The organism is Streptomyces hokutonensis (assembly GCF_000376565.1).
Lineage (GTDB): Bacteria > Actinomycetota > Actinomycetes > Streptomycetales > Streptomycetaceae > Streptomyces > Streptomyces hokutonensis.
In genome coordinates this window covers 56,369-168,724 of sequence record NZ_BARG01000006.1, presented here as the reverse complement: position 1 = coordinate 168,724, position 112,356 = coordinate 56,369, and the positions used below count along the sequence as shown (strand labels likewise).

The 112,356-nt window shown below is 68.6% G+C and carries 102 protein-coding genes, 2 tRNA genes and 3 pseudogenes (1 of these 107 running past the window's edge); 66 read left to right on the top strand and 41 right to left on the bottom strand.

Annotated features, from left to right (window positions below):
• Positions 1-75: 75 nt before the first annotated feature.
• The 3 genes from SSP08S_RS02330 to SSP08S_RS02320 all read left to right on the top strand — a co-directional run bounded on the left by SSP08S_RS02330 (position 76) and on the right by SSP08S_RS02320 (position 4,810).
• On the top strand, positions 76-2,388 hold the full coding sequence (locus SSP08S_RS02330; protein WP_026178119.1) for a HelD family protein: 2,313 nt from the start codon (positions 76-78) through the stop codon (positions 2,386-2,388).
• A gap of 294 nt (positions 2,389-2,682) precedes the next feature.
• A complete protein-coding gene (locus SSP08S_RS02325; protein ID WP_019065963.1) occupies positions 2,683-4,122 on the top strand; it encodes an NAD-dependent malic enzyme in 1,440 nt (479 codons plus the stop codon).
• Positions 4,123-4,528: 406 nt separating this feature from the next.
• A complete protein-coding gene (locus tag SSP08S_RS02320; RefSeq protein WP_019056394.1) occupies positions 4,529-4,810 on the top strand; it encodes an HU family DNA-binding protein in 282 nt (93 codons plus the stop codon).
• Positions 4,811-4,909: 99 nt separating this feature from the next.
• Here SSP08S_RS02320 and murA read toward each other — a convergent pair whose 3' ends face one another.
• Positions 4,910-6,256 (bottom strand): UDP-N-acetylglucosamine 1-carboxyvinyltransferase, encoded by a 1,347-nt coding sequence (murA, locus tag SSP08S_RS02315; RefSeq protein ID WP_019065962.1) that lies wholly within the window; start codon positions 6,254-6,256, stop codon positions 4,910-4,912.
• Positions 6,257-6,509: 253 nt separating this feature from the next.
• Between murA and SSP08S_RS02310 the strand changes: the two genes are divergently transcribed.
• The 11 genes from SSP08S_RS02310 to SSP08S_RS02260 all read left to right on the top strand — a co-directional run bounded on the left by SSP08S_RS02310 (position 6,510) and on the right by SSP08S_RS02260 (position 19,788).
• A complete protein-coding gene (locus SSP08S_RS02310; protein WP_019065961.1) occupies positions 6,510-7,085 on the top strand; it encodes a YqgE/AlgH family protein in 576 nt (191 codons plus the stop codon).
• A 29-nt stretch (positions 7,086-7,114) separates the two neighbouring features.
• A complete protein-coding gene (locus tag SSP08S_RS02305; RefSeq protein ID WP_026178118.1) occupies positions 7,115-7,402 on the top strand; it encodes a DUF3039 domain-containing protein in 288 nt (95 codons plus the stop codon).
• A gap of 227 nt (positions 7,403-7,629) precedes the next feature.
• Positions 7,630-8,925, top strand: a complete 1,296-nt coding sequence (locus tag SSP08S_RS02300; RefSeq protein WP_019065959.1) for an extracellular solute-binding protein — start codon at positions 7,630-7,632, stop codon at positions 8,923-8,925.
• A gap of 84 nt (positions 8,926-9,009) precedes the next feature.
• On the top strand, positions 9,010-9,885 hold the full coding sequence (locus SSP08S_RS02295) for a carbohydrate ABC transporter permease (protein WP_019065958.1): 876 nt from the start codon (positions 9,010-9,012) through the stop codon (positions 9,883-9,885).
• On the top strand, positions 9,882-10,727 hold the full coding sequence (locus SSP08S_RS02290; RefSeq protein ID WP_026178116.1) for a carbohydrate ABC transporter permease: 846 nt from the start codon (positions 9,882-9,884) through the stop codon (positions 10,725-10,727). The genes SSP08S_RS02295 and SSP08S_RS02290 overlap by 4 nt, the downstream gene beginning before the upstream one ends.
• 1 nt (position 10,728) lies before the next feature.
• A complete protein-coding gene (locus SSP08S_RS02285; protein WP_019065956.1) occupies positions 10,729-12,360 on the top strand; it encodes a beta-N-acetylhexosaminidase in 1,632 nt (543 codons plus the stop codon).
• Between the two features lie 234 nt (positions 12,361-12,594).
• The gene (locus SSP08S_RS02280; RefSeq protein ID WP_019065955.1) at positions 12,595-13,488 is read left to right on the top strand and encodes an FAD binding domain-containing protein; all 894 of its coding nucleotides are present in this window, start codon (positions 12,595-12,597) and stop codon (positions 13,486-13,488) included.
• Positions 13,485-15,221, top strand: a complete 1,737-nt coding sequence (locus SSP08S_RS02275; RefSeq protein ID WP_019065954.1) for a 2Fe-2S iron-sulfur cluster-binding protein — start codon at positions 13,485-13,487, stop codon at positions 15,219-15,221. Before SSP08S_RS02280 ends, SSP08S_RS02275 begins: the two co-directional genes overlap by 4 nt.
• The gene (locus SSP08S_RS02270; protein ID WP_019065953.1) at positions 15,218-17,533 is read left to right on the top strand and encodes a xanthine dehydrogenase family protein molybdopterin-binding subunit; all 2,316 of its coding nucleotides are present in this window, start codon (positions 15,218-15,220) and stop codon (positions 17,531-17,533) included. The genes SSP08S_RS02275 and SSP08S_RS02270 overlap by 4 nt, the downstream gene beginning before the upstream one ends.
• Before the next feature lie 262 nt (positions 17,534-17,795).
• Complete coding sequence (locus tag SSP08S_RS02265) at positions 17,796-18,971, top strand: SUKH-4 family immunity protein (RefSeq protein ID WP_019065952.1); 1,176 nt, start codon at positions 17,796-17,798, stop codon at positions 18,969-18,971.
• Between the two features lie 109 nt (positions 18,972-19,080).
• Complete coding sequence (locus SSP08S_RS02260; RefSeq protein ID WP_019065951.1) at positions 19,081-19,788, top strand: DinB family protein; 708 nt, start codon at positions 19,081-19,083, stop codon at positions 19,786-19,788.
• Between the two features lies 1 nt (position 19,789).
• Here the strand turns inward: SSP08S_RS02260 and SSP08S_RS02255 are convergent, their stop codons facing one another.
• Together SSP08S_RS02255 and SSP08S_RS02250 are read right to left on the bottom strand one after the other, a co-directional pair.
• Complete coding sequence (locus tag SSP08S_RS02255; RefSeq protein WP_019065950.1) at positions 19,790-20,176, bottom strand: AQJ64_40280 family protein; 387 nt, start codon at positions 20,174-20,176, stop codon at positions 19,790-19,792.
• A 216-nt stretch (positions 20,177-20,392) separates the two neighbouring features.
• Positions 20,393-20,464: transfer RNA gene (locus SSP08S_RS02250), tRNA-Cys, on the bottom strand.
• Positions 20,465-20,653: 189 nt separating this feature from the next.
• Here SSP08S_RS02250 and SSP08S_RS02245 point away from each other — a divergent pair.
• The 4 genes from SSP08S_RS02245 to SSP08S_RS02230 all read left to right on the top strand — a co-directional run bounded on the left by SSP08S_RS02245 (position 20,654) and on the right by SSP08S_RS02230 (position 26,033).
• A complete protein-coding gene (locus SSP08S_RS02245; RefSeq protein ID WP_043259236.1) occupies positions 20,654-22,120 on the top strand; it encodes an MFS transporter in 1,467 nt (488 codons plus the stop codon).
• Between the two features lie 284 nt (positions 22,121-22,404).
• Entirely contained in the window at positions 22,405-24,204 is a 1,800-nt protein-coding gene (locus SSP08S_RS02240) for a DEAD/DEAH box helicase (RefSeq protein WP_019065948.1), read from the top strand.
• A 329-nt stretch (positions 24,205-24,533) separates the two neighbouring features.
• On the top strand, positions 24,534-25,175 hold the full coding sequence (locus SSP08S_RS02235) for an IclR family transcriptional regulator (RefSeq protein ID WP_019065947.1): 642 nt from the start codon (positions 24,534-24,536) through the stop codon (positions 25,173-25,175).
• Between the two features lie 63 nt (positions 25,176-25,238).
• Positions 25,239-26,033 carry a S16 family serine protease gene (locus SSP08S_RS02230; protein ID WP_019065946.1) on the top strand — a complete coding sequence of 265 codons (795 nt, stop codon included), beginning with the start codon at positions 25,239-25,241 and terminating at the stop codon, positions 26,031-26,033.
• Here SSP08S_RS02230 and SSP08S_RS02225 read toward each other — a convergent pair.
• The 7 genes from SSP08S_RS02225 to SSP08S_RS02195 form a co-directional block, all read right to left on the bottom strand.
• Positions 26,030-26,224 (bottom strand): hypothetical protein, encoded by a 195-nt coding sequence (locus tag SSP08S_RS02225; protein WP_019065945.1) that lies wholly within the window; start codon positions 26,222-26,224, stop codon positions 26,030-26,032. The two genes, SSP08S_RS02230 and SSP08S_RS02225, sit on opposite strands and share 4 nt — an antisense overlap.
• Before the next feature lie 10 nt (positions 26,225-26,234).
• Positions 26,235-26,819 carry a winged helix-turn-helix domain-containing protein gene (locus SSP08S_RS02220; RefSeq protein WP_019065944.1) on the bottom strand — a complete coding sequence of 195 codons (585 nt, stop codon included), beginning with the start codon at positions 26,817-26,819 and terminating at the stop codon, positions 26,235-26,237.
• A gap of 79 nt (positions 26,820-26,898) precedes the next feature.
• Complete coding sequence (locus SSP08S_RS02215) at positions 26,899-27,855, bottom strand: glycine betaine ABC transporter substrate-binding protein (RefSeq protein ID WP_019065943.1); 957 nt, start codon at positions 27,853-27,855, stop codon at positions 26,899-26,901.
• Complete coding sequence (locus tag SSP08S_RS02210; protein ID WP_019065942.1) at positions 27,852-28,655, bottom strand: ABC transporter permease; 804 nt, start codon at positions 28,653-28,655, stop codon at positions 27,852-27,854. The genes SSP08S_RS02215 and SSP08S_RS02210 overlap by 4 nt, the downstream gene beginning before the upstream one ends.
• Positions 28,652-29,896 (bottom strand): betaine/proline/choline family ABC transporter ATP-binding protein, encoded by a 1,245-nt coding sequence (locus SSP08S_RS02205; protein WP_019065941.1) that lies wholly within the window; start codon positions 29,894-29,896, stop codon positions 28,652-28,654. Before SSP08S_RS02205 ends, SSP08S_RS02210 begins: the two co-directional genes overlap by 4 nt.
• A complete protein-coding gene (locus SSP08S_RS02200) occupies positions 29,889-30,536 on the bottom strand; it encodes an ABC transporter permease (protein WP_019065940.1) in 648 nt (215 codons plus the stop codon). Before SSP08S_RS02200 ends, SSP08S_RS02205 begins: the two co-directional genes overlap by 8 nt.
• 12 nt (positions 30,537-30,548) lie before the next feature.
• A complete protein-coding gene (locus SSP08S_RS02195; RefSeq protein ID WP_019065939.1) occupies positions 30,549-31,031 on the bottom strand; it encodes an Lrp/AsnC family transcriptional regulator in 483 nt (160 codons plus the stop codon).
• Positions 31,032-31,156: 125 nt separating this feature from the next.
• On the opposite strand from SSP08S_RS02195, the gene hppD reads away from it, so the two are divergent.
• Positions 31,157-32,302, top strand: a complete 1,146-nt coding sequence (gene hppD, locus SSP08S_RS02190) for a 4-hydroxyphenylpyruvate dioxygenase (RefSeq protein WP_019065938.1) — start codon at positions 31,157-31,159, stop codon at positions 32,300-32,302.
• A 32-nt stretch (positions 32,303-32,334) separates the two neighbouring features.
• Complete coding sequence (locus SSP08S_RS02185; protein WP_019065937.1) at positions 32,335-33,201, top strand: phage baseplate protein; 867 nt, start codon at positions 32,335-32,337, stop codon at positions 33,199-33,201.
• Positions 33,202-33,217: 16 nt separating this feature from the next.
• Here SSP08S_RS02185 and SSP08S_RS02180 read toward each other — a convergent pair whose 3' ends face one another.
• Complete coding sequence (locus SSP08S_RS02180; RefSeq protein ID WP_019065936.1) at positions 33,218-34,699, bottom strand: tetratricopeptide repeat protein; 1,482 nt, start codon at positions 34,697-34,699, stop codon at positions 33,218-33,220.
• Between the two features lie 92 nt (positions 34,700-34,791).
• On the opposite strand from SSP08S_RS02180, the gene SSP08S_RS02175 reads away from it, so the two are divergent.
• A complete protein-coding gene (locus SSP08S_RS02175) occupies positions 34,792-36,198 on the top strand; it encodes an FAD-binding oxidoreductase (RefSeq protein WP_019065935.1) in 1,407 nt (468 codons plus the stop codon).
• Between the two features lie 22 nt (positions 36,199-36,220).
• Here SSP08S_RS02175 and SSP08S_RS02170 read toward each other — a convergent pair whose 3' ends face one another.
• Positions 36,221-36,694, bottom strand: a complete 474-nt coding sequence (locus SSP08S_RS02170) for an SsgA family sporulation/cell division regulator (RefSeq protein ID WP_019065934.1) — start codon at positions 36,692-36,694, stop codon at positions 36,221-36,223.
• Positions 36,695-36,959: 265 nt separating this feature from the next.
• Here SSP08S_RS02170 and SSP08S_RS64755 point away from each other — a divergent pair.
• From SSP08S_RS64755 to SSP08S_RS02160, 3 genes and pseudogenes are all read left to right on the top strand, one after another.
• Positions 36,960-37,394: pseudogene (locus SSP08S_RS64755) on the top strand (DUF2510 domain-containing protein); the annotation flags it as partial.
• Between the two features lie 1,086 nt (positions 37,395-38,480).
• Complete coding sequence (locus SSP08S_RS64750; RefSeq protein WP_019065932.1) at positions 38,481-39,101, top strand: RDD family protein; 621 nt, start codon at positions 38,481-38,483, stop codon at positions 39,099-39,101.
• An 89-nt stretch (positions 39,102-39,190) separates the two neighbouring features.
• On the top strand, positions 39,191-39,829 hold the full coding sequence (locus SSP08S_RS02160) for an RDD family protein (RefSeq protein ID WP_019065931.1): 639 nt from the start codon (positions 39,191-39,193) through the stop codon (positions 39,827-39,829).
• A gap of 105 nt (positions 39,830-39,934) precedes the next feature.
• Here the strand turns inward: SSP08S_RS02160 and SSP08S_RS02155 are convergent, their stop codons facing one another.
• Complete coding sequence (locus SSP08S_RS02155; RefSeq protein WP_019065930.1) at positions 39,935-40,258, bottom strand: hypothetical protein; 324 nt, start codon at positions 40,256-40,258, stop codon at positions 39,935-39,937.
• A 434-nt stretch (positions 40,259-40,692) separates the two neighbouring features.
• Here SSP08S_RS02155 and SSP08S_RS02145 point away from each other — a divergent pair, with 434 nt between their 5' ends.
• A complete protein-coding gene (locus tag SSP08S_RS02145; RefSeq protein WP_019065928.1) occupies positions 40,693-43,035 on the top strand; it encodes an immune inhibitor A domain-containing protein in 2,343 nt (780 codons plus the stop codon).
• Positions 43,036-43,170: 135 nt separating this feature from the next.
• On the top strand, positions 43,171-43,518 hold the full coding sequence (locus tag SSP08S_RS02140; protein ID WP_026178113.1) for a hypothetical protein: 348 nt from the start codon (positions 43,171-43,173) through the stop codon (positions 43,516-43,518).
• A 202-nt stretch (positions 43,519-43,720) separates the two neighbouring features.
• Here the strand turns inward: SSP08S_RS02140 and SSP08S_RS02135 are convergent, their stop codons facing one another.
• Both SSP08S_RS02135 and SSP08S_RS02130 read right to left on the bottom strand, forming a co-directional pair.
• The gene (locus SSP08S_RS02135; protein ID WP_019065926.1) at positions 43,721-44,305 is read right to left on the bottom strand and encodes an isochorismatase family protein; all 585 of its coding nucleotides are present in this window, start codon (positions 44,303-44,305) and stop codon (positions 43,721-43,723) included.
• A 115-nt stretch (positions 44,306-44,420) separates the two neighbouring features.
• Positions 44,421-45,767 carry a nicotinate phosphoribosyltransferase gene (locus SSP08S_RS02130; RefSeq protein WP_019065925.1) on the bottom strand — a complete coding sequence of 449 codons (1,347 nt, stop codon included), beginning with the start codon at positions 45,765-45,767 and terminating at the stop codon, positions 44,421-44,423.
• An 80-nt stretch (positions 45,768-45,847) separates the two neighbouring features.
• On the opposite strand from SSP08S_RS02130, the pseudogene SSP08S_RS64745 reads away from it, so the two are divergent.
• The 7 genes and pseudogenes from SSP08S_RS64745 to SSP08S_RS02100 all read left to right on the top strand — a co-directional run.
• Positions 45,848-45,928, top strand: a pseudogene (locus SSP08S_RS64745) (ATP-dependent Clp protease adapter ClpS); the annotation flags it as partial.
• Between the two features lie 316 nt (positions 45,929-46,244).
• Positions 46,245-47,669: an amino acid permease gene (locus SSP08S_RS02125; RefSeq protein ID WP_019065924.1), complete on the top strand. Its 1,425-nt coding sequence runs from the start codon at positions 46,245-46,247 to the stop codon at positions 47,667-47,669.
• A gap of 78 nt (positions 47,670-47,747) precedes the next feature.
• Positions 47,748-48,176: a M67 family metallopeptidase gene (locus SSP08S_RS02120; RefSeq protein WP_019065923.1), complete on the top strand. Its 429-nt coding sequence runs from the start codon at positions 47,748-47,750 to the stop codon at positions 48,174-48,176.
• A gap of 35 nt (positions 48,177-48,211) precedes the next feature.
• Positions 48,212-49,255 (top strand): LacI family DNA-binding transcriptional regulator, encoded by a 1,044-nt coding sequence (locus tag SSP08S_RS02115; RefSeq protein ID WP_019065922.1) that lies wholly within the window; start codon positions 48,212-48,214, stop codon positions 49,253-49,255.
• A gap of 88 nt (positions 49,256-49,343) precedes the next feature.
• Complete coding sequence (locus SSP08S_RS64420) at positions 49,344-49,439, top strand: putative leader peptide (protein WP_019065921.1); 96 nt, start codon at positions 49,344-49,346, stop codon at positions 49,437-49,439.
• Positions 49,440-49,537: 98 nt separating this feature from the next.
• Entirely contained in the window at positions 49,538-49,816 is a 279-nt protein-coding gene (locus SSP08S_RS02105; protein ID WP_019065920.1) for a MoaD/ThiS family protein, read from the top strand.
• 6 nt (positions 49,817-49,822) lie between these two features.
• Positions 49,823-50,773 carry a PLP-dependent cysteine synthase family protein gene (locus SSP08S_RS02100; RefSeq protein WP_019065919.1) on the top strand — a complete coding sequence of 317 codons (951 nt, stop codon included), beginning with the start codon at positions 49,823-49,825 and terminating at the stop codon, positions 50,771-50,773.
• Between the two features lie 18 nt (positions 50,774-50,791).
• Here the strand turns inward: SSP08S_RS02100 and SSP08S_RS02095 are convergent, their stop codons facing one another.
• The 3 genes from SSP08S_RS02095 to SSP08S_RS02085 all read right to left on the bottom strand — a co-directional run bounded on the left by SSP08S_RS02095 (position 50,792) and on the right by SSP08S_RS02085 (position 52,212).
• On the bottom strand, positions 50,792-51,124 hold the full coding sequence (locus SSP08S_RS02095; protein WP_019065918.1) for a hypothetical protein: 333 nt from the start codon (positions 51,122-51,124) through the stop codon (positions 50,792-50,794).
• A 54-nt stretch (positions 51,125-51,178) separates the two neighbouring features.
• Positions 51,179-51,697 carry a hypothetical protein gene (locus SSP08S_RS02090; RefSeq protein WP_019065917.1) on the bottom strand — a complete coding sequence of 173 codons (519 nt, stop codon included), beginning with the start codon at positions 51,695-51,697 and terminating at the stop codon, positions 51,179-51,181.
• Positions 51,698-51,786: 89 nt separating this feature from the next.
• Positions 51,787-52,212: a type II toxin-antitoxin system PemK/MazF family toxin gene (locus SSP08S_RS02085; protein ID WP_019065916.1), complete on the bottom strand. Its 426-nt coding sequence runs from the start codon at positions 52,210-52,212 to the stop codon at positions 51,787-51,789.
• A gap of 214 nt (positions 52,213-52,426) precedes the next feature.
• On the opposite strand from SSP08S_RS02085, the gene SSP08S_RS02080 reads away from it, so the two are divergent.
• Complete coding sequence (locus tag SSP08S_RS02080) at positions 52,427-53,179, top strand: MBL fold metallo-hydrolase (protein WP_019065915.1); 753 nt, start codon at positions 52,427-52,429, stop codon at positions 53,177-53,179.
• A gap of 37 nt (positions 53,180-53,216) precedes the next feature.
• On the opposite strand, the gene SSP08S_RS02075 is transcribed toward SSP08S_RS02080, so the two are convergent.
• Positions 53,217-53,927: an SDR family NAD(P)-dependent oxidoreductase gene (locus tag SSP08S_RS02075; protein WP_019065914.1), complete on the bottom strand. Its 711-nt coding sequence runs from the start codon at positions 53,925-53,927 to the stop codon at positions 53,217-53,219.
• Positions 53,928-54,089: 162 nt separating this feature from the next.
• Between SSP08S_RS02075 and SSP08S_RS02070 the strand changes: the two genes are divergently transcribed.
• The 4 genes from SSP08S_RS02070 (at position 54,090) to SSP08S_RS02055 (ending at position 57,231) form a co-directional block, all read left to right on the top strand.
• Positions 54,090-54,536 (top strand): Rrf2 family transcriptional regulator, encoded by a 447-nt coding sequence (locus SSP08S_RS02070; RefSeq protein ID WP_019065913.1) that lies wholly within the window; start codon positions 54,090-54,092, stop codon positions 54,534-54,536.
• 120 nt (positions 54,537-54,656) lie between these two features.
• Entirely contained in the window at positions 54,657-55,073 is a 417-nt protein-coding gene (locus tag SSP08S_RS02065; RefSeq protein ID WP_019065912.1) for a nuclear transport factor 2 family protein, read from the top strand.
• A gap of 124 nt (positions 55,074-55,197) precedes the next feature.
• The gene (locus SSP08S_RS02060) at positions 55,198-56,262 is read left to right on the top strand and encodes an MBL fold metallo-hydrolase (protein WP_026178111.1); all 1,065 of its coding nucleotides are present in this window, start codon (positions 55,198-55,200) and stop codon (positions 56,260-56,262) included.
• Positions 56,263-56,298: 36 nt separating this feature from the next.
• Positions 56,299-57,231: an NADP-dependent oxidoreductase gene (locus tag SSP08S_RS02055; protein WP_019065911.1), complete on the top strand. Its 933-nt coding sequence runs from the start codon at positions 56,299-56,301 to the stop codon at positions 57,229-57,231.
• Positions 57,232-57,303: 72 nt separating this feature from the next.
• On the opposite strand, the gene SSP08S_RS02050 is transcribed toward SSP08S_RS02055, so the two are convergent.
• Entirely contained in the window at positions 57,304-58,554 is a 1,251-nt protein-coding gene (locus SSP08S_RS02050) for a PTS transporter subunit EIIC (RefSeq protein ID WP_019065910.1), read from the bottom strand.
• 180 nt (positions 58,555-58,734) lie between these two features.
• Positions 58,735-60,027, bottom strand: a complete 1,293-nt coding sequence (locus SSP08S_RS02045; protein ID WP_019065909.1) for a PTS transporter subunit EIIC — start codon at positions 60,025-60,027, stop codon at positions 58,735-58,737.
• 15 nt (positions 60,028-60,042) lie between these two features.
• Between SSP08S_RS02045 and SSP08S_RS02040 the strand changes: the two genes are divergently transcribed.
• The 4 genes from SSP08S_RS02040 to rdgB all read left to right on the top strand — a co-directional run bounded on the left by SSP08S_RS02040 (position 60,043) and on the right by rdgB (position 62,412).
• Positions 60,043-60,402 (top strand): PTS sugar transporter subunit IIB, encoded by a 360-nt coding sequence (locus SSP08S_RS02040; protein ID WP_281176105.1) that lies wholly within the window; start codon positions 60,043-60,045, stop codon positions 60,400-60,402.
• 90 nt (positions 60,403-60,492) lie between these two features.
• A complete protein-coding gene (gene rph, locus SSP08S_RS02035; protein ID WP_019065907.1) occupies positions 60,493-61,230 on the top strand; it encodes a ribonuclease PH in 738 nt (245 codons plus the stop codon).
• A gap of 149 nt (positions 61,231-61,379) precedes the next feature.
• Positions 61,380-61,778: a hypothetical protein gene (locus tag SSP08S_RS02030; protein ID WP_019065906.1), complete on the top strand. Its 399-nt coding sequence runs from the start codon at positions 61,380-61,382 to the stop codon at positions 61,776-61,778.
• Between the two features lie 31 nt (positions 61,779-61,809).
• Entirely contained in the window at positions 61,810-62,412 is a 603-nt protein-coding gene (gene rdgB / locus SSP08S_RS02025) for an RdgB/HAM1 family non-canonical purine NTP pyrophosphatase (protein ID WP_019065905.1), read from the top strand.
• Positions 62,413-62,455: 43 nt separating this feature from the next.
• Here the strand turns inward: rdgB and SSP08S_RS02020 are convergent.
• A tRNA-Leu gene (locus SSP08S_RS02020) sits at positions 62,456-62,539 on the bottom strand.
• Positions 62,540-62,592: 53 nt separating this feature from the next.
• A complete protein-coding gene (locus SSP08S_RS61565) occupies positions 62,593-63,354 on the bottom strand; it encodes an HNH endonuclease (protein WP_019065904.1) in 762 nt (253 codons plus the stop codon).
• Positions 63,355-63,658: 304 nt separating this feature from the next.
• Between SSP08S_RS61565 and SSP08S_RS02010 the strand changes: the two genes are divergently transcribed.
• Entirely contained in the window at positions 63,659-64,201 is a 543-nt protein-coding gene (locus tag SSP08S_RS02010) for a GNAT family N-acetyltransferase (protein ID WP_019065903.1), read from the top strand.
• On the opposite strand, the gene bcp is transcribed toward SSP08S_RS02010, so the two are convergent.
• Positions 64,198-64,665 (bottom strand): thioredoxin-dependent thiol peroxidase, encoded by a 468-nt coding sequence (gene bcp / locus SSP08S_RS02005; RefSeq protein WP_019065902.1) that lies wholly within the window; start codon positions 64,663-64,665, stop codon positions 64,198-64,200. The two genes, SSP08S_RS02010 and bcp, sit on opposite strands and share 4 nt — an antisense overlap.
• A 94-nt stretch (positions 64,666-64,759) precedes the next feature.
• Here bcp and SSP08S_RS02000 point away from each other — a divergent pair, with 94 nt between their 5' ends.
• Complete coding sequence (locus tag SSP08S_RS02000) at positions 64,760-65,107, top strand: DUF3618 domain-containing protein (RefSeq protein ID WP_019065901.1); 348 nt, start codon at positions 64,760-64,762, stop codon at positions 65,105-65,107.
• 56 nt (positions 65,108-65,163) lie between these two features.
• Entirely contained in the window at positions 65,164-65,520 is a 357-nt protein-coding gene (locus tag SSP08S_RS01995; RefSeq protein WP_026178110.1) for a GroES family chaperonin, read from the top strand.
• Between the two features lie 90 nt (positions 65,521-65,610).
• Here SSP08S_RS01995 and SSP08S_RS01990 read toward each other — a convergent pair whose 3' ends face one another.
• Positions 65,611-68,028 (bottom strand): transglycosylase domain-containing protein, encoded by a 2,418-nt coding sequence (locus SSP08S_RS01990; protein ID WP_026178109.1) that lies wholly within the window; start codon positions 68,026-68,028, stop codon positions 65,611-65,613.
• Between the two features lie 243 nt (positions 68,029-68,271).
• Between SSP08S_RS01990 and SSP08S_RS01985 the strand changes: the two genes are divergently transcribed.
• From SSP08S_RS01985 to SSP08S_RS01970, 4 genes are all read left to right on the top strand, one after another.
• Positions 68,272-69,072: an ABC transporter permease gene (locus SSP08S_RS01985; protein WP_026178108.1), complete on the top strand. Its 801-nt coding sequence runs from the start codon at positions 68,272-68,274 to the stop codon at positions 69,070-69,072.
• 79 nt (positions 69,073-69,151) lie between these two features.
• Positions 69,152-69,916: an ABC transporter permease gene (locus tag SSP08S_RS01980; protein WP_051105844.1), complete on the top strand. Its 765-nt coding sequence runs from the start codon at positions 69,152-69,154 to the stop codon at positions 69,914-69,916.
• A 29-nt stretch (positions 69,917-69,945) separates the two neighbouring features.
• Positions 69,946-70,920: an ABC transporter ATP-binding protein gene (locus SSP08S_RS01975; protein WP_019065896.1), complete on the top strand. Its 975-nt coding sequence runs from the start codon at positions 69,946-69,948 to the stop codon at positions 70,918-70,920.
• 33 nt (positions 70,921-70,953) lie between these two features.
• On the top strand, positions 70,954-71,814 hold the full coding sequence (locus tag SSP08S_RS01970) for a DUF1707 SHOCT-like domain-containing protein (protein WP_019065895.1): 861 nt from the start codon (positions 70,954-70,956) through the stop codon (positions 71,812-71,814).
• Between the two features lie 9 nt (positions 71,815-71,823).
• Here SSP08S_RS01970 and SSP08S_RS01965 read toward each other — a convergent pair whose 3' ends face one another.
• A complete protein-coding gene (locus SSP08S_RS01965) occupies positions 71,824-73,179 on the bottom strand; it encodes an SGNH/GDSL hydrolase family protein (RefSeq protein ID WP_019065894.1) in 1,356 nt (451 codons plus the stop codon).
• Between the two features lie 116 nt (positions 73,180-73,295).
• Here SSP08S_RS01965 and SSP08S_RS01960 point away from each other — a divergent pair, with 116 nt between their 5' ends.
• The 3 genes from SSP08S_RS01960 to SSP08S_RS01950 all read left to right on the top strand — a co-directional run bounded on the left by SSP08S_RS01960 (position 73,296) and on the right by SSP08S_RS01950 (position 76,708).
• Positions 73,296-74,642 carry a DUF445 domain-containing protein gene (locus SSP08S_RS01960; protein WP_019065893.1) on the top strand — a complete coding sequence of 449 codons (1,347 nt, stop codon included), beginning with the start codon at positions 73,296-73,298 and terminating at the stop codon, positions 74,640-74,642.
• A gap of 64 nt (positions 74,643-74,706) precedes the next feature.
• Positions 74,707-76,218, top strand: coding sequence for an MFS transporter (locus tag SSP08S_RS01955; protein ID WP_019065892.1), 1,512 nt, complete (start codon positions 74,707-74,709; stop codon positions 76,216-76,218).
• 67 nt (positions 76,219-76,285) lie between these two features.
• The gene (locus SSP08S_RS01950) at positions 76,286-76,708 is read left to right on the top strand and encodes a hypothetical protein (RefSeq protein ID WP_019065891.1); all 423 of its coding nucleotides are present in this window, start codon (positions 76,286-76,288) and stop codon (positions 76,706-76,708) included.
• A 50-nt stretch (positions 76,709-76,758) separates the two neighbouring features.
• Here SSP08S_RS01950 and SSP08S_RS01945 read toward each other — a convergent pair whose 3' ends face one another.
• Positions 76,759-77,070: a hypothetical protein gene (locus SSP08S_RS01945; RefSeq protein ID WP_019065890.1), complete on the bottom strand. Its 312-nt coding sequence runs from the start codon at positions 77,068-77,070 to the stop codon at positions 76,759-76,761.
• A gap of 244 nt (positions 77,071-77,314) precedes the next feature.
• Between SSP08S_RS01945 and SSP08S_RS01940 the strand changes: the two genes are divergently transcribed.
• The 4 genes from SSP08S_RS01940 to SSP08S_RS54695 all read left to right on the top strand — a co-directional run bounded on the left by SSP08S_RS01940 (position 77,315) and on the right by SSP08S_RS54695 (position 82,172).
• Entirely contained in the window at positions 77,315-78,577 is a 1,263-nt protein-coding gene (locus tag SSP08S_RS01940) for a DUF3500 domain-containing protein (RefSeq protein ID WP_218006633.1), read from the top strand.
• Entirely contained in the window at positions 78,574-79,947 is a 1,374-nt protein-coding gene (locus SSP08S_RS54700; protein WP_078532311.1) for a HupE/UreJ family protein, read from the top strand. Before SSP08S_RS01940 ends, SSP08S_RS54700 begins: the two co-directional genes overlap by 4 nt.
• Before the next feature lie 83 nt (positions 79,948-80,030).
• On the top strand, positions 80,031-80,639 hold the full coding sequence (locus SSP08S_RS01930; protein WP_019065887.1) for a TetR/AcrR family transcriptional regulator: 609 nt from the start codon (positions 80,031-80,033) through the stop codon (positions 80,637-80,639).
• 27 nt (positions 80,640-80,666) lie between these two features.
• Positions 80,667-82,172, top strand: coding sequence for an alpha/beta hydrolase domain-containing protein (locus tag SSP08S_RS54695; protein WP_078532310.1), 1,506 nt, complete (start codon positions 80,667-80,669; stop codon positions 82,170-82,172).
• Between the two features lie 71 nt (positions 82,173-82,243).
• Here SSP08S_RS54695 and SSP08S_RS01920 read toward each other — a convergent pair whose 3' ends face one another.
• A complete protein-coding gene (locus SSP08S_RS01920; protein WP_019065885.1) occupies positions 82,244-83,191 on the bottom strand; it encodes a hypothetical protein in 948 nt (315 codons plus the stop codon).
• Positions 83,192-83,414: 223 nt separating this feature from the next.
• Positions 83,415-84,263 carry a hypothetical protein gene (locus SSP08S_RS01915; protein ID WP_026178104.1) on the bottom strand — a complete coding sequence of 283 codons (849 nt, stop codon included), beginning with the start codon at positions 84,261-84,263 and terminating at the stop codon, positions 83,415-83,417.
• Positions 84,264-84,610: 347 nt separating this feature from the next.
• On the opposite strand from SSP08S_RS01915, the gene SSP08S_RS01910 reads away from it, so the two are divergent.
• Entirely contained in the window at positions 84,611-85,213 is a 603-nt protein-coding gene (locus SSP08S_RS01910) for a nitroreductase family protein (protein ID WP_026178103.1), read from the top strand.
• Positions 85,214-85,220: 7 nt separating this feature from the next.
• Here the strand turns inward: SSP08S_RS01910 and SSP08S_RS58960 are convergent, their stop codons facing one another.
• A complete protein-coding gene (locus SSP08S_RS58960) occupies positions 85,221-85,436 on the bottom strand; it encodes a DUF397 domain-containing protein (protein WP_078532309.1) in 216 nt (71 codons plus the stop codon).
• Complete coding sequence (locus SSP08S_RS01905; protein WP_019065882.1) at positions 85,433-86,281, bottom strand: helix-turn-helix domain-containing protein; 849 nt, start codon at positions 86,279-86,281, stop codon at positions 85,433-85,435. Before SSP08S_RS01905 ends, SSP08S_RS58960 begins: the two co-directional genes overlap by 4 nt.
• Before the next feature lie 226 nt (positions 86,282-86,507).
• Between SSP08S_RS01905 and SSP08S_RS01900 the strand changes: the two genes are divergently transcribed.
• Complete coding sequence (locus tag SSP08S_RS01900) at positions 86,508-87,122, top strand: ATP-binding protein (RefSeq protein ID WP_026178102.1); 615 nt, start codon at positions 86,508-86,510, stop codon at positions 87,120-87,122.
• Positions 87,123-87,218: 96 nt separating this feature from the next.
• Here SSP08S_RS01900 and SSP08S_RS58955 read toward each other — a convergent pair whose 3' ends face one another.
• Genes SSP08S_RS58955 through SSP08S_RS01890 form a run of 4 tightly spaced genes read right to left on the bottom strand, consistent with a single transcriptional unit; the run spans position 87,219 to position 94,971 of the window.
• Positions 87,219-88,319: an AAA family ATPase gene (locus SSP08S_RS58955; RefSeq protein WP_078532308.1), complete on the bottom strand. Its 1,101-nt coding sequence runs from the start codon at positions 88,317-88,319 to the stop codon at positions 87,219-87,221.
• Positions 88,316-90,193, bottom strand: a complete 1,878-nt coding sequence (drmB, locus tag SSP08S_RS61560) for a DUF1998 domain-containing protein (RefSeq protein ID WP_218006632.1) — start codon at positions 90,191-90,193, stop codon at positions 88,316-88,318. Before drmB ends, SSP08S_RS58955 begins: the two co-directional genes overlap by 4 nt.
• 3 nt (positions 90,194-90,196) lie before the next feature.
• Positions 90,197-93,355: a helicase-related protein gene (locus SSP08S_RS01895; protein ID WP_026178101.1), complete on the bottom strand. Its 3,159-nt coding sequence runs from the start codon at positions 93,353-93,355 to the stop codon at positions 90,197-90,199.
• The gene (locus SSP08S_RS01890; protein ID WP_019065878.1) at positions 93,352-94,971 is read right to left on the bottom strand and encodes an NERD domain-containing protein; all 1,620 of its coding nucleotides are present in this window, start codon (positions 94,969-94,971) and stop codon (positions 93,352-93,354) included. The genes SSP08S_RS01895 and SSP08S_RS01890 overlap by 4 nt, the downstream gene beginning before the upstream one ends.
• A gap of 584 nt (positions 94,972-95,555) precedes the next feature.
• Between SSP08S_RS01890 and SSP08S_RS63190 the strand changes: the two are divergent.
• The 4 genes and pseudogenes from SSP08S_RS63190 to SSP08S_RS01875 form a co-directional block, all read left to right on the top strand.
• Positions 95,556-96,359: pseudogene (locus tag SSP08S_RS63190) on the top strand (sigma-70 family RNA polymerase sigma factor); the annotation flags it as partial.
• Positions 96,360-96,557: 198 nt separating this feature from the next.
• A complete protein-coding gene (locus SSP08S_RS63185; RefSeq protein ID WP_026178100.1) occupies positions 96,558-98,708 on the top strand; it encodes a helix-turn-helix domain-containing protein in 2,151 nt (716 codons plus the stop codon).
• Positions 98,705-99,697 carry a hypothetical protein gene (locus tag SSP08S_RS01880; protein WP_019065876.1) on the top strand — a complete coding sequence of 331 codons (993 nt, stop codon included), beginning with the start codon at positions 98,705-98,707 and terminating at the stop codon, positions 99,695-99,697. Before SSP08S_RS63185 ends, SSP08S_RS01880 begins: the two co-directional genes overlap by 4 nt.
• A complete protein-coding gene (locus SSP08S_RS01875) occupies positions 99,694-100,575 on the top strand; it encodes a DUF6339 family protein (protein ID WP_019065875.1) in 882 nt (293 codons plus the stop codon). Before SSP08S_RS01880 ends, SSP08S_RS01875 begins: the two co-directional genes overlap by 4 nt.
• An 11-nt stretch (positions 100,576-100,586) precedes the next feature.
• Here the strand turns inward: SSP08S_RS01875 and SSP08S_RS58945 are convergent, their stop codons facing one another.
• From SSP08S_RS58945 to SSP08S_RS01845, 5 genes are all read right to left on the bottom strand, one after another.
• Complete coding sequence (locus SSP08S_RS58945) at positions 100,587-101,822, bottom strand: DNA cytosine methyltransferase (RefSeq protein WP_078532306.1); 1,236 nt, start codon at positions 101,820-101,822, stop codon at positions 100,587-100,589.
• A 489-nt stretch (positions 101,823-102,311) separates the two neighbouring features.
• A complete protein-coding gene (locus SSP08S_RS01860; RefSeq protein ID WP_019065872.1) occupies positions 102,312-102,713 on the bottom strand; it encodes a very short patch repair endonuclease in 402 nt (133 codons plus the stop codon).
• 158 nt (positions 102,714-102,871) lie between these two features.
• Positions 102,872-103,891 (bottom strand): SEC-C domain-containing protein, encoded by a 1,020-nt coding sequence (locus SSP08S_RS01855; protein WP_019065871.1) that lies wholly within the window; start codon positions 103,889-103,891, stop codon positions 102,872-102,874.
• 154 nt (positions 103,892-104,045) lie between these two features.
• Positions 104,046-105,245 (bottom strand): MFS transporter, encoded by a 1,200-nt coding sequence (locus tag SSP08S_RS01850; protein WP_019065870.1) that lies wholly within the window; start codon positions 105,243-105,245, stop codon positions 104,046-104,048.
• Positions 105,246-105,280: 35 nt separating this feature from the next.
• Positions 105,281-106,756, bottom strand: coding sequence for a glycoside hydrolase (locus SSP08S_RS01845; RefSeq protein WP_019065869.1), 1,476 nt, complete (start codon positions 106,754-106,756; stop codon positions 105,281-105,283).
• A 241-nt stretch (positions 106,757-106,997) separates the two neighbouring features.
• Between SSP08S_RS01845 and SSP08S_RS01840 the strand changes: the two genes are divergently transcribed.
• Complete coding sequence (locus SSP08S_RS01840; protein ID WP_019065868.1) at positions 106,998-107,795, top strand: class E sortase; 798 nt, start codon at positions 106,998-107,000, stop codon at positions 107,793-107,795.
• Positions 107,796-107,799: 4 nt separating this feature from the next.
• On the opposite strand, the gene SSP08S_RS01835 is transcribed toward SSP08S_RS01840, so the two are convergent.
• The gene (locus SSP08S_RS01835; protein WP_019065867.1) at positions 107,800-109,197 is read right to left on the bottom strand and encodes an MFS transporter; all 1,398 of its coding nucleotides are present in this window, start codon (positions 109,195-109,197) and stop codon (positions 107,800-107,802) included.
• Positions 109,198-109,265: 68 nt separating this feature from the next.
• Between SSP08S_RS01835 and SSP08S_RS01830 the strand changes: the two genes are divergently transcribed.
• The 3 genes from SSP08S_RS01830 to SSP08S_RS01820 form a co-directional block, all read left to right on the top strand.
• Complete coding sequence (locus SSP08S_RS01830; protein WP_019065866.1) at positions 109,266-109,802, top strand: winged helix-turn-helix transcriptional regulator; 537 nt, start codon at positions 109,266-109,268, stop codon at positions 109,800-109,802.
• A 132-nt stretch (positions 109,803-109,934) separates the two neighbouring features.
• Entirely contained in the window at positions 109,935-110,792 is an 858-nt protein-coding gene (locus tag SSP08S_RS01825; protein ID WP_026178098.1) for a fumarylacetoacetate hydrolase family protein, read from the top strand.
• A 67-nt stretch (positions 110,793-110,859) separates the two neighbouring features.
• Positions 110,860-112,356: the 5' portion of an acyltransferase family protein gene (locus SSP08S_RS01820; protein ID WP_019065864.1), read on the top strand. 612 nt of this gene lie beyond the right edge of the window; the window shows 1,497 of its 2,109 coding nt (coding positions 1-1,497); the start codon lies at positions 110,860-110,862; the stop codon falls past the right edge of the window.

Here is a 112,356-nt window from a genome sequence, read left to right as displayed (position 1 = left end):
CGGGCGGGCCCCTCGCCTCGGCGGCCTCCCTTCGCGTACGGTTGACGGCTGCCCAGCACGTCAGAAGGGGGCCCGGTGGCCGCACAGGCTCAACAGGAGACCGCGCTCGATGCGGTGTCCGACAAATCCGCCCAGGATTCGCTACGGGACCGGGAGATCAGCGGCGAACAGGCACACCTGGACCGGGTGTACCGGCGTCTCGAGGAGAAGATCCGCGAGGCCGAGTTCCTCATGAACGACGCCGCCAAGCGCGGCCAGGTCGGCACACCCGGCGCGCTCGCCGAACGCGACGCGCAGGTGTTCCGCGCCGGTATCCACCTCAACCGGCTCAACAACGAGTTCGAGGACTTCCTCTTCGGCAGGATCGACCTGCTGCTCGGCAAGGACGGCCAGAAGGGGCCCGACGGCGCCTACACCGCCGTAGAACCCGCCGACGGCTCCGTGCGCGACGACAACACGGCCGACATCGCCGAGACCCTGCACATCGGCCGCATCGGCGTCCTCGACACCGAGTACGCGCCCCTGGTCATCGACTGGCGGGCGCCCGCCGCCGCCCCGTTCTACCGCTCGACCCCGGTCGACCCCGGCCGGGTCGTACGGCGCCGGGTCATCCGCTCCAAGGGCCGCCGGGTCCTCGGGGTCGAGGACGACCTGATGCGCCCCGAGCTGACCGCCTTCCTCGACGGCGACAAGCTGGCCGTCATCGGCGACGGCGCCCTGATGGCCGCGCTCGGCCAGGCCCGCAGCCACACCATGCGCGACATCGTGGCGTCCATCCAGGCCGAACAGGACCTCGTCATCCGCGCCCCCGCCGCCTCGGTGACCTATGTCGAGGGCGGCCCGGGGACGGGAAAGACGGCCGTCGCGCTGCACCGCGCCGCCTACCTGCTCTACCAGGACCGGCGCCGCTATGCGGGCGGCATCCTCATCGTCTCGCCCACCCCGCTCCTGGTCGCCTACACCGAGGGCGTCCTGCCGTCCCTCGGCGAGGAGGGCCAGGTCGCCATCCGGGCCATCGGCTCGCTCGTCGACGGCGCCGAGGCCACCCTGTACGACTCCCCGGCCGTCGCCCGCACCAAGGGCTCGTACCGCATGCTCCGCGTCCTGCGGAAAGCCGCGCGCGGCGCCCTCGAGGCGAACGAGTCACCGGCCCGGCTGCGGGTCGTCGCCTTCGGCCGCCGCCTCGAACTGGAGGCCGCCGACCTCGAGCGCGTCCGGCAGAACGCCCTCAGCGGTACGGCCCCGGTCAACATGCTGCGCCCGCGCGCCCGCAAGCTCCTCCTGGACGCCCTGTGGGAGCGCTCCGGCTCCGCGAGCCGGCACACCGACCCCGAACTCGCCGCCGAGCTGCGCTCCTCCTTCGACGAGGACGTGGCGAGCGAGGACGAGTTCATCGCGTTCCTCGACTCCTGGTGGCCCGAACTCACCCCGCGCGCCGTCCTGGAGGCCATGTCCGACGAGCGCAGGCTCGGCCGCTGGGCCCGCCGCATCCTCAACCCCGGCGAGGTCCGCCGGGTCGCCCGCGCCCTGAAGCGGGAGGGACTCTCCGTCCACGACGTCGCGATCCTCGACGAACTCCAGGCGATCCTCGGCACCCCGGCCCGCCCCCGCAAGCGGCGCGACCTGGACCCGCTGGACCAGCTCACGGGTCTCGAGGAGCTGATGCCCGTACGCGAGGAGACACAGCGCGAACGGGCCGAGCGGCTCGCCCAGGAGCGTGTCGAGTACGCGCACGTCATCGTGGACGAGGCCCAGGACCTCACCCCGATGCAGTGGCGCATGGTCGGCCGCCGCGGCAGGCACGCCACCTGGACGGTCGTAGGAGACCCGGCCCAGTCCTCCTGGTCCGACCCCGACGAGGCCGCCGAGGCCCGCGACGAGGCCCTCGGCTCCCGCCCCCGCCGCCGCTTCACCCTGACGGTCAACTACCGCAACCCCGCCGAGATCGCGGAGCTGGCGGCCAAGGTCCTGGCCCTCGCGATGCCCGGCTCCGAGTCCCCGTCCGCGGTCCGCTCGACCGGAGTGAGACCTCACTTCGCCGTCGTACGGAACTCACTGTCGGAGTCCGTCCGCGCGGAGGCCGCCCGGCTGCTCGACCAGGTCGACGGCACGGTCGGCGTCGTCGTCGCCATGAACCGCCGCGAGGAGGCCCGCCGCTGGCTGGCCGGTCTCGGCGACCGGGTCGTGGCCCTCGGCAGCCTGGAGGCCAAGGGGCTGGAGTACGACGCGACGGTCGTCGTATCGCCGGCGGAGATCGCCGACGAGTCGCCCGCCGGCCTCCGTGTCCTCTACGTCGCCCTCACCCGCGCGACCCAGCAGCTCACGGTCGTCTCCGCCGAACGGGACGAGCCGGACGCGAACGGGGTGCCGGATCTTCTGCGGGACTGATTCTGTGAACCTGCGGGATGGGAATGGCCTTACGGGATCCGTTTGTTAGCCTGGGTGTGACACCGGCCCGATCCAAGCCCCCGGGCCCAACCTTCGTCGCTTAGAGCGACCACTTGCCGCGAGGCGAGCATGGCGGGTCGGTGTCATTGATCGTGAAAGAGGCCTCCGTCACGGGGGCCTCTTTTTCTTGCGAACAAAACGTTCGCAATCGGGGGCGGCTAACGCCTACCGGGCAGTAGGTGCGACCATCGGAGCGCGTACTCAGCTCAACGGTGAAAGCAGAGGAAGTCGGCCATGGCTACGGCGCCCAGCGTCTCCTACTCGATCACGGTCCGTCTGGAGGTGCCCGCCAGCGGAACGGCGGTCTCCCAGATCACCACGGCCGTGGAGTCCCACGGAGGCTCGGTGACCGGCCTCGACGTGACCGCCTCCGGCCACGAGAAGCTCCGGATCGACGTCACCATCGCGGCGTCCTCCACGGCCCACGCCGACGAGATCGTCCAGCAGCTGCGCGGCATCGAGGGCGTCACCCTCGGCAAGGTCTCCGACCGTACGTTCCTCATGCACCTCGGCGGCAAGATCGAGATGCAGTCCAAGCACCCGATCCGCAACCGTGACGACCTCTCCATGATCTACACCCCGGGTGTCGCCCGCGTGTGCATGGCGATCGCGGAGAACCCCGAGGACGCGCGCCGCCTCACCATCAAGCGCAACTCCGTCGCGGTCGTCACCGACGGCTCGGCCGTGCTCGGCCTCGGCAACATCGGCCCCAAGGCCGCGCTGCCGGTCATGGAGGGCAAGGCGGCCCTGTTCAAGCGGTTCGCGGGCATCGACGCGTGGCCGCTGTGCCTCGACACCCAGGACACCGACGAGATCGTCGCGATCGTCAAGGCCATCGCCCCGGGCTTCGCCGGCATCAACCTGGAGGACATCTCCGCGCCGCGCTGCTTCGAGATCGAGGCCCGGCTGCGCGAGGCCCTCGACATCCCCGTCTTCCACGACGACCAGCACGGCACCGCGATCGTCGTCCTCGCCGCGCTGACCAACGCGCTGCGCGTGGCCGGCAAGGGCATCGGTGACATCCGGGTCGTCATGTCCGGCGCGGGCGCGGCCGGTACGGCCATCCTCAAGCTGCTGCTCGCCGCCGGTGTCAAGAACGCGGTCGTCGCCGACATCCACGGTGTCGTGCACGCCGACCGCGAGGACCTGGTCGACGCCAAGTCCGACTCGCCGCTGCGCTGGATCGCCGACAACACCAACCCCGACGGCCTCACCGGCACGCTGAAGGAGGCCGTGCGCGGCGCCGACGTCTTCGTGGGCGTCTCCGCCCCGAACGTCCTCGACGGCGACGACGTGGCCGCGATGGCCGAGGGCGCGATCGTGTTCGCGCTCGCGAACCCGGACCCCGAGGTCGACCCGACGATCGCCCGTCAGACGGCGGCGGTTGTGGCCACGGGCCGCTCGGACTTCCCGAACCAGATCAACAACGTGCTGGTCTTCCCGGGTGTCTTCCGCGGTCTGCTGGACGCGCAGTCCCGCACCGTCAACACGGAGATGATGCTCGCCGCGGCGACCGCACTCGCGAACGTCGTGTCCGAGGACGAGCTGAACGCGAACTACATCATCCCCAGCGTCTTCAACGACAAGGTCGCCGGTGCGGTGGCCGGCGCGGTCCGCGAGGCCGCGAAGGCGGCGGGAGCGGCGGCGCCCTCCGCGACGCCCACCGCGTCGTAGCCCGTCCGGCGATGTGTGTGCGGCGGCTGTGAGGATCGCCACGGCCGCCCCTACATCGGCGCGTCGCGGAACCCCGGGCCTCGGGCGGCCGTTTATCGTGGCGGCCAGGCTTCGGGCCTTTCCAGGCCCGGCCCTCGCTGCCGGGAGCCGACGGAGCGTCACCACGCTGATGCGGTGGCGCTCTTCGTGTGACTCCCAAGGGTGTTCTCGCGACTCCTACGGGTGCCGGATTGGCTTTCCCGCCGCAGGTAGGGGCAGGATGCGTCTTCGGGCGCGAGGGTCTGGACGACGGACCCGGGTCCGGGGACTCACCGAGGACCCTGGCAGCATCGGCTTCACCGTGCCCGATATGCGGCTCCGCCGCGTGGCACGCCTCAAACGGCAAGAAGAACACGGGAGTAACAACATGAACCGCAGTGAGCTGGTGGCCGCGCTGGCCGACCGTGCCGAGGTGACCCGCAAGGACGCCGACGCCGTTCTGGCCGCGTTCGCCGAGACCGTCGGCGAGATCGTCTCCAAGGGTGACGAGAAGGTCACCATCCCCGGCTTCCTGACCTTCGAGCGCACCCACCGTGCCGCTCGCACCGCGCGCAACCCGCAGACCGGCGACCCCATCAACATCCCCGCCGGTTACAGCGTCAAGGTGTCCGCGGGCAGCAAGCTCAAGGAAGCCGCCAAGGGCAAGTAGGCCTTCGCGTACGCGACGGGATTGCGTACGAGGCTCAGTAACGCGAATGGGGCGGCCACCCGGTCAGGGTGGCCGCCCCATCGTCGTACGACCGACTGCTTATCCGAGCGCCTTGCCCGGCAACTCGACCTTCGCGCCCAGCTCGACGAGCTTCTCCATGAAGTTCTCGTAGCCGCGGTTGATGAGGTCGATGCCGTGGACGCGGGACGTGCCCTGGGCCGCCAGCGCCGCGATGAGGTACGAGAAGCCGCCGCGGAGGTCGGGGATGACCAGGTCGGCGCCCTGGAGGCGGGTCGGGCCCGAGACGACCGCCGAGTGGAGGAAGTTGCGCTGGCCGAAGCGGCAGTGGGAGCCGCCGAGGCACTCGCGGTAGAGCTGGATGTGCGCGCCCATCTGGTTGAGCGCGGAGGTGAAGCCGAGCCGGGACTCGTAGACCGTCTCGTGGACGATGGAGAGGCCCGTCGCCTGCGTCAGGGCGACGACCAGCGGCTGCTGCCAGTCCGTCTGGAAGCCCGGGTGCACGTCCGTTTCGAGCGCGATGGACTTCAACTGCCCGCCGGGGTGCCAGAAGCGGATGCCCTCGTCGTCGATCGCGAAGGCACCGCCCACCTTCCGGTAGGTGTTGAGGAACGTCATCATCGAGCGCTGCTGTGCGCCCCGGACGTAGATGTTGCCTTCGGTCGCCAGCGCCGCGGACGCCCAGGACGCGGCCTCCAGGCGGTCCGGGAGGGCCGCGTGGGTGTAGCCGCCGAGCGAGTCCACACCGGTGATGCGGATCGTGCGGTCGGTGTCCATGGCGATGATCGCGCCCATCTTCTGCAGTACGCAGATGAGGTCCTCGATCTCCGGTTCCACGGCCGCGTTGGCGAGTTCGGTGACGCCCTCCGCCAACACCGCGGTCAGCAGCACCTGCTCGGTCGCGCCGACGGACGGGTACGGCAGCTTGATCTTCGTACCGCGCAGCCGCTGCGGGGCCTCCAGGTACTGGCCGTCCGCCCGCTTCTCGATCTTCGCGCCGAACTGCCGCAGCACCTCGAAGTGGAAGTCGATCGGCCGGCCGCCGATGTCGCAGCCGCCGAGCCCCGGGATGAACGCGTGCCCGAGCCGGTGAAGGAGCGGACCGCAGAACAGGATCGGGATGCGCGACGAGCCCGCGTGGGCATCGATGTCGGCGACGTTGGCGCTCTCGACGTGCGACGGATCGAGCACCAGCTCGCCCGGCTCCTCACCCGGACGGACCGTCACCCCGTGCAGTTGCAGCAGTCCGCGTACGACCCGAACGTCTCGGATGTCCGGTACGTTGCGCAGTCGACTTGGCTCACTGCCCAGCAGGGCGGCGACCATGGCCTTGGGTACGAGGTTCTTCGCACCGCGGACACGGATCTCGCCCTCCAGCGGGGTTCCGCCGTGGACAAGCAGTACGTCGTCTGAGCCGTTGACGGTCATGAATCTCGCGTTCCGTGGAGTTGGGCAGGGGCCGAAGACGTAAGCGTAATGGCCGCCCACCCCCCTTCAGAAAGCCCGAGGACCACTCAGCCACGTCATAGCTGTGTCACAACACGAACCGTTCTCAATCGGGCACATGGGGTCACCGGGCGGGGGCGTGCGCGGCGGACGCTTCGGTGCGCCCTGAGCTGCATTCACTCAGGTACCCGCATTGCCTCCCCCATCACGCGGAAGATGCGGGATCATGTCTGGCATGACCGAGGTGTCCTCGCTCACAGGGCGGTTGCTCGTGGCAACACCCGCCCTGGCGGACCCGAACTTCGACCGCGCGGTGGTGCTCCTTCTCGACCACGACGAGGAGGGCTCCCTCGGTGTCGTCCTCAACCGGCCCACTCCTGTGGACGTCGGCGACATCCTGGAGGGCTGGGCGGATCTCGCCGGCGAACCGGGAGTCGTCTTCCAGGGCGGCCCGGTGCAGTTGGACTCGGCCCTCGGCGTCGCCGTCATCCCGGGCGGCTCGGCGTCCTCCGAGCGCGCCCCGCTCGGCTGGCGGCGGGTGCACGGCGCGATCGGCCTCGTCGACCTGGAGGCCCCGCCGGAACTGCTCGCCTCGGCGCTCGGCTCCCTGAGAATCTTCGCCGGGTACGCCGGCTGGGGACCGGGGCAGCTGGAGGACGAACTGACGGACGGCGCCTGGTACGTCGTCGAGTCGGAGCCCGGTGACGTCTCCTCGCCGTCCCCGGAGCGGCTCTGGCGCGAGGTGCTGCGCCGCCAGCGCAGCGAGCTCGCGATGGTGGCGACCTATCCGGACGACCCTTCGCTGAACTGATGCCGGTGGGCTTCAGTACCCTTGGCCGTATGAGCACTCTTGAGCCCGAGCGCGGGACTGGTACGGGGACCCTCGTAGAGCCGACGCCCCAGGTGTCGCACGGCGACGGGGACCATGAGCGCTTCGCCCATTACGTCCAGAAGGACAAGATCATGGCGAGCGCCCTGGACGGCACTCCTGTGGTGGCGTTGTGCGGGAAGGTCTGGGTACCGGGCCGCGACCCGAAGAAGTACCCGGTGTGTCCCATGTGCAAGGAGATCTACGAGTCCATGGGCTCGGGCGGGGACGGCGACAAGGGCAAGGGCGGCGACAAGTAGCCGCTTTGCCGGTCTGACTTCGTAAGGCCCTCGGGGCGTGCTTCGGCGCGCCCCGAGGGCCTTTTTGCGTGTTTCGGCGGTTTTTCGAGGGCCTTTCGCGTGTCACGAAGTGGTTGAGACCTCTTGTGGCTTCGTTCATCTACTCCTTAATCTCCGTGGTGTTGTGCAGAGCGAAACGCCCATTGCATATGTTGCAACGCACGCCCGGATCCCCGGAGGAACGCTCCATGAAGCTCGCCCCCAGATTCGCCGTACTCCTGGCCACCGCCGCCGTCGTGGCGGGCTGCGCGCCCCAGACCTCCGACAACTCGGCCTCGGACAAGGACGAGACGAGCGGCACCCTGCGGGTGTGGCTCTTCCAGGAGGTCGGCAACGACCCGAAGGCGAAGGTCGTCGACTCCGTGGTCACCGCCTTCGAGAAGGCCCACAAGGGCACCAAGGTCGACGTCGAGTACATCCCGATCGACACCCGCGCCCAGCGCGTCAAGGCCGCGTTCAACGACCCGAAGTCCGCGCCGGACGTCATGGAGTACGGCAACACCGACACGGCCGGCTACGTCCACGACGGCGGACTCCTCGACGTCACCAAGGAGTTCGGCGCCTGGAGCGAGGCCAAGGACACCGACCCCACCGCGAAGCAGTCCGTCACGGTCGACGGCAAGCAGTACGGCTCCCCGTTCTACGTCGGTGTCCGCGCCCTCTACTACCGCACCGACGTCTTCAAGGACCTCGGCCTCCAACCCCCCAAGACCATGGCCGAGTTGGCGTCCACCGCCCGGAAGATCCACATGGCGAAGTCCGACCTCTACGGCCTCGTCGTCGGCGGCGCCTACACCTACGGCGCGATGCCCTTCGTGTGGGCCAACGGCGGCGAACTCGCCACCGCCAAGGACGGCACCTACACCTCCGCCATCGACGGCGCCGCCGCCCAGAAGGGCATCAAGGCCTACACCTCGCTCTTCACGAGCGACAACTGTCCCGCCGCCAAGTGCGCGGTCATGGGCGGCAACGACACGATCACCGCGTTCGCGGCCGGCAAGGCGGGCATGGCGATCGGCGGCGACTTCAGCCACAGCGCGGTCGAGGCGGGCAAGGTCAAGGGCAAGTACGCGGTCGTCCCGCTGCCGGGTGTCGCGTCCGGCTCGGTCGCCCCCGCGTTCGCCGGCGGCAACAACATCGGTGTCCTGAAGAGCACTTCGCACCGCACGCTCGCGGTCGACCTCATGGAGCAGCTCACCTCGAAGGCGACCCAGGCCTCGATGTTCGACGCGATGGGCTTCCTGCCGACGTTCACGGACGTCCGTGACGCGGCCGCCGCGAAGGTGCCGTTCGAGAAGCCCTTCGTCGAGACGTTGGCCGCCGGGACGAAGTTCGTTCCCGCGTCCCCGGGTTGGTCCGAGATCGACTCCTCGCTGGTGCTGCCGACGATGCTCCAGGAGGTCATCAGCGGCAAGAAGAGCGTGGCGGCGGCTTCGAAGGACGCGGCGAAGAAGATGAACGACGCGTTCAGCTCCGCGGGTTGAGCCGTGGCGCCTAATAGCTCGTTGACTGCGGATCGTTCGCGGGTGCGGGTTCGTCGTGGCCGGTCGCGCAGTTCCCCGCGCCCCTTGGGGAGTTGGACGACCCCTTGGATTTATCTTGCCCCGGCTCTTGTCGTCCTCGGCGGTCTGCTCGTCTACCCCATCTACCAACTCGGCCTGATCTCGTTCTTCCAGTACACGCAGGCCCAGGTGAGCGGTGGTGAACCGACCACCTTCAAGGGGTTCGGGAACTACGCGGAGTTGTTCTCCGACAGCCAGTTCTGGCAGGTGCTGCTGTCGACCGTGCTGTTCGCCGGGGCGTGCGTGGTCTCGACGCTCGCGGTCGGCTGCGCGCTCGCCGTACTGCTCACTCGGGTGCGCGCCGTGCCCCGACTCGTGCTGATGCTGGCCGCGTTGGGGGCGTGGGCTACCCCGGCGGTGACGGGTTCGACGGTCTGGCTGCTGCTGTTCGACCCGGACTTCGGCCCGGTGAACCGCGTCCTGGGCCTCGGTGACCACTCGTGGACGTACGGACGCCTCAGCGCGTTCTTCCTCGTCCTGCTCGAAGTGGTGTGGTGCTCCTTCCCGTTCGTGATGGTGACGGTCTACGCCGGCATCCGCGCCGTACCCTCCGAGGTCCTGGAGGCCGCCGCCCTGGACGGCGCCTCGCAGTGGCGCATCTGGCGGTCGATCCTCACGCCGATGCTCCGCCCGATCCTGACCGTCGTCACCATCCAGTCGGTCATCTGGGACTTCAAGGTCTTCACCCAGATCTACGTCATGACCAACGGCGGCGGCATCGCGGGCCAGAACCTCGTCCTCAACGTGTACGCCTACCAACAGGCGTTCGCGTCCTCGAAGTACAGCCTCGGCTCGGCGATCGGCGTCGTCATGCTGCTGATGCTGCTCGCCGTCACGCTGGTCTATCTGCGCCTGCTCCGCAGGCAGGGGGAGGAGTTGTGAGCATGCTCCGCGGTTTCGTACGACGGCCCTGGCGGCTCGCGGCCGAGGCCTCGGCGCTGCTGATCGCGGTCGTCGTCGCCTTCCCCCTCTATTGGATGGTGCTCAGCGCCTTCAAACCGGCCGGGGAAATCGAGTCGAGCGAGCCCCGGCCGTGGACGCTCGCGCCCTCCCTGGACTCCTTCCGGCGGGTCTTCGGGCAGCAGGAATTCGGCCGTTACTTCGTCAACAGCCTTGCCGTGGCGGGCACGGTGGTGATCGTCTCGGCACTGGTCGCCTTTCTCGCCGCGACCGCTGTGACCCGATTCCGGTTCCGCTTCCGGACCACCCTCCTGATCATGTTCCTGGTGGCCCAGATGGTGCCCGTGGAAGCGCTGACGATCCCCCTGTTCTTCACCATGCGGGGGCTCGGCCTGCTGAACACCCTGGGGTCCCTGATCCTGCCCCAGATCGCCTTCTCGCTGCCGTTCGCGATCTGGATGCTGCGGGGGTTCGTGAAAGCCGTACCGGACGCGCTGGAGGAGGCCGCGTACATCGACGGGGCGAGCCGGACGCGATTCCTGTGGCAGATCCTTTTCCCGCTCGTCTTCCCGGGCTTGGTCGCCACGAGCGTGTTTTCCTTCATCTCGGCCTGGAACGACTTCCTCTTCGCCAAGTCCTTCATCATCAGCGACACTTCCCAGTCGACCCTGCCGATGGCCCTGTTGGTCTTCTACAAGCCCGACGATCCTGACTGGGGCGGGGTCATGGCGGCCTCCACGGTGATGACGATTCCGGTGCTGGTGTTCTTCGTACTCGTACAGCGACGCCTGGTCTCGGGGCTGGGCGGAGCGGTTAAGGACTGACGTGACTTCAGAGACGGAACTGATTCCGGCGCCCACGGCCGTGACCGACCCCGGCCGCTGCGGTTTCCCGTTCGAGACGGACACCGCCCTGTGGGGCGAGCCCGGCACCGAGGGCACCCAGCGTTGGCTGCGGGCCACGCTCGGCGCGGCCCTCGGACTGCCGCTGCCGCCGGGCGAGGAGGGCGCCCGCAACACGGTCGCGCTGCGCCTCGACGACACCCTGCCGCCGGAGGCGTACCGCCTGGAGGTGGTCGCCACCTGGGGTGTCGTGATCACGGGCGGCAGCCCCGCCGGCGTGTTCTGGGGCGCCCAGACACTGCGTCAACTCCTCGGCCCCGCCGCCTTCCGGCGCGCTCCCGTCCACCCCGACATGACTTACGGCGTGCCGCACCAGAGGATCGACGACGCGCCCCGCTTCCCCTGGCGCGGCCTCATGCTCGACGTGGCCCGGCACTTCATGCCCAAGGAAGGCGTCCTGCGCTACCTGGATCTGATGGCGGCGCACAAACTCAACGTCTTCCACTTCCACTTGACGGACGACCAGGGATGGCGCGTACAGATCAAGCGGTACCCGAAGCTGACCGAGATCGGCTCCTGGCGGGCCCGCACGAAATTCGGCCACCGTGCCTCACCCCTGTGGGACGACAAGCCCCACGGCGGCTACTACACACAGGACGACATCCGCGAGATCGTCGCCTACGCCGCCGAGCGGCATATCACCGTGGTCCCGGAAATCGACGTACCGGGACACTCGCAGGCCGCCATCGCCGCGTATCCGGAACTCGGCAACACGGACGTCATCGACACCAACTCCCTCTCCGTCTGGGACAACTGGGGCATCAACCCGAACGTACTCGCCCCCACTGACAACACCCTGCGCTTCTACGAGGGGGTGTTCGAGGAACTCCTCGACCTGTTCCCCTCGGAGTTCATTCACGTCGGCGGCGACGAATGCCCCAAGGACCAGTGGAAGCAGTCGCCGGCCGCGCAGGCCCGCATCGGGGAACTCGGGCTCGCGGACGAGGACGAGTTGCAGTCGTGGTTCATCGGACACTTCGACAAGTGGCTCTCCGCGCGCGGGAGAAGGCTCGTCGGCTGGGACGAGATCCTGGAGGGCGGTCTCGCGGACGGGGCCGTCGTGTCGTCCTGGCGCGGCTACGAGGGCGGGATCACCGCCGCCCGCGCGGGCCACGACGTCGTCATGTGCCCTGAACAACACGTGTACTTGGACTGGCGGCAGGATGCCGGCGAGGACGAGCCGGTGCCGATCGCCCATGTGCGCACCCTGGAGGACGTCTACCGCTTCGAGCCCGTTCCCGCGCAGCTCACCGAGGCCGAGGCCCGTCATGTGCTGGGCGCGCAGGCCAACGTGTGGACCGAGGTGATGGAGGATCACGCGCGCGTGGACTACCAGACGTTCCCCAGGCTGGCCGCGTTCGCCGAGGTCGCCTGGAGCGCCCTTCCGGCGCCCGCGGAACGGGACTTCGCCGACTTCGAGCGCCGGATGACCGCCCACTATCCGCGACTCGACGCCCTGGGTGTCGCCTACCGCCCGCCCACCGGACCCCTGCCGTGGCAGCGCCGCCCCGGAGTGCTGGGACGCCCCAAGGACGGCCCGCCCCCGAACGCCTAGAACACAGAAGGGAAAAAGCCCCCAGGGGTCACCGTTGAGTGGCAATTCGCGCGTACCGGTGATGCCGTACCAAAACGGACCATCTCGCTGATGAGACGGGCGAATGCCTCCTAGCGGACCCCCGCGTTCGGGTCTTGCGAAGATGTGCCAGAGTTGCCACGTCCGCCCTGTCAGCACGTACCGTACGGCAGCAACAGGTGGGACCAGGTGGGGCAGCGGGAAGGGGCAGCCGGTTTGACCACGCACGCACCGCAGGCGGGGCAGTCCGTCACGCTGCCCACAACGCTGGACGAGGCCGTGGCGGCGCTCACGGCCCTGCCCACGGCCGTTCCCGTGGCCGGCGGCACCGACCTCATGGCGGCCGTCAACTCGGGCCAGCTGAGGCCCAGCGCGCTGGTCGGTCTCGGGCGGATCAGCGAGATCCGCGGCTGGCAGTACCAGGACGGCCACGCGCTGCTCGGCGCGGGCCTCACGCACGCCCGCATGGGCCGCCCCGACTTCGCCGCCCTCATCCCGGCGCTCGCGGCCTCCGCGCGCGCCGCGGGCCCGCCGCAGATCCGCAACGCGGGCACCCTGGGCGGCAACATCGCCTCGGCCGCGCCCACCGGGGACGCGCTGCCCGTGCTGGCCGCCCTGGAGGCGACGCTGATCATCGCGGGCCAGGGCGGAGCCCGCCGGGAGATCCCGGTGTCGCACCTCCTGGCCGGCGTCGAGATGCTGCGCGGCGGCGAACTCATCGGCTTCGTGCGCGTGCCCCTGCTGCACGCGCCGCAGGTCTTCCTGAAGGCGACCGGCCGGACCGGACCCGGGCGCTCGGTCGCGTCCGTCGCGGTCGTCCTCGACCCCGCGAGGCGCGGTGTCAGGTGCGCCGTCGGCGCCATAGCGCCGATGCCGCTCAGACCCCTGGACGCCGAGCAGTGGGTGGCCCGGCTGATCGACTGGGACAACGGCCGCGCGATCGTCCCCGAGGCACTGACCGCCTTCGGGGAGTACGTCGCCGCGGCCTGCATCCCCGACCCGGCCCCGGCCGAGGACGGCTCCGTGGAACAGCTTCCGCCCGCGGTACTGCACCTGCGGCGCACCGTCGCCGCACTTGCCCGACGAGCACTCGGGAGGGCGCTGTCGTGACCGACGACCAGCACGGAGAGGGCACCCCCCAGGGCGGCGGACGCTGGGACCCGCTGCCCCAGGGCGACTACGACGACGGCGCCACGGCCTTCGTGAAACTCCCCGAAGGGGGCATCGACGCGCTCCTCGCCGCCCCGGGCCACGGCTATGTGCCGCCGCCCATAGCGGCCGGCCCCGCCCCGGACGGCGACCCGTCGGGCACCGGCTCCTGGGCCGTGCCCGCCGAAGGCGTCCAGTGGCCCGACCCGAACGCCGTACCGCAGCAGGGGACGGCCGGGGGCGAGCAGTTCGCCTACCACCCCGGGGCCACCGGCCAGTGGACCTTCCAGGACACCAACGCCCCGGACGGGGGCGCCGCGCCCGGTCACGACGTGACCGGGGAGTGGTCGATCCCCGTCGCCGGGGGCGATCTCCCGGACGAGTCGGGCGAGTTCACCACCTCCGCCCTGGTCGAGCAGTGGGGCGGCACCCCGCCCGCCACCCTGCCCGGCGGCGCGCCCGCGCCCTGGGCGACGGACGGCGCGGGCCAGAACTGGGCCCAGCAGGCGTCCGGCACGGGCGTGACGGAACGGCCCGTACAGTCCGACGCGCACACCGACGGCCGAGGCGCGGCCTACCCCGCGACCGGCACCGACGGGCGGGGCACGGCCTACCCCGCGACCGGCACCGACGGCAGGGGCACCGCGTACCCGGCGACGGACACCGACGGACGCGGTGTCGCACACCCGGCCGACCGGTCCGAGGCGCACCCGGCCGCCGAGTCGACCCGCCGCCCGTACGAGGAACCCCAGGGCAGCGACCCGTACGCGCACGCCCGCACCGAGGCCGCCGCCGACCCCTACGGCGACGCGCGCGGCGACCGCCACGACGACGCCTCCGCCGAACTCGCCGCGACCGACGCCCAGTCGGTCGACGAGAACGGCGCGGCGGGCGGCGATGCCGAAGAGGCCGAGGGGGCCACTGAGAGGCCCGCTGAGCCCTCCGCGGCGGCCGACGCGTCCGACGGTGCCGAAGCCGCCCCGGAGGCCGCTGAGGCGCCCGTGACGGCCGCGGACGCCGACGCGCCGGACGAGGACGCCGAGTCAGGCCCGAAGCTCCCCGGAGACGAACACCCGCTCGCCTCCTACGTGTTGCGCGTCAACGGCGCCGACCGGCCCGTCACCGACGCCTGGATCGGCGAGTCGCTGCTCTACGTGCTCCGCGAACGCCTCGGCCTCGCGGGCGCCAAGGACGGCTGCTCCCAGGGCGAGTGCGGCGCGTGCAACGTCCAGGTCGACGGACGGCTCGTCGCCTCCTGCCTGGTGCCCGCCGTCACCGCCGCCGGCTCCGAGGTCCGTACGGTCGAGGGTCTCGCCGTCGAGGGACAGCCCTCGGACGTGCAGCGGGCGCTCGCCAAGTGCGGTGCCGTGCAGTGCGGCTTCTGCGTACCCGGCATGGCGATGACCGTGCACGACCTCCTGGAGGGCAACCCCGCGCCCACCGAACTGGAGGCGCGCCAGGCCCTGTGCGGCAACCTGTGCCGCTGCTCCGGCTACCGGGGCGTCCTGGACGCCGTACAGGAAGTCGTCGCCGAACGCGAGGCGCACGCCGCTGCCGCCGAACCTGAGTCGGACGGCGACGAGGCGCGTATTCCCCACCAGGCGGGCCCCGGAGCCGGTGGTGTCCACCAGTCGGCGTTCGAGTCCCCGCGCACGCAGGACCAGGTGTACGGCCAGGACGGAGGTCAGGCGTGAGCAACGAAGCCGCCACCGCGACCACGGAGGCCGCGCCCGCCCCGGAGCATCCGGGCCACGGCCTGGGCGCCTCGCTCCCGGCCGCCGACGCCCGCGCCAAGACCGAGGGCACCTTCCCGTACGCCGCCGACCTGTGGGCCGAGGGCCTCCTGTGGGCGGCCGTCCTGCGCTCACCGCACCCGCACGCGCGCATCGTGTCCGTCGACACGTCCCACGCGCGCGACATGCCGGGCGTACGGGCCGTCATCACCCACGAGGACGTGCCGGGCCAGGACCGCTACGGCCGCGGCACCGCCGACCGCCCGGTGTTCGCCTCCGAAGTGGTGCGCCACCACGGGGAACCCATCGCCGCGGTCGCCGCCGATCACCCGGACACCGCGCGGATGGCCGCCGCCGCCATCATGGTCGAGTACGAAGTACTCGACCCGGTGACCGACCCCGAGCAGGCCTTCGAGGCCGAACCGCTGCACCCCGACGGCAACCTGATCCGGCACATCCCGCTGCGCCACGGCGACCCGGACGCGGCCGGCGACGTCGTCGTCGAGGGCCTGTACCGCATCGGCCGCCAGGACCCCGCCCCCATCGGCGCCGAGGCCGGCCTCGCCGTGCCCCGCCCGGACGGCGGCGTCGAGCTGTACATCGCCTCCACGGACCCGCACACCGACCGCGACACGGCCGCCGCCTGCTACGGCCTGGAGCCCGACCGCGTCAAGGTCGTCGTCACCGGCGTCCCCGGGGCCACCGCCGACCGCGAGGACCAGGGCTTCCAACTCCCGCTCGGACTGCTCGCGTTGAAGACCGGCTGCCCGGTCAAACTCACCGCCACGCGCGAGGAGTCCTTCCTCGGCCACACCCACCGCCACCCCACGCTCCTGCGCTATCGCCACCACGCCGACGAGGACGGCCGCCTGGTCAAGGTCGAGGCCCAGGTCCTCCTCGACGCGGGCGCCTACGCCGACACCTCCTCGGAGGCCCTGGCCGCCGCCGTCTCCTTCGCCTGCGGCCCCTACGTCGTCCCGAACGCCTTCATCGAGGGCTGGGCCGTCCGCACCAACAACCCGCCCTCCGGGCACGTGCGCGGCGAGGGCGCCATGCAGGTCTGCGCCGCCTACGAGGCGCAGATGGACAAACTCGCCAAGAAGCTCGCCATGGACCCGGCCGAGCTGCGCCTGCGCAACGCCATGGCCACCGGTGACGTCCTCCCCACCGGCCAGACGGTGACCTGCCCGGCACCGGTCGCCGAACTCCTCCAGGCCGTACGGGACTTCCCGCTGCCGCAGCTCCCCAAGGACACCCCCGAGGACGAGTGGCTGCTGCCCGGCGGCCCCGAGGGCGCGGGCGAACCGGGCGCGGTACGCCGGGGCGTCGGCTACGGCCTCGGCATGGTCCACATGCTCGGCGCCGAGGGCGCCGACGAGGTCTCCACGGCCACCGTGAAGGTCCACGACGGCATCGCGACCGTCCTGTGCGCGGCCGTCGAGACCGGCCAGGGCTTCACCACCCTCGCCCGCCAGATCGTCCAGGAGACCCTGGGCATCGACGAGGTGCACGTCGCCCCCGTAGACACCGATCAGCCTCCCGCGGGTCCCGGCTGCCGCGGCCGCCACACCTGGGTCTCGGGCGGCGCCGTCGAACGCGCCGCGAAAATGGTCCGCACCCAACTCCTCCAGCCCCTGGCGCACAAGTTCGGCATGTCCACCGAACTGCTCCAGATCACCGACGGCAAGATCACGTCGTACGACGGCGTCCTCTCGACGACCGTCACGGAGGCTCTGGACGGCAAGGAACTGTGGGCCACCGCCCAGTGCCGCCCGCACCCGACCGAGCCCCTGGACGAGGCGGGCCAGGGCGACGCCTTCGTGGGCCTCGCGTTCTGCGCGATCCGCGCGGTGGTCGACGTGGACATCGAACTGGGCTCGGTGAGGGTCGTCGAACTTGCCCTCGCCCAGGACGTCGGCCGCATCCTGAACCCGACCCAACTGGTCGCCCGGATCGAAGGCGGCGTCACCCAGGGCGTAGGCATCGCGTTGACGGAAAACCTGCGCACCGCGCGCGGGCTGATCCGCCACCCCGACCTCACCGGCTACGCCCTCCCCACCGCCCTGGACACCCCCGACATCAAGATCGTCAAACTCGTCGAGGAACGCGACGTGGTCGCCCCCTTCGGAGCGAAGGCGGTCAGCGCGGTACCGGTCGTCACCTCCCCGGCAGCCATCGCCTCCGCCGTACGCGCCGCCACCGGCCGCCCCGTGAACCGCCTGCCGATCCGCCCCCAGGCGGCGGTTGTGACGAATGGACAGTACGGGCAGTAGGCGCGCCGTCGGCGGAGCGGTCGCCGAGGGACGGGAACGCTCACGGGGGTCTGAGCGTCTGATGGGGGTGAGGACGTTTCGGACGTTCCGCGTCCGCCCGCGCTCCGCGAGGCGTCCTCACCGCGGTCTCGCCGCGTTTTCGCTGGTCAGGGCCATTGTCAGTGGCGCCGCGTAGTGTTCTGGGCAGTGGGGACGACAGCGGAACACCGGTGCCGCACGGGGAAGATTCACGCACGGGGGAACCATGCACGGGGGAACGACGATGAGCAGGACCGACGCCGGTTCTACGGCGACCACGATCACCTTGACCGAGGACGACCTCGATCCGTACGTCACGCACGCGTCCACGCGCCGCTGGCTGACGGGCCCCGGACTGCCGGGCGACAGCGCCCTGTTGACGTTCGAGGAGCTGCGCAGGGAGGGCCTGCGGACGGTCGCGGACTCGCTGGGCGATCCCGACCCGCTGGCGGCGGAGCTCCGGGACCAGCTGGTGATAGGCGCGCTCTGGGGACCCGACGGCGGCGAGGCGGAGTCGATCCTGCTGGACGGCGAGACGGGCGAGATCGCCACGACGTACTTCTTCCACGACCGCCCGGACCTGATGGAGACCGGCCCGCTGGCCCCGTCGATCGAAACGCTGGCCCGCTTCACCACGACCACCGACGAACTGACCGCCCTGAGCGGCCAGTTCGCCTCCTACGAGGGCCGCCACGGCGCGCAGACGGCGGCGGAGGCGTCGCGCCACCTGCTCTCGATCTTCGAGTCGGAGACGGACGGCGAGGTGCCCCCGTTCTGGAAGGCGGCGGCCCTGATCCGCCCACTGGCCCTGGTCGCGGGCCCCGGCACGACATCGGGGCTGACCCTCGACATCCCGGCCCGCCTGCTGGACCAGGAGTTCGGCCAGGGCACGGTGGCCCGCTTCGAGGAGGTCGACTTCCCCGCCACACTCACCCACGAGCCGACCCGCCGCTTCCTGCGCGAGACGGGCCTGCCCGAGGACGCGCTCCTCTTCCAGCTGGACACGGACGTCCCGCTCCCGACCCTGTCCGAGTTCTACGAGGACGAGCCCGCCGACGAACTCCCCGCCCGCGCCGACGAGTTGATCCGCCTCGGCCATCTCGTCGAGGACAACAGCCTGGTGGTGGACGGCGCCACGGGCGAGATCCTGACCTGGAGCGAGCCGGAAGCGACGCTGGCCCCGCTCAACACGGACGTCTCGACCCTCGCCTTCACCCTCTGGCTGCTCCACCGCGAGCGGGCGATCGACGCGAACCTCTCGGGCGAACTGACGGCAGAGGCGTACGACCAGTTGGCCACGACGATGCTCCAGACCCTGTCGACGGTGGACCCGACGGGCCGACAGACAGGGGCGGCCGGCCGACGCCACCCGCACTACTGGACGGAGGCGTTCCAGGACGAGGCGGGTGGGGTGCTCTGAGGCGGACGCGGACGAAGGCGCGGTCGGCGGCGAAACTCGTTCGCGCGGAAGCGAGGTGAGCCGCTACGTTCCCTCCGCCTGACTGCAACGCGGCGAGGGGGAACGGGACATGGACACCGAACACACACGGACCGACCGACTGGGCCTGCTGCTGGAGCAGTTCGACAAGGCCCGGGAGATGGCCCAGGTCCGGCTGACGGGACTCGGCGATGAGGAGTACCTCTGGGAGCCGGCGCCCGACTGCTGGTCCCTCCGCCGCCGGAGCGAGGCGGTGACACCGAGGGCGTTCGGACCGGGAGAGTGGGTCCTCGACCTGGGCGCACCGGACATCCCGGCGAGCGAGTACGCCGAGGTCGCCCGCCAGGCCGCCGACGGCATGACCGTCGACAAGATCGCCGACGACTGGAGCGTGACCGTCGAACGGGTCGAGCAGGTCCTCGCCCACACGGGCGAGCCCGAACCGGACACGACCCCGATCACGACGATCGCGTGGCGCCTGGGCCATCTGCACTTCCAGTTCGCGGGGGCGTGGGAGTGGACGTTCGGCGAACGACGCCGTGACCCCAAGCAGATGGTCGACTTCAGCCCCTGGGCGGCCCAGACCCTGGACGACTTCTGGCCGGTGATCGACCGCTGGCGCGCAGCCGTAGCCACGGTGACGGAGGACCAGTTGGACGTGGTCGGCTTCTCCCAATACCCGTACGGCTCCGACCCCGACAACCCGTACATAGCCGTCGTGGCAGGGGCCAACCTGGAATTCATCCACCACATGGCGGAGATCGCACTGCTGCGGGACCTGTGGCGGGCGCGGAGGTGAGTCAGCCTCGGGACTGGGCACTCCACGCACGCTGGAGAGCCGCCTGCACGCTCTCCCCGAGCACCGCACGCGCCGTCATCTCACCCGGCAGCGTGGGCAGTTCGGCCCAATGCGTCACGGTCTCGGCGCTGTCGAGCCCGTAGGCCAGCCGGACGACCCCGTCGGAATCGACGAAGCAGTCCCGGTGCTCGGTCCCGTCCGCACCGAAGTGCAGAGAGGTGAAATACATCGGCCGCACCAGCCAGAATTCCTCACCCGGCGCGGCACTGGACTCGGTGCCATCGTCGGCCGGATACCGCCCGGTGATCGCGGCAGCCACCGGCGTACCACTCGAAGGCAGGGCGTCCCGCACGTCGACCCATGTCACCGGAGTGCTCAGGCTCGTCATCTCCATGCGGGGCAAGACGACTCGGCGCCTGGGAAGGTTGCCTGAGCCGCCGAGGCTCGGTCCACCGCTCAACTGTCCGCGTGGGCCAGCGACGGCTGGGGCGGCGGAACCATCACCAGCCAGCCTCTGCTCCGCGGGTTAGCCGCCACACCGCGCAAGAAGGGCGGCACCCCAGGTGGAGTACCGCCCATTCGCTATGCCTGGTCAGGCATCCAGAGGCCGTGGCGGGAATCGAACCCGCGTAACTCGCTTTGCAGGCGAGTCCCTGAACCACTCGGGCACACGGCCGTGGTTGGTGAGTTGACCGTATGGGTGGGGGATGGGCCCGGGCAAGGGGGCCGGGGGTGGTGCAACGGGACTGCCATACCGCGTTCATGAATGGGGGAGTGGGGGGCAGCGGTCGTACGACCAAGGTCGCAGACCCGAACCTTCTTTTGACAGGGGTTAACCCGTGAGATGAGCCTTACGCTGGCCCGCATGACCGTCCTCGAACCGCGTGACGCCGGCGTCACGGATGCTGCCCCTGACCTGGTCGATGAGTGTCGGGGCGGGGTGCTGGGGCGGTCGTATCGGGCGCTCAGTGTCGGGATCGTGTCCGTGGTGCTGTTGATCGCCTTCGAGGCGACGGCCGTGGGGACGGCCATGCCCGTTGCGGCTCGGGAGCTGGACGGGGTGGCGTTGTACGCGTTCGCGTTCTCCGGGTACTTCACGACGAGTCTCTTCGGGATGGTGTTGGCCGGGCAGTGGTCGGACCGGCGGGGGCCGCTCGGGGCGTTGACCACCGGGATCGGGGCGTTCGCCGCCGGGTTGCTGGTCGCGGGGACCGCCCAGGTCATGTGGGTGTTCGTGCTGGGGCGGGCCGTGCAGGGGCTGGGCGGTGGGCTGGTCATCGTCGCTCTGTACGTGGTGATCGGGCGGGCCTATCCGGAGCGGTTGCGGCCCGGCATCGTGGCCGCGTTCGCCGCGAGCTGGGTGGTGCCGTCCGTCGTCGGGCCGCTCGCCGCCGGCGCGGTGACCGAACAGCTGGGCTGGCGTTGGGTGTTCGTCGGGATTCCGGTGCTGGTCGTCTTTCCGCTCGCGCTGGCCCTTCCGCAGATACGGCGGCGGGCGGGCGGGCCCATAGGCGACACAGGTGAGCCGCCCGGCTCGCCCGGCTCCTTCGACCGGCGCCGGATCCGGCTCGCCCTCGGGATCTCGCTCGGTGCCGGGCTCTTTCAGTACGCCGCTCAGGATCTGACGTGGTTCTCGCTGGTCCCGGCCGCCGCGGGCGTCGCGCTGCTCGTGCCGGCCGTGCTCGGGCTGTTGCCGCGCGGTACGTACCGGGCGGCGCGGGGGCTGCCGTCGGTCGTGTTGTTGCGGGGGTTGGGGGCCGGGGCGTTCATCTCGGCGGAGTCCTTCGTGCCGTTGATGCTGGTGACCCAGCGGGGGCTGTCGCCGACCTTGGCCGGGTTCTCGCTCGCGGCGGGCGGCGGGACGTGGGCGCTCGGGTCGTGGGTCCAGGCGCGGGCGCGGGTCGAGCCGTACCGGGTACGCCTGATGACGTTCGGGATGGTGCTGGTGGCCGGTGCGATCGCCGCGGCTCCGAGCGTCCTCATCCATACGGTTCCCGTGTGGACCGTGGCCGTCGCGTGGGGGTTCGGGTGTTTCGGGATGGGGCTGGTGATGTCCTCCACCAGCGTGCTGCTGCTCCAGCTCTCCGCGCCGGAGGAGGCGGGCTCCAACTCGGCCGCGCTCCAGATCTCCGACGGGCTGTCCAACGTCGTGCTGCTGTCCGTCGGCGGGGCCGCGTTCGGTGCGCTGGGCGGGGGCACGGTCGGGCATGTGGTCGGTTCGGCGAGTGGCGGCTCTCATCCGGCTGCCTTCGCCGCCGTGTTTCTGCCGATGGCGGGGGTGGCGTTGGTGGGGGCTTGGGTGACCACGAGGGTGCGGAAGGAATCACGGTGACACTAGGCGGAACCGCGCGTTACCAGATCGGACGTCCGGCAGAACCGCCCGGCTGCCCGACCGCTGTGCTCCGCGCGCCGGCCACGCGCGCTCACCACTCCCGTGATCTGTGACCTCAGTCCCATCCCCACCCACCCCGGCGTCGTCCGCACGTTGACAGCGCCGGCCCGCCGGTAGGGTGGCCCGGTTGTCATACGTAGCCGAAGCCGAGCCCCGAGCCCGAGCCGAAGCTCAAGCCGACGCAGACGCCCTCGCCGAGCCGCCCTACCAACCAAACGGAGACCGTGACTACCACCGCCGCCTCCTCCGCCAACACCCACCACCTCTCCCCGGCCTTCCCCGGCCGCGCCCCCTGGGGCACCGCCAGCAAGCTGCGTGCCTGGCAGCAGGGGGCGATGGAGAGGTATGTCCAGGAGCAGCCGCGGGACTTTCTCGCGGTCGCGACACCCGGCGCCGGCAAGACGACCTTCGCGCTCACCCTCGCCTCCTGGCTGCTGCACCACCATGTCGTGCAGCAGGTGACCGTGGTCGCGCCGACCGAGCACCTCAAGAAGCAGTGGGCGGAGGCGGCCGCGCGGATAGGGATCAAGCTCGACCCGGAGTACAGCGCCGGGCCGCTCGGCAAGGACTACGACGGGGTCGCCGTCACGTACGCCGGCGTCGGCGTGCGGCCCATGCTGCACCGGAATCGGGTGGAGCAGCGCAAGACCCTCGTCATCCTCGACGAGATCCACCACGCCGGTGACTCGAAGTCGTGGGGCGAGGCGTGCCTCGAAGCCTTCGAGCCGGCCACCCGGCGGCTCGCGCTGACCGGTACGCCGTTCCGGTCCGACACCAATCCCATTCCCTTCGTGACGTACGAGGAAGGGAACGACGGGATCCGGCGGTCCTCCGCCGACTACACCTACGGCTACGGCAACGCGCTCGCCGACCATGTCGTCCGGCCGGTCATCTTCCTCTCCTACAGCGGCAACATGCGCTGGCGGACCAAGGCCGGTGACGAGATCGCCGCGCGGCTCGGCGAGCCGATGACCAAGGACGCGATCAGCCAGGCCTGGCGTACGGCGCTGGATCCGCGCGGTGAGTGGATGCCGAGCGTGCTGCGCGCCGCCGACCAGCGGCTGACCGAGGTCCGGAAGGGCATCCCGGACGCCGGCGCGCTCGTCATCGCCTCCGACCAGGACTCCGCGCGCGCCTACGCCAAACTGATCCGCGAGATCACCGGCTCCAAGGCGACCGTCGTCCTGTCCGACGACACCGGTGCCTCCAAGCGCATCGACGACTTCGCGGCGAGCAACGACCGGTGGATGGTCGCGGTGCGGATGGTGTCGGAGGGCGTCGACGTGCCTCGGCTCGCCGTCGGGGTCTACGCCACCACCATCTCCACGCCCCTCTTCTTCGCCCAGGCCGTCGGGCGCTTCGTGCGGTCCCGGCGCCGGGGCGAGACGGCCTCCGTCTTCCTTCCGACCGTCCCCGACCTCCTCACCTTCGCCAACGAGATGGAGGTCGAGCGCGACCACGCCCTCGACAAGCCCAAGAAGGAGGGCGAGGAGGACCCGTACGCCGAGTCCGAGCAGGAGATGGACGAGGCGAACAAGGAGCAGGACGAGGACACCGGCGAGCAGGAGCAGTTCGCCTTCGAGGCGCTGGAGTCCGAGGCCGTCTTCGACCGGGTGCTCTACGACGGTGCCGAGTTCGGCATGCAGGCGCACCCGGGGAGCGAGGAGGAGCAGGACTACCTCGGCATCCCCGGGCTCCTCGAACCCGACCAGGTGCAGCTGCTGCTCCAGAAGCGGCAGGCCCGGCAGATCGCGCACAGCCGCAAGAAGCCGGACTCCGAGGCCGACCTGCTCGAACTGCCCGCCGAGCGGCGGCCCGTCGTCTCCCACAAGGAGATGATGGAGCTGCGGAAACAGCTCAACACCATGGTCTCCGCGTACGTCCACCAGACCGGCAAACCGCACGGCGTCATCCACACCGAACTGCGCCGCACCTGCGGCGGCCCGCCGAGCGCCGAGGCCACGGCGGGGCAGCTGCGGCAGCGCATCGCGAAGGTCCAGGAGTGGGCCACGCGTATGCGCTGACCCACCCCGTCGATCCCGCACATTCGTACGGAAGTTGTGCGCGGGCGACCCGCAGGTCAGGACATATCACCGTGAACCGAACCGGTCCGTACCAGGTGGTGCCCGGATTCTGGACGGAGACTTCCGCTCAGCGAACCGGCTTCGCTACTGTCCCGCTACGCACACGCCCCGTGGCAGCGCCGCCGCGGAGCGCAGCCGTGAAGCGACTGGGCCCGGACACGCCGGGCCGCCTCGCCGATCGGCGGCCTCTGAAGCGCGTCACTGACGGGACTCGGTGACGCATCCGCCGCGAGGGGGCCGCCGACCTCACCACTTAAGGAGTGGGCGTCGTGACCGCGGAGACCTCCCAGACGCTCGACCGGGGACTGCGCGTCCTCAAACTGCTGGCCGACACCGACCACGGGCTGACCGTCACCGAACTGTCCAACAAGCTGGGCGTCAACCGGACCGTCGTGTACCGGTTGCTGGCCACCCTGGAACAGCACGCTCTCGTACGACGTGATCTCGGCGGCCGGGCCCGGGTCGGGCTCGGGGTGCTGCGGCTGGGCCGCCAGGTGCACCCCCTCGTACGGGAGGCGGCGCTGCCCGCGCTGCGGTCGCTGGCCGAGGACATAGGGGCGACCGCCCATCTCACCCTGGTCGACGGGGCGGACGCCCTCGCCGTCGCCGTGGTCGAGCCGACCTGGACCGACTACCACGTGGCCTACCGGGCCGGTTTCCGCCACCCCCTGGACCGGGGCGCCGCGGGCCGCGCGATTCTCGCCGCCCGGCACCAGGGCGCGGACGAGCCCGGATACACCCTGACGCACGGGGAGTTGGAGGCGGGCGCGAGCGGCGCCGCGGCTCCGCTGCTCGGGGTCACGGGGGTCGAGGGCAGCGTCGGCGTGGTGATGCTGGCCGACGCGGTGCCCGAACGGGTGGGGCCGCGGGTCGTGGACGCGGCCCGCGAGGTGGCCGAAGCCCTGCGCTGAGCGTTCATGACGATCGGGTGACCGGCGCACGGCCGAAAGTGACCGTCGCGTTAGATTGATCCCGTGCTCCTCTCTCGCCTCACGCGCCCCTGGGCCGTAGCCGTCTGTGCCCTGCCCGTCGTGGCGCTGCTCGCCACGGCGGTCTTCGCGCCGCTGCCGTTCTCGCTGACCCAGCCCGGTCTCACCGCGAACGTGCTCGGCGAGAACAAGGGCACCCCGGTGATCACGATCACCGGGGCGCCCGTGCGCACGACGAGCGGCCAGTTGCGCATGACCACGATCGAGGCGACCGGACCCGATCAGCATGTGTCGTTGAGCGATGTGATCGACAGCTGGTTCCGCACCGACCGGGCGGTCATGCCCCGTGACTCGGTCTATCCGAGCGGCAACAGCGTCAAGGAGATCGAGCAGCACAACACCGAGCAGATGCAGGAGTCGCAGGACGACGCGACCACGGCAGCGCTCAACTACCTGAACCTCAGCGACAAGAAGGTGAAGGTCACGCTCACGCTCGCCGATGTGGGCGGCCCCAGCGCGGGGCTGCTGTTCACTCTGGGGATCATCGACAAGCTGAAGGGCGACGGCAACGGCGGCGATCTCACGGGCGGTCGCACCATCGCCGGTACGGGGACGATCGGCACCGACGGCACGGTCGGCGCGGTCGGGGGAGTGGCCCTCAAGACCCAGGCCGCGCGCCGTGACGGGGCGACGGTGTTCCTGGTGCCGAAGGCCGAGTGCTCGGACGCCAAGTCCGAACTGCCCAAGGGGCTACGGCTGGTGGCGGTCACCTCGCTGAAGGGCGCGGTGAGCGCCCTGGAGGCGCTGGAGTCGGGTAAGGGCTCCGTACCGGGCTGTTAGGCCACGGCGGGCTTCGGGTTGTTCGGCGCGGCGGCCAGCCGCAGACCCAGTTCTACGAGGGTCCAGCCGACGCGGGTACGGAGCTCGGGCCGGGGCGCCCTGGCCTCGGCGGCGAGGCGGTGGGCCTCGGCCTGGGCCTGGAGCTCGGCGGTGCGGGCGTGGTGCAGCGCGAGGTGGGTCTCGGGATGCATGGGGTTCCTCTTAATCGGTTTCTATGGGGAACAGGTGGGTGTGGATGCGCACTTGCTCGGATTCAGCGGTGTCCTTGTCGGGGACACGACCTCGGTAGTCGTCAATCAGGGCGTGCATCTTGCCGACGAGTTCGGCGGCGAGGTCGGGCGTGAGACGCATGGTCGCGTTGCTCATGTCGGAGCTGCGGGACCAGGACTCGGGCCAGTTGTTCCGGGTGTTGAGCCACGTGATCAACTCGCGGGCGTGCGTGTTCGCCATCTCATGCAGGTACGCCTCCGCGAGCCCCCGGACCTCGGGGCCGGCGTCCGCGAAGGCCTCGGTGTCGAAGACGATCCCCTGGTCCACCGCTTGCCACCATCGCTCGCGTCCCTTGCCGTGCTCGGGGGCGTCCTCGACGAACCCGTGCGCGGCGAGCTGACGCAGGTGGTAACTGGTTGCGCCGCTGGACTCGCCCAGCCGGACGCCCAGTTGCGAGGCGGTGGCCGGTCCGTTGTCCCGCAGCGCGTCCAGCAACTGCATCCGCAGCGGGTGTGCCAGGCCGCGCAGCGAGCGGGCATCGAGGTGGCGGCGTTTCCGTTCTCCGTGCTCCTGCATGCTTACAAAGGTAGCGTTGCAAAGAAGTCGATGCAACCACTTCTTTGCAAGCAATCCTTGGTAACTCCCGGCAGAACCTCTACTTGACCAACCCCTCCGCCTTCATCCAGTCCAGCGCCACCTGATGCGGGTCCTCCCCGTCGACGTCCACCTTGGCGTTCAACGCCTGCGCCACCGTGTTGTTCAGCTTCTTCGTGACCGGGGCGAGGACCTCCGCGATCGCCGGCCACTTCTTCAGGGCCTTGGTGTTGATCTCGGGCGCCGCGTTGTAGTTGGGGAAGAACTTCTTGTCGTCGGCCATCACCGCGAGGTTCATGGACTTGATGCGGCCGTCGGTGGTGAAGACCTCGCCGTAGGTACAACTGCCCTTCTTCACCTGGGTGTAGATGATCCCGGTGTCCATCTGCGTGATGTTCTTCGCCGGGATGCTCATGCCGTACGCCTTCTCCATGCCGGGCAGTCCGTCCGCGCGGTTGGCGAACTCGCTCTCCACGCACAGCGTCACCGCGCCCGGGTCCTTCTTCGCCAGCGCGGCCACGTCCGAGAGCGTCTTCGTGCCGTACTTCTTGAAGTTGGCCTGGTTCATGGCGAGCGCGTAGGTGTTGTTGAGGGCGGAGGGAGGCAGCCAGGTCAGGCCGTTCTTGAGGTCCGCGTCCCGTACCGCCTGCCACTGCTTCATCGGGTCGGTGATCGGCTTGCTGTTGCCCAGGTAGGTGATCCACGCGGTGCCGGTGTACTCGTACATCCCGTCCGCGTCACCGGACTTGACGGCCTCCCGCGCTCCGATCGACCCCTGGATGCCGGTCCGGTCGAGGACGTCCGCGCCGGCCGCCTCGAAGGCGATGCCCATCATCGCGCCCAGGATCAGCTGCTCGGTGAACTCCTTCGACGTGACGGTGAGATGGGCGCCCTTGAGGGGCTCGCCCCGCCCGACGGTGCCGGGGCTGACGTCGTCGACCATCGGGGAGCCGCTGGTCAGTCCGCAGCCGGATACGACGATCAGCGCACCGACCGCCACCAGACAGGTCCGCTTCACGTGCCCACCTCCAACCCCCGTGGGCGCAGCAGGAGTTCGGCCAGGGAGGCCAGCCAGTCCACCAGCAGCGCGAGGCTGACCGTGAGGATCGAGCCGAGGACCAGGACGGGCATCCGCTGGGTGGTGATGCCGGTGGTGATCAGCACGCCGAGGCCGCCGCCCCCGCCGAAGGTCGCCAGAGTCGCCGTACCGACGTTGAGGACGAGGGCGGTTCGGACGCCGGCCAGGATCAGCGGGACCGCGAGGGGCAGCTCGACCCGTCCCAGGACGCCGAGTTGGGACATGCCGATGCCTCTGGCCGCCTCCAGCAAAGTCGGGTCGTTGGCCTTCAGGCCCGCGATGGTGTTGGACAGCACCGGCAGGACGGCGTAGATGATGATGCCGATCAGGGCCGCCTTCTCGCCGGTGCCCAGCCAGATCACCAGCAGGGCCAACAGGCCGATGGCCGGGGTCGCCTGGCCCATGTTGGCGAAGGTCATCGCGACCGGGGCGGCCTTCCGGAACGCCCCGCGGGTCAGCAGGATGCCCAGCGGGATCGCGATGATCAGCACGAAGAACGTGGAGATCACGGTGAGTTGGACGTGCTGCCAAAGGGCCTTGCTCACCTGCCCGTTGGAGAGCGCGTTCTCCGAAATGGCGTCCAGGTGCGCCTGGTTGAACCACAGCCAGGTCGCCAGCAGGACCGCCACCAGGAACGCGGGCAGGATGGTCAGCTTCTGCCAGGTGATGCGCCGCTTGGGGGGAGTCGGGGGCACGGTGGCCTCCGTCTCCTCCTCTTCCAGCTCGGGAGTGGTCGTCACGCCTTCTCCTCCCCGCCGGCGCCCTCCTGCTCGGCGTGCGTCTGGAGGGCCCGGGCCTCCTCCAGTTCGTGCTGGGCCTCCATCGCCTCCAGCCGGTCGGCCTCCAGGAGTTCGTGCACGGAGTTCATCAGCGTCTCCATGTCGACCACACCGATGTACTCGCCGCGCCGCCCGGTCACCGCGACCCGCCCCGCGTTGTCCGTCAGCACGGCCTCCAGCGCGTCCCGGAGTGTCGCGTCCCGCGTCACGGTGTCGCTGACCAGCGTGCCCGCGCGGGCCAGTGAGCCCTTGGCGCGCATCATGTCGCCGCGCCGCAGCCACTTGTAGGGCCGGCCGCGTTTGTCGAGCAGCAGGATCTCGTTGGTGCCGCTGTCCCGAAGCTTGTTGAAGATGGTCTGGAGCGGGTCGTCGACCGTCACCGTCGGATAGTCGGTGATCTCCACGTCCCGTACGCGGGTGAGGTTCAGCCGCTTGAGGGCGGCCCCGGCGCCGACGAACCCGGACACGAAGTCGTCCGCCGGGTTGGTGAGGATCGCCTCCGGGGTGTCGAACTGCGCGATGTGCGAGCGTTCGCGCAGCACCGCGATCCGGTCGCCCAGTTTGATCGCCTCGTCGAAGTCGTGGGTGACGAAGACGATCGTCTTGTGCAGTTCGTGCTGGAGCCTGATCAACTCGTCCTGGAGGTGGTCGCGGGTGATCGGGTCGACCGCGCCGAACGGCTCGTCCATCAGCAGCACCGGCGGATCGGCCGCCAACGCCCTTGCCACGCCCACGCGTTGCTGCTGCCCGCCGGAGAGCTGGCGCGGATAGCGGCCCTGGAACTCGCCGGCGTCGAGCCCGACCAGGTCGAGCATCTCCTCCACGCGGTCCCTGATCCGGGACTTCGACCAGCCGATCATCCTCGGGACGAGTGCGATGTTCTGGGCGACCGTCATGTGCGGGAAGAGGCCGCTGGACTGGATCGCGTAGCCGACCTTGCGGCGCAGTTTCACCGGGTCGATGTCGGTGACGTCCTCGCCGTTGATGCGGATCCGGCCGCCGGTCGGTTCGATCAGCCGGTTGATCATCTTGAGCGTGGTCGACTTGCCGCAGCCGGAGGGCCCGACGAAGACGACCAACTCGCCCGCCTTGATCTCCATGTTGACGCTGTCGACGGCGGGCTGCGGGCTACCGGGATATCTCTTGGTCAGGTTCTCCAGCTCGATGGAGGCACCGGACGTGGTCGTGGACGGCTCAGGCACGGATCCCCCTGGGAATGGTCAGCCGTCCGAGAAGGACGTACGCGGCGTCGAACAGCAGCGCCAGGACGATGATCCCGAGCGTTCCCGCGAGCACCTGGTTGAGGGCGTTCTTGCTGCCCAGGGAGCCGATGCCGCGGAAGATCTCGTTGCCGAGGCCGGGCCCGGAGGCGTACGCAGCGATGGCCGCGATGCCCATCAGCATCTGGGTGGAGACCCGGATTCCGGTGAGGATCGGCGGCCAGGCGAGCGGCAGTTCGACCCGCGCGAGCCGCATCAGCCGGGACATCCCGATGCCCTTCGCCGCGTCCACCAGGGACGGGTCGACCCCGCGCAGCCCCACGATCGCGTTGCGGACGATCGGCAGCAGGCCGTACAGGGTCAGCGCGATGACCGTGGGCGGGACGCCGAGCCCCACGATCGGAATGAGCAGACCGATCATGGCGAGCGACGGAATGGTCAGAATGGTCGAGGTGGCCGTGGTGGCGAGGTTGCCCGCCCACTCGCTCCGATAGGTCACGACCCCGAGCACCACCCCGATCAGCGTGGCCACGACCATGCACTGGAAGACCGCGCTGGCGTGTTGGTAGGCGTCGGTGAGCAGCTGCTGGTGCCGGTTGCCCAAGTACTCCCAGAAGCTCACATGCACACACCCCTACGTCGGCCGGTTGACGTCCTCGGCCGCCTGTTCCACCAGCGGGATGATCCGCAGCGGAACCGGGTTCTCCATCACGATCGCGGTGGCGGCCCGGACAATGCCATCAAAACCGACAACCCGGTCGATGACCCGCTGGAGATCGGCGTTCGAGCGGGCCACCAGCCGGCACAGCATGTCCCCGCTGCCGGTGGTGGTGTGCAGTTCGAGCACCTCCGGGACGGTCGCCAAGTGCGCCCGGACGTCCGTGCCTTGCCCCTGCCGGATCTCCAGCGTCGCGAACGCCGTGACCGGATAGCCGAGCGCCGCCGGATCGACCTGCGGCCCGAAGCCGCGGATGACTCCATTCGACTGAAGCCGGTCCAGCCGCGCCTGCGCCGTCCCCCGGGCGACCCCCAGCCGCCGGGACATCTCCAGGACGCCGATGCGCGGCTCCTCGGCCAGCAGCACGATGATCCGGCCGTCGAGCTGATCGATCCCCATGTGCCCGCCTCCGAGGATGGTCATCCTGTACATAAAGCCCGCCGAAACGGTCGTACCACTGAACAAGCTGCCCAGCAGAAACGCAAACTATTGCGCACCTTGCCGAACAGGGGGAGCCTGCGCTCATGACGCAGACCACTCACCACACTCCCGACACCGCCCGGCAGGCCGACCCCTTCCCGGTCAAGGGAATGGACGCGGTCGTCTTCGCCGTGGGCAACGCCAAGCAGGCGGCGCACTACTACTCCACGGCCTTCGGCATGACGCTGGTCGCCTACTCCGGACCGGAGAACGGCAGCCGCGAGACCGCCTCGTACGTCCTCACCAACGGCTCCGCCCGCTTCGTGTTCACCTCCGTGATCAAGCCGTCCACGCCCTGGGGCGAGTTCCTCACCCGCCATGTGGCCGAGCACGGTGACGGCGTCGTCGACCTCGCCATCGAGGTGCCGGACGCGCGCGCCGCCCACGCCTACGCCGTCGGGCACGGCGCCCGCTCGCTCGCCGAGCCGTACGAGCTGAAGGACGAGCACGGCACGGTCGTCCTCGCCGCGATCGCGACCTACGGCGAGACCCGCCACACCCTGGTCGAGCGCGTCGGCTACGACGGCCCGTACCTCCCCGGCTTCGCCCCCGCCGACCCGCTCGTCGAGGCGCCCGCCCACCGCACGTTCCAGGCCATCGACCACTGCGTCGGCAATGTCGAGCTCGGCCACATGAACGAGTGGGTCGGCTTCTACAACAAGGTCATGGGCTTCACGAACATGAAGGAGTTCGTGGGCGACGACATCGCCACCGAGTACAGCGCGCTGATGTCGAAGGTCGTGGCCGACGGCACCCTGAAGGTCAAGTTCCCGATCAACGAACCGGCCGTCGCCAAGAAGAAGTCCCAGATCGACGAGTACCTGGAGTTCTACGGCGGCGCGGGCGTCCAGCACATCGCGCTCAACACCAACGACATCGTGCGGACGGTACGGACCATGCGCGCGGCCGGGGTCAAGTTCCTCGACACCCCGGACTCGTACTACGACACCCTCGGCGAGTGGGTCGGCGACACCCGTGTCCCCGTCGAGACCCTGCGCGAGCTGAAGATCCTCGCCGACCGCGACGAGGACGGCTACCTTCTCCAGATCTTCACCAAGCCGGTCCAGGACCGTCCTACGGTGTTCTTCGAACTCATCGAACGGCACGGCTCGATGGGCTTCGGAAAGGGCAACTTCAAGGCCCTGTTCGAGGCGATCGAGCGGGAGCAGGAAAAGCGGGGCAACCTGTAACTCAGGGGTCCCGCAAGGGACTTGGGAGGACCGTGGCCGACGCGCCCATCGACCTGACCGCCCCGGCGGTGCGCTGGCTCTGGAACAAGGGCACCCTGCACGAACCCACGGTCCTCCAGTCGTTCGCCCTCGACGAGGTCCACCAGCGCCTGTACGTCCTCCAGTCGAGACAGGGCGGCGCCGACGCGGGCAACCTCTGCCTCAACCAGCTCGACTACACGGGCAGGTCGCTCGGCCACATGCACCTCCAGGGCTTCGGGCACGGCGTCAGCATGGGCGTGCAGAACACCCCCGACGGAGACGTCTGGATCTGGACCGAGGCCGCCGCGAAGGCCGGTTCAGGCGGCGCCTACGGCCAGGCCGTCACCCGCTTCCACTTCGCCAACGGCGCGGTCCGCACCGCCGCCGACGTCGCGATCCGCAAGCCGATCGCGAACTCCACCAACAACCAGCCCACGGTCTGCGCGACGTCCAACCGCATCGCCGTCCGCTACCGCATCGCCGGCCAACCCCGTTACCGCGTCTGGGACTTGGACGCCTTCGTGGCCCGCGACTACGCCACGCCCCTCGCCGACATCGCGCAGACCGGCGCCCACCCCGACCCGGCGATCCCGTTCCAGGGCTACGCCCTCGACGGCGACCACCTCTACCAACTCGCGGGCACCGCCTACGACTCCATCACCAACCCACCCGCGAAACACGGCAACACCTACGTCTCCTGCCTCGACATCCGCACCGGCGAACTCCTCCAGCAGTCACGCACGGAGGCCGCCCACACCCTCACCTACCGCGAACCGGAGGGCCTGGCGGTCCGCACCAAGCCCGGCACCCGACTGTGCCTGGGCTTCGCGTCCGGGGAGGCCGGGGCACGCCGGTTCTCGCTCTGCCTGAAGCCGTAGCCGCGGTCCCCGGACGTCAAGCCGTCTTCTCCTGCGGCTCCTTGTCCTGCGGTTCCTTGTCCGTGGGGAGCGGCTCGGCCGGCGGCTCGCCCAGGGCCGCCAGCGCCTGCTGTGCCAGCGGCACCCGCAGCGGGGAGAAGTACGGGTTGATCTGCAGCGCCTCCTGGAGATGCCGGCGCGCGGACGCGGTCTTGTCCAACTCCCGCTCGATCATGCCCCGGTGGAACGCGTACAGCGCGTCCCGCACCCCGCCCCCGTGCACCTTGTCCGTCGCCACCGACGCGAACTTCAGCGCCTCCGCGTCCTGCCCTGCCCGGTGCAGTGCCCACCCCAGCGCGTCCGCCACCGGGATCCCCGGCTGCCGGGCCCACTCGGCGCGCAGCCGCCGTACGGCATCCTGTACGTCCCCGTGGTCCGCCTCGAACACGCCGAGCACCAGCTCGTCGTCGACCCCGCCCGCGGTGTCCCGGGTCACCAGGGTCCGCAGGGTGTCGTACTGCACCCGGGCCGCCTGGGTGAGGCCCAGCGACTCGTACAACTCGCCCAGTTCCAGGGCGTATTCGGGGGTCGGCTGCTTGGCGAGGGCGACCTGGTAGGCGTTCAGGGCCTCCGAGGTGCGGCCCAGGGCGGCCAGGGCGCGGCCCTCTCCGGCGAGTGCCTCCCGCTGGTCGGGATCGATGCGTACGGCCGCCTCGAAGTGCCGTAGCGCCACCTCCCGGTCCCCGCGCTCCCAGGCCAGTTCCCCGGCCCGCTGCCACCAGGCCGCCTGTTCGGCGGGCGCGGTCGCCCCGGCCGCCGCGTCGGCGAGCTGGGCGGCGGCGTCCTCGCGCCAGCCCCGGTCGCGGTAGACCTCGGCGGCGCGCGCCATCACGGCGGGTCCGGAGTGCAGTTCCTGGAGCTTTTCGAGGGTCCGCCGGGTCGCCTTGTAGTCGCCGAGGCCGGTGTACGCGTCGATCAGCAGCGGATACGTCGTCCAGCGCTTCGGCGCCAGCTTCACCGCGGCCTCGCCCCAGGTCCGGGCCGCCCGGAAGTCCCGCCGCTCGTTCGCGAGCGCCGTCAGGCCGTCCATCGCCACGGCGCTCGCGTCGTTGCCCTTCGCGCGGACCTTCAGCGAGGTGCGGAGGGCGTCGTCGGCCTTCGGGTAGTACAGGGCGTCGCCGGTCCGCCGCCCCTGCTCCACGTAGGCCACCCCGAGCACCGCCCAGGAGCGCGCGTCCCGCGGATTGGTCCGCACCCGGGCCTCGCGGTCGCCGATCAGCGCGGCCAGGTCGGGCAGCGCGGCCGGCACCCCCGCGGTGACCGCGGTCAGCGCCTGCGTCTTGGGTCCCGGCGCGGGCGGCGGCACCCGGCGCGGTTCCTCGGGCAGCAGCCACAGCAGCCCGCCGACCATGGCGCATCCGGCGACCGAGGCGATCAGCACCCGCCGCAGAACGGGGGAGCGGCGCCTGCGCGGCTCCGCCACCAGGGACGTACCCGGGCTCCGCTGTTCGTTCTCCATGGCGCTCACTCTGCGTCAGTACGACGACCGTGCCCCGGCAGCCGAAGCCGCGCGTGGACGGGGTTCACACCGATGGCCGCGAGTGCGACGCTGTGATCATGAGCCGTATCGAAGCGCCTCGCGACCACGACACCGGAACCCTCCTCGACCGCCTGCTGACCGGGCTGCCCGCCGAGGCCGTCCTCACCGACCCGGACGTCACGGTCTCGTACGCCAACGACATGGCGAGCTTCTGCCCGTCCGGCACCCCCGCCGTCGTCGTGCTTCCGCGCACGGCCGAACAGGTTCAGCACGTGATGCGCGTCGCCACCGAACTGCGCGTCCCGGTCGTCCCACAGGGCGCCCGCACCGGCCTGTCGGGCGCGGCGAACGCCTCCGAGGGCTGCATCGTGCTCTCGCTCGTCAAGATGGACCGCATCCTGGAGATCAGCCCGGTCGACCGCATCGCGGTCGTCGAGCCGGGCGTCATCAACGCGACCCTCTCCCGCGCGGTCAACGAACACGGCCTGTACTACCCGCCCGACCCCTCCAGCTGGGAGATGTGCACCATCGGCGGCAACATCGGCACCGCCTCGGGCGGGCTGTGCTGCGTGAAGTACGGGGTGACGGCCGAGTACGTCCTCGGCCTGGACGTCGTCCTCGCCGACGGACGGCTGATGAGCACCGGGCGTCGTACGGCCAAGGGTGTCGCCGGATACGACCTGACGCGGCTGTTCGTCGGCTCGGAAGGCTCGCTGGGCATCGTCGTGAAGGCGGTCCTGGCGCTGAAGCCGCAGCCGCCCCAACAGCTCGTCCTGGCGGCCGAGTTCGGGTCCGCGGCCGCCGCGTGCGACGCCGTGTGCCGGATCATGGAGGGCGGGCACGTGCCGTCCCTCCTCGAACTGATGGACCGTACGACCGTCAAGGCCGTGAACGACCTCGCGCACATGGGACTGCCGGAGAGCACCGAGGCGCTGCTGCTCGCGGCCTTCGACACGCTCGACCCCGCCGCCGACCTGGCCGCCGTAGGAGCCCTCTGCGAAGCCGCCGGAGCCACCCAGGTGGTGCCCGCCGAGGACGCGGCCGAGTCCGAACTGCTGCTCCAGGCGCGGCGGTTGTCGCTCACCGCGCTCGAGGCGGTCAAGGGCACGACGATGATCGACGACGTGTGCGTGCCCCGGTCGCGGCTCGGCGAGATGCTCGAAGGGGTGGAACGGATCGGTGAGAAGTACCAGTTGACGATCGGTGTCTGCGCGCACGCGGGCGACGGCAACACCCACCCCACCGTCTGCTTCGACGCGCAGGACCCCGACGAGTCCCGGCGGGCCCGCGAGTCCTTCGACGAGATCATGGCGCTCGGCCTGGAGCTCGGCGGCACCATCACCGGCGAACACGGCGTCGGCGTCCTGAAGAAGGAGTGGCTGGCCCGCGAGATCGGGCCGGTGGGCGTGGAGATGCAGCGGGCGGTCAAGGCGACCTTCGACCCGCTGGGGATCCTCAACCCCGGCAAGCTCTTCTGACCCCGTCCCTCTCTTCTACGGCTCACTCCCCGTCCCGCGACTCGTCCGACGGCCACGGGTCGCGCAGCCACAGGTCGTCGGCCGGGGTCGGTGCGAGCAGCTCGGCGAGGCCGTCGTCGATGCCGAGCTGCTCCGCCTCAGAGCCCGGGGGCACCACCCGCAGGGTCCGCTCCAGCCACGCCGACACCTGGGCCGCCGGGGCCTCCAGCAGGGCGTCCCCGTCGGGTGAACTCAGCGCCATCAGGACGACGCTGCGCCCCTCCACCTTCGTCGGCCACACCCGTACGTCCCCGTGCCCGCACGGCCGGAACACCCCCTCGACGAGGAGTTCGCGGGCGAACGTCCAGTGCACGGGGTGCTCGGAGTTGATGTGGAAGGAGATGTGGACGGCGTACGGGTCGTCGGTGCGGTAGCTGAGCCGGGCCGGAACGGGAATGCTCCGTTCCGGCGACAGGATCAGCTTCAGCTCCAACTCCCGCTCTACGACTGTGTGCATGACGTGTGTCCTCTCGTGCTCGCGGGGTCCCGCGGTGGGCCCGTACGAGTGGAGAGGGCGTGCGGCCGTAAGCATTACGCGACTTCGGGAAACTTTTTTTGCGCGAGGCTTCGCGAAGGCGTCAGGGGGCTTCGGGGCGTGTGGACTCCGTGCACGAGCTTGCCCGGAAAGGAGTGGGTCCGACGGGACGGGCAGTGGCGATGGCACAGGTCTGATAGATGTGGACACCCCCATTTGACCTCCGAGCAGATACGGGACGACGGACATGAGCGCCCCAACGCCGGCACCCGGTGACGACAGGCCCCGCGAGGGGTACTACCCGGACCCGTCCATTCCTGGATACGTCCGGTACTGGAACGGCGCGGCCTGGGTGCCCGGCACCAGCCGCCCGGCGCCGTCGGACGGGCCGGCGCCCGCCGCGCCGTCCGTCGAGGAGACCGGCCCGCACTTCTTCGACGAGGACCCCGAGCCCGCGTCGGCCTGGGGCGCGGACCGCGCCCACCAGAGCGGTTTCGGCGGCGCCCGGGACCACCACGTCTCCTGGGGCACCCCGGACCCGAGGGTCCCCGCCCAACCGGAGGAACCCCCCAACCCCGGCACGTTCGTCTTCCACCGCCAGACCCCGGACCAGGACCTCCCCGACGAGGGCACGACGACTTTCCGCCGCCCCACCCCGCGCACCCCCCAACAGGGCGGGGCGCCGGAGGCGCAGGGCGGGAGCACGGGCAACGCGGACGGCGCGTCGACGGGGGCTGCGGGCGACTTCGGCGCGCAGGGTTCGGCGGAGGCCGGTGGTTTTGGGGCGCAAGGTTCGGCGGGGTCCGGTTCGGCTGCCGGGGGTTATGGCTCGCAGGGGGCAGCGGGAGCTGACCCGGGCGCCGGTGGTTTCGGCCCGCAGGGTGGGGCGGGCTCCGGCTCGGGTGCGGGTGGTTTCGGCGCACCGGGCCCGGCAGGTTCGGGCCCGGGGGCCTTCGGCGCACCGGGCTCGGCCGCGGCCGGGAACGACGGCGCCCGGGGCGCTGCCGGGACCGGCTCCGCCGCCGGGGGGTACGGCCCGCAGGGTTCAGCGGGGGCCGGTGGTTTCGGCGCGCAAGGTCCGCGCGGTTCCGGATCGGGGGCCGACGGTTTCGGCCCGCAGGGCTCGGGTGGCTCTGGTTCGGCGGCCGGAGGCTACGGCTCGCAGGGCGCGGTGGGCTCCGGCCCTCAAGGCTCGGGCGGTTCTGATTCGGCCGCCGGAGGGTACAGACCGCAGGGTTCGGCCGCAGCGGGCTACGGGCCCGCCGGGACCGGCTCTGCAGGCGGGGACCACGGCGCCCGGGGTTCTGCCGGGACGGGTTCCGGTGCCGGGGCCTTCGGCGGGCAGGGCGCTGACGCGAACGGGTCCGGCGCCGGGGATTACGGTGCCCGGGGCGCCGGCGGGACCGGCTCCGCCGCAGGCGGCTTCGGTGGTGCCGGTGCGGCGCCCGCCGGCGATGGCCGGCGGCCCGGCGGGAGTCTGCCCGCCGCCGGTGGACAGGGGTCCGGCGGGAACTCCCCGTCCGGCGATCCCTCCGGCCCCGGCTTCGGCGCCGGAAAGGCGGCTGCCGCGCGTGCCGCCGCCCAGGCGCAGGCGGGCCAGGCAGGCGCCGGCGCGGGGGCGCCCGCCGCCCAGGCGCAGGCGGGCCGGGCGGGCACCGTTCCCGCCCCCGCCGCTTCCACGGCCCTCTCCGGCCCCCCGCAGCCCGCCCCCGGCGTCCCCCAGCAGTCCGGCCCGGCGCAGCCGCAGGCGGGCTCCGGGAGTACGCCCATGGCCTCCGGCGCCGGTGGTGGGCAGCCCTCCTGGGCGCAGCAGGTGCATCGGCTGGCGGGGGACGAGGACGGGCCCGTGGCGCCCTGGAAGCCGCCCGTGGAGGACGTGTTCCAGGCGGCGGCCCGGCGGCAGTCGGCGGCCCGGCCCGCGGGGCTCGGCAAGCGGCTGGTCGCGCGGCTCGTCGACACGCTCGTGCTCGGTGCGGTGACCGCCGTGGCCGCCGTACCGCTCGGCACCAAGGCGGCCGACCACATCAACGAGAAGATCGACGCGGCCAAGCTCTCCGGCCGTGCCGAGACGGTCTGGCTGCTGGACGGCACCACGGGCGCCTACCTCGGCATCGTGCTCGCCGTACTCCTCCTCTTCGGGGTGCTCTACGAGGCGCTGCCGACCGCCAAGTGGGGCCGCACCCTGGGCAAGAAGCTCTGCGGTCTCGAGGTGCGCGTGATCGAGAGCCACGAGCCGCCCGGCTTCGGCGGGGCGCTGCGCCGCTGGCTGGTCTACAGCGTCCCGGGCCTGCTCGGCGTCGGGATCGTCGGTGTCGCCTGGTGTCTCTTCGACCGGCCCTGGCACCAGTGCTGGCACGACAAGGCAGCACATACGTTCGTAGCGGGATAGCGGAGTACGGCATCCGGGGTACCTGATTCCGTACCCCGGACGGCCGCTCGCCGGATGCGGAGCCGTGGCGTTCGCGGTCGACTCGGGCCATGAGTACCGAACCGCCTCCGGGCTCCGGCCAGCAGCCGCCGGAAGACGACCCGTTCAGGAAGCAGCCCCCTCCTGGCCAGGGATCGGGCTCACCGTACGACCCGCCGTCGTACGGCAGTCAGCCGCCGCCCTTCGGCAGTGAACCGCCCCCCTACGGCGGCGGCTCCTACCCCACCGACCCGCTCGCCGGCATGCCCCCGCTCGCCGACAGCGGCCGGCGCACCCTCGCCCGGATCATCGACATGATCCTCGTCGGCATCGTCGTCTGGCTGCTCACCTGGGCCTTCGGCGTGCACGAGTACGACATCAACTTCGACCACGTCTCGTACGCCAAGTCGCTCGGGCAGTCGCTCGTCGCAGCCGTGCTGTACATGGGCTACGACACCGTGATGCTCGCCAAGTCGGGCCAGACGCTGGGCAAGAAGTGGCTGGGCCTGCGGGTGGCCAACCTGGACAACGGGTCGACGCCCTCCGTGCAGACCAACCTGATCCGCGCGGCGGTGCTGTGGATCCCGTTCGCGTTCTGCTGCGCCTGCATCTGGACGGCGATCAGCGGCGGTTGGAGCTTCTTCGACAAGCCGTACAAGCAGGGCCTGCACGACAAGGCCGCCAAGACCGTGGTGGTCAGCACGCGTTGAGGCGGCCGGGGTCAACTCCCGGGCACACACAGCGAATCGGCGGGTCCGTCGTCAACGGACCCGCCGATTCGCGTGGTCGGGCGTGCGCTTGGGCTTGTGCTTGGTCTAGGGAGTGCTCCGCTCCCGTACCGGCTCCGCGGACGAGACGGCGGCGGCGGAGACGGTCTCCCGCCGTACCGGCACGCGCCTGCGCTGCGGAACGAGGGCGGGCGCGGGCGCGGCCTCGGCCGTCGCGCGGGCCGTGGCCGCGGTGCGGGACCTGGGCTGTGGCACCGTCAGGGAGACGAGCAGCCCGAGGGCGAGCGCCGCGAAGGCGACGACCGCGATCCCCAGACCCGAACTCGTCTGTGACAGCAGCAGCATGGCGAGCGTCGAGAAGATCACGGTGAACGAACCGTAGGCGAGCTGTGCGGCGGTCGGACGAGGCATGGCAATCGAGTCCTCGTTAGGCGATGGAGGGGAGCTGTGAAAGGGGGGTGCGACAAGGATGTCGGCCTGGCTTTCCGCCGGTTCCGGGCGATCCGCCAATCGACTCTATTCGCCTGCATGCCCGAGTGGAACGCGCAGTAAGCGTGACCTAACACACGGCTCCGGAGCATGGGGGGCGCACGGAGTCATACCGTCCACGAAGTGGACGGACCCGCGCGCCTGTTGAGCGATGCACGAGTAAGCCCCAGGTGTCCGTAAAACGGACCCCTGCTTCGCATAGTGCACTTGTCCTGCTCAAGTCAAGGTCTGTCTTTTCTCGTAAACCTCTAGTCAAATAACGTCACTTGACTATCACGCGTACACCGCGCGCGGACCTTCCATGACTTCCAGGACCCCCCCTTCCGCGCGGTCGGGTACGCAGGGGAGGACATCAAGTGACCAGCAGACCCTGGACGTTCAGAGCGGCCGCGATAGGTGTCGCCCTCGCGGCGGCCACCGCCACGTTCTCGACGTTCGCCGTGGCGGAGGCCAACACCTCGGCCGAGTCCGCAGCCGTCGACCGGCACGACCCCGCGCCGGTCGCGCAGAAGGAGCACGACCTCGACGGCCCGCTGAGCAAGACGCAGGACGCCCAGCGCCAGGAGGCCCTCAACGAGGTCATAGCCGGCAAGGCGTCCGTCAAGGACCGCAACGGCTCGAAGGTCGTCCAGCTCAAGAGCAAGGGCGGCAAGAGCAAGTACGTCGAACTGAGCCGGGAGAAGACCGACAAGATCTTCACGATCCTGGTCGAGTTCGGCGACCAGGTCGACAGCCGCTACGGCGGCACCGTCGGCCCGCTGCACAACCAGATAGCCGCGCCGGACCGCACGAAGGACAACTCCACGGCCTGGCAGGCGGATTACAACCAGGCGCACTTCCAGGACCTGTACTTCGGCACCGGCAAGAACACCGAGTCGCTCAAGAAGTACTACGAGAAGCAGTCCTCGGGCCGCTACTCGGTCGACGGTGAGGTCACCGACTGGGTCAAGGTCCCCTACAACGAGGCCCGTTACGGCTCCAACAAGGCCTCCACCGGCGCCTGGTACGCGGTCCAGGACGGCGTCAACGCCTGGGTCGCCCAGCGCGAGGCCGCCGGCGACACGGCCGCCGAGATCAAGACGGAGCTGGCCCAGTTCGACCAGTGGGACCGCTACGACTACGACGGCGACGGCAACTTCAACGAGCCCGACGGCTACATCGACCACTTCCAGATCGTGCACGCCGGCGAGGACGAGTCCGCGGGCGGCGGCGCGCAGGGCGAGGACGCCATCTGGGCCCACCGCTGGTACGCCTTCGGCACCGACGCCGGCTCCACCGGACCGGACACCAACAAGCTCGGCGGCACCCAGGTCGGCGACACCGGCGTCTGGGTCGGCGACTACACCATCCAGCCGGAGAACGGCGGACTCGGCGTCTACGCCCACGAGTACGGCCACGACCTCGGCCTGCCCGACGAGTACGACACCGCGGGCGGCGAGAACTCCACCGGCTTCTGGACGCTGATGTCGTCCGGCTCCTGGCTCGGCACGGGCAAGGAGGCCATCGGCGACCTGCCCGGCGACATGAACGCCTGGGACAAGCTCCAACTGGGCTGGCTGGACTACGACGTGGCCAAGGCCGGCGTCAAGTCCAAGCACACGCTGGGCGTCGCGGAGTACAACACCAAGAACCCGCAGGCCCTGGTGGTGCAGTTGCCGGAGAAGGCGGTCACCACGACGGTGGTCACCCCGGCGCAGGGTGCCACCCAGTGGTGGAGCGGCAGCGGCAACGACCTGAGCAACACCCTTTCCCGCACGGTGGACCTGACCGGCAAGTCGTCGGCCGCGCTCACCCTGGACGGCTGGTACGACGCCGAGCAGGACTACGACTTCCTCTACACCGAGGTGTCGAAGGACGGCGGCGCGACCTGGACCCCGATCGACGGCAAGCTCGCCGACGGCACCGCCATCCCGCGCGACGGCAGCGGCAACCCCGCCCTCACCGGCACGGCCGCCGCGTACCAGAAGCTGACGTACCCGCTGGACGCCTACGCGGGCCAGAAGATCGACGTCCGCTTCCGCTACCAGACGGACAGCGGCGTGGCCCAGAAGGGCTTCGCGGCCGACGAGATCACGGTGACCGCCGACGGCGCCGCCCTCTTCTCCGACAACGCCGAGTCCGCCGACGCCGCGTGGACCGCGAAGGGCTTCTCGCGCATCGGCGCGTCCTTCACGGACGACTACGCGCAGTACTACATCGCCGAGAACCGTCAGTACGTGTCGTACGACAAGGTGTTGAAGGTCGGCCCGTACAACTTCGGCTTCTCGACGACCCGTCCGGACTGGGTGGAGCACTACGCCTACCAGAACGGCCTGTTGATCTGGAAGTGGGACACCTCGCAGTCGGACGACAACACCAGCCAGCACGCCGGTGAGGGTCTGATCCTCCCGATCGACTCGCACCCGACGCAGCTGAAGTGGTCCGACGGCACGCTGATGCGCAACCGCATCCAGGCCTACGACTCGCCGTTCAGCCTGTACCGGACGGACTCGGTCACGCTGCACAAGGCCGACGTCGCCACCAAGATCAAGTCGCAGCGCGGTGTGCCGGTCTTCGACGACGGCAGGTCGACCTACTACGACACGTCGAACCCGACAGCCGGTGTCAAGATCACTGACACCAACACCCGGATCAAGATCGTCAAGGAGTCGCTGAACGGCTCGACGATCAGCCTCCAGGTCGGCCCCTCGGCGAAGTAGTCGGTAAAAGCGCAGGTCAGAGACGTATCGGCGGTGACCCCCTGGCGGGTCGCCGCCGATCCGTGTTTAGGTGCGTCCTGTGCCTGGCTTATTGACACCGACCTCGACTTCGACCCGCACGGGGGTGTGACCGCATTGTCCGCAGGAGGTTTCTGCAAGCTGCCCACAGGCAGCGTGGTGGTGGCGTTGAACCTGCCAAGACCCACCGCCCAGGGCGACGGCTGCGTCCGCGTGCTCGTCCACGCCCGCAACCGCGCCCGGGCCCTGACCCGGCTCCGCAACCTCGGCATGCGGGCCGTCTACCTGCGCGGCAACGCGGAACCACCGACCCCGGACGAGATCACCGCGGTCCTGCACCACCCCGACGGCCTGATATGGCGCACGGCCCCTGACAACGCTGTCGTGACCCCGGGCGCGGAACTGCCGCACGAGCTGTGGCACCCGATCAAGGCGCTGCTGCGGAGGCCTCCGGCGGCGGCCTGAGGGGTTGTGCGTTGTCTGCGGGGCGGTGGGGGCTGGTCGCGCAGTTCCCCGCGCCCCTAACGGGGCACGAGGCCCCTGACAACGCTCAGGGCACTGTTGCGAAGGCCCGCGGCGCCTGCATAGGGGCGACGGCTGCAGCGCCCCTTCAGGGGCGCGGGGAACTGCGCGACCAGCCCCCACCGGCTCGCGGAAAGAGAACTACTCAGACGACCGGCTTCCCAGTCAACTCCACCCCGGCCGCGCGCAGTTCCTCCAGCGCGCGGTCGGTCGTCTCCTTCGCCACCCCGGCCGTCAGATCAAGCAACACCTGCGTACGAAACCCCTCCCGCACAGAATCCAGCGCGGTCGCCTTCACGCAGTGGTCGGTGGCGATCCCGACGACATCCACCTCGTCGATCTCCCGCGCCCGCAACCAGTCCCCGAGCCCGACCCCGTTCTCGTCCCGCCCCTCGAACCCGCTGTACGCCGCCGCGTACGCCCCCTTGTCGAAGACGGCGTCGATCGCGCCGGAGGCGACCGCGGGCGCGAAGTTCGGGTGGAACCCGACCCCCTCCGTGCCCGCGACGCAGTGCGCGGGCCAGGAGTGGGCGTAGTCGGGGTTGTCGGCGAAGTGGCCGCCGGGCGCGATGTGGTGGTCGCGGGTGGCCACGACATGCCGGTAGCCGGCGGGCGCCTGCCCGATCAGCTCGGTCACGGCGGCGGCCACGTCGGCACCGCCGGCCACCGCGAGACTGCCTCCCTCGCAGAAGTCGTTCTGCACGTCAACGACGATCAAGGCGCGGCGCATGGTGGTGTCCTTCGCGGAGAGTGAGATTCGAGCCTAGAGACTTCGGCGCCACCGCGGGAGGGCGCACTCCTGATTTTCGTACTGGTCTTAACCGGCGGGACGTAAGTGGCGGGTCTTAACTACCCGAGCGCAGTTGGACGTACTCCGTAGGAATGACGGCCTCTCCGCGCGACAACTGGGTCGCGGACAGGGGCAGGTTGGCCCGCGCCGCCGCATGCCGGTCCCGTACGACGTCCAGCGGTTCGCGGGCCACGACCTCGCCGCCCTTGACCAGCTCGACGAGGAGCTGCCGTTCGGCCAGTTCGGCGGGGACGGGCCCGGTGCCGATGACCTCGGCCTCGGCGATCCCGTCGCCGTCCAGCCGCCGTGCGGCCCACTTGCGGCCGCCGATGGACGTCTTGCCGCCGCTGGACTTCTTGGCGACCGGCACCAGCGGCGCCTTCGGGTCGGCGGACTCGGCACGCGCGACCAGCTTGTAGACCATGGAGCAGGTCGGGTGCCCGGAGCCGGTCACCAGCTGGGTGCCGACGCCGTACGCGTCCACGGGCGCCGCCGCGAGCGAGGCGATGGCGTACTCGTCGAGGTCGGAGGTCACGATGATCTTCGTGTTGACGGCGCCCAGCTCGTCCAGCTGCTGCCGCACCCGGTGCGCGACGAGCAGCAGGTCACCGGAGTCGATGCGGACGGCGCCCAGTTCGGGCCCGGCGACCTCCACCGCCGTACGGACGGCCTCGGTGACGTCGTACGTGTCGACGAGCAGCGTGGTGTTGCGGCCGAGCGAGTCCACCTGGGCCTGGAACGCGTCGCGTTCGCTGTCGTGGAGCAGGGTGAAGGCGTGGGCGGAGGTGCCGACGGTGGGGATGCCGTAGCGGAAGCCGGCCGCGAGGTCGGAGGTGGTGGCGAAACCGCCGACGTAGGCGGCGCGGGAGGCGGCGACGGCGGCGAGTTCGTGGGTGCGGCGGGCGCCCATCTCGATCAGCGGGCGGTCGCCGGCGGCGGAGGCCATGCGGGAGGCGGCGGCCGCGATCGCGGAGTCGTGGTTGAGGATGGAGAGGATCACGGTCTCCAGGAGCACGCACTCGGCGAAGGAGCCCTCGACGCGGATGATCGGCGAGCCCGGGAAGTACACCTCGCCCTCCGGGTAGCCCCAGACGTCACCGCTGAAGCGGTAGGCGGCGAGCCACTCCAGGGTCTCCTCGTTGACGACGTTCCGCTCGCGCAGGAAGCCGAGGACGTCGGCGTCGAAGCGGAAGTTCTCCACCGCGTCCAGGACGCGTCCGGTGCCCGCGACGACGCCGTAGCGGCGGCCCTCGGGCAGCCTCCGGGTGAAGCACTCGAAGACCGAACGCCGGTCGGCCGTACCCGCCTTGAGGGCGGCCTGCAGCATCGTCAGCTCGTAGTGGTCGGTGAAGAGCGCCGTCGAGGGAACGTCCACCGGCAGCCCAAGGTCCGCTGTGTTCATGGCAACGGATGGTACTCCCATCTCGTCACTCTGACGATTTGTGGGGCCCATTTGTGCGGGCACCCCCTTCTGGTGGCAGCATGGGCGCTGTGACGTCACCCGCACCCCTGGAGATCGAACGCACCGAGTCGGCGGAGGAGCCCCGTCGGCCACCCCGTCCGCGCCGCAGCAAACCGACAACCCCCACCCCCCCACTCCCAGCGAAGCGTCCCGTCCCGTTCGCTCAGCGGACGCTCAAATCCAAATAACGATCGCGTCACCGCGGCGGCCAGGAATGCTGGTCGTCGCTCATTTTTGTCCGGTTCTTCCTGTGGTGTGCGCCACAAAAGTCCCCGTCGATCACGCTTGCGACCGTGATAGATCTTCACGACCGCCCGGCGGACGCCACCCATGTCCCGCCGGGTTCGCCATGCGGCCGACGGACCTCGGCCGGGCAGCTCCAGTCCATGGGGGGATTCGGAGAAAGGCGCACCACACATGACCTCCGCTCAGGTCGAGACGGACAAGGCCCCCGAGGAGGGGTACGAGCGCGGGCTCGGCAGCCGTCAGGTCCAGATGATCGCGATCGGCGGCGCCGTCGGCGTCGGGCTGTTCCTGGGAGCCGGGGCGAACATCGCCAAGGCCGGACCCAGCCTCATCTTCATGTACGCCCTGGCCGGCGTGATCATCTTCTTCATCATGCGGGCCCTGGGCGAACTGCTCCTGTACCGCCCGGTGTCGGGCTCCTTCGCGGAGTACTCCCGCGAGTTCCTCGGCCCGTTCTTCGGCTACTTCACCGCGTGGACGTACTGGCTGATGTGGGTGGTCACCGGCATGGCCGAACTCACGGCCGCCGCCATCTACGTCAACTACTGGTTCCCGTCCGTCTCCCAGTGGGTGACGGCGCTCGCCTTCCTGGTGATCCTCTTCGTCGCCAACCTGATCTCGGTGAAGCTCTTCGGCGAGATCGAGTTCTGGTTCTCGATGGTCAAGGTCACCGCCCTCATCGGCATGATCGTGATCGGCCTCGGCGTGCTCACCTTCGGCTTCAGCAGCGCCGGCGACACCGCCTCCGTAGCGAACCTCTGGCAGTTCGACGGCTTCTTCCCCAAGGGCATCGGTTCCTCCCTGATGACCCTCCAGGGCGTGATGTTCGCCTACCTCGCCGTCGAGCTGGTCGGCGTCACCGCGGGCGAGTCCGAGAACCCGGAGAAGACCCTCCCCAAGGCGATCAACACCCTCCCCTGGCGCATCGCCCTCTTCTACGTCGGCGCCCTCACCGTCATCCTCTGCGTCGTGAAGTGGACCGAATTCGCCCCGGGCGTCAGCCCGTTCGTCGAGGCGTTCGCGAAGATCGGCATCCCGGCGGGCGCGGGCATCGTCAACTTCGTGGTCCTGACGGCGGCCCTGTCCTCCTGCAACTCGGGCATGTACTCGACGGGCCGCATGCTCCGCACCCTCGCGGACAACGGCGAGGCCCCGAAGGCCTTCAGCAGGCTCTCCGCGTCCAAGACCCCGGCCCTCGGCATCACCGTCTCCGTCGCCTTCATGGGCATCGGCGTGGTCCTCAACTACGTCGTCCCGGAGAAGGCCTTCGGCTACGTCACCTCGGTGGCCACCGCCGCCGGCATCTGGACCTGGCTGATGATCCTGATCAGCCACGTCCTCTACCGCCGCGCGGTCGACGCGGGCCGCCTCCCGGCCTCGTCCTTCCCGGCCCCGGGCGGCGCGAAGTTCTCGTACGTGGCCATCGTGTTCCTGCTCTTCGTCACGGGTCTCATCGCCTACGACCCCGACTCCCGCGTCTGCCTCTACGTCATGGCGGGCTGGACCCTCGCCCTGGCCGCCGGCTGGTTCGCCCTGAAGGCCCGCAACCCGCAGGTCACCGAGCGCCGCGAGCCGGAGTTCGAGAAGGTCGGCTGACCCACCGGATCCCGGCATATGGGCCGCCCCGTACCACCACTCGGTACGCGGGCGGCCCTTCTGCATATCCTGACGACCATGTCGACCCTGACCATCACCCAAACCCTCTTCGACCAGATCGTGACGCACGCGCGCGCGGACCACCCCGACGAGGCGTGCGGAGTCGTCGCGGGCCCGGCGGGCACGGACCGCCCCGAGCGGTTCATCCCGATGCTGAACGCGGCCCGCTCGCCCACGTTCTACGAGTTCGACTCGCAGGACCTGCTGAAGCTCTACCGCGAGATGGACGACCGCGACGAGGAGCCGGTGATCATCTACCACTCCCACACCGCGACCGAGGCCTATCCCTCCCGCACCGACCTCTCCTACGCCAACGAGCCCGGCGCCCACTACGTCCTCGTCTCCACCGCCGACACCGACGACGCCGGCCCCTTCCAGTTCCGCTCCTACCGGATCGTGGAGGGCGAGATCACGGAGGAGGACGTGAAGGTCGTAGAGGCATACTGACCGCGTACGCAACAGCCCAACTCGCCGTGACGGAGATGGTGTTGACGCAGCGGTCGAACGCGCGGCGCCCCACGCTGGAGGATGTCGCCCGCTGGTCGGGGGTCTCGAAGTCCACGGTGTCGCGGGTGGTCAACGGCGAGCCCAAGGTGAGTCCGGAGGTCGCGGTCCGGGTCCGGGAGGCGATCTCCGCGCTGGGCTATGTGCCCAACCAGGCGGCCCGGCAGCTGGTCACCCGGCGCACCGGCGCCGTCGCGGTCGTGGCCGCGCAGCCCGAGGACCGGCTGTTCCTCGACCCGTTCTTCGACTGCCTGCTGCGCGGCATCCGCTCCGAACTCGCCCGGCACGGCGCCCAGGCCGTCCTGCTGTTCGTCGACGAACCCGACGACTACGCGCGCGTGGCCGACTACCTCGGCGGCGGCCATGTCGACGGCGCGATCCTGTTCTCGCTGCGCCCCGGCGACCGGATGCCCGAGATGGTCGACCGGCTCGCCCTGCCCGCCGTGTTCGGCGGCCGACCCCTCCTGTGCGACGGCGATCCCGTGCGCGGCCAGGCCTACGTCGACGGCGACAACCGCGGCGGCGCCCAACTGGCCGTCCGCCACCTCCTCGCCCTCGGCAGGCAGCGCATCGCCACGGTCACCGGCCCCTACGACCAGGAGCACTCCGCCGCCGACCGGCTCGCCGGCTACCGGGACGCCCTCCCGGACACCGCGCCCCACCTGGTCGAACGCGCCGACTACACCCGGCAGGGCGGCGCCGACGCCATGGCCGCGCTGCTCGACCGCCACCCCGACCTGGACGCCGTCTTCGTCGCCTCCGACCTCATGGCCTCCGGCGCCCTCCAGACCCTGCGCGAACGCGGGCGCCGGGTCCCGCAGGACGTGGCCGTGGTCGGCTTCGACGACCTCGTCTCCATCTCCGAGTCGACCGACCCACCGCTGACCACCGTCCACCAGGACGTCGCCGAGATGGGCCGCCTGCTGGCCCGGCTCCTGTTCGACCGCACCGAACAGGACAGCGGGGAGGACCTGCCGTCGGCGATCGTGCCCACCCGGCTGGTCGTACGGCAGTCCGCCTGAGCTGCGCCGTCTCAGCCCCCGAATGAATTTCGTCCGAATTGTGAGATCACCTACCGGGGCCCGGACCGGGAATCGATACGATGAGCCCATGGTTCTTCTCGACGTGAGCGACAAGGCGCCGGGCACGCTGCTCGTGGCGCGGCTGCACGTCGACCTGTGCAGGCTGAACAGCGCCATCTGTTGACAGCGCGCTGTCGCCGTACAGGCCGTGCGCCGCGGCAAGCAGACGTGTGCCCACCGACACCAGACGACCCCTCCCGCTTCCGACAGGAGCCCCTTGCCATGGCCATCGAGGTCCGCATCCCCACCATCCTCCGCACCTACACCGGCGGCGAGAAGGCCGTCGAGGGTGCCGGTGAGAACCTCGCCGCGCTCTTCGCCGACCTCGAGACCCGGCACGCGGGCATCCAGGCCCGCATCGTCGACGGCGGCGAGCTGCGCCGCTTCGTCAACGTCTATCTGAACGACGAGGACGTCCGCTTCCTCGACGGCATCAACACCAAGCTGACCGACGGCGACAGCGTCACGATCCTGCCGGCCGTGGCCGGCGGTATGGCCTGATCGTCGATGCGTTACGACTCTCCGCTGGCTGCGGTGGGCAACACCCCTCTGGTGCGCCTGCCGCGGCTCTCGCCGTCCACCGACGTCCGCATCTGGGCCAAGCTGGAGGACCGCAACCCGACCGGCTCCGTCAAGGACCGCCCGGCCCTGCACATGATCGAACAGGCGGAGAAGGACGGCCGCCTCACCCCCGGCTGCACGATCCTGGAGCCGACCTCCGGCAACACCGGCATCTCGCTCGCGATGGCCGCCAAGCTCAAGGGCTACCGCATGGTCTGCGTGATGCCCGAGAACACCTCGCAGGAACGCCGTGAACTGCTCGGAATGTGGGGCGCCGAGATCATCCCGAGCCCGGCGGCGGGCGGCTCCAACACGGCCGTACGCGTGGCGAAGGAACTCTCGGCCGAGCACCCGGACTGGGTGATGCTCTACCAGTACGGCAACCCGGACAACGCGGGCGCCCACTACGCGACGACGGGCCCGGAGATCCTCACCGACCTCCCGTCCATCACCCACTTCGTCGCGGGCCTGGGCACGACCGGCACCCTGATGGGCGTCGGCCGCTACCTCCGCGAGCACAAGCCGGACGTCAAGATCGTCGCCGCCGAGCCGCGCTACGACGACCTCGTCTACGGCCTCCGCAACCTCGACGAGGGCTTCGTCCCCGAGCTCTACGACGCCTCCGTCCTCACCACCCGCTTCTCGGTCGGCTCCGCCGACGCGGTCACCCGCACCCGCGAACTCCTCCAGCAGGAGGGCATCTTCGCCGGCGTCTCCACCGGCGCGGCCCTGCACGCGGCGATCGGCGTGGGCAGGAAGGCCGTGGCGGCGGGGGAGAGCGCGGACATCGCGTTCGTGGTCGCGGACGGCGGCTGGAAGTACCTGTCGACGGGCGTGTACACGGCGGCGACGACGGAGGAAGCGATCAAGACCCTCCAGGGCCAGCTCTGGGCCTGATCCGAGCGCCCCGGGCGGTCACTCCCCGGGGCCCCAGGAGACGACCGCCTCACGGCCCCGGTCGCCCTTCATCCTCGCGTCGACGTGGTCGAGCACCGCGAGGCCGTAGAGCGCGACCGCCATCCGCACCTGGCCCGGGTCGTACGGCTCCGTCGCCGGGCGCGTGGCCGGATCCAGCTCCGCGTACCGTTCGAACGCCATCCTGAGCACCTCGTCCCCCTTGGCGGTCGTGGGTGGCATCGGCCCCGGCGTGAACCGACCGCCGGGCAGCGCCCGCAGTACGGTGAGCGCACCGATGACCAGCGCCAGCGCGGCCCGGATCCAGGCCTGGTCGAGGAGCAGCACGGCCACCGCCGGTACCGTCGCCGCCGCGGCGATGGTCGACCAACGGCCCCGGGCCGGCGGTCAGCCGGGCACGCGCTCGGACCGGTCCCGCAGATAGCCCTCGCTGATCAGCCGCGCCTTCGCCTCCTCCAGCAGGTGCCAGGAGTTCGGGATCACCAGGTCCGACAAGTACTCGCCCTCCAGGTGGATGCGGGAGTAGGCAGGGTCGCGCACATGCGGCGGCAGCGCCGCGGTCCACAGTTCGCGCTCGAACGGGTCGGCGGTCTCGGGCAACCTGCCGCGAGCGATCCAACGCTGCCTGCCGGGTCCGTCGGGCGACGCCCGGCGCAGGAGACCAGCGGCCACCAGGCCGGCCACCGCGCCCTCTCTCATCCTTGACGGGTCCTGGCCGTTCAGCCAGACCAGGCCCGCCGGCCCCAGCCGTTCCACGGCATCCGGCTCGACGCGGACGTCGTTCCGCTCCTGGGCCAGGATCGCCTTCAGCCGGGCGTCCTCGACAGCGTCACGCGCGCGGTTGTCGAGACCCCACGCCAGCCACGCGACCACCAGGCAACCCGCGAGTACGAGCCAGTCCGTCATACGGGTCAGTATCCCCGCACACCGGCGTTCGCCCCCTTCGCACACCACCCCAATTGCCGTGCAATCAGCGGTCGTTGCGCCCTACGCGCCTACCGCGCGAGATGCCGTACCTGGTCCCACAGCACCGGGTCCGCGACCCCCACCCGCCGTCGGAAATCGGCCACCGGCACGGACCGCAGCTCGGCGGTCTCCAGATAGCTCGCCCGCCCCTGCGCGTCCCCGACCGACCCCGGGGGCAGCGCGATCACCCCGCCCCGCTCGTCGTGGTACTTGCTGGTGATCTTCGCGACCGTCGCGGTCCGCCCGCGCACCGCGAGCACCAGACACGGCCGGTCCTTCGCCGCGCCCGGCTGATCCTCGTAGGGAACGTTCGCCCACCAGATCTCGGCGGGCCGCGGCCGGTCCCCCCGCACCTTCCGTGCGGGGCGGCGCCCGCGCCCCCACCCGTCGACCAGCGTGGCGACCAGCGCCAGCAACATCACCGCCGCGAGCGCGAGCCACCAGAACCTGTCCATGCGACGACGTTACCGGCGCGCAATCCCGGCCGCGCGCCCTCTCGCACACCCCACACGCCCCGGTTCCAGCCGAACCGGTGACACCACAGGTGAGTTCCCCCACAACAGCCCTTGGCGGAGGAGCGACCGGCCCTTTTGCGCCTTACGCTCGACGGACCGCACGACCCCCGTCCCCCAACTCCAGAAGTAATCCGCCAGCGGAGGTTTCTGCTTTATGAAGCTCACCGTCGTCGGCTGCTCGGGGTCGTTCCCGTCCGCGGAATCGGCCTGTTCGAGCTACCTCGTAGAGGCCGACGGCTTCCGGCTGCTCCTCGACATGGGCAACGGCGCCCTTGGCGAGCTGCAGCGCCACTGCGGTCTCTACGACCTCGACGCGATCTTCCTCAGCCATCTGCACGCCGACCACTGCATCGACATGTGCGCGTACTTCGTCGCGCGCTACTACCGCCACGACGGCGGCCGTTGCGACCCCATCCCGGTCTACGGCCCCGAGGGCACCGAGCACCGACTCACCACGGCCTACGCCGACACCCCCACCGCGTCCTCGATGAGCGAGGTCTTCGACTTCCACACGGTGAAGCCGTCCACGTTCGACGTCGGCCCCTTCACCGTGCACACCGAGCGGGTCCGCCACCCCGTCGAGGCCTACGCCATCCGCGTCGAGCACGGCGGCCGGTCCCTCACCTACTCCGGTGACACGGGCGTCAGCGAATCCCTGGACGAACTCGCCCGGGACACCGACCTGTTCCTGTGCGAGGCCGCGTTCACCCACGGCAAGGAGAACATCCCCGACCTCCACCTCAACGGCCGCGAGGCGGGCGAGTCGGCGACCAGGGCGGGAGCCCGGCGCCTGGTCCTGACCCACATCCCCCCGTGGACCGACCCCCAGGCCAACCTGGCCGACGCCCGCGAGGTCTTCGCCGGCCCGGTGGAACTGGCGGCGCCGAGGGCGTCGTACGACATCTGACGTCCGCGCCGCGGAATCCTTCGGCAGCCTGCTCCGCTCAGCGCAGCAGGCTGCCGCCGTCCACCGTCAGGACCTGGCCGGTCAGTGCCTCGGCGGCGTCGCCGGCCAGGAAGCCCACGGTCGCGGCGACGTCGTCGGGGACGAGAGGGCGGGGGAGTGCCTGGGTGGCCAGGGCCGCGTCGAAGGCCTCGTCCGGCTGGTAGGCGGTCGCCGGGGTGCGGGTGAGCCCCGGGGCGACGGACGTCACGGCGATTCCGTCCCTGCCCAGCGCGGCGGCCAGGGTGCGCGCGAACGCGGTGAGCGCTCCCTTGCTGGTGATGTAGCCGAGCAGGTCGGGGGTCGGCGGCCGCCACACGGTGTCGGAGGTGATCAGCACGATCCGGCCGAAGCCACGCTCCCGCATCCCGGGCACGAAGGCCTGCGCCAGCAGCAGGACCGACTCGACGTTGACGGCCTGGATCCGCCGCCAGTCGGCGAGGCCGACGGTCTCCCACTCCAGCGCGTCGGCCGCGGCGGCCGAGTGCACGAGCACGTCGACGCGGCCGTACCGCTCCAGGATCTCGGCGGCTGCCCGCCGTACATCCTGCTCCGAGGCGAGATCGCAGACGACGTCTCCGGTGCGGTCCAGGACGACGACCCGGTGTCCGAGCCGGGCGAGTTCACGGGCGATCGCACCGCCGATCGCGCCGGCTCCGCCGGTCACCACCGCGACCCGTGCGGTCGGGAGATCACTCGGGACATCAGCCATGGTTCTCATCTCCTGCGTCGCAGCATCGAAGGCATTGAAGGCATTGAAGGGCGCTTATTGCTCAAGCAAGCAAATTGTGCGCCAGTCGACGGGCGCACGGCAAGTCGCCGCTGCGGCATAGTGGGACGTGTAACCGTCACCCTTACACGCTCCAGGATCGCCATGCCCACCAGTAGTCGCTTCGTCGTCGCCGTCCACGCCCTGGTCGCCCTCGCGGTCACCGGCGACAAACCGCTGCGCTCGGAGGACCTCGCCCACTCCGCCAACACCAGCCCCGTGGTGATCCGCGGCCTGCTGTCCCGGCTGAGCGCGGCCGGGCTCACCAGGTCCCAACTCGGCGCGGGCGGCGGCGCGTTGCTGGCCAGGCCGGCCGAGGAGATCAACCTCCTCGAGGTGTACCGCGCGGTGGAGGACACCCGGCTTTTCACCCTGCACCGCACTCCGCCGCCGCCGGACTGCGCGGTCGGCAGCAACATCGTGGGCGGTCTCCAGCCCGCGCTGACCCGCGCCCGCGAGGCCTTCGAGGCGGAGCTGGACCACACCACGGTCGCCGAGATCGCCGACGAGGTCGCCCGCCTCGGGAAGTTCACGATGCCGCTCGAATGGTGACCGCGTGACGCGGTGGTCCGTGGCGCCCCTCGAAGATAAGTGTCGCTGTGTCGCTTACACAGTGCCAGTGTCGGAGCGTCCGCCGCCCAGGGCGGACGTCCCTCTCGACAGGAGCACACGATGAGCAGCACCCCCTCGGCCGTCGACCTGCTGCGGCGCACCTTCGACACCTTCCTCGCCAAGGACATGAAGGCCTGGACGGATCTGTGCGCCGACGACGTCGTCGCCGAATTCCCCTTCGCCCCGGAGGGATCGCCCGCCCGGATCGAGGGCCGCGAGGCGCTCTACGACTACCTGCGCGGCTACCCCGACCTCATCGACATCCGCGAGATCCCCTCGGTGCGCGTCTATCCGACCGCCGACGAGAACGTGGCGATCGCGGAGTGGAGCGTGATCGGCAGCGTGGTGTCCAACGGCAACCCCTACAACATGAGTTACGCGACCTTCGCGACCTTCCGCGACGGACTCGTCGTCAACTACCGGGAGTACTGGAACCCGAAGGTCTTCCTGGAGGCGCTCGGCGGCGACAGCTTCTGATCGCACGCCCCCGTATGCCGAACTGCTTGCCTGAGCAACTAAACAAGCCTATTGTTGCTCAGGCAAGCAATTACAAGCCCCCTGTATCTTGCGTTCTGCGTCGCGCAGAGAAGAGGTCCAGAACATGGCCGTCCACGCCTCCCGCCGCTCCCTCCTGGCCCGCGCCGCCGCCCTGACCGCGGTCCCCGCGATCGGCTCGGTCGTCGCCGACACGGCACTCGCCGCCCCGGCCCGCGCCGCCGACAGCAGTGACCTGCCCGACTTCGCCCCGGTGCCCCAGTCCTCGCTCGGCCCGGCGCTCAACAGCCAGGGCTACTACGTCGGACGTATCAAACGGAACCTCTACTGGGTCACCGACGGCACCTATGTCTCCGCGTTCCTGACCACCCGCGACGGCGTGGTGCTGCTCGACGCGCCGCCGTCGATCGGCCACAACATCCAGCGCGCGATCGACGACGTGACCAGGCCGAGCGGCCTGAGCAACAAGGTCACGCACCTCGTCTACTCGCACCACCACTCCGACCACGCCGGCGGCTCCGGCATCTTCGGCCGGCACGTCACCCGGATCGGCCACTCCGAGACCCGCAGACTCCTCCTCCGGGACAACGACCCCAACAAGCCCGCCCCCGAGGAGACCTTCGAGGACCACCGGGTCCTGCACATCGGCGGCGAGCGCATCGAACTCGCCTGGCAGGGCGCCAACCACACCCCCGACAACATCTACATCCACCTCCCCGACCACGACACGCTGATGCTGGTGGACGTGGCCCTGCCCGGCTGGGTGCCCTTCGCCAACCTCAACATCAACGAGGACATACCGGGCTCGCTGCAGGCACCGGCCAAGGCCCTCAAGTACCCGTGGACCACCTTCATCGGCGGCCACCTCGGACGCCTGGGCACGCGCCACGACCTCAGGATCCACATCGACTACATGGACGACCTGGAGACGGAGATCCGCACCGCCCTCACCACGGTCGACGCCACCCCCTACTTCGTGAAGTACGGCAACAACACCTGGGCCGCGGTCAAGACCTACCTCGACGAGGTGATCGCGGTCGCCGCCCGCCCGGTCGTCCGGAAGTACACCGGCGTCCTCGCCGCGGCCGACGTCTTCACCGAGAGCAACGCCTTCATGCTCATGGAGTCGATGCGCCTCGACACCGGCTTCGGAATGACCGTCCACGACTGACCCGCCCCCACCCGACTCACCACGAAAGAGGCTGTGATGAAAGCGATTCAGCAGTACGACTTCGGTGGACCCGAGGTGCTCACCGTGACCGACATCCCCGAACCCGAGCCGCGCGCCGGACGGGTCCGGGTCCGGGTGACGGGAACCTCCGTGAACCCGGCCGACCTCGCGGCCCGCGCCGGCTGGCTGCGCCAGGTGCTGCCCGACCTGGCACCGCCGTTCATCCTCGGCGCGGACCTCGCGGGCACGGTGATCGACGGCGACGGACCGTTCGCCCCCGGTACCCGGGTCGCCGGGCTCGCGCCCTGGTTCGTGAACCAGGAGGGCACGTACGCGGAGGTCGTCTCCATCGACCCCGCCCATCTCGCGGCGATCCCGGACGGCGTCGACGACATCACCGCCGCCGCCGTCCCGATCACCTCCGAGACCGCCTGGCAGGCCCTCGACCTGGGCGGACTCGAAGCCGGGCAGACCGTCCTGGTCACCGGCGCGAGCGGCGCCATCGGCGGCTGGGCGGTCCAGCACGCGGCCGGCCGCGGCGCCAAGGTCGTCGCCGTCGCGTCGAACGGTGACGAGAAGTACGTCGAGGGCCTCGGCGCCGACATCGTCCTCGGCCGGGCGGGCGACGCCGGCGAACTCGCCGCCGCGGTACGGAAGTCGGTGCCCGGCGGGGTCGACCTCGTCGTGGACCCCGCCGGTATCGGCGGCGACCTGATCCACGCCGTGCGCGACGGCGGTGTCTTCGTCGTCATCGCGGTCGTGCCGGAGCCCCCGGCGGAGCGCGGTGTCGAGGTACGCCGGGTCAGCGCCCAGTCCGACGGCGCGCTGCTCGCGCGGATCCTCGCCGACCTCGCCGACGGGAAGAAGAAGGCCCGCGTCGGTCTGGTCCTCCCGCTGACCGAGGCGGCGGAGGCGCACCGGAAGAGTGAGGAGAGGTCGGTGCGGGGGAAGATCGTGCTCACGGTGTGAGCAGGTCGGTCGGCCTGCGACGATGCCCGGCCCGGAGTGAACTCCGGGCCGGGCATCGGGTGTTGGACAGGCCTACGCCTTGGTGAGGTCCTCGAGCTCCTCCTCGGGCTCGCGGCCCGGGGTGGGGAGGTTCCACTTGTTGATCGCGAAGCGGAAGACGAAGTAGTAGATGGCGCCGAAGACCAGACCGATCGGGATGATCAGCCAGGGCTTGGTGGCGAGGTTCCAGTTGAGGGCGTAGTCGATGAAGCCCGCGGAGAAGGTGAAGCCCGCGTGGACGCCGAGCGCCCAGGTGATCGCCATGGACAGGGCGGTCAGCACCGCGTGGATCGCGTAGAGCGCCGGGGCGATGAACATGAACGAGAACTCGATGGGCTCGGTCACACCGGTCACGAAGGACGTCAGCGCGAGCGAGATCATCATGCCCATGATGGCCTTGCGGCGCTCGGGGCGGGCGGAGTGCGCGATGGCGAGCGCGGCGGCCGGCAGGCCGAACATCATGATGGGGAAGAAGCCCGACATGAACTGTCCGGCGGACGGGTCACCCGCGAAGAAGCGGGTCAGGTCACCGTGGACGACGGCACCGGTGGAGTCCTTGTAGTCACCGATCTGGAACCAGGCCACGGAGTTGACGAACTGGTGCATGCCGACCGGGATCAGACCGCGGTTGATCAGACCGAACAGACCGGCACCGAAGGCGCCGAGACCGGTGATCCACTCGCCGAAGTTCGAGATGCCCTCACCGATCGGCTTCCAGACCAGGCCGAAGAAGACACCCATGAGCGTCCCGACGAAGGCCATGATGATCGGCACCAGGCGGCGGCCGTTGAAGAAGCCGAGCCAGTCGACCAGCTTGGTCCGGTGGAACTTCTGCCACAGCACCGCGGAGAGCAGACCCATGATGATGCCGCCGAGGACACCGGGGTTGTTGTAGGTCGCGGCCACGTCCGCGCCCTTGAGGATCTTGGCGTCGGTGACCGGGAAGGCCTTGAGCACATTGCTGTAGACGAGGAAGCCGACGAGCGCCGCCAGCGCCGTGGAGCCGTCGGACTTCTTCGCGAAGCCGATCGCGACACCTATACAGAACAGCAGCGGCAGGTTATCGAAGATCGCGCCACCGGCGGTGGCGAAGACCGCCGTCACCTTGTCCGGCAGATGCAGCTTGTCGTGGATGTCGGCCTGGCCGAACCGGAGCAGAATGCCCGCCGCCGGAAGCACGGCGATCGGGAGCTGAAGGCTGCGGCCGATCTTCTGCAGGCCCTGGAACAGGCCGGATCCCCACTTCTTCGCGGGGGCCGCCGTTGGCGCGGTGGCGGTGGACATAGACTTCCTCCATCGGGTGGTGGTCTACACCACTCAGTGGTGTAGACCTGTTGTAGCAGATGAAGTCCGCATAAAGGAACCCGCAAAACCTGCGACCGAATCGCTACCCCGCGTACACGGGGGCAGGCATGGCAAAGGGCCCCCGGATCGATGATCCAGGGGCCCAACTCGCTTACGGCGTCAGGCTTTTGTGACGTCCTCCTGCTCCTCCTCAGGCTCCCGCCCCGGAGTCTTCAGATCGAACTTCGTGATCGCGAAACGGAAGACGACGTAGTACACCGCCGCGAAGCACAGCCCGATCGGAATGATCGCCCACGGTCTCGTCGCCAGATTCCAGTTGATCGCGTAGTCGATCAGCCCCGCCGAGAAGCTGAACCCGTCGTGGACCCCGAGCCCCCAGGTCACCGCCATCGACACACCCGTCAACACCGCGTGGACCGCGTAGAGAAGGGGCGCGATGAACAGGAACGAATACTCGATGGGCTCGGTGATACCGGTCACGAAGGAGGTGAGGGCGACCGACAGCATCAGCCCGCCCACCTCTTTACGACGGCTCGGCTTCGCGCAGTGTGCGATCGCGAGCGCCGCCGCGGGCAGCGCGAACATCATGATCGGGAAGAAGCCCGAGGTGAACTGCCCCGCGTTCGGGTCACCCGCCAGGAACATGTTGATGTCACCGTGCACCACCGTCCCGTCCGGCTTGGTGTAACTCCCGAACTGGAACCAGATGGGCACGTTCAGGAACTGGTGCAGCCCCACGACCAGCAGCGCCCGGTTGGCCAGGCCGAACACCCCGGCACCCACCGCGCCCCGGGCGCTCAGCCAGTCGCTGAAGTGCTCGAGACCCGTGCCGATCGGCGGCCAGATCCACAGCGCCACCGCCGCGACCGCGATCGCCACGAACGACATGATGATCGGCACCAGCCGCCGCCCGTTGAAGAAGCCCAGCCAGTCCACCAGCTTCGTACGGTGGTACCGCGCCCAGAAGAACGCGGTCAGCAACCCCAGCACGATCCCGCCGAACACCCCGGGGTTCTGGTACGTGAACGCCGACACCGAGTGGTCCGCGGCCTGGCACCCGATCCCGGGCAGCGCGTTCGTACCGCCCGTGCAGTCCTTCGGGAACTGGCGCAGCACGTTGTAGTAGACGAGGAAACCGACCAGCCCGGCCAGCGCCGTCGACCCGTCCGACTTCTTCGCCATCCCGATCGCGACACCCACGCAGAACAGCAGCGGCAACCCCAGCTGACCGTCCAGCAGCGCGCCGCCCGCACCCGCCATCACCTTCGAGACATTGGTCCACCCCAGCCCGTCGTCCCCGAACACGTCCGGCTGCCCCAGCCGGTTGAGGATGCCGGCGGCCGGCAGTACGGCGATGGGGAGTTGGAGACTGCGGCCCATCTTCTGCAACCCCTGGAACGCCTTGTTCCAGGAGACGCGCCCGGGACCGGCGGCTGCACTGTCGGCACTCATGGACGCCCCTCGGTAATGTGGTGTAGACCAGTTGGCGACGTGATCGTCACCATCATTCGGCACGCACGACATGACCGCTCGCGAAGCTGGGCCAACTGTGGGTTACTGCGACAAAGCGGTTCGGATCAGGGAGAGAACACCATGGCCACCAAGGCTGAGAAGATCGTTGCCGGGCTGGGCGGCATCGACAACATCGAAGAGGTCGAAGGCTGCATCACCCGCCTGCGCACCGAGGTCAAGGACCCGAGCTTGGTCGACGAAGCCGCCCTCAAGGCCGCCGGCGCCCACGGCGTCGTCAAGATGGGCACCGCCATCCAGGTCGTCATCGGCACCGACGCGGACCCGATCGCGGCGGACATCGAAGACCTGATGTGAAGCGCGGGGATCATCCCCGGCTCCGCGTACTGAGGGGCTCTTCCCGATCCGGGAGGAGCCCCTTCCCGCTCTACCACTAGGCTCTTCGCCATGTCTCGAATCGACGGCCGAACCCCCGAACAGCTCCGCCCCGTCACCATCGAACGCGGCTGGAGCAAGCACGCCGAGGGCTCCGTCCTCGTCTCCTTCGGCGACACCAAGGTCTTCTGCACCGCCTCCGTCACCGAAGGCGTGCCCCGCTGGCGCAAGGGCAGCGGCGAGGGCTGGGTCACCGCCGAGTACTCCATGCTGCCCCGCGCCACCAACACCCGCGGCGACCGCGAATCCGTCCGCGGCAAGATCGGCGGCCGCACCCACGAGATCAGCCGCCTCATCGGCCGCTCACTGCGCGCCGTCATCGACTACAAGGCCCTCGGCGAGAACACCATCGTCCTCGACTGCGACGTCCTCCAGGCCGACGGCGGCACCCGTACGGCCGCCATCACCGGCGCGTACGTCGCGCTCGCGGACGCCGTCACCTGGGCCCAGGGCAAGAAGCTGATCAAGGCCGGCCGCCAGCCGCTCACCGGCACGGTCTCGGCGGTCTCGGTCGGCATCGTCGGCGGAGTCCCGCTCCTGGACCTCTGCTACGAGGAGGACGTCCGCGCCGAGACCGACATGAACGTCGTCTGCACCGGCGACGGCCGCTTCGTCGAGGTCCAGGGCACCGCCGAGGCCGAACCCTTCGCCCGCGACGAGCTCAACGCCCTCCTCGACCTCGCCGTCGCCGGCTGCGGCGAGCTGACCGCCGTACAGCGAAAGGCACTTGAGGCCGCGCTGGAGAAGTAAGAGGCTGGACGGGCCAGGTCAGTAAAGGACGTACAAAGAGAAGCGGGCTGCGGGGTCAACCCGGCAGCCCGCGCTCGCGTCCCTACGCATACGGAACGGAAACGGGGAGTGGCCGCAGCAGCCCACCCCCACGGGGAGGAAACCGAACCATGGCCGCCGCAAGCCGTCGTAGCCGAATCGTCGTAGCCACCACCGTGGCGGTGATCGCTCTGACCACCGGACTCGCCACCGGCTGCGACGCCGTCGACAAGGCCATCGACTGCGTCCAGACCGCCGACACCATCGCCGACAGCGTCACCGGCCTCCAACAGGCGGTGGAGAACGCGGCCAACGACCCCACCCAGACCGACCAGTCCCTCAACTCCATCGAGAAGGACCTCGACAAGATCGGCGACAAGACCGACAACGCGGACGTCAACAAGGCGGTGGACAGCCTGGAGAAGGCCGTCGACAACGTCCGCACGGCGGTCAAGAACGGCGACAACACCCCCGACATCAGCCCGGTGACGGACGCGGCGGGGGAGTTGACGAAGGTCTGCACGTCATAGCCGCGGACGGGACATTGGGATACTGAACGCCATGACACGCCTGATCCTCGCCACCCGCAACGCCGGGAAAATCACCGAACTGAGGTCGATCCTCGCCGACGCGGGACTGCCCCACGAACTGATCGGCGCCGAGTCGTACCCCGACATCCCCGACGTCAAGGAAACGGGCGTCACCTTCGCCGAGAACGCGCTCCTCAAGGCCCACGCCCTCGCCCAGGCAACAGGCCTCCCCGCGGTCGCCGACGACTCGGGCCTGTGCGTCGACGTCCTCAACGGCGCGCCGGGCATCTTCTCCGCCCGCTGGGCCGGCCGCCACGGCGACGACAAGGCCAACCTGAACCTGCTGCTGGCCCAACTGTCGGACATCGCGGAGGAACACCGCGGTGCCCACTTCGCCTGCGCGGCGGCCCTCGCCCTCCCGGACGGCACGGAACGCGTGGTCGAGGGCCGGCTGAGGGGCGTCCTGAGGTTCGCACCGACCGGCACGAACGGCTTCGGCTACGACCCGATCCTCCAGCCGGACGGCGACACCCGGACCTGCGCGGAACTGACGGCGGAGGAGAAGAACGCGATCTCGCATCGGGGGAAGGCGTTTCGGGGGTTGGTGCCGGTGGTGCGGGAGTTGTTGGGCTGAACGACAGACGAAGGGCCGCCCAGCCGGGCGGCCCTTCTGCGTGTGCGGCCGGTGGGATTCGAACCCACACGGGTGTTAACCCACTGGGACCTAAACCCAGCATGACTGCCAATTCCATCACGGCCGCCCAAAACGGTCATCACGCTCGACCGGCAGCGTTCAGTGTAAGGGCAGAGCAAGTTACGCGACGAGGGGCGCCCTCTCCTTCTGACGGCACCAGGTCTCCGTCACCGCGTGACAGTTGGGGCAGGGGTACCGCAGGTTCTCCCGGCGATTGTCGCGCCAGTCTCCGTTGACGTGGTCGATCTGCAAGGTGATCGGTCGGCCGAGCCACTCGCCCGTGTTGCCGCAGGCCTCGCACGCGTAAGGCACCCCGATCTCGGTCAGGGCTCGGTGCAGCTGGCTTCGGTTGGTCCGGCCGGCGCCAGAGGGCAGGACGACCAGAATCCGGTGGGAGACGGGCTCGGGAGAGGGGCGTTCCGGTCGTGCCCATGACCGGCGCTTGAAGTGGCTCGTGTCCAGGCCGAGTCGAGCCGCCGCGCGCCGGACCCGCCGGTGACTGGTGTCGTTGACGTCCAGGCCGAGACCGCGCAGGACGTCCGCATAGCTTGTCGAGTGGTGTACGAGGTCGCGGAGTCTGTCCTCGGGAAGTGATATGCGCTGGTGAGAGAAGTGCGCGAGGCCGATGCCCCCGGCGCGCGGCATGCGATGCAGGGTCGCGCGTGAACGGCTGTCGTCAGGTACGCCCAGGGCGCGAGCAACGCCACGGACACTGGTCGTCGTTTCGGCAGCCGCCTTGAGTTCTTCGGCGGTGAAGGGCAGGTCCAGGTCGGGTCTGCCGGTGCCGGGGAAGTGACTGACGTCGATGCCGGCCGCGTGAATACGGCGACGAATGTGCGACAGCGTCCCTGTCGCGGGGGTGGCGCCGAGTTTCAGCGCCACTTCGCGCAGCGACGAGGATGAGGCGGCGGCTTCGGCGATGGCCGAGTCCGGGTATTTGCGTCAGGGGCTGCGTTTGGCGAAGTGGCTCGTGTCGATTCCGTGCCCCGCTACCTTTTCCTGCAGCACACGCCGTTGTCCTCCGCTTGCCTTGAGCCCGAGCCGCCGCATCAGATCGGTCCAGTTGCGGGCCTCGGCGACGGCCGGTGCGAGCTGTCACGCCCGAACCGTAAAGCGGATTGGTAGACTGCAGATAGCTGAAGCCTCCCAGGGCGTGGACTCTTGTTCCTCCCGGGAGGCTTTTTTCATGACCAAGACCTCGTCCACGACAGTGGACATACGCCCAGCCACCCCCGCCGACCGCCCCACCATCGAGCGGCTCTGGCTGATGTTCCGTCACGATCTGTCCGAGTTCGACACCGCGGCGGAGCCTCAACTGCCCAACCCCGACGGCACGTTCCGCAGTGAGCGGGTGGACTTGGCGTTCGGTGGGGGTGGGGAGGACTGGGCGCCGTATCTCTTTGTCAGGGGGGAGCGGCCCGTCGGGTTCGCGTTTGTGCGGGGGCTCAGTGGGCCTACTCGGGTGCTGAACAGCTTCTTCGTAGCGCGGGGGATTCGGCGGGGCGGGGTCGGGCGAAGGGCTGTCCGCGAGGTCGTCGCGCGGCATCCGGGGCAGTGGGAGATCGCGTTTCAGGATGCCAATCCGGGGGCCGTTGCGTTCTGGCGGCGGGTCGGTGAGGACCTTGCTCCGGGGGAGTGGAGAGAGGAGCGCAGGCCGGTGCCGGGGCGGGCCGACCTGCCTCCTGATGTGTGGATCTCGTTCAGGTACGAAAAGGTACTGGAGGGCTAGATGCCCAGGTCCTTGATGATCTTCGCCACGTGGCCCGTCGCGCGGACGTTGTACAGCGCGTGCTCGACCTTGCCGGACTCGTCCACGATGATCGTGGAGCGGATGACGCCCATGTAGGTCTTGCCGTAGTTCTTCTTCTCGCCGAAGGCCGCGTAGGCGTCGAGGACCTGCTTGTCGGGGTCCGCGAGGAGGGTGACCTTGAGGTTCTCCTTCTCGCGGAACTTGGCGAGCTTCTCCGGCTTGTCGGGGGAGATGCCGATGACGTCGTACCCGGCGCCGGCCAGCACCTCCAGGTTGTCCGTGAAGTCGCAGGCCTGCTTGGTGCAGCCGGGCGTGAGGGCCGCCGGGTAGAAGTAGACGATGACCTTGCGGCCCTTGTGGTCGGCGAGGGACACCTCGTTGCCGTCGGCGTCGGGGAGCGTGAAGGCGGGGGCAACGTCCCCGGGCTGGAGTCGTTCACTCATCGCGCTAGCGTAACCGGGGGTGCTGACAGTGCACTCCGCGCGAGAGCTGACAGACTGTCCGGCACAAGTACCAGCAGACTTCGGAGGCCGTACGGTGGCGGACACGTCGAACACGCCGGACACCAGAACCCCGGCGCAGATCGAGGCGGACATCAAGCGTCGCCGCGATGTCCTCGCCGACACGCTCGACGAGATCGGGGTGCGGGTGCACCCGAAGACCATCGTGGGCGACGCGAAGGCCAAGGTCGCGTCCAGCATCGATCACACCCTCGGGAAGGCGTACGTCGGCGTCAACCGGGTCGTGAGTGACGTCAAGGGGCAGTTCGTGGACGAGGAGGGCGCGCCGAGGGTGGAGCGGATCGTCCCGGTCGCTCTCGTCGCCGTCGGGGTCGTGGGGCTGTTCGTCCTCGGGTCCCGGCGCGGCAAGGGTCGTAAGGGCTGATTTCGTGGGGTACCCGGCGGCGTACCGACGGGTCCGAGGCAGGTAGGTTCGTGGGCGTGAGCGCCAAGAGAGACGAGCAGAGCACCCAGCACGACAAGCTGCCCATCCGGATGCTGCACGACCGTGTGCTCGTGCGGCAGGACAAGAGCGAGGGCGAGCGGCGTTCGGGCGGCGGGATCCTGATTCCGGCGACGGCCGCGGTCGGGCGCCGGCTGGCCTGGGCCGATGTCGTCGCGGTGGGCCAGAACGTACGGACCGTGGAGCCCGGCGACCGGGTCCTCTACGACCCGGAGGACCGTGCCGAGGTCGAGGTCCGCGGCATCGCCTACGTCCTCATGCGCGAACGCGACCTGCACGCGGTCGCCGCCGACCGCTTCGAGGGCTCCGAGGACTCGACCGGCCTGTACCTGTAGTACGAAGCCTCGAGATGCCTCGAAGGGGCTGGTGACCATCGTCACCAGCCCCTTTTATGCTGTGCACCGCCCGTTCAGCGGCCCCCCCGCTCACTCCTTCTTCCGCGCCGTGCTCTGCGGCCCCGCCGTAGTCCCTCCGGTCGTCGTGCCGCCCGTCGTGCCGTCCGTGGTGGTCCCCGTCGTGCCGCCGGTCGTCGTCGTGCCGTCGGTGGTCGTGCCCGTGGTGCCGCCGGTGGTGGTCGTGGAGCCGTCCGTTGTGGTGCCTGTGGTGCCGCCGGTGGTGGTCGTGGTGCCGCCGTCGGTTGTAGTGCCCCCCGTCGTGCCGCCGTCGGTCGTTCCGCCGGTGGTGGTGCCGCCCTGGGTCTGGCCCTGGTCGGTCTGGCCGCCGGTGGTGGTCGTGCCGCCGTTGTTCTGGCCGTCGGTCGTGGACGGCTGGGAGGGCTGGATGCTGGGGGGCGCGACCGTCTCGGCGCCGTCCTGGAGCTGGAGGTCGAAGTCGTTGGCCGGGGTGCCCTTGAGAGCGGACTTGGTGAACTGGGCCCAGATCTCGGCGGGCGCCCCGCCGCCGTTGACGCGGGCGAGGCCCATCGCGCCGTAGAGCGGTTCGTGGGCGGCGGTGGTCGGGTTCTGGCCCATGACGGAGACGACGGTGGCGAGGTCGGGGGTGTAGCCCGCGAACCAGGCCGCCGTGTCCTTCTCGGCCGTGCCGGTCTTGCCGGCGGCCGGGCGGTCGGCGCCCTGCGCTGCGGTCGCGGTGCCGTTGTCGACGACGCTCTCCAGGACGTTGGTCGTGGTGTCGGCGGACTCGCGGCTCACCGCGCGGGTGGTCTTCTGCGCGGGCAGCTTGACCTGGTCGGTGCCGTCCTTGGTGATCTTCGAGATCATCGTGTACGTGTGCCGCTGACCGTGGTTGGCGAGGGTGGCGTAGGCCTCCGCCATGTCCAGGACGCTCGCGGTGGACGGGCCGAGCGCGATGGACGGGGTGGCGGTGAGGTCGGGGGTGTCGGCCGGGATGCCGAGGTCGACGGCCGTCTGTTTCACCTTGGCGGGGCCGACGTCCACGGCCATCTGCGCGTACACCGAGTTGACGGACTTGTCGGTGGCCGTGCGGACGGTGATGTCGCCGTAGGAGACGCCGTCCTCGTTCTCGGGGGCGTAGGAGCCGCCGCTCCAGCCTTCCACGGGGCGCTTGTCGGTGCCGTCGTAGTAGGTGTTGGGGGTGATGGTCTGGCCGTCCTGGGTCTGCGAGCCGTTCTGGATCGCGGAGGCGAGGACGAACGGCTTGAAGGTGGAGCCGACCTGGAAGTCGCCGCGGGTGGCGCCGTTCGTGTACTGCTTCACGTAGTCGATGCCGCCGTACATCGCGACGATCTGCCCGGTCTTGGGGTCGACCGAAGCGCCGCCCGCGCGTACGTAGTTGTCGACCTTGCGGCTCTTCTTGTCGAGCTTGGACATGACTTGGTCGTTGACGGCCTTCACGAAGGCGTCCTGCTTGCTCTTCTGGAGCGTGGTGGTGATGCGGTAGCCGCCGGCTTCGAGGGTGTCCGCGTCGATGATCTTGTTGGTGGCGAGGTAGTCCTTGATCGCGGTGACGATGTAACCCCGCTGCCCGGACATGCTCGTCGAGGCCGTGGCCTCTTTCGGCATCGGGAACTTCATGCCGGCGCGCGCGGCCTCGGTGAGCCAGCCCTTCTTGACCATGCCGTCGAGGACGTAGTTCCAACGGGCCACCGCGGCGGCCTTGTTCTCCGGGTGCGCCACGACGTCGTACTCGCTCGGCGCGTTCAGCAGCGCGGCGAGATAGGCGCCCCGGCCCGCGTCGAGGTCGACGGCGTCCTTGCCGTAGTAGGCCTGGGCGGCGGCCTGGATGCCGTAGGCGTTGCGGCCGAAGTAGCTGGTGTTGAGGTAGCCCTCCAGGATCTGGGACTTGGACTCCTCGCGGTCCAGCTTGATCGAGATGAAGAACTCCTTCACCTTTCGGGTGACGGTCTGTTCCTGGCCCAGGTAGTAGTTCTTGACGTACTGCTGGGTGATCGTGGAGCCGGACTGGGTGCCCTTGCCGGTGGCGGTGTTCCACCCGGCGCGGACCATCGCCTTCGGGTCGACGGCGGACTCGGAGAAGAAGTCCCGGTCCTCGGCGGCCAGTACGGCGTGCTGGGCGTTGGCGGAGACCTGGTCGAGGCCGACGTTCTCGCGGTTGACCTCGCCGTCGCGGGCGAGTTGGGTGCCGTCCGCGTAGAGGTACACGTTGGACTGCTTGGTGGCGAGCGCGTTGGCGGGCGGGATCTTGACCAGCGAGTACCCGAGGTAGAACGCGCCGATCAGCAGCGCCACGAGCGTGACGACCCCCGCGAGCGTCATCCGCCAGGTCGGGATGATCCGCCGCCAACCGGTGCGCTTGGGCCGCTTCGGCTTCTTGCCCCCGGGGGCCTCGGGTGCGGCAGCCGCTTCCGGCTCTCTCGGTGCCCAGCCCTGCTCGGGCTGCTGCGGCTGCGGCTGGTCGCTCATGTCGTGCACGGACTCCTGTTTCGCGTCGTACCGTCCCGTACGGCCCCGCATGTTCCCATACGGTCGCGTACGTTCCTGTACGGCCTTGTGCGCTTCTGCGCCCCCAGACGAAGACTCTCGCACCATGCGTTCCGTTCCCGACCATCGGCACGCACTTGCCCGAAAAATGCGTGGCGTGCGTCACCACCTGCGCACTAGGCTCCTGCGCTTCGGTGTCAAGAGGGCGTGGAGGGTGGGTTTCTGGTGGGTGCCGGTCGGTTGTACGCGGCCGTCGCGGCGGGTGGTTTCAGACGGTACGCGACGTATCGGGCGGCGACGCTCGCCGGGGTGTTCACCAACACCGTGTTCGGCGTGGTCCTCGTCTACACGTATCTGGCGCTGTGGGACGAGCGCCCGCATCTCGGGGGCTACGACCAGGCGGAGGCGGTGACCTATGTGTGGCTCGGGCAGTGTCTGTACGCGACGCTGGCGATCCAGGGCGGCGGGTTCGAGAAGGACCTGATGGAGCGCATCCGCACGGGTGACATCGCCGTCGACCTGTACCGGCCAGCCGACCTCCAACTGTGGTGGCTGGCAAGCGACTTCGGTCGGGCCATGTTCCAGATGCTGGGGCGCGGGGTGATCCCCTTCGCCGTCGGCGCGCTGTTCTTCAAGATGGCGCTGCCCACGGACGTCGGCTCCTGGGCGGCCCTGCTGGTGGCGCTGCTCCTGGCGGTGCTCGTCAGTTTCGGCATCCGCTTTCTGGCCGCGCTGAGCACGTTCTGGCTGCTCGACGGCACCGGCGTCAACCAGGCCATGATGATTCTGGGGATCTTCTGCTCGGGCATGGTGCTCCCGCTGAACGCCTTCCCGGGCGCGCTCGGCGAGGTCGTACGGGCGCTGCCGTGGGCGGCGCAGATCCAGCTGCCGGCGGACGTGCTGATGGGGAAGACCGATCCGCTGCACGCGTACGCCTTCCAGGCGGCCTGGGCGGTGGCGCTGCTCGCGGCGGGACGGCTGCTGCAGTCGGTGGCTACGCGAAGGGTGGTGGTGCAGGGTGGTTGAGAGCCTCCGACTGCGGGACGGCACACGGGAGTTGCCCCGATGGCGCGAGGGGCTGCGCGCCTACGGGCTGATCGCCGGGATGTGGGTCCGGTCGAGCATGACCTACCGCGCCTCCTTCGTCATCACGGTCGTCGGCAACCTGCTGGTGACCGGTCTGGACTTCGCCACGATCCTGCTGATGTTCTCGCGGGTCGACTCGCTGGGCGGCTGGTCGCTGCCCGAAGTCGCCTTCCTGTACGGCCTGTCGGCGACCGCGTTCGGGATCTCCGACCTGGTCCTCGGCTCGATGGACGTGCTGGGCACCCGCATCCGCGACGGCTCCTTCGACACGCTGCTGGTGCGTCCGGCGCCGGTGCTGGCGCAGATCGGCGCGGACCACTTCGCGCTGCGCCGCCTCGGCCGGATCACCCAGGGTGGCCTGGTTCTCGGCTACGCGCTCGTCGCCGTCGACGTCAACTGGACTGTCGGGAAGCTGCTGTTGGTGCCGGTGATGCTGGTCTGCGGGGCGGCGATCTTCGGGGCGCTGTTCGTGGCGGGCGCGGCCTTCCAGATCGTGGCGCAGGACGCGGCGGAGGTGCAGAACGCGTTCACGTACGGCGGCAACACCCTGCTGTCGTATCCGCCGGTGGTGTTCGGCAAGGACTTCGTGCGGGGCGTGACCTTCATGCTGCCGCTCGCCTTCGTCAACTGGGTGCCCGCCTCCTATGTGCTGGGGCGGCCGTACCCGCTGGATCTGCCGCCGGGCGCGGAGTTCGCCTCGCCGCTGGTGGCGCTTGTCTGCTGCGCGCTGGCCGGGCTGGCCTGGCGGGCGGGGCTCAAGTCGTACCGAAGCACGGGAAGTTGAGGACTGTGGACGGGTTTGCGGACGATTCTGTGGACGAGCACTTCATTCAACTCGACCGCGTCGAGAAGGTCTTCGACGTGCGCAAGAAGACCGGGTTCATGAAACGGGAGCGGCGCCAGGTGCGGGCCGTCGACTCGATCTCCTTCGCCGTGGCGCGCGGCGAGATGGTCGGCTACATCGGGCCGAACGGCGCCGGGAAGTCGACCACCATCAAGATGCTGACCGGCATCCTCACCCCGTCCGGGGGCCGGCTGCGGGTGGCCGGCATCGACCCGTCCCGCGAGCGCACCCGGCTCGCGCACCGCATCGGCGTGGTGTTCGGCCAGCGGACCACACTCTGGTGGGACCTCCCGCTGATCGACTCGTACAAGCTGATGCACCGCATGTACCGCATCCCGGACGCCCGTTACGCCGAGAACCTCGCCCGCTGCGTCGAACTCCTCGAACTGGGCGCCCTGTTGGACGTCCCCGTACGTCAGCTCTCGCTCGGCCAGCGGATGCGCGGCGACATCGCGGCGGCCCTGCTGCACGACCCCGAGGTGCTCTACCTGGACGAGCCGACCATCGGCCTGGACGTCATCTCCAAGGCCAAAGTGCGGGAGTTCCTGCGGGAGTTGAACGCCGAGCGCGGCACCACGGTGCTGCTCACCACCCATGACCTCCAGGACATCGAGCAGTTGTGCTCGCGGGTGATGGTCATCGACCACGGCCGGCTGATGTACGACGGTCCGCTGACCGGGCTGCACGAGGCGGGGGAGAGCGAGCGGACCCTTGTGGTGGACCTGGAGCGGGAGTTGCCCCCGATCGAGGTGCCGGACGCGCGGACGGTGAGGGTGGAGGGGCCGCGCCAGTGGCTGACGTTCCCGGCCTCGGCGTCGGCGGCCCCGCTGGTGGCGCGGATCGCGGCGGAGTACCCGATGGTGGACCTGTCGGTGCGGGAACCGGACATCGAGGCGGTCATCGCGAAGATGTACGCGGAACAGGCCGAGAAAGCGGTCTCGTAGCCCTCTGCCGAACGGTCTCGTAGGCTGCCCTGTATGACCGACGACGCAGTCCCGGAGCTCCGCGCATCCGACGCCGACCGTGAGCGGGTCGCCGAGGTCCTGCGCGACGCCGTCGCCGAGGGCCGGCTCGACATGGAGGAGTTCGAGGAGCGTCTCGAGGCGACGTACAAGGCGCGGACGTACGGCGAACTGACGCCCATCACCGCCGACCTGCCGGCCCCCGGGGTCGCACCGCCGCCGGTGAACATGGTCAAGGAGCCGGCGGAGAGCGGGAGTTGGGCCTCGCGGATCGTCGGTGGCGAAGGGTCGTCGAGCGCCGCCGTGGCCATCATGTCCGGGTTCCAGCGCAAGGGGCGCTGGACGGTCCCCAAGCGGTTCACCGCCGTCGCCTTCTGGGGTGGCGGCGAGATCGACCTGCGCGAGGCGAACTTCGCGGACCGCGAGGTCGAGATCAACTGCATCGCGATCATGGGCGGCGCGCAGATCATCGTGCCGCCGGGCGTCGAGGTCGTCGTGCGCGGCATCGGCATCATGGGCGGCTTCGACCACAGCCAGGAGGGCGTGCCGGGCGAGCCGGGCGCCCCGCGCGTGATCGTCACGGGCTTCGCCTTCTGGGGCGGGGTCGGCGTGGAACGCAAGCTCCCCCGTGCCGAGCGCCAGCGGCTCAAGGAGGAGCGGCGCCGGCAGAAACTGGAGGGCGGTTCCTCGACGAAGGAGCTCTACGGCTCCCACCGCGACGCCCTGTCCGGCGGCCTGCACGACGCCCACCGCGAGGCCATGGAGGAGCACCGCGAGGCGATGCGCCGCCGGCACGAGGAACGGCGGGAACGGCACGAGGAGCGCCGCGAGCGGCACCGGGAGCGGCGGGAGCGCAGGCACCGCGACTGGGACTGAGCGGTCCGCTTACAACCGGGCGGGGACCGCGCCCTTGAGGTCCGTCAGGTCGATCGCGTCGGCCATCCTGCGGTAGCCCCGGTCGCTGGGGTGGAGATGGTCGCCCGAGTCGTACTCGGGGGCGTATCTGCGCGGGTCGTACGGGTCGCGCAGCGCCTTGTCGAAGTCGACGACGGCGTCGTACACCGTGCCGCTCCTGATCTCCGCGTTGACCCGCTGCCGTACGGCCTCCCGGGCCGCCCTGTACCGGGGGTAGCCGCCGAAGGGGGTCAGGGTCGCGCCGACGACCTTGATGCCGTGGGCGTGGGCCTCGCGGACCAGGGTGCGCAGGCCGGCCAGGATGCGGTCGGCGTCGGCGCCGTGCAGGGTGTCGTTGACGCCGAGGTCGAGGATGAGGACCTTGACGTTCGGCCGGCCGAGGACATCGCGCGTGAAGCGGGTCAGGCCGCTCTGGTTCTCGGCGGGCCGGCCCGGATGGCTGGCGAGTATCTGGTTGCCGCTGATGCCCGCGTTGACGACGCTGTAGCGCGGCACGTTCTGCTGCCCGGCCGCCACGGCGGCGCGCAGCCGCTGCGAAAAGGCGTCCGGCCAGCGGCGGTTGGCGCCCACGCTCGAGGTGGAGCCGTCGGTTATCGAGTCGCCGAACGCGACGACCGTGCCGTTCGCGTCGTGGCTCAGCACGTCCAGCGCGGTCAAGTAGCGCCACACCGAGGTGCGTCGGGTGTACGGCGTGGCGCTCGGGTTCTCGACCCGGTCGCCGTCGGCCAGGTAGGAGATCTGCCGGGCGTACGGGTGGATGGTGACCGGGCCGGACTCGGCGGGGGCGTAGGTGGTGACCAACACGTCGGCGCCCTGCGGGACTTGGAGGTGTACGGCGTCGCTGAGCACCTGCTGCCCGGCCGGGACGGTGACGGACGTGGCGCCGCCGAAGGTCAGCCGGCGCATGGTGCCGGGAGCGGCGGCGGAGGTGCTGTGGCCGGCCGCGAGGGCGATCGAGGCGTGGGTGAAGGTCAGCGGGGACTGGCCGTAGAGGTTGGAGAGGGTGATCCGGGCGCTCGTCCCGGCGGTGCTCGTGTGGACGACGTTGCGCACCGAGCGGCCCGCCATGCCCGCCGGCTCGGTGCCGGGCTCGCCGCCCACCGGGGCGGCCGACCAGGCGCCGACCCAGGTGCCGGCCGAGGCGGGGTCGGCGGAGTTGGGCCGGCCGCGGCCTCCGGCGGGGGAGTCGCCGGCGCTGCCGTCGCCGGCGGAGACACCGACGTAGATGCCGACGGAAAGGACCACGACCAGGGTGATGATCGCGGACAGCAGGGCACGATGCCTGGTGGGGGACACCCCCTCGTCCCCGGCGGGTCGCTCGGTCACGCGGTGCAGGTCTCCTCGGGTCTCCTCGGGCGAGTGGCAGGGCCCTGCCATTTTGCCCTTTCGGGTGACGTCGGGAACTCCTGTTCTGTCCCGGGAGTCGGTCAGGAAGGGACAATATGCACGGTACCGGCGAACGGGTGGAGCGGATGGAACGTACGGAAGTGGGTGCTGAGAGCGACGGGGCCTCGTCCCGCCGCACGATGACCACGTTCAGCGCGGCCGACGAGGAGAAGCAGCGCGGCGTGCGCCGGATGAAGCTGACGGCGCTGGCCCTGCTGCTCTTCGTGGCCGTCGTGTACGTGCTCGCCAAGTGGGCGTCGAACTCGGGCGCGGGCCCCTGGGCGGGCTATGTCGCCGCGGCGGCCGAGGCCGGCATGGTGGGCGCGATGGCCGACTGGTTCGCGGTCACCGCGCTCTTCCGCCACCCGCTCGGCCTGCCCATCCCGCACACCGCGATCATCCCCACCAAGAAGGACCAACTGGGCGTCTCCCTGGGCGAGTTCGTCGGCGAGAACTTCCTCTCCGAGGAGGTCGTACGGCAGCGGCTGCGCGCCGTCGGCATCGGCAGCAGACTCGGCGCCTGGCTGGCCGTACCGGATCACGCCGACCGGGTGACGGCGGAGCTGTCGGCCGCCCTCCGCGGGGCCCTCACGGTGCTCCGGGACTCCGACGTCCAGGCGGTGGTCGGCGAGGCGATCACCCGCCGCGCCGACGCCCAGGAGATCGCCCCCGGCATAGGGAAGATGCTGGAGAAGATCGTCGCCGACGGCGGTCACAAGCGGGTCGTCGACCTCATCGTCACCCGCGCGCACGACTGGCTCGTCCTGCACGACGAGCAGGTCATGGACGCCGTCGAGGGCGGCGCCCCCGGGTGGACCCCGAGATTCGTCGACAAGCGGATCGGCGAGCGCGTCTACAAGGAACTGCTCCGCTTCGTCACCGAGATGCGCGACATGCCCTCCCACCCGGCCCGCGGCGCCCTGGACCGCTTCCTCGGCGACTTCGCCGCCGACCTCCAGTCCGACACGGACACCCGCGCGCGGGTGGAGCGCCTCAAGGGCGAGGTCCTCGGCCGCGGCGAGGTCCAGGACCTGATCGCCAGCGCCTGGACGTCCGTCCGCTCGATGATCGTGTCGGCCGCCGAGGACGAACGCAGTGAGCTACGGCTGCGGGTGCGGGCCTCCCTGCTGTCGCTCGGCGCGCGCATGGCGGTCGAACCGAAGCTCCAGGCCAAGGTCGACGGCTGGCTGGAGGGCGCCGCGGTGTACGTCGTCACCACCTACCGCAAGGAGATCACCTCCCTGATCACGGACACGGTGGCGAGCTGGGACGCCGAACACACGACCCGCAAGATCGAGGCGAACATCGGCCGCGACCTGCAGTTCATCCGGATCAACGGCACGGTGGTGGGGTCGTTGGCGGGGTTGCTGATCTATACGGTGTCGCGGGTGGTGGGGGTGTAGCCGGGCGTGTAGGGGCCGGTTCTCCGGGGCACCCGGAGGGGGTTCGCGGGACGAGGAGGACCCCATGGCCAGTGTGAGCGCGAGTGCCGACATCCCGGCCGGGAGCGGCGGCCGGACGATCACTTCGTCCATCCCCGCCCGTCTGGACCGCCTCCCGTGGTCCCGCTGGCACTGGACGATCGTCGTCGGCCTCGGCACCGTGTGGATCCTCGACGGCCTGGAGGTCACGGTCGTCGGCAACATCGCGGGCCGCCTCTCCGAGCCGGACAGCGGTCTGCCGATCAGCTCCGGCCAGGTCACCGGCATCGCCGCCGCGCTGTATGTGGCGGGCGCCTGCGTCGGCGCCCTCTTCTGGGGCCGGCTGACCGACCGCTACGGCCGTAAAAAGCTCTTCATGATCACGCTGGCGGTGTATCTGGCGGCCACCGCGCTCACCGCCGTCTCCTTCTCCACCTGGTGGTTCTTCACGTTCCGCTTCCTCACCGGCTTCGGCATCGGCGGCGAGTACGCGGCGATCAACTCCGCGATCGACGAGCTGATCCCGTCGTACTGCCGGGGCCGTGTGGACCTGATCATCAACGGCAGTTTCTGGGTGGGCGCGGTGGGTGGCTCGCTGCTGTCGATCCTCGCGCTGAACACGAGCGTCTTCGCGCCGGACGTGGGCTGGCGGCTGACCTTCGCGCTGGGCGCCGTACTCGCCCTGGTGATCCTCCTCGTACGACGGCACGTCCCGGAAAGCCCGCGCTGGCTGCTGATCCACGGCCGGGACCGGGAGGCGGACGAGGTGGTGACGTCGATCGAGCGCCGGATAGAGGCCGAACAGGGCCGTGAACTCCCGCCCGCCGAGGGGGAGATCACCATCCACCAGCGCGAGAGCGTCTCCTTCGGCGAGATCGCCCGCACGATCTTCCGGGACTATCCCAAGCGCGCGACGCTGGGCTTCTCCCTCTTCATCGGGCAGGCGTTCCTGTACAACGCGATCACGTTCGGCTTCGGCGCGATCCTGACCAAGTTCTTCAACGTCCCCACGGGCAACACGGGTTACTACTTCGCGGTCATCGCTGTCGGCAACTTCCTGGGCCCGCTGCTGCTCGGCAAGCTCTTCGACACGGTGGGCCGGCGCACGATGATCTCGTCGACGTATCTGCTCTCGGGGCTGCTGCTGTTCGGCACGGCGTGGCTGTTCGACCGGGGTTCGCTGAGCGCGGGGACGCTGACCGCGTGCTGGTGCGCGGTGCTGTTCTTCGCCTCGGCGGGCGCGTCCAGCGCGTATCTGACGGTGTCGGAGATCTTCCCGATGGAGACCCGCGCCATGTCGATCGCCTTCTTCTACGCCCTCGGCACGGCCGCCGGTGGCATCAGCGGCCCGCTGCTCTTCGCGGACCTGACGGGCACGGGCAAGGTCGCCGACACGGTGCTCGCGTTCCAGATCGGGGCGGGCTTGATGTGCGCGGCGGGACTGGTGGCGGCGGCGCTGGCGGTACGGGCGGAGCGGCGGTCGCTGGAGGATGTGGCCACGCCGTTGACGGCGGTGGGGTCGGGGCGTGCGGCGGGGGCCGCCGCGCGCCCGGCGTGAGAGGGCGGGCGGATCTGAGTACGCGTACTCTGTCGCGCCCCCGTCCGATGCGGGAACCCTCGTACGCATGACCGAGAAGTTGCTGAGCCCCCTGCGGACCCGCCCCTGGCCGGAACGCTGGCTGACCCGCGCGCTCGGCGCCGCCCTCGCGTCGGCGGCGTACTTCGTGTGCGTCGCCTGGACGGGGGCGTCCGTCCCCGGCGTGCTCGTCCTCGCGGCGCTCCTGCTGCTCCTGGCGGGCTACCTCGGCCGCCGCGACGACCCGGCCTGGCCCGTGCTGCTGGTGGCGGTGCCCCCGGCCGGCCTGATGTACGTCACCCACCCGCGGGGCTATGCCAACTGGCCCGACGAGGCCGAATGGCCCCAGCAGTGGGCGTTCGCGACGCTCGTGATCGGTGTGGGGGTGCTGGTGGCATCGGCGGTGGGCCGACGTTTCCGCCCGTGCGAGGAGGACTCGGCGGAGGGCGTGCTGTCGGCCCACGGCTGCTGAACCGCCGTAGCGGACGCGCTTCTTGGTGACAACTGACAACGCGTCGGGGGTCACGCCTGCCGGTCGGCGACCGCCCAGGACGCGACCGCGACGGCGCCCGCGACGCCCAGGACCGCGGGCCAGGCGCCGACCTTCTTGGCCAGCGGGTGGGACCCGGCGAACGCGGCGACATAGGCGACCGTGAGTGCCCCGGCTGCCTTTCCGCCGGCCCGCTGCCGCCACTGCTGCGCGGCCGCGGCCCCGGCAACTGCCAGTACGGCCCCGCCCAGTTGACGCTTCTTCGTCCAGCGGGCCACGCCGTACCCGCCGACGAGCCCGCTCGCGGCGACCACCGCGCTGGGAATGTTCGGGACCTTGGCCATGATGTGCCTCTCCGATAGCAGGAAACCCTATTCGCGCGACAAGCATAGCCTGTCAAATACATAAGTGAATTCTCTGAATTCAGTCCGCATTGCTGTGGAACCTGAAACTTATTTTATCCACGTGATGGACCGTTGAGATTTCGGTAAGAACGTCGATAATGTTGTCAACAATCGCGCGAACGGCCGGTCGGCGCTCCGCTGACGAGCGGAATCTCTGGAATTACCGAAATCGAAGGAGTCGTTCGTGAGCAGAGACAGAACCCGTCTGGTCCGCACCAGACGGACCTGGCGCGGCATAGCCGGAGCCGTTACCGCAATTGTGCTGGTCGGCGGCGGTTTCGCCGTGGCGAATGCCTCGACGGACACCGGAACCGGTAAATCGGCGGCGGGCGTCAAGCGCCCCGTCGACAAGAAGGCCACCGGCGTCGGCGCCGTGGTCAGCGCGGCCAACGAGTTCCTGAACACGCTGGACGCCGACCAGCAGGCCTCCACCCTGCTCGACCTCACGCAGGCCAACGCCACCGCGTGGTCGAACCTCCCCTGCGGCTCCACCTGCCGTCCCGGCATCCAGCTCGGTTCCCTGACGGACACTCAACTGGCCGCCGCCATGAAGGTGTTGAAGCTCGCCACGGGCACCGGCAAGAACACCGGGTACGACCAGATCACCCAGATCATCAAGGCCGACGACGTGCTCAACGCCGCACAGAGCACCAGCTCCGCGGGCCCGGCACCGTCGGACACCGCGTCGAGCACGGCCTCCGCGGACCCGTCCGCGACAGCCACCGACGCGCCGACCGACGTCCCGACCGGCACCCCGCCCTCCGGCGGCACCGGAGGCGGCGGCCTCGGCGGCTACGGCAGCGGCGTCTACTTCCTCGCCTTCCTCGGTACCCCCTCCGCCACCGGCACCTGGCAACTGCACTTCGGCGGCCACCACTTGGCCCTCAACCTCACCTACAAGAACGGCAAGGTCGCGGGCGCCAGCCCGTTCTTCGTCGGCGTGGAGCCCACCACCTGGACCGACGACGACGGCACCACGTACTCCCCGCTCGCGACCATGCGCGACGGCCTCCTCGCCCTCACCGGCAGCCTGAGCACGGAGCAGCTGGCCACCGCCAAGCTGTCGGAGTCCTTCAGCGACGTACTCCTCGGCCCGGGCCAGGACGGCCAGTTCCCGGAGACGAAGGAGGGCATCAAGGTCAGCACGCTCTCCCCGAAGCAGAAGCAGCTGGTCCTCAAGGCCATCCACCCCTGGATCGCCAACGTGGACGACGCCACCGCGAAGAAGCTCATGAAGACGTACGAGCACGAGCTGAACCAGACCTACGTCGCCTACTCCGGCACCACCGCCCTCGACACCCAGGGCGACTACGTGCGCATCGACGGCCCCGGCGTCTGGGTCGAGTTCGTCTGCCAGAACGGTGTCGTGTACCGGGACCAGATCCACTACCACACCGTGTACCGCGACCACACCCGCGACTACGGCAGCGAGTTCACCTTCTCATGACCCGACCGCGAACTTGGCTGACCACAGCGCTTCGCCTGGTGGCCGGGATCGCGATCGCGGTACCGGCGGCGCTCCTCCTCGGAGCGTCGCCGGCCGCCGCGCACCCGATGCCGCACTCGGTGGTCCAGCTCGACGTGTACAAGGACTCCGTCACCGCCCAACTGGCCCTGCCGGTGGGCGACTTCGCGACGGCAAGCGGCATCGACCTCACCACCGTCAAGTCGACGGCCCTCCCCGCCAGGTCGAAGGCGATCCGGACGTACCTCGCCGCCCACATCCGCCCGACCACCCTCAAGGGCCAGGCCTGGCAGGTCACCATCGGCGCTCTGAGCCTCAGCCGCACCGAACAGACCTCCACGGGCCCCTACCGCGAGCTGGTCGCGAAGGCGGTACTCACCCCGCCCGCCGGCGCCGACGTACGGCACTTCACCTTCGACTACGACGTGATAGTGCACCAAGTAGTCACGCATATAACCCTCGTGACGGTACGTCAGGACTGGGCGGCGGGTCAGGTCACCGGCGACGGCGCCACCCAGGTGGGCACGATCCGCCTCGACGTCCGCCACATGAAGGTCCCGCCACTGACGGTCGACCTCGGCAGGGGCAGCGCGTGGCGAGGCTTCATGGCCATGCTCCAGCTGGGCGCCAACCACATCCTCACCGGCACCGACCACCTCCTGTTCCTGCTCATCCTGCTGCTGCCCGCACCGCTGTTGGCGGCCGGCGGACGCTGGAACGGCGGCCTGGCGGGCCCCCGTACGGCACTCACGCGCATCGCCCGCATCACCCTCGCGTTCACCGTCGGCCACTCGGTCGCACTGGCCACCTCCGCCCTGACCCGCCTCCAGATCCCGGGCCGACCGGTCGAGGCGTTCATCGCGGCGAGCATTCTCGTGGGCGCGGTCCACGCGATCCGCCCGCTGTTCCCCGGCAGGGAAGCCCTCGTGGCGGGCGTCTTCGGCCTCGGCCACGGCATGGCGTTCTCCTTCGTCCTCGCCGAAATGCACCTGTCCACAGGCCAGTTGGCGTCCAGCCTCCTCGCCTTCAACCTCGGCATCGAACTGGTCCAACTCCTGCTGGTCTGCCTGGCGTTGCCGTCGCTGCTGGTACTGGCGCGACTGCGAATACAGCCCGCCCTGCGAGTGACCGGCGCGCTGATCACGGCCACGGCGGCGATCGGCTGGCTGGCGGACCGCCTGGGGCTGCCCAACCCGGTGGCGAGGGCGGCGGACAGTGCGGGGGCGCATACGACGGGGATGCTGACGGTGCTCGGGGTGGGGGCGGTGGTGGCGGTCGGTTGGATGGTGGTTGTCCGCCAACGGGGGCGCGGGGCAACGGAGTTGGAGACGGTGATGGAGCCCGCCGTATAGGGAGGGGTGCAGGTTCGGTCGCTCGAAAAGTTTGCCGTCCCGGCATCTTTTCCCTTCCGGCAAGTCGGAGTACGGTCCGGGGCGTGACGGCGGAGAAGGCTCTGACGGGTCTACGGGAGCGCAAGAAGGCGCAGACGCGCGCCGCGCTGGCGAGCGCGGCGATGCGGCTGGCGCTGGAGCGCGGGGTGGAGAACGTCACCGCCGACGCGATCGCCGAGGCCGCGGACGTGTCGCCGCGCACCTTCCGCAACTACTTCTCCGGCAAGGAGGAGGCGATCGTCGCCGAACTGGTCGACGGCATGGGCTACATCGCCGACGGCCTGCGCGCCCGCCCGACCGGCGAACCGCTGTGGGAGTCGCTGCGACACGCGCTGACGTTCTCGGCGTTCCTGCCACCGGAGCAGTTGGAGCAACTGGCCGTCAAGGTACGGATGGTGATGGCGAGCCGGGCGTTGCTGGGTTCGCAGCTGGCGATCTTCGAGCGACTCGGCGAGCAGCTCACCGAGATCATCGCCGAACGCACCGGAACGGACGCGCGCACCGATCTGTACCCGCGCCTGACCGGCGTCGTAGCGGCGAACGCCCTACGACTCACGGTCTTCATGTGGCTTGAGAGCAAAGGCGAGTCGGACCTCGCCGAGCTGACGGCCGACGCGCTCGCGCGACTGCGGGCGGGGCTTCCCGAGCCGTAGGACAACCATTCCGAGGAGGCATCACTCATGAACGACGCGAGACAACGACCGCCCACTCGAAGTCGCCGACGTCCGGTGCTGAATGTCGTGGCAAGCGTCTGCCTGTTCTTAGGATTCTTAGGGCTCTCGGCGCCAACTGCCCAGGCCGCAACCGCGGTTGGTGCGGCGACGGTCACCGGCCCGGTCACGGGGGGCAAGGGTGCGGTCGTACTGCAAGGCACGACATTCGACCTCGCGAGCGTGGGATACACGCAGTCGGAGTTCTTCCTCTCCGGCGCGGCCAGCTCCTACACCTCGGCCGTACCGCTGGGGTCGGACGGCCGCTGGGACGTGACGCCGGCGAGCACCGCGCCGTACACCACCAGGCTTGTCATGAACAGGCCATCTAATCCGGCCCGTTTCAACGGGACGGTCGTGGTCGAGTGGCTCAACGTCTCCGCCGGCCTGGACGTGGCCCCGGAGTGGATCTACACCCACAACGAACTGATCCGCGAGGGCTACGCCTGGATCGGCGTCTCCGCCCAGGCGACCGGCGTGGCCGCCACCAAGGCCGCCGACCCGGCCCGTTACGCGGCCCTGTCCCATCCCGGGGACAGCTACTCCTACGACATCTTCTCCCAGGCCGGACAGGCCGTACGGGACTCCGCGGCCACGATCCTCGGCGGCCTCCGCCCGCGCGCGGTGCTGGCCGAGGGCGAGTCACAGTCGGCGTTCCGCCTCACGACGTACATCGACGCGGTCCAGCCCCTGGCGCACGCGTACGACGGATTCCTGGTCCACAGCCGGGCCGGATTCGCGGCAGCGCTCTCGCAGGCACCCCAGGCCGACGTACCGACCCCGTCGGTCGTCCAGTTCCGTACCGACACGGACGTCCCGGTGCTCACCGTGCAGACGGAGACAGACCTGATGCTCCTGGGGTACCTGACGGCCCGTCAATCAGACACCACCCGCCTGCGGTTCTGGGAGGTGGCCGGCACCGCGCACGCAGACGACTATGTCGCCAACGTCGGCGCCGCGGATACGGGTGACGGAACCGTCAGCCAAGGGGAGTTGGGGGCCATGCTCGACCCGCCGACCGGCACCCCCGGCTTCTCCTGCGCCGCCCCGATCAACACCGGCCCGGCGCACTACGTCATGGACGCCGCCCAACACGCCCTGCGCAGCTGGGTCTTGACCGGGCTCCCACCGGCCAGGACCCCTCAACTCCAGGTGGCCACAGGCAGCGACGGCACACCCGCGTTCGTCCTGGACGCCAACGGCAACGCCGCTGGCGGAATCCGTACCCCCGCCGTGGACGCGCCGGTCGCCGCGCTGTCGGGCCTGGGGCAGACGGGATCGGCGCAGTTCTGCTTCTTGTTCGGTACGACAACTCCCTTCAGTGGCGCGAAGCTTGCCGCTCTGTACCCCACGCACGCGGAGTTCGTGCGGCAGTGGGTGACCCGTACGGCGGCTGCGGTCGCGGCCGGGACGATCAGGCCGGCGGACGCGGCGGACCTCGTCGAGGCGGCGGTGAGGTCCGACATCGGGGCCTGAACGGGAGGGGCGGGTGCGGTTCGGGAGCCGCACCCGCCCGCCCAATCAGTTCTGCCTGATTGCCGGTTGGCTCACGAGGAGAGCCACTCCGTGGCGTTGAGGGCGAGGGCGGCGTTGGTGGCGCCGGTGTCGTTCCAGCCGTCGTAGAGCGTGTTGCCGGACTGGCCGGTGCCGTCGTCGACCGGCGAACTGTCGCCCCAGAACGCGACCTTGCCGCTCCCGAAGGTGCTGGTCGCGAAGAAGGCGCCGGTGTTGCCGGAGTAACCGCTGCGGTACAGCAGCCCCTTGGCGGCGGAGTTGTCGGCGGGCTTGATCGTGGCGGTGGTGCCGTTGGCGATCAGGCTCTTGGTGACGGTACCGAAGGAGCCGTGCAGCACCGGGTTGGTGCTGTCGCTGATGGCGGCCGGGTAGCCGGAACTGATGTTCAGCGAGTCGATGGAGAACCCGAACGGGTCAGTGGAATCAACGCTGTTGTTCGTCATCAGATCGTTGAGGATCTGGACCGCGTCGTACCCGTCGTTGTTCCGGTCGGACCCGGTGTGGTCGGAGATCATGAACAGCCCGCCACCGGCCTTCACGAAGTTCATGATGGCGGTCTTCTCGGCCGTAGTGAACTTGATGTTGGGCTCGGGGAGGACCAGCGTGTCGAAGTTCGAGAGGTCGTTCGCCGACGAACCCCCGTAAGTCAGCGCGCTGGTGGCGGTCTTGAGGCTGTAGTCCCCGGTCTTCTGCAGCGCGATGCCCCACGACGACAGCGCCCCGGTCCAGTCCTTGTCGGATGAGGGGGAGGAGTCCTGGGCGAGCGGGTCCGGCTTGCTCGTGGAGATGATCCAGTCGGCGTTGCCGGCCTCCTCGGCGTGCCCGTCGTCGAACAGCACGCGGTGCGTGGTGGCCGCGGTGGCCGCGGCAGCGGGGGTGACGGTGGCGGCCTGAGCGACGGCCCCGGTGGCGAGAAGCCCGAGGACGGTGAGGGCGGTGGTGAGCCTACGACGTGACGTGAACTTGCCAAGACTGGGCATCCGGTGAACCTCCGTGAAGTGGGGGGATTCCATGAGTGGGGGTGGAATGAACGGGGGGTGCGGGTGCTGCGGAAGGGGCTGGGGGTGGCGAATCTCCGCGCGTAGAACGGTAGTTGAGTGATCACCGATCAACACAAGGGAGGACGGTACACACGGGACCGGGACCGGCGGGAGGGCCTCCCGCCGGTTCACGTAGATCTCTTACTCGGGCGAGCCGAGCCGCTTACCGGACGTCGACGAAGTCGCCGGCCGCGGTTGCCGCGGCGGTGGTGGAGGTACCGGCGAAGACGTACCGGTAGTACCCGTCGACCGTGGCCTTGGTGGTGGTCTTCAGAACACCGGTGCTGTTGGTCTTGATCGTCTTGAGGGTGGTGTAGGTGCTGCTGCCCTTCTTACGGAACTGCAGCTTCGCGGGCTGGGACACGTACCCCGCGTACTTGCCCGTCGCCCAGTTCGCCCGGGCGAGCTTCCCCGTGACCGTGATGGTCTTCCCCTTCTTGACCGGCTCAGGAGTGGCGTCGGCGGTCAGCGTGGAGGCCTTCTTGATCGAGGCGGTGGCCACGTCGTCGTTGTAACTGGCGTTCGCGTACAGATCCCAGGCCCCCAGGAACAACTTCCAGGTCCCGGCCACGCCGTTGTCCTTCATGTCGGTCGCGGGGTGGATGTTGAAGACGGCCTTGCAGGTGTACGTCCCCTGCGTCGCCGTCTCCGTGCAGTCGGGGTCGTCGTCCGTCCCCAGCCCACCGGTGATCCCGTCCGTGGTCGAACTGTCCGTCCCCTGCCACAGGAAGGCCTCGGTGAGCGCGACACCGTTCTGGTCGGTCGCGGTGTACGTGACGGTGACGGACTTCGTACCGCTGGTACCGAGGACGATGTCCTTGCCCCCGTTGATGACAGCGTGCGAGAACTTGGTGTTACCCAGCGAGTCTCTGGGCTGAACGGCCGCCGAGGCGAAGGACTTCAGCTCCGCCGAGGCCCCCCTACGCTCCGCCGCCTGAGCGGCAACCGGAAGAGCGAGCGCGGACAGAACCACAGCACCGGAGACAACACCGGCCGCAACGCGTATACGCATGAAACCCCCACAGGAACCCGAGAGGCCCGCCCAAGTCTCCGCCTGGCCGGGCCTGTTGATCTCCGCATCATATGAACTCAGGTCGGAAATGGTGAAGATCTCTTGTGCAATAAGTGCGTAACGGGGCAGTGGGGATTGGGGAGTTGGTATCGACCAGAGGGTGCCGTCGTGACGGGCGCGGGGGCGGCCCCCGTCCGGTCGTAGCTCGCGCCCACGACCGCAGGTGGGCCTGCCTGCCTGCCTGTCAGTCGAGTCGATGCCTGCCGCAGTGGCCCTGGGCGCGCGGCGCGAGATTGGCAGATCGACAACTCCCGGTGACCGGTTGGCTCGTGACAGGTTCTCCCGCCATGGAATTCTCCGAGGTGGTCCGTCGCAGGCGCATGATCCGTCACTACTCCGACAAGCCGCTGACCCCGGAGGTGACCGAGCGCATCCTCGCCTCCGCGCTACGAGCCCCCTCGGCCGGCTTCTCCCAGGGCTGGGCGTTCCTCGCCCTGACCGACCCGGCCGACCGCGCCCGCTTCTGGCCCTTCGTCCCCACCCGGGTCGAGAAGACCCCGACCATGCAGGACGCCCCGCTGGTCGTCGTACCCCTGGCCCACAAGGCGGCGTACCTTGAGCGCTACGCCGAACCCGACAAGGGCTGGGAGGACCGCGCCGAGGCCCGCTGGCCCGCGCCGTACTGGCACATCGACACGGGAATGGCCGCCCTGCTGATGCTCCTGACCGCGGTCGACGAAGGCCTCGGCGCCTGCTTCTTCGGCATCGCACCCGAGCATCTCCAGCCGTTCCGGGCGGAGTTCGGGGTCCCGGACGAGTACGACCCGATCGGCGGGATCACGGTCGGGTACCGGGCTGAGGATGTTCCCGAGCAGAGTGGGCGTATCGCGGAGCGGCGGCGGGGTGTGGAGGACGTCGTTCATCGGGGGCAGTGGGGGCGGCAGGCCTGAGAGGTGTTCACTCCACCGGCCCACTGTCCTTGAAGGCCTGAACGAAGGAATGCCAAGGGCCGCTTCGAACGGTGACCACTGGGCCTGTGGCGTTCTTGGTGTCACGCACCAGTGCGCGGCCACCGGTCGTCGCACACTCGACGCACTCACCCCCGGCGCCGTTGCTGTAGGACGACGTGAACCAGACCAGACGGTTGCGGGTCCCGGCCTCTGCACTGTTCAACTTGCGTATTCCTTCAGAACGGACTTGATCAACTGGGCGGAGCGTTGAGGGCTGAGTGCCGCAGCCCGTAGGCCGTCGAACGCCTTCGTGTACTCGCGAACGTGATGCTCGCCCTCCAGGTACACAGCATCGGTGATGCCGTCCCGGTACACCAGGTCCGGGTCCTCCGGAGCGGGAAAGCCCAGGATGGTGAACGTGCCCGTAGCTGGATATGTGCCCGAGTCGAAGGGAAGCACCTGCAGGGTCACGCTCGGCAACTCGGCTGATTCCAGCACGCGTTCGAGTTGTTCTCGCATCAACGCCCGATCCCCGATGACGTTGCGGAGCGAGCCCTCGTTCACCACGAACCAGGCATCGGGGGAGTCGGGTCGCGTCAGCATGGCCTGCCGTTCCATGCGCACTTGTACGGCCCTGGCGATGTCCTCGGCGGACATGTGGGCTCCCGTCCTGTGGAGTTCACCGGTGTACGCCTCGGTCTGCATGAGTCCCGGGATCAACTCGCACTGGTACTGCCGGAACGTGGAGACGTCCTGCTCCAGGCCGATGTAGATGTTGAACCACTCGGGGACGCCGGCACCGTGCACCTGCCACCACCCGCGAGTCTTGGCCTCCCGAGCCAACGACTTGAGGAACTCCCGCAGTTCGTCGGTCGTGTCGTAGAACCGGCACAGGGCGTCGATGTCCGACGGCTGGACCCGGCCACTGCCCGTCTCCATGCGGTTGACCTTGGAGCCGCTCCAGTCCAGCGCCTGGCCGACCTGCGCGCAGGTGAACGCGTTCGTCTCCCGGAGCTTCTTCAGCTCGATCGAGAGACGACGACGGCGCGCCGTCGGTGAACCGGCCATCTCGAACCTCTCAACAATCCGTCGACTAGCGGGTGTTCAGTCTCGCGCCAAGACCTCTGCGTGCCAATCACTCGGAAGTGGGAATCTCTTCCTGCACATTGCACGACGGGATGTGTCGGCATCACTCTGGTCGACAACGCCACTCACGGTGAGGGCATGTGACGCTCCGCCGAGCATGCGGAGATGTCGTGCCACGAGAGGAGTCCTGGTGATCCAAGAAGCGTGTATGTCACGAAAGCCGTGGGACCTGGCCTTCACGGCGGATCCCGAGGAGGTTGCTGCGCTGCGCCGCGTCGTGCGTTTGCACCTGGGCATGTGGGGTCTGCACGACGTGACCGACGGGGCTCAACTCTGTGTGAGCGAGTTGGTGTCCAACGTCATCACGCATGTGGGCGCCGGGACCCCGGCCACCCTCGCGGTCTCCATGAACGGAACTCGCCTGCGGATCGAGGTGCACGACCCCGACACGCGAGCCCTGCCCACTCTCGTCGAGGCGACCTCCGACTCCGAGGGTGGACGGGGCATGGCCCTCGTCGACGGAGTCGCCGACCGTTGGGGTGTCCTGCTCCATCCTGACCGAAAGGTGACTTGGTGTGAGCTGGAAACAAGGCTCACATCGCCGAGCGGACATGTCGACGACGCAGGCGTGACGCGGGCCGAGGCGCTCCTGGGCTTCTACTCCGCGGCGCTGCCCGTTGAACCGAAACAGAGCCGTCTGAGCGCGGCTCTGGCCGAGGAGGCCGTGATCGATGTCATCACGGACTTCCTCCACTGGCTAAGGGCGCACGGCTTCGACGGAGACAAGGTTCTGGACCGGGCACAGACACGTTTTGAGGCGTAGATCGTGGAAGCTGGAGGGCTGTCGTTCCAAAGCCCAGGGTGAAGCGATCTTCGGGGTGTTGTTGTCAATGGTTCACCATAGGCGCTGACGTCGACATCAGCTGCGATGTCGCTCAAGTATTGACTGCGACACGTCAGCGACAATTGCTGGTTCCTTCTGTCCGTAGTATGCAAAATACAGTTCGCTTCTGGCGCGCGTACACAGGACGTGGAATCGCATACGAACGTTGGCGCCAGACGGATCCTCAGAATACGAGTCCAGGTCCGGGACGAAGACGGTGTCGAACTCCAATCCCTTCATGCTCGCTGTATTGACGATGCGGACTGGTCTCTTGGAGAAGTCGACTGATGATCGATTCAAGTCGTTGGAAACGTAAGTTTGTATCGAGAGTTCGAGACCGTGTTTGGCCAGATGCAGCTCAACTGCTCGTTGCGCCTCAGTGGTTCTGCAGAGGACTCCAATCTCAAGATGGGGATGGACCTTGATGTAGCGGACCACATCGCCGAGGAAGGATTGGGGAGATCCCCAATGCGTGACGTGCGGCTTTATTCCCGCTGGCTCAGGGCTTAGCAGGAACTGATGCCCGGAGTGAATCTCGTAGTGGGATGCGAGCAGCGCGATCTCACGAGTGGTGCGGTGGTTGCCCTCCAATGGGACGAACTCTCGGGTGATGTCAAGTGCCGTTGCTATCTCCGCAATCGTACTCTGTTCTTCGGTGATGCGTTGATCTTCATCCGCAAAAACCGTAATACTGACCCCGAGGATGCTGCATAGATCGTAGAACCCATTGGGCAGATCCTGGCCCTCGTCGATGACCAGGTGTTCCACGGCTGGACGTTTTCTGACACAGTCGTGGATCATTTCGATCCAGTCATAGCTCCATTCACCGGCTCCGCCATTTGGTGGGGGCTTGTCGTAATTTTGCTGCCAGGTGGTACGCAGCCAGCGATGGAAAGTCATGATGCGGAACTGGTCGGACAAGCGTTGTGCGATGTGTGCGCAGTACTGGTTGAGTAGGTTGGAATGGGTGATCAGTACGGCCGGTCGACCCGCGGTGCCTAGCATCCACGCCCGGTAGATGGCCATCACGGTCTTTCCACTGCCAGGTGGCCCGGTGACGATGTGTTGCCCCTCGAACGGCATGTCGGTGACCGCTTCCTGTTCCGGAGAAAGCTCCAGGAGCGTAGGAAGCTTCATGAAGCATCGACGGATTCTGCAGATTCCTTGAGCGCTGCTCGAATTACATGCTCGAAGAAGCCGGCCACATTGCCCTCCCCGATCAGGAGCGTGCGATCCAGAAGTGTATTTCCAGTCTCGCAGCAGGTCTCAGGCAGCAATGTGCAGGCGTGACATGCGGCCCGATTCAGATTGGCTAGAGACCGGCCGGTGGAGTCGGCGCACAGTGGGTCTTGTGAGCACCATTGAGCTGATTCAAGTAGGCGTACGAAAGTGTCCAGCAGGTTGGGTGGCTCGCCCTGGCGGACCAGTCCGCCGAGCGTCCCTTCCGAATCACCCGCGGCAGTGTAGACGAAGATCCCGGCTTGGCTTGGATTGGGAGATTCTTTGGGATGGCCCTTCGCATAGATTCGTTCGCGCAGCGAGGCGGCATTGTAGCCGCTGTCGTAAGAGAGCTGTCGGATGAATTGATGGGCCAATGTATGCAACATGACGAAGCGAGGCAGTAGCTCGACGCCTGTCTTCTCCCGGAGGCGGTCGATCTGGAAGGAGGCCTCCATGTTCTCTTCGATTTTCCGGGTCCAGAGGCGAATGGGTTCCTTGGATTCCCATTCCTGGATCTCTTTTTCCTCAAAGGAGATGAAGATCCCCTCGCCGTACGATTCCACGGCCGGCAGCCACTGCGGTTTGGATACCGGATTGACGGAGACAAGTCTCTCGTGGCTATCGGGTTCATAGCGTGAGAACCCCGCAAGCGCTCGGACTTCCCGGATTCGGTCGGCTACGATGACGCGATCGATCCGTTGAGCGATCAACTCGAAGGATTCGCTGTCCGTCGGGCGTACCCCGAGATCAACTTGCCTGACGGCGAAGTCACCGGTGGTGCGGGAACTTCCGGTCACGGAAGTAAAAGCAGACCATTCGTCGATGCTGAGATCTTCATCCGTTCCCCGTGAAACCGGTCGAGCGGTAACATCATTCATGTGATGGATGCGGAGTTTCTCGACAAAATCCACGGAAACCCCGCACTGCTTGGCGATGATCTTCCTGAGTGCATCTGTCATCGGAGACTCTTCATCGGCGCTGGTCAAATCCGGCCACAATGCATTTCCGAGAACGGCTTGGGTGTATTTTTCATCCCCGCTGGGATCTGAAGGGGAGGGGATGTCGATTGCCGAATGCACTTGAGGGAAGTAGACATTGCTAGCGCCACGTTGTACGACTCTCGGGGTTTCGTCGCACTCGACCTGTTCATCGCTTCCCAACTGCCAGGGTTGAATTCCGGAACAGTGGATTCCGATCCTTTTTAGGCTGTTCTTCTGGCTGATTCCCTCGAGGGATCGACGCGAAAGGCAGTCCAGACAATGAATTACAAGCGCATCGAGGCCTGACGAATCGGGTGTGGTGACGAATTTGAGCCTCTTTCGTTGGCATTGGCGATGTTCAGGGCTGTCTGCTGTGGAATGAGCCCACCTGCGCCAGTCAACGTCAGACATGTGGCCATTTCTGCAAACTTGGATGAAACGCATAGGCACCAACTGTGGGTTTCCCGCACAGCGTCCGCATGAAGGCTGTTTATCCTTCTGCTCCATTTCGGATCGCCAGAAGGTCAAGATTCTGCAGTGTGGGCAGAAGAGCCAACGCGGGAACCGTGTATAGACTGGGCCTACCTTTGAGACGAACTCCATCTTCCCAGGGGGAACCACGGGTGCTGATCGAAAGGATTGGACTCCCAGCTTCCGTGCCAGGCGCGGAGAGTCCACTTTATCCCCATGCCCGCCCCAGCTACGAATATCGGCTGCTACGAAGGACTCGCCCTGCAAGTCGATAATGCCCCCCACGCCGAAGGGGGTGATCGTCTGGGTACGCCGGACTTTTCTCCTGACGTCTTTCACCGGTCACACTCCCTGGATGGCGACCAGGCAATCCCGGTCGACATTGCGCATCGATTGCGGCGTTTCCCACAAACCGTGTGTCTTTCCGAAGTCCATGAGGAGCGAAAATTGAGCGCGCCCTTGTGGTGAGTAGTAGAGCCGGTTGCCCTGCCCATGAGCAATCTCGGCCTCTTGCCTCCAATCAGCGATCAGCGAGTCCAGTTCAAACCCAGCAGCCTCGACCTCGGTCTCGTCTGACCTCCCCACATGATCAAGGATGAGCTTGCGAATTTGAGCAACTCCCTCAGGGTGCTCAAGGATGTCGCCGGCTCTGTCCTCTGCGGTTAGCCCGAGGCCATGTCGCACGAGGATGGTCAGAGCGGCATGGAGAGCCCGCTTGCGTGAGGGCAGGGACCAGGGGGTCACACTCGTCGGTTCCACGTGCCGATAGAGGGAGGAATGGTAGACGCCGAAGGATTCGTAGTGGGAGCGGTCGCGTGGCTTCGTGGAACGGCACAGCGTCACGATCAGACCAGGCACCTTTCGCCTCCCCACACGGCTGGTTGCCTGGATGTATTCAGAGGTTGTCTTTGGCTGACCGTTCATGAGCATCAATCCCAATCTGGGCACGTCGACTCCAACGGAAAGCATGTTCGTTGTTGCCAGAAAGGAGATGCTGCCCTTTTCCTTGAACGTTCTGCCCAGTCGGTCCAGCAGTCGCGGTTGCGCCGAACGCTCGACGTTGCTTGTCAGCTCTAGGACCGAATCGTCGGACAGGCTGCGACGCGAAGCGTCGTTGGGCATCAGATGCTCCAGACGAGCCGGGATGTCGTCCTTGGCGATGGTGACTGTGCGGCCGAGTTCGCGAAGACTGTTGTGGTAAGCGACCACCGTCCAGTAGGCGTCTCTTAATTCGTCGTCGGAACGGAGCTGCTGCGGAGCCTGTAGCGCTGCCGCTCCAACATGAACCGTGGCTGTGGAAGCGGTGTGGCCTTGAGCCATCACCCCGACATAGAGGCGCCCTGGGCGCTCATCGTCCGGGACGGCGAAGTACGAGTCGCGTGCATCTAGCCCGGAGGGTGGGAACAACTGTGTTCTCCGGCCGTACAGATTCTTGATCTGGCTATGCGAGCGTCGGATAGTCGCTGTAGATGCGATCACCTTTGGTTGGATTCCATCCCAGCCGCACAACTGCAGGATCGCGGACTCATACAGCCCTACCGTCGTGCCCAAAGGGCCGGCGAGTAGGTGCAATTCATCCTGGATCACCAAAGAAGGCCGGAGCGTGTCACGGCCTCCGAAGATACGGCCGGCCTTCGGCTCCCACGCCAGCCGGGCGAACTTGTCTACGGTGCCGAGGACGAACGTCGGCGGTCGCTCGTAGAGATGCTGGTCAACCACGGCCACTGGCAGACTCTTGTGGAACACGCAGGAGTCGCGTGGGCAATGGAAACTGAAGTCAGATGCGGTAGCTCGAATACCAAAGTCATCACGTCGAGACTTGCGCTCAGGGGCGATCTCAGTTCCACACCAGGGGCAGCGTTCCAGCAGGAAGCGATCGTCAGGCTCCGGCATCTGCAGGAGAACTCCCAGTTCTCGTTCGGCCTCGGCGAACGAGTTGGGTGTCGTCGCCTTACCCACCCACAGCCCGATGGAGAAGGGCTCGTTGCCAAGCTCCTTGATGTGCTGGCCATCATGCCCCAATCGCATGTACTCCAGGGCGCAGATGGCGGTGGCCGTCCGTTGGAACTGTTGTGTTGTCAGGAGGCTGAGCGTGTACCGACTGATGACCGCAGTGCCACCCCCCGCCGAGCCATGATGCAGACGGCGCCAGATCATCTCGAAGCAGGCGGTCAGCAGATAGGCCTCCGTCTTGCCACCACCGGTGGGAAACCAGATAAGGTCGACGACCTCGCGGTCCTCGTGATTCGGCTCCATGAGGCCGCGGACAACAAGCAGAAAGAACGCGAGCTGGAAAGGATGCCAGGTGGCACTGCCGTCAGGTTCCGAGATCTCCACGATCGGATCCTTGCGGCGATGACGTGAGCCCGCGAGCTCACGTTGGCTGCGGAGCATTTGTAGAGCCATGGCTCGATTGGCCAGGCGGAAAGCGTCGCGTGCATTCTGCCCCGCGCGACCTTCCGCTGTGAGCGCAGCGATGCCGTCTTCAAGGCGCTTTACAGTGCCATCAATGCGGTTGAGGATATGCGAGACAGGTGCAGCAGCCCACTTCGGAAGCGAAGTCGCGTGGTTCTCCAATGAGCCGAACCAGTCGCGATAGCCGGCAACGAACGACTCCAACTCGGATCGGAGTTCACTCACGGGTACGTTCTGGCGCGACAGATGGGCAAGATTCAGAATCGGAAGATCGCGAGGCCCGCCTGGACGAATGTGCCCCACAATTGCTTGTGGCATCACTTCGGCGCGGACCTCTGTGACTTCGTTGCCCTTGGTGTCCCATTCGACGGCGCAGCCATGTCCGACAGCGCGGGTCACGATGTGGCGGTATTGGACGCGGAGTTCCTGTTCTTCAGGATCGCGGCTGTTGAGTCGTGTGCTGGGGTACTCCAGGATCCGGCCCCCGACGGTTGTGGCCTTCAGCATGGCCTGGAAGAGCATGAGCTCCCATCTGTTGCGGAGGTCTTCGTCCTCTCTGTGAGCGTTCGCAAGCACGCACGTGACCAAGTGTCCGGTCCCGAAAGGACGCCACCGCATATGAAGCCGGGCATGACCGTCCAGCACTTGCTCGGAGGCTGATGACTCCTTTGTGAACTGGACCGTTTGTTCCTCTCGCGGTTGTCTGGTCCACACCCGCCGACCGCTGACCCGTGATGTCTCGTAGCGTGCCGCACCACAAGTGACAGCGATCACCGAGGCATCGGTGAAGAAGGAGAAGCCGAGTGAGGACGGTAGCCAGGCATTGGCCTCGGCCACGGGATCGTCGGCGAATCCGTCCTCCTCCCCGGTACCTGCCGCCTCCTCCGAGGTCTCGTATTCCCCGGCTTCGGCGGTGTGATCGCGCAGATCCTGGCCTCGCGGGTACAAGGTCCCCATGAGGTATCGCCGATCCGGTGGATCGACGAGAGTCTCCTGATCGTCTGGACCGGGGCCGACCAACTGCCGACGCAAGTAGGTGACAAATTGATCGCGATAGTCGGCGAGTTCGTTCTCGGAGACCGTCACCCTGTCTCCCCTCCTCGTTCGAGGATTGCAGCACCCATGTCACTCAATACTCGCTTTGCTTCTGGGCTGCATGCGATCCAGAGCTGAGCTCGTGCACGTGTCCAAGCAACGTAGACCGCATCAAGCCGCCCCTTGAGCATCTCTGGTTCGAGGTCGATGACACACACGACTTGGTTTTCAAGGCCCTTGAAATCTGTAACGGACGACCAGGTGACTCGATTTCTTCTGCGCTCGGCTGCGATGGTGTCGGCATACCGCTCGATCTTGGCGAACCGATGAGACAACCGTGCCGCGGTGTTGTCCCAGTCTCCGGAAGCGGACAGAACCGTGATGTCCTTGGGCTCCAATCCGTCCGAGATCAACTCATCGATGTACTCGTCGAGTGCTACCGCCTCCTGTGCGGCTGATTCTACGGTTCGATAGCGAACTGGTTCACCCTCACCGGCGATGGCTACCCCGATGTCGGCGCCGGTGTAGTTCTGGACCTGCTTCACGATCTGGACTGTGTTGCGGCAGTTCCGCGAAAGTGAACTCGATGCTGCTCCCAATTCACGCAGATAGTCCCAAGCGTCGGCATCGAAGGTCTCGGGGGACAGCACCTGGTTGTTCCGGTCGATCAGAAAGATCCACTGGCCGCGCTCCAAGCCGTCTGTCAAAAGTTCCTCAAGGCGGCTCAGATGCTCGAACGTCATGAGGTCCTGCGCCTCGTCCACGATCAATTGGTCGAAGACCTGACCGTTCACCTCGCTGAGTCGCTCGAAGGGCAGGACTACGACGTCTGCGTCGGCGAGGACTCTGGACACGTAGGCGGCGAGAGTTCGGCTCGCGCACGTGAATAGGACGCTGCCATGCACCGACTTGCGGCGAGCGGCCTCAGCTGCCAAGAACGTCTTGCCGGTGCCAGCTCCACCGGACCAGATCAGACGGCGGTTCTCCGCCAACTCGTCGATCCTGTCGTACTGTTCCGTGGTGAGACGCTCGAAGCGAACCTCCAAGTCAGCTATGCGCGATCTCAGGTTGGGGACGAGATCGAAGTCCGGGCGAATGGCCTCGAGGATGCGTGTCCGCAGCCTGTCTGGGATAGGAGTCCGAGCCCACGGGTTCTGACGCAACCAGGAGCGACTGGCTTGACGAATCCCCTCCTCGAGACCCCGGCCTCCGTCATATTCACTCATGCCCAGGTACTGGGCATGAGTGAAGGTCGTTGTCTTGGGTAGGTCGACATGGGGCGTGATCACCAAGTAGCCGCTCGCCACCCCCTGGTTTCGCAGGCTTCCAATCGCCTGGCCAAGCTCCCTCTCCAGCTCGTGCATCCCCGAGTTCGCCTGCTCGAAAGGACCTTCGCGCTTGGTAGTGGAGCGATCAAAACGGTCTGTGTAGGTCCAGTTTCCTCCTGTTTGGCTGATTCGACCGCCCTTCACTTCCAGGAACAACAGCAACTCGGGGGTGATGAGGACAAAGTCGATCTCCCCCACGCGCTTGTATCGATGCTCCGGGAGGTGGACCGAGTGCAGTGCCACCCCCATCGAGTTGGGCAACCTCTTGAGCGCATCGAACACGCCCCGCTCCGCCGCGCTCGTGGTCGTACCTGAGATCTCGCTTGGGATGATCCGCATCAACGCTCCCGTGGGCCTGCTGGAAGGGCCAAGATAGCGACTGTGACCAGTTCCAGCGCGTCGTCCGGCACTTGAGGCCGAATGCTGTGGGAAGGCGACTCGCTTGAGTAGGGTCGCAGGGGGAGGACAGCAGTGCAGGGGGATCTGTGAGGGCGAGACAGGGGAGCGAGGCGCAAGGGCTTCCAGGTACCGCTGGCTGGGAGCGGTTGCTCACCGTGTCGCGTCGCTTCCTCGACGAGGGGGTCATACCCGACCGTGTGGTATTCGAAGTCGCCCGAGCAGCGTGCCTGGATGGGGAACAGTGCGAGCAACTCGCCCTCGATCTCGGTGTGGAGACCGACAGGCGACCGAACGAAGCTCGGAAGTCCGGAGATGCGATTGATACATATCCGGCCGAGGGGCGCGGTGTCGAGGCCGACGATGAAGGTGGCGATGCTCGTGAGCTCGTTGAGCTAGACCTGGAGCAACTCGAAGCTCCGGACGGTGACCTGCTCGCCGAGAGTGAGCGGGTACAGGACTTCGACGAGGCACGTAGGGCTGCGCGATGGGTGCTGCGAAACGACCGGTTGACTCCTGGCGCAGCGATGCAGGTGCTCACTGCGGAACAAGAAGTGGGGCTCTGCCTGCTGATGCGCGCAGGCGCATCGTTGGACGGCGACCTGCCTGAGGAGTACTTCGCGGGTTTGCTGCGTGGCAGCGAGTCCTACAAGGCGTACACGGCGCTTGTTACTCACAACACGGGGTTGGTTCGGAAGTCCGCCGGCGCCAGGGAGCGGTTCGGCGAGGGGTTGTCGTTCGAAGATCTCGTTCAGCACGGTTACTTGGGGCTAATTCGTGCTTTGCGAAAGTTCGACATTACTTTGGGATACAAGTTCTCGACCTATGCAACCTGGTGGATTCGACAGTCCATCGACAGAGGTATTGCCAACGAATCTTCGATCATTCGACTTCCTGTTCACGTAAGGGAGACGATAGAAAAGGTCCGCAGGGCGCAGTCCAAGCTTCTGACGCTCAGGAAACCCGCAGGTCTCATGGATCTGGCGCTCGAGTGCGGTATCTCCCTGAAGAAGGTCCAGGAATCTTTGCGGCTGAGTCGTGGACTTGTCAAGTCTATTGACTCAACCATAAGTGAGAATGTGACTCTTGGGGATCTTCTGACGAGTGAGCGTCATTCTCTGCCAGGGCCAGAGGAGATGCTGGAGGCCATGTTCGACAGGGAGATTCTGCGGCCGCTGTTGGAAACTTTGAGTGATCGCGCACGTGAGGTTCTTCTTTATCGCTATAGATTTGTCGACGGTGAACGATGGACTCTGCAGGAGCTAGGTGAAAAGTACGGTGTGACGCGCGAACGTATTCGGCAGATCGAAAAAATGGGAATGATAGATCTTCGCGTTCAGCTTGGGCTCGAGGCTGATGGTCCTGCCTCGGCAAAACGGCGAGAGAGGGCGAGTGAAGCCAGGTCGGAGGGGGTGCGCGCGAAGCGCAAAACAATTTCACCGGTGGAGTTTGGGAACGAGGCACCGTCGACTGATGGAAGCGGCGACGTGGCTGTATCAGCGGGGGAATCTGCCGAGAAGGAGATGCAGATGAGTTTGGGTGGGGATTCTTTTGGCCCCAGGCTATCCCAGCATATGAAAGAAGTGGGCATGGGCGATGCCCAACTTGCCGAGTTGCTCGGGGTGACGCCGTCTCTGGTCGCAGCCTGGCTGGACGAGCGATCGGTTCCCAGCGCGGAGATGTCCTCCCAAATTCATCGAGTGCTGGGTGTCTCCGGTGCCCCTGGATCTGGGGCCTTCGGTGAACTCAAGCAGGAAATTGAGCAGTCAGTGGATGGGAGTCAACCGATCTGGTATCACCGTCCTGGCCATGCCGATGGCGGTCGGGAATTGGGCAACGCCGCTGCTTTCGCCTTCGACGCCGATTTGTCGGTGCTGGCCAGAGAAACCTGTCAGAACAGCCTCGATGAGCGGCTTATTGCCAACGGCCGGCCTGTGCGTGTGTGCTACACCCTTCACGAGCTCACCGGTGAGACACTTGCGAGATTCCGGGAGGCCATCCAGTGGGAGGCTCTCTTCCCACATTACGAGGCGGCGGCTGCTCAGGAGCAGAAGGTCGGCCGGGTCATTGACGCTGGGCTGCGAGACATGCAGGAGCGCGACCGCATCGTGCTCTTGAGAGTGGACGACTATAACGCTGCGGGCTTGACGGGCGATGACTATGACGACGGCCGTTTCGCGGCGGTGGTGCGGCGTCAACTCGACAGCCACAAGTCGGGTGGTTCGGCGGGCGGTTCGTACGGCTTGGGCAAGGCCACGTTGTGGGCCACCAGCCGGCTGGGTCTCGTACTTATGAATTCCACGCTGTCCGAACCACACGAGGGCCGCACCGAACGTCGCCTCATCGGACGCCTCGATCTGCCATGGCGTCAGGTCGACGGGAAGGCATGGGCCGGGCCGGCGTGGCTGGGGCGCCCTGATGTTGGCTCGGCGGGACCTGCGGTGGCGCGTTCTTGGTGGGCGGATGAAGAGACCGTCGAAGCACTTCACCTCAAGCGTGAGAGCGACGAGCCGGGGACGTCGTTCCTGATCGTGGCAGCCCACGACGTGGCCAGCCTCGTAGATGACAATGCCGCACCCGAGGGTGACGAGGGCGAGGACGACGACAGTATCCAGCGGATGCACCACAGGCTCGTGCGTGCCCTGGGTAGGAACTTCTGGGCTGCGATGACCGGCGGCGGTAACCAGCTACCACTCTTGGAGGCTTCTGTGCGTACTCTGCGCAACGGCGCCGTGATCCTCGCGGAGGAGCGCGTGGACCCCACGATCACTCAGCCCTCACGTACGCGCGCGCTGAAGGCATTCCTCGACGGTACGACTGTGGAGCAGCTCACCGAATCCGGTCAGGTCGCCGCGAGCATCGTGCCTCTCAATCTTCCCGTTCGCGGTAGTGGACGAGCCTCTCTGGGCGAGCACCGTGCGGTACTCCTGGTGACAGATGCCGAGGACGCGGACGGCAAACCGAATCGTGTAGTGGCGATCCGCGGCAATCGGATGACTGTACGGGACAGCTCAATTTCAGGGTTGCCGTTGTCTGTCAACCCCTTCCAGGCTGTTCTGCTGACCGGCGACGCCGCGGGCGCAGATGCCCCATTCGCCACCGAGGCAGAGGAGTTCCTCCGTGCGGCCGAACCTCCGGAGCACAACAAGTGGGGACAGACAGAGGAACTGACACTCGCCTACTCGCCCTCGGCATACCGGCGGATCAACTCCCTCACCCGGGAAACGAATGCGGCGATCAAGAGGCTAGTGGTCCGCCCGAAGAGACACTCGAAAGAGGGGGGAGGGCGCTTGACCCCGAAGCTGACAGTTGGCGCGGGGAATAAGCGGCCTCGGTTGCTGGCGGCGACGCTGCCAGTCTTGGAGGAGTTGGACGCACGAGTGCTTGACGACGGCGCTTGGCAGGTGACCGGTGAGATCAGGATTCCTGCCGGCGGACACAACTGGAGGCTCGTCCCGGTGGCCAAGTTCGACGTGCGCTCAGGACCGCGCCCGACCATTGCTTGGGCCGAGCTTTTGGGCGTGGACAACTGCCAGGTGGTGGAGGGCACTTTGCACTTCGATGCGGCTCGTACCGCAACCTTCATGGGCATTACGGACCCTACGACGCACGCTGTCAGGACTAGTCTGAGTGGGCTCGTCGTCGAATTGCGCACGGGTGAAGGGGAGTCGCTGTCATGAAGGTGTTCCCGTACCCGCGCCTGCGTGGCACGGTCTCCCTTCGAGTTGATGCGGCGAGAGTCAAGGCGCCCGAGCAGCCTCGCGAGCAACTCGACTCCCGCGCACGGTCCGTGGTCGAACGTGTGGTTGCGCTAGGCCTGGCGGAGACAGAGAACTGGGAAACGGCGACGCTGACCGTTTCGGCGACGATCCCTTCGAAGGCCACCGAGCGGGGCAGCCCATGGTCCGACGTCGCTGTGGTGGTGGTGTTGGCCGACAGGGCGACCAACACTCGTGTCACATCGATGCTTGCCCCCGAGTCGGAAGGCGGCCGTGAATGGCGTGGTGAACTACAGGTGCTCCGAGCTGACCTCTTCGATCGCGCCACAATGATGGTTCAAGTGGTTGCGACAGTCGACGGTGTACCGGGGCGGATCATCGCGGAGGGGGTTGACGACTGGATCGTCGACGTGAGGAGTGACGCCCCGACACGCGAGCAGGCCTTCGATGTCAAGGAGGTCGGGTTCGCCAAGGGGCCGAGGTGGCTGCAGCAATTCACCGACGCTCCGTGGATCGTGAACGCTGCGGGGGCTCTGCCGACAGTACACATCAATACCGACTTCGAGGGAATGACGGACATTCTTGGCGCCGAGGGGCGGGGTCCTGAAGGTCTGGTCAACGAGATTATGGTGGCGCAGATGGCCGCTGATGTATGGATCGCGGTGTTCCACTCTGCTGTTGGTGACCTGGAGATCGAGGATGACGGCACCCCGCTGTTCCCGCATGGTTGGCAGGGCGAGGTCCTCAGGGAGATGCTTCCCGATGTCGTGCCCGAACGGACTCTCGAAGATGCCTTGTGCGAGGTACACAGCCGCCGTGTCGGCGTGACGGGATGGACCGAACTGCAGCCGCGTATCCAATACGCAGCGATGCGACGAGCCGAGGTGCCGCGGGTGTTCTTGGAGACGGCACGTGGCCTGGACAAGCTCAAGCGCGAGGACGAGGCATGACGGACAGTCCTTACCACCTGCCCGAGTACTTGGCGCGGCTCGCCGACGAGGATGCGGTGCGCTTCATCACGGACGGGTTGTTGTCTGGGAAGGACGATGTTCCCACCATCGCCGTCAACCAGGCTGCTGAGCCTTTGCCCGAGAGCCCTCGGTGGCGGCTTCGTGCAATTCGGGACCTGATTGACGACGCGATGCGCACCTACCAGGACAACAAACCGACGCAGGCGGATGCCTGGCTTGCCCCGCGTCTGCACTCGATCCTTCGTCTGACACGGGCAGAGGCCGCGGACCCCGCTCTGTGGAACTACCTTGCACTCGGCGTCGCTCCCGATTTTGTGGTTTGGCGGCATCTTTCCGAGAAGAAGAAGACTGTCAACCCCCGGTATTTCAAAGGCCCATACCATAAGCAGGCCTTTGCGCGGCTCTGGTGGTCAGCCGAACTGTTCCGAAACGGGTCCGACTATGAGCCCGTTGAAACGGCCTGCGGCAATCAGGACATGCTCAACACAGTGCTGAGGCTGGACGTCATCGATCATCGCCCCACAGCGCAGGCGTTGGTCCGGCTGTTGAAGCGGGAGATCGTACGAACGGGTCGTGATGCGAACGCCCTGGGCAAGGCTGTCAACACAGCAGGCGCGACCCTGATGTACGACGTAATCGCGCCCGACGTGGTGCGAGATGCAAATGCTGTGCAGAGGTGGATCGGTGAAGGAGATGAGGGGCTCGTTATGCGCCACCGCTCTCTTCCAGTCGGACCTGCAGAGGAAAGAGCCCTCGAGGAATCGATCGAGCGCTTGGCGGACTACTTTGCGGAGCTCTTCGCGGACGCGCCGGTGCGCGGAAAGGGTGAGGCCACGGAAGATGCGGAAGACGACTGACCGCCCCCATCCTACGAGTGCCCAGGACGCCAAGTCTTGAATGCTTCGATGGCTCGCTGCTTGCGGCCTTCCTCCAGTTGTAGTGCTGTGCTCAGGACATGCACGGCCAAGAGGGGCGGGATCGCGTTGCCGATCTGCTGTGCGATGTCGGTACCCTGCCATGGGTAGTTCACCGGGAAGGTCTGCAGCAGCCCGGCCTCCCGGAATGTGAAACGCTCTTGTTCTGCGCCCAGTTCAGGCTCACCGTCCGCGTCGAAGCCTTTGAGGTCGAACACTTTGTTGCGGCGGACCTTGCCGGTGACGGTCGCGGCCGGCGAGTTGGAGGTGCGGCGTCCTCGTCTTTTAGGGTCGCCGCCTGATCCGTAATTGGAGACGACGACGAAGTCTCCCGAACGTGAGTCACCGAGCGCATCGCCCATGGAAACCCAAGGTTGAATCTTAGACTCGTCGACGTGGTCCGGTGTTTCGAAGAGCCCGCTCTGTTGCGGAGTACTGATTGGTGTTGTGGATTCAGGCACCGCAGGGAGGCGTTCTATTCCCTTGCGATAGCGCTGATGAGTCACGTCAGGGAACTCAACGTCCTGGCCTTCACTATTCCCATGGTAGCGGGCGATCAATACTGCACGACGGCGTGTCTGTGGCACCCCATATTCTTCGGTGCGAAGAATGTCGCAGTCTGCGTCGTAGCCGAGCTCTTGAAGGATCTCGCAGTATCTCTTCCAAACAGGCAGAACGGTGGGGACCTGCTCCAGCACCACGACCTCGTAGGGGTTGGACTTGAGCTTTTTCTCGACAATCCACCGCAAGGGTTGGAGCACGAGCCCAGTGCGCTCGTCGGTCCATTCCAGTTCGTCGGCTGCTCGTTCCACCACCGCCCAAGCACTCTCCAGTTGCTCGACGGTCTCGCTCTGTCCCACGAGTAGCGCCAAGCGCTTCACTACTCCAAGGGCTTCGTGCCCTTCGCGGTTACCTGCCACCGAGAAGGTCTGGCAGGGCGGACCTCCGGTGAGGACGCGGGCTGAGCGAACCTCGGGGTCCAGCGGGTTCAGTTCTGCCACGTCGCGGATCTTGGCGGTGCGTAGGCCAGCTGCGCGGCGGGTCGCTCGAGTTGATGTCTCCCACTCCACGCCGATACTGGGCACGCCGAGCATCTCGGCCGCGATGTCCAGGCCGCCCGGCCCTGCGAACAGGTCTACAATGGCGGGTGGATTGTCCTGGTTTGCGCGTGGATGAGGTGCTCGGGTCATGGGGTGACAGTGTAGCCGGCCGAAGGTGGTCTATACCTCCACTGTACTGCTGTTGCTGGAAATTTCCTGACCGCTTCTCTGGCCTGGAGATTCTTCGTTCGGGGGCGAATCGTAAGGATGATGATCCAGTCGAACGTTTCGCCCACCAGCGACGTAAAGGGGCATTCGAACTGCCGATATCGGCAATTCTTGCTTTCGGGTGATCTCCCAGCCCTCGGTGAAGCTCTGGAACAGGGGCTATCTAGTCGACTATGAGAGTCAGGCCAGGCCTTCGCTGCCCGGTTCGGTACCCAAAGAAAGTTGAACCCGGCGGTCTCGTTTCCTAGTGAGTGGGTGTTCATCCTCCGGCCTCCCCTCTTCAGCTGCTGTTCCCCCTCGCCCGACTCGGCCCGAACGGCAGTTGCGTTGGACGTCACCCTGGGTAGTCCTGCGGACAGCAGGTCGACGTCGAGAAGGCCCCCGAGCACAGATCGAAAAACGTCAGCCCACTCATCGATTCGTCCCCCGTGTCTGCTGGGCCCGTCGCCGTTTCACCGTCGCTGCGACAGCCACGGCCACGCCCTCTGCCGTTTCATGCTCCCAGAACCGAAGGACTTCCCACCCAGCTGCGATGAGGTGCTCAGTGGTCTCCGCGTCACGCGCCATGTTGCGATCCAGCTTCTGCCGCCACCAATCCGCGTTCGACTTGGGCTGCGTCGCGTGTTCGGGACAGCCGTGCCAGAAGCACCCGTCGATCAGGACGGCCACCTTGACCGAGGTGAAGGCCACATCGATCCGGCGACGGGCTATGCCCGGCACCGGATACTCCACGCGATAGCGCAGCCCGGCCGCGTGCAGCAGCCGACGGACCGCGAGCTCGGCGGCCGTGTCCTTGCTGGCTTGTCTGCTCATGCGTGCTGAGACGGCAGGAGACGACGGCTTCATCGTGCTCAAGGTGGCGGTGCCTCGCGATCATGGATCGGTTCGATCGATCGACTGCCGAGTCCATGCGGCCCGATTCGGACGACGGCGGCCCATCTGCGTCGGGGTAGTGGCCTGTTGGAGAACCGTCAGGCCCCCAGGTCCCCATGACAGCTCGCGTACGAGTCACCCGACCCACACCAACAAGAAGCCCCCCGCTGCGGAGGCCACACCACAGCCCGCCCCCGCGCCGCCAACGTCGTCGCATACTGCGGCAGCAAGTCAACGTCCCCCGGCGAAGCCCCCTCGGACGCCGCGAACGCCTCATAAGAAGGCACCGTCCCCGTCACGATCCCGAGGTTCGGGGTTCCCGAAGCCGCCAGTTCGCGCAGTGACCCCTCTATCGTCGCCAGGTGCTCCTCGTGCGAGGGGTACTCCTCGGCCAGCGAGGCATACGACCCCACCAGTTCCGCCAACTCCCCCTCGGGCCAGTGCAGTACAGCAACCGGGAACGGCCGGGACAACGCCTCCCGGAACGCCCCCAGCTCCGCCCGCAACCGAGAGATCTCGGCCTCGAGCTCCGCCGGGTTGTCCGACCCCAGCGACCACACCCGCTTCGGGTCATGCAGCTCGTCCAAGGAGACGGACGACGAATGCAAGGAATCCGCCAGCGTGTCCCACTCGTCGTGGGACACGCCCAGCATGCGCCGTACGCGGTGTCGGCCGAACAGCAACGGGTGGGTGGAGTACGGCGGTTCGGGTACGTCCGTCAACAACAGACTCACCCCCTCCGTGAACGTCTCCTGCGCCGCCTCCAACTCGTCGTGGGACTCAAGGGACTCCGCGACGATCACCCAGGGGGCGGGATCGCGTGGGGACGCTGCGCGGACGCCGTCGATGATCGCCCTGGCCTCGGCCTCGTGGCCGTACTCCCAGAGGTTCGAGGCCTTGAGGGCTCGTACCAGGTGGGGGGTTTCCAGGGTGTCCGGCGACGACAGCAGGCGGTCGTAGAGCGCGGTGGCGGCGGGGCGGTCGCCGGCCAGTTCCAGGTGGGCCGCGGCCTGGAGGAGCAGGGCCTCGGCGTCCTCGGGGTAGCGGGCGGCCGTCCGCTCCAGGCGGGCCGCTTCGGCGGGGTGGTCGACGTTCTCGGCGGGCGTGTCGGGGCGCATGAACGACACGGTACTGCCGATGCCGGCGCAGATGGAGGCAAGGGCAGAGATATCCGCAGGTCGGCCGGTGAGAGAGACGTGGGGCAGGTGTGAGACGGACGTGCGGAGGCCGGGCCGCCGGGAACGCCGGGTGGCTCCCGGGCCTCCAGCAGGTTTACGACCGCTGCACCACCGCATCCTCCGCCGACGCCAACGCCGTGGCCCCTGCCGACCCCGCCGCGCGTGCCGTCCACGCCGCCCAGCCCATGACCGCCACCCCCACCCCCACAATCCCCGCCCCCACGAACAACGGCCCCGTATACCCCCACCCCGCACTGATCACCAAGCCCCCCAGCCACGCCCCCACCGCGTTCCCCACATTCGACGCGGAGACATTCGCGCTGGCCGCCAGTGGCACCCCGCCCGCCGCGTCCGTCACGCGCGTGATCATCCCGGGGACCGTCGCGAACCCGAACACGCCCAGCAGGAAGACCAGGATCACCGACGCCGGGCGACTGCTCGCCAGCAGGCCGAAGGCCGTCAGCGTTGCCGCTAGCCCCACCAACGAGACGATCAGTGTCGCGTCCCTGTTGTGGTCCGCGCCCCGGCCGCCCGCGATGTTGCCTACGACCAGGCCCGTGCCGTAGACCACCAGGAGCCACGCGACGTCCGTCGTCGAGAAGCCCGTGACCTCGGTGAACGTGTACGCGAGGTAGCTGAACGCGCCGAACATGCCCCCGTAGCCGAGAGCCGTGGCCGTCAGCGTCAGCCATACCTGGGTCGAGCGGAAGGAGCGGAGTTGCGCCCTCAGACCTGCACTCCCGCTCACCCGTCCCACCCAGCCGGGCACCAGTACCGCGATCGCCGCCAGAGCCACCGCCCCCGTCCCCGTGATCGCCCAGAACGTCGCCCGCCAGCCCCACCGTTCGCCGACGAGGGCGCCGAAGGGGACGCCCAGGACGTTCGCCACCGTCAGGCCGGCGAACATCATCGCGACCGCTCGGGAGGCCCGTTCGGGTGGGACCAGGCGGCGGGCGACGAGTGAGCCGATGCCGAAGAACGTGCCGTGGCAGAGGGCGGCGACGACGCGGCCCAGGAGCATGGTCGGGTAGTTCGGGGCGATCGCGCAGAGCAGGTTGCCCGCGACGAACAGGGCCACCAGGCCTACCAGGACCGGTTTGCGCGGTAGGCCAGCCGTTACCGCCGTCACCCCTATCGCGCCCACCGCTACCGTCAGCGCGTAGCCGGAGATCAGCCAACCCGCGGCGGCCGTCGACACGTTCAGGCTGCGGCTCACCTGCGGCAGCAGCCCGGCGATCACGAACTCGGTGAGACCGATTCCGAAACCGCCGAGCGCCAGCGCCAGCAGGCCCAACTGGCCACCGCCGTGCCGGAGTTCGTGCTGCGCGGTCAGATCACCACCCCGTCGATCTGCAACGTCTGCACCGCCCCGGCCGCGAACGTCGCGCTCACCGTCTTGCCGCTGAGGTACGTGTCCGAGTGGGAGGTGTACAGGTCGCCCCCGCCGCCCGTCACCGTGTTCCACCGCGGGACCAGGCCGCTCGTACCGCCCGCCACCGTCGTGAACTTGGAGAGGTCGAAGGTCAGGGTCGTCGAGGACGAGCCCGTGTTCGCCGCGACGATCACCAAGCGCTTCGCCGACGCGTCGTAGCCCGCCGCCGCGTAGCTCACGCCCGTGTCGAGGATCGTCATGCCGGGGCGGATGTGGCGGCTGAACTGGGCCATCACGTAGTACTTCGTCTGCACCGCGCCGGCCGTGAGCGTGCTCTGGTCGTACGCGATCATCGCCCAGCCGGACGACGGGTCCATGACCTGCCAGTACGTCCACGCCGTGGGGTGCAGCCAGCGGAAGTCGTAGAGCAGGTTGCTCGCCATGGTGAGGCCGGTGGAGTCGCTGTCGCCCGTCTCGGAGTTCCAGAGGGCCTTGCCCGATGTCGTCACCACGTCCGTGTAGAGCAGGTCTCTACGGCCGCCCGAGCCCTGGTAGCCGTGGACGTTGACGCGGTTGACGTACCCCTTCGTCGTGGAGGAGAAAGAGCTCCAGGTTGTGCGTGCCAGGTCGTAGCTCGTCTCGTCGGAGGCCGAGATCTTCGTGCTCGTCAGGCCGCGCGCGTCCAACTCGCTGCGGACGTACGGGAGTACGGCTGCCTGGACCGTCGAGTCCATGTGGCAGCCCTCCTGTGTGCCGGTCGCCGTCCACCAGCTCGACGAGGGCTCGTTGAAGGCCTCGACCGTCGCGAAGTTCACGCCCCAGTTGTTCTTCGCGTAGAGGGCCACGGCCGCCAAGTGGGAGGCGTGCTGGCGGTAGTTCCAGGACTGGAGGTTGTTGCCGCCGCCCGAGGCGCCGGACGGGTTGTGGTTCAGACACATCCACCACATGGGGGAGTTGGCGAAGAGCTCGGTGGTCGCGCCTCGTGCCGTCGCCTTCACCAGCATCGCGCGCTGGGTCGCGTCCGCCGTCCACTTCCAGGCCGAGGACGTGGGGTCCTCGTTGTTCCAGTCCTGCCAGTAGCCCTCGATCTGCTTGAACGCGGGGATGTTGGCGGAGGCGACCATCGACTCGCCGCTCACCGAGTTCCAGCTGCACGCGCCGAGGTTGTAGCGGGCGATGTTCAGGCCCAGGCCGGGGAGCGAAGTGCCGTTGTACGTCGTCGACTTGGTGGTGAAGAAGATGTCGGCGAAGTCGTCGCGGGCGCCGAAGACGTTCGCCCACCAGGCGAGCGAGGTGCCCCAGCCCTCCCAGGTGCCGTACTTCGTCGCCGGGTTGACCGCGATCGTCGCGTCGGCGCGTGCGGTACCGGTCGCCAGGGCGGTGCCGAGGAGGCCACCGCCCGCCGCGGCCAGCAGGGTTCTGCGTCGGATCATTTCTTCTCCCGATTCGCTCAACCGCCGGTCGTCCCACCGGCGTCGGCCATCCCCCCGGCTCGTGCCACCAGGAAGCATCGGGTGTGGTGCCTGGGGTTGTCGAGGGTTCTGGCACCCCTTTCTAAAACCCGTGTACGAAGGATCGAACGGCGGCCTTCACGCATCAACGACGGTGACAACGGGAGGGTCAACGGAGCCACGGCTCTGGTGAGTTCGGGAACCCGCCCTTATCGTGCCGCCCATGCGGGTCCCCGTCGTGCAACAGCACAGCCGTCGACGCCGTGCGCTGCGCCGACGCGCCCTGTGGACCGGCGGCGAGTTGCTCGTCACCGCCGGGGTCGTCCTGCTCCTGCTCGTCGTCCAGCAGTTGTGGTGGACCAACCGGGAGGCCCGCCAGGGCGCGGAGCGCCAAGTGCAGGCGCTGGAACGGCAATGGGGGACTCAGACGCCGACATCGCCATCGTCGACACGGCCATCAACATCGCCGTCGACACCGGCCAACACGGGTGCCGCCGACGGCAGTTCACCGAACCGGACCACCACCACCGCCACCACGGGATCCGGAGGATCCACGACCATCCCCCACCCCTCCCAGGCCTACGCCATCCTCACCATCCCCCGCCTCCACCTCCGCGTCCCGATCGCGGAGGGCGTCAGCAAGCGGAACGTGCTGAACAAGGGGTACGTCGGCCACTACCCCGGCACCCAACAGCCGGGCCAGGCAGGGAACTTCGCGCTCGCCGGGCACCGCAACACCCACGGCGAACCCTTCCGGTATCTCCCGCGACTGCGGCTCAAGGACACCGTCCAGGTCGAGACGAGCACGGCCACCTACACCTACACGGTCGACAAGATCCTGCCGCAGACCTCCGCCGCCGACTCCGGCGTCATCCGTCCGATACCGCGCTCGACCGTCAAGCCGTCCTACGGCTACAGCCGGCCCGGCTACTACATCACCCTCACCACCTGCACCCCGGAGTTCACCTCCCGGTACCGCATGGCGGTGTGGGGCACGCTCCAGTCCACACGCCCCCGTTGACACTTCACGCCCGCTCGCGCAGGACCACCACACTCCCCGCCGCCAGCACCGCGAGTGCCGCCGACACGACCATCGCGATGTCCGCGCCGCGGGCGAGACCGCTCCCCGCCGACGTGGCGATCGCGATCGTCAGCGCGACGCCCGCGCAGGAGCCGATGTAGCGGAAGGTCTGCTGCGCACCGGAGCCCATCGCGGCCCGGGCCGCCGGTACGGACTCCACGGACAGCAGCGGCAGCGCGGCGTTCAGCAGGCCGCTGCCCACCCCGGCGATGACCAGGCCCGGCAGCAGCCGGGTCCAGGAACCGGAGTCCAGTGCGCCGAGCATGGTCAGGACGCCGGCCGCGTGGAGCAGGAATCCCAGGGCGAGTTGGTGGCGGGAGGAGACGCGGCCCGCGAGGCGGCGGGCCTGGAGGGCGACCGTGAAGGACAGGCCCGACCAGAGGAGGAACAGCCAGGCCGTGTCGATCGCGGACAGGCCCAGCGTCTGCTGCAACAGCGCCGGCAGGAAGCTGAACAGGCCGATCACCGCGAAGCCCGTGAACAGGCCGCCCGCCGACGACGCCAGGAAGAGGCGGTGGCGCAGCAGACTCAGGTCGATCATCGGGGTCGCGACCCGGCGCTCCACCAGCGCGAACACGCCGACGAGCAGCACGGCCGCCAGCGCCAGCAGGCCCACCGGCGCCCGCAGCCAGCCGTCGCGGCCGAGTGTGAGTGCGGCCACGAGGGCGACCAGCGCCATCCCGAAGGTGACCGCCCCGGCCAGGTCGGGGCGTCCGCCTCGCGGCGCGCGGGACTCGGACAACCAACGGACGCCGAGGGCGGCCACCACCAGGGCGGCGGCGCCGAGCACGGCGTAGGAGAGGCGCCAGTCGGGCATCGCGCCCGTCACCAGGGGGCCGACCGCTATGCCGCCGCTGACGAACGCGCCCCAGACGCCGGTCGCGTGCAGCCGGCCGCGCGGGGTCGGGAAGGCGTGCACGATCAGGCCCAGGCTGCTGGCGAGCAGTGCCGCGCTGGAGGCGCCCTGCGCGATGCGGGTCAGGGTGAACAGCAGGGTCGAGGAGGTGAGCGCGGAGAGCGCGGTGGTGATGCCGAGCGCGAAGGTGCCGGCGAGGAAGATCCGGCGGCGGCCGTAGTCGTCGGCGAGGCTGCCGGCGACCAGGAGCAGCGCGGCGAGGCCCAGCGGGGTGCCGTTCAGCAGCCAGGCCTGGGCGGAGAGGGGGGTGTGCAGGGCGGCGGCGATGTCGGGGAGCGTGACCATCGGCGCGGTGTACGTCATGAGTGCTACGGCGGTGGCCGCGCTGGTCAGGGCGAGGGTGGCGCGGGGGCGGGGCGCCTCGGCCTCGGTGACCTCGTGCTTTTCGGAAACCGGGGAGAGGGTTCGTTCACTGAACCTAGTCATGCGGAGTACCGTAGCACTGTGGGTTCGTTCATTGAACCTTGAGTCGGAAAATGGCTAAGGTGGTCGGCATGGCACTGGGCAAGGACTACGCGACGCAGGAGTGCTCGATCGCCCGGGCACTGGAGGTGGTCGGCGAGCGCTGGACGCTGCTCGTCATCCGCGACGCCCTCTACGGCGTACGGCGCTACAACGACTTCCTCGTCCACCTCGGCATCCCGCGCGCGGTCCTCGCCGCCCGCCTCCAGGCGCTCACCGCCGAGGGCATCCTCGAGAAGCGCCGCTACCAGGAGTCGCCGCCGCGCGAGGAGTACGTCCCGACGGACCGCGCGCTCGCCCTGTGGCCGACGCTGCGCTCGCTCGGCCGCTGGGGCCGCGAGCAGTTCGACGAACCGCAGCTGCGCTACTTCCGGCACGCCGACTGCGGCACCGAACTCGGCCTGTACGGCGAGTGCCCGCGCTGCGCGCTCGTCGTCCCCGTCCCCGACGTCCTCGTGGACCCGGGCCCCGGCCTCGACCCGAACCCGGCGGACCCGATCAGCCGCGCCCTCCTCAAGCCGCGCCGACTGCTCCAGCCGTTCGAGAGCGAACCGGCAGCGGGGCAGTAGGAGTCGGTGTTCACGGTCCAGTCCGTGAACCGGGTATTGCGGACTGGACCTTGAGCTTGGAGGATCGACCAGTCCTCCGATGGCTGCACCCGTCGGTCGACGGCGCCCGCGCGATCGATGGAGATGGTGAAGATGAAGCTGCTGCGAGTCGGTACGGCAGGGGCGGAGCGGCCCGCGCTGCTCGACGCCGAGGGGATCCTGCGGGACCTGTCGGGCATCGTCCCGGACATCGACGGGCCGCTGCTCGCCGACAGCGCCGCGCTCGGCCGGATCCGGGCGGCGGCCGACGCGGGGTCGCTGCCCGCGCTGGACGCCGACGGGCTGCGGGTCGGGCCGCCGCTGGCGCGGATCGGCAAGGTCGTGTGCATCGGGCTGAACTACCACGACCACGCCCGCGAGACCGGCGCCGAGCCGCCCGCCGAGCCGGTCGTCTTCTTCAAGGCGGCGGACACGGTCGTCGGGCCGTACGACACCGTGCTCGTCCCGCGGAAGTCGGTGAAGACCGACTGGGAGGTCGAACTCGCCGTCGTCATCGGGCGTACGGCCCGCTACCTGGACTCCCACGAGGAGGCGCTCGCGCATGTCGCGGGGTACGCGGTCGCGCACGACGTGTCGGAGCGGGAGTTCCAGATCGAGCGGGGCGGGACCTGGGACAAGGGGAAGAACTGCGAGACGTTCAACCCGCTGGGGCCGTGGCTGGTGACGTCCGACGAGGTGCCGGATCCGCAGGCGCTCTCGCTGAAGTTGTGGGTCAACGGTGAGCTGAAGCAGGACGGGACGACCGCGGAGCAGATCTTCCCGGTCGCCGAAGTGGTGCGCTACGTAAGCCAGTTCATGACCCTGTACCCCGGTGACGTCATCAACACCGGTACGCCGGCGGGGGTTGCGATGGGGCGGCCCGAGCCGAAGCCGTTCCTGCGGGCCGGGGACGTCGTGGAACTGGAGATCTCCGGACTCGGGCGGCAGCGGCAGGAGTTGAAGGACGCCTGACGAACAACGGGGAACCATTGTGATGTGAATCATCGGAACGCCCTTCGCCTGTAGGACAGTTCCGGGTATGACGTACACCCCGACGGCCGCCGGTCCGGCGCGCGACACGGCACCGGACCCGCGGCCCGCTCCTGCGGCGAGGCCACCGCTGCGGCCCGACATACAAGGGCTGCGCGGCCTCGCCGTCACACTCGTCGTGCTGGCGCACTCCGGAGTCCGGCACGTCGCCGGCGGCTATGTCGGGGTCGACGTCTTCTTCGTGATCTCCGGATTCCTCATCACCTCGGGCCTGTTGCGCGAGACGGAGCGCACCGGCTCGCTCTCCCTGCGGCGCTTCTACGCCCGCCGTGCCGTGCGCATCCTCCCGCTGGCGACCCTGGTGTCGCTGGCCACCATCCTGGGCTGCCGGCTCTTCGCCTCGAAGATCCGCTACGCCGAGTTCATGCACGACGCGGCGGCGGGCGCGCTGTACTTCGTGAACGTCGACCTCGCGCGGTCGGGCACCGACTACCTGCGCGAGGGCAGCTCGCCCTCGCCCTTCCAGCACCTGTGGTCGCTGTCCGTGGAGGAGCAGTTCTACCTCCTGTGGCCCCTGCTCCTGCTGGTCAGCTGGAAGTTGATACGGCGTCCACGGCTACGGGCCCTGCCGCTGGGCGTGTTGTGCCTGGTGTCGTACGTCCTGGGCGTCCGGGCGACCGAAGTCTCGCCGTCCTGGGCGTACTTCGGTCCGCACACGCGGCTGTGGGAACTGGGCGTCGGAGCCCTGCTGGCCTTCGGTGCCGGGTCACTCGACCGGCTTCCGCGCCAACTGGCAGCCGCCGGCGTGTGGTTGGGGCTGGCCGGCATCGCCGCGGCGGCGACGCTGTACGACGCCGACACCCCGTTCCCCGGCCATTTCGCGCTGCTGCCCGTGCTCGGCGCCGCCCTGGTGATAGCGGGCGGCTGCGGCGCCGCCGCCCCGTCCGCGCCCTCTCGGCTGGTCGGGGTGCGCCCCCTGGCCCGGCTGGGTGACCTCTCCTACGGCTGGTACCTCTGGCACTGGCCGCTGCTGGTGATCGGCCCCATGGCGCTGGAACGGGCGGCCGGGCCCCGGACGAACCTCGCGCTGTGCGCGGTGGCCCTGGCGCTGGCCCGGGTGAGCCTGCGCCTGGTGGAGAACCCGGTCCGGTTCAGCGGCGCGCTGCGTCAACGACCCACGGTGGCCGTGTGGTTGGGCCTCGCACTGTCCGCGACGGTCGTGTCCGTCGCCGTCGTCTCGACGTCCTTCCCGCCGGCGATCGGCTCCACCTCCCGTGTGCCTGGTCTGGCCGAGGCCCTCACGAAGGCGTCCGACCCCCAGGCCCGGCTCGCCGACCTCCTCGACGGCGCCGAGACCGCGCTGCCGGGCAACCTGTCCCCGGAACTCACCGCCATCAAGGCGAAGCGCTCGGCCGTCTACCTGGACAGCTGCCACCTCAACTACGTCGTCACCCGCTCACCCGCCTGCGTCTACGGGGACCCCTCGTCCACCAAGGTCGTCGTCCTCTACGGCGACTCGCATGCCGCCCAGTGGTTCCCGGCGCTG

What these genes read in the sequence shown, in the direction of transcription:
- SSP08S_RS02155 (WP_019065930.1), bottom strand. Translation starts at nt 40,258, where the DNA reads ATGCCTCGTCCGACCGCCGCACAGCTCGCCTACGGTTCGTTCACCGTG.
- SSP08S_RS02070 (WP_019065913.1), top strand. Translation starts at nt 54,090, where the DNA reads ATGCCCACCAGTAGTCGCTTCGTCGTCGCCGTCCACGCCCTGGTCGCC.
- SSP08S_RS01915 (WP_026178104.1), bottom strand. Translation starts at nt 84,263, where the DNA reads ATGCGTATACGCGTTGCGGCCGGTGTTGTCTCCGGTGCTGTGGTTCTG.
- SSP08S_RS63185 (WP_026178100.1), top strand. Translation starts at nt 96,558, where the DNA reads ATGAGTTTGGGTGGGGATTCTTTTGGCCCCAGGCTATCCCAGCATATG.
- SSP08S_RS02090 (WP_019065917.1), bottom strand. Translation starts at nt 51,697, where the DNA reads ATGACGGACTGGCTCGTACTCGCGGGTTGCCTGGTGGTCGCGTGGCTG.
- SSP08S_RS02195 (WP_019065939.1), bottom strand. Translation starts at nt 31,031, where the DNA reads ATGGGGATCGATCAGCTCGACGGCCGGATCATCGTGCTGCTGGCCGAG.
- SSP08S_RS54695 (WP_078532310.1), top strand. Translation starts at nt 80,667, where the DNA reads ATGAACGACGCGAGACAACGACCGCCCACTCGAAGTCGCCGACGTCCG.
- SSP08S_RS01900 (WP_026178102.1), top strand. Translation starts at nt 86,508, where the DNA reads ATGTCACGAAAGCCGTGGGACCTGGCCTTCACGGCGGATCCCGAGGAG.
- SSP08S_RS02050 (WP_019065910.1), bottom strand. Translation starts at nt 58,554, where the DNA reads ATGTCCACCGCCACCGCGCCAACGGCGGCCCCCGCGAAGAAGTGGGGA.
- SSP08S_RS01835 (WP_019065867.1), bottom strand. Translation starts at nt 109,197, where the DNA reads ATGACTAGGTTCAGTGAACGAACCCTCTCCCCGGTTTCCGAAAAGCAC.
- SSP08S_RS02115 (WP_019065922.1), top strand. Translation starts at nt 48,212, where the DNA reads ATGGTGTTGACGCAGCGGTCGAACGCGCGGCGCCCCACGCTGGAGGAT.
- SSP08S_RS02030 (WP_019065906.1), top strand. Translation starts at nt 61,380, where the DNA reads ATGGCCGCCGCAAGCCGTCGTAGCCGAATCGTCGTAGCCACCACCGTG.
- SSP08S_RS02135 (WP_019065926.1), bottom strand. Translation starts at nt 44,305, where the DNA reads ATGCGCCGCGCCTTGATCGTCGTTGACGTGCAGAACGACTTCTGCGAG.
- SSP08S_RS02130 (WP_019065925.1), bottom strand. Translation starts at nt 45,767, where the DNA reads ATGAACACAGCGGACCTTGGGCTGCCGGTGGACGTTCCCTCGACGGCG.
- SSP08S_RS64420 (WP_019065921.1), top strand. Translation starts at nt 49,344, where the DNA reads ATGGTTCTTCTCGACGTGAGCGACAAGGCGCCGGGCACGCTGCTCGTG.
- SSP08S_RS02105 (WP_019065920.1), top strand. Translation starts at nt 49,538, where the DNA reads ATGGCCATCGAGGTCCGCATCCCCACCATCCTCCGCACCTACACCGGC.
- hppD (WP_019065938.1), top strand. Translation starts at nt 31,157, where the DNA reads ATGACGCAGACCACTCACCACACTCCCGACACCGCCCGGCAGGCCGAC.
- SSP08S_RS64750 (WP_019065932.1), top strand. Translation starts at nt 38,481, where the DNA reads ATGGCCTCCGGCGCCGGTGGTGGGCAGCCCTCCTGGGCGCAGCAGGTG.
- SSP08S_RS02040 (WP_281176105.1), top strand. Translation starts at nt 60,043, where the DNA reads ATGTGGTGTAGACCAGTTGGCGACGTGATCGTCACCATCATTCGGCAC.
- SSP08S_RS02160 (WP_019065931.1), top strand. Translation starts at nt 39,191, where the DNA reads ATGAGTACCGAACCGCCTCCGGGCTCCGGCCAGCAGCCGCCGGAAGAC.
- SSP08S_RS01990 (WP_026178109.1), bottom strand. Translation starts at nt 68,028, where the DNA reads ATGAGCGACCAGCCGCAGCCGCAGCAGCCCGAGCAGGGCTGGGCACCG.
- SSP08S_RS02085 (WP_019065916.1), bottom strand. Translation starts at nt 52,212, where the DNA reads ATGGACAGGTTCTGGTGGCTCGCGCTCGCGGCGGTGATGTTGCTGGCG.
- rph (WP_019065907.1), top strand. Translation starts at nt 60,493, where the DNA reads ATGTCTCGAATCGACGGCCGAACCCCCGAACAGCTCCGCCCCGTCACC.
- SSP08S_RS02045 (WP_019065909.1), bottom strand. Translation starts at nt 60,027, where the DNA reads ATGAGTGCCGACAGTGCAGCCGCCGGTCCCGGGCGCGTCTCCTGGAAC.
- SSP08S_RS02325 (WP_019065963.1), top strand. Translation starts at nt 2,683, where the DNA reads ATGGCTACGGCGCCCAGCGTCTCCTACTCGATCACGGTCCGTCTGGAG.
- SSP08S_RS58945 (WP_078532306.1), bottom strand. Translation starts at nt 101,822, where the DNA reads ATGACCCGAGCACCTCATCCACGCGCAAACCAGGACAATCCACCCGCC.
- SSP08S_RS01855 (WP_019065871.1), bottom strand. Translation starts at nt 103,891, where the DNA reads ATGCGCCCCGACACGCCCGCCGAGAACGTCGACCACCCCGCCGAAGCG.
- SSP08S_RS01905 (WP_019065882.1), bottom strand. Translation starts at nt 86,281, where the DNA reads ATGGCCGGTTCACCGACGGCGCGCCGTCGTCGTCTCTCGATCGAGCTG.
- SSP08S_RS02300 (WP_019065959.1), top strand. Translation starts at nt 7,630, where the DNA reads ATGAAGCTCGCCCCCAGATTCGCCGTACTCCTGGCCACCGCCGCCGTC.
- SSP08S_RS02055 (WP_019065911.1), top strand. Translation starts at nt 56,299, where the DNA reads ATGAAAGCGATTCAGCAGTACGACTTCGGTGGACCCGAGGTGCTCACC.
- rdgB (WP_019065905.1), top strand. Translation starts at nt 61,810, where the DNA reads ATGACACGCCTGATCCTCGCCACCCGCAACGCCGGGAAAATCACCGAA.
- bcp (WP_019065902.1), bottom strand. Translation starts at nt 64,665, where the DNA reads ATGAGTGAACGACTCCAGCCCGGGGACGTTGCCCCCGCCTTCACGCTC.
- SSP08S_RS01830 (WP_019065866.1), top strand. Translation starts at nt 109,266, where the DNA reads ATGGCACTGGGCAAGGACTACGCGACGCAGGAGTGCTCGATCGCCCGG.
- SSP08S_RS02065 (WP_019065912.1), top strand. Translation starts at nt 54,657, where the DNA reads ATGAGCAGCACCCCCTCGGCCGTCGACCTGCTGCGGCGCACCTTCGAC.
- SSP08S_RS02260 (WP_019065951.1), top strand. Translation starts at nt 19,081, where the DNA reads ATGGACACCGAACACACACGGACCGACCGACTGGGCCTGCTGCTGGAG.
- SSP08S_RS02180 (WP_019065936.1), bottom strand. Translation starts at nt 34,699, where the DNA reads ATGGAGAACGAACAGCGGAGCCCGGGTACGTCCCTGGTGGCGGAGCCG.
- SSP08S_RS01960 (WP_019065893.1), top strand. Translation starts at nt 73,296, where the DNA reads ATGCACGGTACCGGCGAACGGGTGGAGCGGATGGAACGTACGGAAGTG.
- SSP08S_RS01945 (WP_019065890.1), bottom strand. Translation starts at nt 77,070, where the DNA reads ATGGCCAAGGTCCCGAACATTCCCAGCGCGGTGGTCGCCGCGAGCGGG.
- SSP08S_RS01910 (WP_026178103.1), top strand. Translation starts at nt 84,611, where the DNA reads ATGGAATTCTCCGAGGTGGTCCGTCGCAGGCGCATGATCCGTCACTAC.
- SSP08S_RS02080 (WP_019065915.1), top strand. Translation starts at nt 52,427, where the DNA reads ATGAAGCTCACCGTCGTCGGCTGCTCGGGGTCGTTCCCGTCCGCGGAA.
- SSP08S_RS01950 (WP_019065891.1), top strand. Translation starts at nt 76,286, where the DNA reads ATGACCGAGAAGTTGCTGAGCCCCCTGCGGACCCGCCCCTGGCCGGAA.
- SSP08S_RS02305 (WP_026178118.1), top strand. Translation starts at nt 7,115, where the DNA reads ATGAGCACTCTTGAGCCCGAGCGCGGGACTGGTACGGGGACCCTCGTA.
- SSP08S_RS01860 (WP_019065872.1), bottom strand. Translation starts at nt 102,713, where the DNA reads ATGAGCAGACAAGCCAGCAAGGACACGGCCGCCGAGCTCGCGGTCCGT.
- SSP08S_RS01890 (WP_019065878.1), bottom strand. Translation starts at nt 94,971, where the DNA reads ATGCGGATCATCCCAAGCGAGATCTCAGGTACGACCACGAGCGCGGCG.
- SSP08S_RS02100 (WP_019065919.1), top strand. Translation starts at nt 49,823, where the DNA reads ATGCGTTACGACTCTCCGCTGGCTGCGGTGGGCAACACCCCTCTGGTG.
- SSP08S_RS02125 (WP_019065924.1), top strand. Translation starts at nt 46,245, where the DNA reads ATGACCTCCGCTCAGGTCGAGACGGACAAGGCCCCCGAGGAGGGGTAC.
- SSP08S_RS02170 (WP_019065934.1), bottom strand. Translation starts at nt 36,694, where the DNA reads ATGCACACAGTCGTAGAGCGGGAGTTGGAGCTGAAGCTGATCCTGTCG.
- SSP08S_RS58955 (WP_078532308.1), bottom strand. Translation starts at nt 88,319, where the DNA reads ATGAAGCTTCCTACGCTCCTGGAGCTTTCTCCGGAACAGGAAGCGGTC.
- SSP08S_RS01970 (WP_019065895.1), top strand. Translation starts at nt 70,954, where the DNA reads ATGACCGACGACGCAGTCCCGGAGCTCCGCGCATCCGACGCCGACCGT.
- SSP08S_RS02220 (WP_019065944.1), bottom strand. Translation starts at nt 26,819, where the DNA reads ATGCAGGAGCACGGAGAACGGAAACGCCGCCACCTCGATGCCCGCTCG.
- SSP08S_RS01845 (WP_019065869.1), bottom strand. Translation starts at nt 106,756, where the DNA reads ATGATCCGACGCAGAACCCTGCTGGCCGCGGCGGGCGGTGGCCTCCTC.
- SSP08S_RS01875 (WP_019065875.1), top strand. Translation starts at nt 99,694, where the DNA reads ATGACGGACAGTCCTTACCACCTGCCCGAGTACTTGGCGCGGCTCGCC.
- SSP08S_RS01825 (WP_026178098.1), top strand. Translation starts at nt 109,935, where the DNA reads ATGAAGCTGCTGCGAGTCGGTACGGCAGGGGCGGAGCGGCCCGCGCTG.
- SSP08S_RS02265 (WP_019065952.1), top strand. Translation starts at nt 17,796, where the DNA reads ATGAGCAGGACCGACGCCGGTTCTACGGCGACCACGATCACCTTGACC.
- SSP08S_RS02255 (WP_019065950.1), bottom strand. Translation starts at nt 20,176, where the DNA reads ATGACGAGCCTGAGCACTCCGGTGACATGGGTCGACGTGCGGGACGCC.
- SSP08S_RS54700 (WP_078532311.1), top strand. Translation starts at nt 78,574, where the DNA reads ATGACCCGACCGCGAACTTGGCTGACCACAGCGCTTCGCCTGGTGGCC.
- SSP08S_RS02120 (WP_019065923.1), top strand. Translation starts at nt 47,748, where the DNA reads ATGTCGACCCTGACCATCACCCAAACCCTCTTCGACCAGATCGTGACG.
- SSP08S_RS01955 (WP_019065892.1), top strand. Translation starts at nt 74,707, where the DNA reads ATGGCCAGTGTGAGCGCGAGTGCCGACATCCCGGCCGGGAGCGGCGGC.
- SSP08S_RS01980 (WP_051105844.1), top strand. Translation starts at nt 69,152, where the DNA reads ATGTGGGTCCGGTCGAGCATGACCTACCGCGCCTCCTTCGTCATCACG.
- SSP08S_RS02320 (WP_019056394.1), top strand. Translation starts at nt 4,529, where the DNA reads ATGAACCGCAGTGAGCTGGTGGCCGCGCTGGCCGACCGTGCCGAGGTG.
- SSP08S_RS02060 (WP_026178111.1), top strand. Translation starts at nt 55,198, where the DNA reads ATGGCCGTCCACGCCTCCCGCCGCTCCCTCCTGGCCCGCGCCGCCGCC.
- murA (WP_019065962.1), bottom strand. Translation starts at nt 6,256, where the DNA reads ATGACCGTCAACGGCTCAGACGACGTACTGCTTGTCCACGGCGGAACC.
- SSP08S_RS02245 (WP_043259236.1), top strand. Translation starts at nt 20,654, where the DNA reads ATGACCGTCCTCGAACCGCGTGACGCCGGCGTCACGGATGCTGCCCCT.
- SSP08S_RS02010 (WP_019065903.1), top strand. Translation starts at nt 63,659, where the DNA reads ATGACCAAGACCTCGTCCACGACAGTGGACATACGCCCAGCCACCCCC.
- SSP08S_RS02075 (WP_019065914.1), bottom strand. Translation starts at nt 53,927, where the DNA reads ATGGCTGATGTCCCGAGTGATCTCCCGACCGCACGGGTCGCGGTGGTG.
- SSP08S_RS01920 (WP_019065885.1), bottom strand. Translation starts at nt 83,191, where the DNA reads ATGCCCAGTCTTGGCAAGTTCACGTCACGTCGTAGGCTCACCACCGCC.
- SSP08S_RS02310 (WP_019065961.1), top strand. Translation starts at nt 6,510, where the DNA reads ATGACCGAGGTGTCCTCGCTCACAGGGCGGTTGCTCGTGGCAACACCC.
- SSP08S_RS02225 (WP_019065945.1), bottom strand. Translation starts at nt 26,224, where the DNA reads ATGCATCCCGAGACCCACCTCGCGCTGCACCACGCCCGCACCGCCGAG.
- SSP08S_RS01840 (WP_019065868.1), top strand. Translation starts at nt 106,998, where the DNA reads ATGCGGGTCCCCGTCGTGCAACAGCACAGCCGTCGACGCCGTGCGCTG.
- SSP08S_RS01880 (WP_019065876.1), top strand. Translation starts at nt 98,705, where the DNA reads ATGAAGGTGTTCCCGTACCCGCGCCTGCGTGGCACGGTCTCCCTTCGA.